Genomic DNA, 115,343 nt, shown 5'->3' with positions numbered 1-115,343 from the left:
CAGCAGGCTCTTTATGCATAAGGAACATAGCGATGATCATGTAACGTTCTTGTGGAAGCTCCATAATATGTCCATCGAAATCTGTCGTAAGGTAGCGCTCTGTAAGCGTTAAAAGACCGATGTAATCGAATAAAAGATCACGTTTATAATCAATGAGTTCACCAAGTTCTTGGATCTGCTCTTTCGTATAGTATTCAAGTAATTCTTCTCTGTATATACCTTTGTGTACCAAATCTGTGATCAGTGGGTAAAGCGCACCATAAGGCTCATCGGCATACGATTTATAACGGCGGTGATGAGCAGCTTTTTTATATAAAGTAGTAAGTAAAGAACGAGCTGCAGCAAACTTCCAGTTAGGTTCCTCTTTCGTAACTAACTCTAATGCAGACATGGTAAAGGCGTTACTAATATCTTCTCCTGTAACTTCATCACGGCGAAGCTTGGATAATACACCGCGGATCAATTGATCCTTATTAAGCATGTCCAATCCTTCAAGAAGGCGATCAGTATAGATGGAGAGACGCTTCTCATCAAAAGCGAGCTGGCGGTTATTCGGTTTTACTACGAAATGTGGCATGAATGTCTTCCTTTCAACATGAGTATTTCAATTTGTGATATTTAAATTTACAACAGTATGGCATCGTTGTAAATCAAACTTGCCTGAATGTCTATAATACGCTGATTTGAACTCCCACGGAAGGGGAGACTGGTATTCTTTAAAGATTGTACAAAAGGACCATCGATGACGACTTGGCATTTCTGAAGCAGACGGTACTCTGCCGAATGAACGGAGGCCATGAGATCCTCATATATATAGCCGGTATAGATCCATACAGAGAAGTTAGGGAGGCTTAGTCGGACCTTATCAATGAAATCAGCCGCCTCATCAGCTGAGAAGAAAGGATCTCCCCCAGCAAGCGTCAATCCTTCAAGTAAGGGGTTATTAGCCATGTCATTGATAATTTCTTGTTGACGCTGTTCCGTAAAAGGTTCTCCGTAGTTGAAATTCCACGTTGCCGGATTGAAACAACCTGGACAGCGGTGACGGCAACCACTAAGAAAGATGACGGCCCGCAGGCCATCACCTTCGTTAATGGATTCAGGATAGTAGCCACAAATATTCATCGATGTTTGACCCGATCTCGTACCTCAGCTTGCTTAGCAGCATTAAAGCGCGTCTGATAATCACCTGTTAGGTAACCGGTCACTCGCCGTAGACGGTACATGGGTACGTCGGATTCGAGTGTTCCACACTGTGGGCACGTATCCCCGATAATACCTTCGTAATGGCAAGAACCACAACGATCAATAGGATGGTTAATGCTGAAATAGCCAATATTTTGTGATAATGCAAACTGAACTATTTTGAGAAAGGCAGTTTGATTACTACGCACATTTCCATCTAATTCAATATAAGAGATAGCTCCTGCATTGCACAATTCATGAAAAGGAGCCTCAAGCGAAATTTTACGCGCAGCTGGCAGATTATAATATACCGGTACATGAAAAGAATTAGTATAATATTCGCGGTCTGTTACACCGGGAATGGAACCGAATATTTCTCGATCCTTTTTCGTGAACTTACCCGATAGACCTTCAGCTGGTGTAGCCATCAATGTAATGTTAAGATCATACTCGTCACTCTTCCGATCACAGTAACGACGCATGGAGGAGATAAGTTCCAAAGCTTTGGCATAGACTACATCACTTTCAGCATGATGTTTACCGTACATGGCCTTCATACATTCACCTAGACCGATGAAGCCTATAGATAAGCTACCATGTTTCAAGATTTGTTCTACCTTGTCGTCAGGACCTAGTAGTTCTCCACCTTCCCAGACTCCTTCGCGCATCATAAAGTCTGAAGCTTTGGCAGGCTGTCGGGCTTGGATTTTGTAACGGTGTAATAGTCCATGTAGTGCGATATCCAGGAAGTGGTTGAGATCTTGTTGGAACCCCTCCTCATTAGGCGTGATATTACCATTAACTACACCGTGTTTGATACCTAATTTAACAAGATTAATCGTATTGAAGGATAAGTTCCCTTTACCGGATAGACGATTGCGACCATGTCGATCGGCAAGAACACGAGTACGACAACCCATCGTAGCGAATTCAGTATTGGCATCTGTTGGATCATAATACTGTAAGTTGAAGGGAGCATCTATGTTGGCGAAATTAGGATATAACCGTTTGGATGAGCATTCTACGGCCTTCAAGAAAAGATCATAGTTAGCATCCCCTGGTGATTGATTGATACCACGCTTACATTTGAAGATTTGAATGGGGAAGACAGGTGTTTCGCCACTTCCAAGTCCATTCATAGTTGCACTAAGCAAGCTATCAATGATCATTTGGCCTTCAAGTGAGGTGCATGTCCCATAATTGATGCTAGTGAAGGGGATCTGACCTCCAGCACGGCTGGACATCGTATTTAGGTTATGGATTAAGCTCTCAGCAGCTTGAAGGCATTCTGTCCTAGTTTCTTGCATAGCAAAAGAATAAGAACGTGGATGAGAGTTAGGTAACGATAAGTTACCTAGATGGATGTTACACTCTTCGACCACAGAAGTCTCATTAAAGTAGTGTACCCCTTTTTGAAAATGCTTCGCAAATGACTTGGCGACATATGGAGCTAAATCATGATCCAGTTTGCTCCCGGAAACGCCGCCGTATTGAGAATTTTGCTGACATTGAAATATTATCGCAACTAATGCCATCGCAGTTGAAATGGATTGTGGTGTGCGAACACTACCACTGCCAGTGCTGAAGCCCCGTGCTAGGAGTTTGTCGAATGGAATGAAGATGCAATTCGTGCTACCCACCGCATATTGATCAAGATCATGTACATATAAATCATTGTGATCCACGGCAGCCATGAGTTGTTTGGGGATTATGTAATATCTTGCGTACCATTTAGCATATTCACTGCCGAATTTTCCTATTTTTCCTGAAAAGCTTTCGCCATTTAGATTGGCATTCTCACGTAGCATTTCCACGTTGAGACTCTCTGTAATATCGTGTCCAAGACCTGATACCTCATGTAGCATTTTCTCTTCCAAGGAGAAGCTACTTCTAGGTTCCATAAGTACCATGATTATATTCCACCTTTCCTATTTCACCGTAGGATGTATTGTGTATGTCGAACAGGCAGGTCTCCTGACTTCCCAAGCAAACGAATTCGTGCTTCATATGTAGATGAAGTTCGTTTATTCAGCAACTAGCGCCTTCCCATAAACTTATGCTCACAGTGGCAATGGCTGTGCCTATTCGACTGCGATATGCAGCTCGAATCTTGGGTTACAGTGGCGGGACCGTGATGGAATTGCACCATACTTCCCTTTTAAGATCCGGATTTGATATAGTAGCCGAATCACCTGTTTTCACTATATTTAGTGTCGCTATATAAATCTAACTCAATATATGGTGTTTGTAAACATGTATTAATGAAATATTCTATGAAAAAAATCATGAAAACCCTGCCAAGCCTTCTATGACTTGCGTTTGGGGGAGGAATAAATATTTATGTTATCTTGTGAGTTCAAAAATCCAGATTTTGCGAAAAAAATACGAAATAGCTACAATAGATTAAGAAGTGTAAGAGGAGGAAATAAACATGGCGATTGCAGAAGTAACAGTTATCCCGATAGGGACGCAAACAACAAGTCTAAGTGCTTACGTTGCAGATATGCAGCGAGTTCTGAAAGATCAGCAGGGAATAACGTATCAATTAACATCGATGAGTACGATTATTGAAGGGCCTCTTGAATTCGTATGGAGTGCTATTGCCGCTTTGCATGAATCACCATTTCTATCGGGGGCAGAGAGAGTCTCTACGTCTGTTAAACTGGATGATCGTCGGGATAAGACTTCCTCTAGTGCACAGAAAATACAGTCGGTTCAAGAAAAATTAAAGTAATCTCAAATCTGCCAAAGAGTGACCATTGCTTTTTGGTAGATTAGAGTTATAATCCATGTGACGCGGATTCTCATAACTGAGAATTCGCGTTTTTTTGCTAGAGTAGAAAGTATAACCTTTCTGTACCATGACAAGAAAGACGCATCTAACCCATGCTAATAACCCTTTAACTAAAGACACGGACTGGCGATTTTCATATGTGAAAACGTATCTTTTAAGAGATTAGTTAAAAGCCGTTTCGAATCTTGTTTTTTACCATTTAATAATACAAGAATATAAAAGAAGATTTTCAAAATGAATGGGGTGAAGAAGTTGAATGATAAAGATGTAAGAGTGCTTATGATTTTGGATACCTTTGACATAGGTGGAACAGAGACGCATGTTCTTTCTCTTACAAGAGAATTATTAAAACAAGGAGTGACAGTTTTTGTAGCAGGGAACTCAGGGCCTTTGGAAAGTAAATTTAGAATGCTGTCATGTGAAGTCTATAATTATACAAAAAATAAGGAAGAATTTGTTGAATGGATACGAATCAATGAAATAAACTTGATCCACGCCCATTTAGAGAAAAGTGCCAAATATGCAGTACAGTTATCTCGGAAGTTAAATATTCCGTTGATTTATACGATTCACGGAACTTACTACGAAAACTCGATATTGCTCGAGGCAATCAATAAATGCTCAATTAAACCTACTTTTATTAGTGTCAGTAAACCTGTTAAGAAGTGGTTGGAGAAGAAAGGCATATATTCGATCCATGTCCCTAATGGGATTGATATGAATGAATTTACTGTAAAGAAATCAGATCTTAAGGAAGAATTAAATATCCCTAAAAAATCTAGAGTTTTACTGTACGCTAGTAGACTGGAAGATGAGAAATATGAGATATGCAAATTGTTGTTAAAGGCATGTGATAATAAATTGTTTAAAAAGTTTCCAGATATGCATCTTCTTATTGCCGGTGACGGTATGAAGACCGAAAAAATAAAAACGCGTATTAACGAAACAATCAAATCAAATCGTATCCAGTATATAGGGAATCGATTGGATATGCCTGATTTGTATTCAATAAGTAATTATGTTGTGGGAACTGGAAGAGTTGCTTTGGAAGCCATATTTTGTGAGAGACCAGTAATAGCGATTGGTGCAGCTGGAACCTTCGGATTGGTAACATTAGATAATTTTGATAAGGCCTTGCAGTATTACTTTTGTGATCATAAAATGCTTCTTCCCTTGAACCAAGATAATATTACAAACGCTGTAAAAGATGCATTGCTCTTGGGAAACAAGAACTTACTTGGTAGCAACGTACTGAGACAACAGGCCGAACAAATATTTGAAATTTCCGTTGTATCCAATGATATATGCAAAATATATAAGAAAAGAATAAGGAAGGAGGAGGGCTATGACTTACAATAAGTTAATGATTGTTGCACATCCGGATGATGAAACTATTTTTGGCGGAGCTCAGCTGATACAAGAAAAGGGATGGAAGGTCATTTGTGTGACAAACGGTGATAACAAGGTAAGGTGCAAGGAATTCAAAAAAGTAATGAAAGAGGTAGGTGCAGAGTATGAAATATGGCAATATGAGGATAAATGGGGCGGTGATTTTGACCAGTCTCGTTTAAAGTCAGATTTGGAAGAGATGTTAGCAAGGCAACCATTCAACAAAGTTGTAACTCATAACCTAGAGGGAGAATATGGTCACACGCAGCATCAAGTCTTATCGAAACTACTTCATGAATTAATAGACAAAAATATATATGTATTTCATACTTCAAATATAAAATTAGATGACGAGATATTAAAGAAGAAAAGAAAAATACTCAAATACTTTAAGAGTCAGGATATCAAATGGTTGAAGAAATATATTCAGTTTGAAGAAATTAAGAAAGTACGCTAAGGAAAGAATTCGCTAGAATTCACACAGAATATCTCCCCGCCTCAAGTCCAGTATTTCACTAGTCCGCGGACTAGTGCTAATATTTCCCTAATATTGTATGATAAATAAATCAGAACACTGAATTGGAGGAGTTACTTTATATGCGCGGAAAACATAGGTCAATCATGATGGTGGCAGTCGTTTCGATAATAATACTGGCTGGATGCACCAATAAATTTGAGGATTCGATCTCGGATTGGACTGAGGAATTAAAGAAAGATGGTATTCAGAAGGAGATATCTCTCACACAAGAGATAGGTTCTGCCTCGGATCTGTTGCTGGAAAATGAGGTTGGAAGCATCGAGGTAACAGCGACCACGGGTGATCAGATGACGGTGACCGCAACGTTCTCATTTCCTAACAAGTCATCACGCGAATCTAAATACCAGGAAATCCTTGATCAGGCTGAAATCTCCGTAGTTACACGTGGAGAGCAAATGGAGATTAGCACACACCCTAAGGGGAACGTGAAGATGGATATGTGGAAATGGATAAAGAAGGAATATGGGTTCTCAGATTTCAGCATCGATTATAAGGTGGAACTTCCGGATTCAGTGAATCACTTCAAGATCGAAACAAATGTGGGTCAAATTAAACTCGATCATTTGCAGGGGACCTATGATGTTCGTAATGATGTTGGCACGATTCATATCGAAGGTGCTCATATTCAAGGGAAATCTAAGATAACGTCAAATGTTGGTAGTCTTCAATTTGGGATTAATCAAATGGACAGCAAGAGTAGTCTCACAGCAAAGACGGATGTTGGGAGTATCAAGGCAACACTCGCAGAGGAACTTCAAAGTAGTTTACAAGTGAGCAGCGAGGTCGGTCGAGTAATTGGAGTACCCAAAGGAAAAAGTGATCTGAATGGCGGTGGACCATTAATATCTCTGACCTCCGATGTGGGATCTATTACGGTAGAGTAGGCGACATATATTACAAAAAGAGACCACTGGAAATAGGCATTTTTATGCCATTACCAGTGGTCTCTTTTGATTCGAAAATTTCGGGTTTTATTTTAAAATCCTTTATATTGAGGCTCTTCATTCTCTAATTGCTGCACACGCGTTTCTACCTGTTGAACGATTTGTTGCGTTTGTTCAGCCGCGTTAGTAAACGTTGTTTTTGCTTCTTGATTTTGCGTTTCTATTGCAAATTGTTCAAGACTGGCTTGAGCCCCTTTTAAAGAGGCAAGGCATGTTTTTACTTGAGCACCAACGGTCATCTAAGTTCACCTCTTTTAATTACACGTATTTTGTTATAAAGCAACGAACATAATATATCCGTCTTGAGTTAAGGCTATACTTCGCATCAGAAAATAAGTTGTATTCGGTTAAAAGAGGACATTTGGGGACATCTTACTTGTATCAACCTTTGGGAGGTAAGTCCATATGCAGGATTGGATGTTAGTTACTATACGTACGATCTTAACGCTTGTCGTTCTTTTTCTTATGACGAAGCTTCTTGGGAAGAGACAAGTGTCTCAGCTGTCTCTGTTTGAATACATAACGGGAATTACGATCGGAAGCCTTGCAGCAACAATACCGATTGAAGTTGATGGAACCTGGCATTTGGGCCTCATATCGATGTTAGTGTGGGTCGCTTGTTCTTTGGGGATCGAATTTTTAACGATAAAGAGTAAAAAGGCTAGGGATATTATAGATAGTAAAGGAACAATCCTCATAAAGGACGGTAAAATTCTCGAGGATAATTTGAAGAAGGAACGACTTACTTTGGATGAATTAATGGAACAACTGAGAAGCAAGAATGTGTTCAGGGTGGCAGATGCCGAATTTGCTGTGATGGAGCCGAGTGGAGAGGTCAATGTTCTATCAGTGAAAGAAAATCAGCCCATTACACCGAGTTCACTGGGCATTACAGTAGCGCCAGAACAAGAGCCGCAAACTGTTGTCATGGACGGGAATATTATGGATGAGCCACTTGCTACCATCGGATTAAACCGCGAATGGTTAGATGTAGAGTTGGAGAAAATAGGTGTGGCAGTCGAGAATATATTTCTTGCTCAGGTTGATTCTTATGGACAGTTATTCGTGGATTTGTTCGATGATCAGATTATTGTACCCAAACCGCAGAACAAGGCAACCTTATATGCGACATTGAAGAAATGTGAAGCTGATCTAGAAATGTTCGGCCTATCGACTAACAATAAGCAGGTAAAGCAAATGTATGAGCAATGCTCAGTTGAACTAGAAAAGGTCATCGACAACGTTAGGCCAGTACTCACTCGTTAACGGCATCATGATCATTTGAATAATGGAGGTTATGCCCATGGCAAACAATAAAAAGAAAAATTTAACCCCTACGCAACAGGAATACCAGGAATTAGCTCTGAAAGTTCAACCGCGAAGACCCGTTATTAAAAATTGCATACGTGCGTTTATTGCAGGTGGAACCATTTGTCTGATCGGGCAAGCGGTTCAGGAAATGTTTGTTCATTGGGCAGGTTTTACGGAGAAAACAGCGGCAGATCCTACAGTTGCGGTCATGATTCTCATATCTGTTATATTGACCAGTTTTGGTGTATACGACAAAATCGCGCAATGGGCAGGGGCTGGTTCTGCGGTACCTGTTACAGGATTTGCGAACTCGATGGCTTCTGCAGCGATTGAGCACCGAAGTGAGGGAATTGTCTTAGGTGTGGGTGGTCAGATGTTTAAACTTGCGGGTCCAGTTATCGTATTCGGTACGGTCGCTGCTTTCGTTGTTGGAATTTTGACATGGCTATTTCAAGGTGGGGGAGGATCATAACATGTTAAAGGGACATCAAAGCTGGGTGTTTGAGAATAAGCCAGTTATTCTTGGAAAAGCGACGGTTGTGGGACCATTTGAAGGAAGAGGACCGCTGTCTAAGGATTTCGACATTGTACATGGTGATTCTATGTTGGAGGAAGAGAGTTGGGAAAAGGCTGAGAAAGTGTTGATTGAAGAAGCGGCTAAATTGGCTATTGAGAATGCCGGATTAACGAAGGAACAAGTACAGTTTTATGTTGGTGGTGATTTGATGAATCAGATTATAAGTAGCAGCTTTGCGGCACGAACATTATCGATTCCTTACTTGGGTGTGTTCGGTGCTTGTTCCACATCCATGGAGAGTCTGGCTATCGCTTCGATGATCGTGAATTCTGGAAACGGTCAATACGCTCTTGCTGGAACTTGTAGTCATAATGCAAGCGTTGAGAAGCAGTTCCGCTACCCGACGGAATATGGATCGCAGAAACCACCAACGGCTCAATACACGGTAACGGGAGCGGGCGCCGTGATCGTATCGGCCGTCGGAGATGGACCAGTCGTTACTTCTGCAACCATTGGTAGGGTTATCGATATGGGGATCACAGATCCGTTTAATATGGGAGCGGCTATGGCTCCTGCTGCAGTAGATACGATGGAGGCACATTTCCGTGATTTGAATATTGAGCCAGGTCATTACGATCTAATCGTAACAGGCGATCTATCCAAGGTAGGCTATGAAATCGCCTGCAAATTGTTGGAGAAGCATAATATCCCAATTCACCAAACGGAGTATAAAGACTGCGGGATGATGATTTATGATTATGACACACAAATGGTTCAATCCGGAGCAAGCGGCTGCGGTTGTTCGGCAGTTGTTACCTACGGACATTTACTTAATCGTATGCGCAAAGGGGAGCTTAAGCGGATTCTCGTTGTTGCAACGGGGGCGTTACTTTCCCCGCTTAGCTTTCAACAAGGGGAGAGTATTCCTTGTATCGCTCACGCAGTATCCATCGAAGCCGGGGGGAGTATATCATGATATTTCTATGGGCATTTCTGGTTGGAGGCGCTATATGTGTGTTTGGACAAATATGTTTCGATGTGTTTAAGCTGGATCCTGCACATACGATGACCTTACTTGTGGTAATGGGCGCGGTCTTAGATGGATTGGGATGGTACGAGCCGCTAATTAGTTTTGCTGGAGCAGGAGCTTCGGTCCCGATTACGAGTTTTGGTAATGCACTGGTGCATGGAGCACTAACGGAATTGAAGGAGGATGGAGTAATCGGTATTATAACCGGGATATTTAAAGTGACTAGTGCCGGGATATCAGCCGCGATTATATTCTCCTTCTTAGCCGCTTTATTTGTCAAACCGAAAGGATGATATCTCTTAGCCTATACATTTCTATTAACGCTGTGCTATCCGGGTCGTATAGAGTCTTCTTATCACAGCGTTTTGATAAATATGTATGTCCTAGTTCATGAGCCCTTCAATGTACAAATACTAGTGGCAATTCCGCCTGAAAAAATTGAAATGACCGAGTAGAAAAAGGTTTCCCATGAAATAAGTAGTCCCCCCATTCCAATAACTAGTCCATCAATTAGAAAAATGATGACGCCAATATTCAATGGAGTATATTTGGTCAATAGTTTGGCTATGAGATCAGTTCCCCCGGTGCTTGCCTCGTACCGAAGCATGAGACCGAGTCCGGTTCCGAGAAGGAATCCTCCGAACATAGAACTTGTGAGAGGGCCTAATTCAATATAATAAAGAAAATGGTATTGAAATGGTACCAGCAACTCTATGAGTATCGAAGAAATAAGCATACCAGATAAGCTATTATAAAAAAAAATGCGGTTTTTGACCCAAGCTATAATGAAGATGGGAATGCTACAAACGATAATAACCAGACCAGTTTTGAAACCAAACATATAATTCATAATTAGCGCAATCCCAATAAATCCGCCATCTAATACTTTGAAGGGGATGAGATAGAAGTCTGTACCGATCGCAATTAACAAACTACCAAATACAATGATTCCAAATTTACGAAAAAATAACATAGTGGACATCTCCCTAGAAGGCATGTCTAATTTATATGTTAGTTTTTTCTAATACATGATTTGTATTAGAAAATAGTTGGTTATCACGGCACTGATCTACAATTCATCATATGTGAATAAGTACAGGCAATCACTAGCGAATCAACATCTAATGTATGAAGAGGTGATGATATGCAGAAGCGAAGCTTAGACCATGCACAGGGAATTGATATTTCGCATTGGCAGGGAATAATTAACTGGGAACAAGTTCGAGCAGAGGGTAAAGTCTTTACGTTTATTAAAGCTAGCGAGGGCAGTACAGTGAAGGATAAGCAATTTCTAACGAACGTACAAAAGGCCACGGCAGCAGGCTTGTTGGTAGGGGCGTATCACTTTTCAAGAGCAGCCAGTCCAACAAGTGTGAAAGCTGAGGTTGATCATTTTCTTTCAGTGGTATCTCCCGTAATAACACATATGAAACTACCTTTGGTACTTGATATTGAAACGAAGGAAGCGGGCAGTAAAGCGAATGTCGTAAGGACGGTGCGGGCATGGGTTGAATATTTCAAACAGCGAACAGGCAAGTATCCGATGATATATACATTTCCGAACTTTATAGATACGTCATTAGACGCGTCATTCGGAGATATTAAATTGTGGTATGCCTATTATAATAGCGACGGCAGCCCAATAAATCGAGGTGGTTGGAAGGAGTGGGAATTCCTGCAGTATTCTAGTTCGGGAAAGGTTAATGGAATATCAGGCGATGTGGATATGAATGAATATCGTGGGTCCGAAAAGCAACTAAGAGACAAGTACGATCCCACAATGGTGACCCCTCCACCAATAGAAACGGATGCTAAATCACCGTTGTGGAAAGAAACGGGCCGACAATGGTTGATCGATGAATTAGGAATTTCGGAGGATTGGAAGGCAACAGATGGGATAGATATTGGCACATTGGGTACAATTCTTAGTAGAGCTATGAACAATAAAAAATAAAGTAAGTGTGGTACCTCTATCGAATGCAGAAGAGGGCCTTTTTTTTTAAACTTACTTCGTAAATTCATGACCTAAGTCGTGAGGAGTTCAAGGTGTGCATCTAGGGTGAATATATTGTATGATGAATTAATCGTACACTAAATCAGAGGTAGCTGTAACTACAAGACAGCTATGAACGTTGGAAAGGAAGTGGAGTTATGAAAGAGAATGCGACATTACTTAAAGATGCTACTAAAGTACTAGCACAAACCAGCAGAACATTTATTATACCCATTAGCCACTTAGGTGCTGGACTTCAAGAGGCTGTTACAGCGGGATACCTTAGTATGAGAGCGATTGATGAGATTGAAGATCACGAGAATCTAGCTAAAGAAGATAAAGTGTCTCTTTTGCAATCGGTTTCTTCATTGTTGAAGACGAATTATACAGATGATCAATTCACATCATTATTTGAGCCGTATAAGAAGGATCTTCCAGAAGTAAGTCTGCGGCTGACAGATTGGGTTAAGCTAGCACCTGCACAAACCAAAGAAATGATATGTCACTATACTTCCATTATGGCAGAAGGAATGGCTATATGGGCTTTGAAGAACTGGAACATTCAGAATAAAGAGGATTTAGATGACTATACTTATTATGTTGCCGGATTAGTTGGAATTATGTTATCTGATTTGTGGACCTTGTACGGAGAAAGTGACGTAAATAAGGATCAAAGTGTCGCATTTGGACGCGGATTACAATTGGTGAATATTATTAGTAATCGTTCTGAGGATTCCGAGCGTGGAGTGAACTTTCATCCTCCAGGATGGAGTTTTGATGAAATGCTAGATTATGCTCGGCAGAACTTGAAGATTGCTGATTCTTATACGAGTCGAATTAAGTTAGATCCCATATATAATTTCTGCAAAATTCCTCTTGCACTTGCCAACGGAACATTAGATGCTATCGTCGCTGGTAAGTCCAAACTTAATCGTATTTCTGTACTCAAAATCGTAAGCGGAGCGGTCAGATAACCTATTCAAGGGCGAATCGTTACACGCGTGTGTATGGGAACAAGTGAAGATAGCGTAAGAACATCACTATTAAACATTCGAATACATCCGTGGGATACTGCCTTCCCAATGGATGAAGGGTCGTTCGTCCCATGAATGCCATAGTGGGGTTTGGATAACCCCATCCATAGCACGCCGAATGGACCACCCGGATTCATTTGCTTGTTAATAATGGTGAATTCACCTTGTGGAGTTTGGGTTAGCATTTTTCCGATTCCTACGGGAAAGCCCCTAATGACACGATTAGAGTCGTCGAGTAAATACAAACTTCGATCTGAGAGATCTACAATGATTCGATTCGGCATATACCTGAACACTCCTTTGATATGAATTCGAGATCAAAAAGTCTTCCTGCTATACTTCGTGATCAAAAGATGACTCCTCTATAAGGGTATGTGATAGGTGAGTTGGATGTGAATATGTAGATAAATAAGAAAGGCGCCGATCGGCGCCTTTGGTTTAGGAGTTTCTCTTTATCTCATCTTTGCGGATGAAATAACTTCACTTTCTGCAGCTGATTGCACGCGTTATCTTATATTGCTATTGCTATAGCGAGGGATCACGCAGTTAGTTGCAAATTTGTCCTCTAAATTCACCACTATTGCTCTTTCCCACACTTTAATTGCTCAAATGCATCTAATTTCTCGGAAAACCCACTTTTTTGCGATTCTCCCGATTTTAACTGTCATCTAGGCACTTAATTTTCACAAACTAACCTATTCTTCTAATTTAGCTGTTGTTTAAGCGCTTATTCCGTTCCTGTGGATCTATCTACATAGCTATTCTGCTGTGCGCTACCTCCCCCCAACGAAATAGCTGCGAAAAGTGCACTTAAAATAGAGTGAAAGGTACGGAAGCGGGAAATAGTTGCACAACCTACAGTTAAAAGTGGCGATAACGATGTAAAGTGGGAATTAGAGTAATCTAGATGTACTCTGTGCAGCTAAACTTAGCGTTAGAGGGAATTGGTCGGATTTAGATGTACTTTGTGCATCTGTTGATTAACAAAAAGGTGGAATACATCTAAAGGTCTCCCAAAAACTTATACTCTCTACTATGCTGAAAAAGCCCCCAGAATATACATTCTGGGGGCTTTGTTAAAATATAAGAAAGTATAAGTTTGACTTTATACTCTATCTTTTATATTTCCACAGAGACGGGTACCGTCCTTGAAAAAGGACAGCACAGCCATTTCTGCTTGGCTTGCAGCATAACAAGCTATATATTTAACCCCTGTCAACCAAGTTAAGATGGTTACAGTTGGTCCCTTTAGCACAGATGGGTTACAGAATAAATGACTTCCAACACAACAAAAGCCCTACCTCTCTTTTGTCCTTACGGCTCCAATGACCGCGCCAGTGTGAATCAGATACGTCCTTAAAACTCTACTTCATTAGGGTTTGTTAAAATAGAAATTTCAAACTTCATTAGGTGAAGGGTTATTCTTCTTGCGAGGAACGCTATGGGGTTAAATTTCAAAATACAAATCTAATCATAGCACAAATAAATTCGGATAGCAACCTATTTGTGCTACAAATTAAAATAAGGATTACGCCATATCCAAAACGCCATAACGTTAGAGTTCAATGATCTTTGTAGCGATGTTGTTATAAAAATTACTGTCATGCTCTACAAAAAGAATGGTTGGTGAGTATTCAAGTAGTAATTCTTCAATTTGCATGCGAGAAATAATATCGATAAAATTAAGCGGTTCATCCCAAATATGCAAATGAACGTTCTCACAAAGGCTTTTTGCAATCAGCACCTTTTTCTTTTGACCGCCGCTAAAATCTGAAATATCCTTCTCAAACTGAACTCTGGAAAAATCAAGTTTTCTTAAAATAGATTTAAAAAGGCTTTCATCAATTCCACTGTTTCTAGCGAAGTCCGTTAAATTGCCCTGTAAATGTGAGGTGTCCTGTGAAACATAGGATATTTTAAGCTGACTTCCCATCCTGAAGGTGCCAGTATAGTTGATATGATCACCGCAAATAAGTTTGATAATACTTGATTTACCGGAGCCATTTATACCTGAAAGTGCAATTCGTTCACCTTGTTCAATCGTAAAACTTATATCTGTGCATACCATCTTATCACCGTAATAAATTGAGACATGTTCAAATTCCGCAAGTTGGCTTTTATGAAAAGAAAGTTGTGAGATCTTTAAGCTGTCAGAGTCTTCAATGTTTTTAAGCAGCATAGACCTTTCATCAATTGCAGATTGCTGTCTTTGCTCAATTGTTTTAGAGCGCGTCATCATTTTAGCAGCCTTATGACCAACATACCCTTTATCTAGCTTGGAACCGGAATTTCTTGTGCCGTTTTTAGTATTTTCCACTTCGTGTGACCAGTTGCCCGTTCGTTTAGCGGCATCCGACAAGCGTTTAATGTCCTTTTTTAGTTTTTCGTTCTCTGCAAGCTCAAAGTTATCTTGTCTCTTTTTATTCTCCCACCAATCAGAGAAATGCCCCTTTTGAATTTCTATGTTCGTTTTATTAATTGAAAGTATGTGATCTACGCAGTTATCAAGAAATGATCTGTCATGGGATACTAGAATAAACCCGCTTTTGGTACTGAGATAATCACTGACAAGTTTTCTTGCACTCATGTCAAGATGATTAGTTGGTTCATCAATTAATAGAAAATGATTCTCCTTAAGAAATAATGTAGCCAATAGCACTTTCGTTTGCTCTCCGTTGGACAATGAATCAAAGGGCCGATATAAAACATCCTCAGAAACCTTTAGCAATGAAAGTTCACGCATTAATTGCCAGTGAAGATAGTCTGGAACAATGTCGTTGATCACATCGAGGGTATTACTTTCCTTGTTTTCGACAGGGAAAGGGAAATATTCAAAACTAACATGAGCAGAAATATGTCCACTGTATTCATATTTACCAAGCAACAAGCTGAGGAATGTTGTCTTCCCTCTGCCATTTCTCCCCGTAAAACCTAATTTCCAATTCGTATCGATTTGAAAACTTACGTTCTCAAATATGTTATCGTAACTGCCATCATAGGCAAAAGATAAGTTTGTAACATTGATTAATGACATAATATTATCCTCCTGTATACAAAAATAAGAGCTACAAGAAAGTAACCTTCTTGTAGCTCAAATAAATACAGCAAACCCAACCCGCGCTAGGGTTAGATATGGATATATCGATTGAGTGAAAAGAAGAAGTAACTTTCTTGCATATAAAGAATAAAACATGCGAAATAAGTCGCATACATTGTTTTATCAATTTACATGTTAGCAAGAAATATACATTCTACTTTTCAACTCCAATTCATTCATTTGCAAATATTCTATCATAGTCATTTCTTAATTTCAATAAGTAAAACCGGCTACTATTACTCTTCTTTCGAGACTAAAGTGTAATTGTCATTCGTAATTGTAAGCAAATCTTGTATACCTGAAGATGCAATGATTTTCTTATCGTTAGTAATAAATAAGGCATGAGTATGCTCTAAACTCTCAATGAATGCTAGACCTTCCTCAATACCTAAGGCGAACAAAGTGGTAGATAGCCCATCGGCATCGATGGATTTATCAGTTAAGATTGTGACACTATTAATATTGTTTTCAACCGGAAAACCTGTATTGTAGTCTAGAATATGGTGATAGTGCTTACCATTCTCCACGAAATAACGTTCATACACACCTGAGGTTACAATGGTCATATTGTCTACATGGATGTTGCCGATTGGGTTCCCACGAGATTCATCTGGATCTTGAATACCGATGGTCCATAATTTATCTCCCGGCTTCTTCCCCATAGCAAACACATTTCCTCCAAGGTCAACGATAGCGCTGCTAAACCCTTCTGATTGTAAATATTCAACGATTTTATCTGCTGCGAACCCCTTGGCTATAGAGCCAAGGTCAAGAGACATCCCTTTTTCAGTGAGATACACTTCACGCTTGTCCGGATAGAGATTTACGTTCTTATAATTGCTAAGTAGTATCGCCTCATTGATCTTATCGGTTGGGGGTACTTTGGCACCTTCATTACCAATATTCCATAGTGAAACTAGGGGGCCGATGGCCATATTGAACCGACCTTCAGAGCGTTCGGAATATTCATAAGCTGCAGATATGACATGGAAGGTATCCTCAGAGACTTGCACAGGCTTTACGCCCGCGTTACGATTAACGTCGGCGACTTCGCTCTTGTCATTACTACGGTTCATTTGAATCTCAATCGTATCGAGAATATTCTGAATATCATCGAAATTCTTCTCTGTCGTTTTATCATCGTACACTTTCACTTGAACAATCGTATCAAATACATAGAAGGATTTGGCTACAGGCTCAACCTTTGAGTTAGAGGATGATTTGGAATTTCCGCACCCTGCTAAGATGATCATCAGGCATAGCATTAGCAGCCATGGTGCATGTTTGAATGGTTTCATAATGTTCCCTCATTTTCAGCGCATTTTCGAGATGGATTATAACAAAAATAACGAGGAAAGGAAAGGATTAGCATCATTTTGACAAATAGATATAGAACGAATACGAATAAGACATTGAAGCTTTTTCAGAAGATAGGTATAATTAAGACGTGTCCATATTAAACAATTAAAATATAAGGGAGTTATCCATGAAACGCGGAGACCTACTGATTATTACGATCATTGCTGCTGTGGCTTTATTCTTCCTAGTTCCAAGATGGTTCCCCGGAGATGCTAGTGAAAATAATCACATTGGAAATTTGACGGCCGACATTACTTTGAATGGTAAGCTTTTTCAGACGATTGAGTTGACGAAAGAAGAACAAATCATCGAGATTAAATCAACGAATGGAACGAATGTTATTAAAGTGCATGACTATGGTGTGGAAATGTATGATACGGATTGCCCAGATAAAGTATGTCAAACCTTTGGATTTATTGACCGACCTAAACAGAGTATCATTTGTTTGCCCCACCGGGTTATGGTTGAAATCAATGGCGTGCAAGATGTAGGAGATGAGCCAGATGTCATTGTCAACTGAAGAATCTACTCGTATGTTGAAAAGAATAGTGATTGTAGCGATATTTGCTGCAGTAGCTGTTGTTCTCAGTATTGTAGAATCTATTATCCCTGTTAATCTTCAAATTCCAGGTGCCAAATTAGGACTAGCGAACATCATGATTCTGACCTGTTTATTTTTTTTAAGAGGTAGAGATGCACTGATGTTAGTTATATTAAAGACTATTATTACAGCTTTTATCTTTGGAACATTCTCTAGCATGTTGTTCAGTCTATTTGGATCACTATTTAGCTTTATCGTCATGTTCATGGTGATTAAGTTAGGTCGTAATCAAGTCAGTTTAATTGGAGTAAGTGTTATAGGCGGCGTCGGACATAATTTCGGACAAATTACAGCGGCGTCGATTGTTTTCCAAACATCGAATATTTATTATTATATGCCATTGCTATTGTTGACAGGTCTTGTTACTGGTGTGTTGATTGGAATTGCAGTCAAATACCTAGTACCTTCTTTAACGAAGCTATCTTTATTTGAGGAATTTCAGGGTGATGGTTTAGGCAAGCGCCAGTATACAGGAGATGAACCTGAAGCTGTAAATCTAGAGCATAGAGACTCGATCACCATGCAAGGACAGAACGGTTCAGCTCTTGAACTTCAAGATGTAACCTATGGATACGCGAAAGATCAGCTCGTTATAGACGGTGTATCATTAAGCATTCCACAAGGACAATGGGTGACTTTGGTCGGAGCGAATGGCTCTGGCAAATCAACACTCGTCAAGCTTTTGAACGGTCTTCTTCCGAAAAGCACAGGATCCATCGTGGTGAAGGGACTAGAACTGCAATCAGATACAATCGGGAGAATTAGGCAGACGATAGGAATGGTCTTCCAGAATCCAGATAATCAATTTGTCGGTACGACGGTTGAAGATGATATTGTTTTTGGTCTTGAGAGCCAATGCCTTCCTATAGAAGTGATGGAGGAAAGGGTGGAAACCTACGCCGCAAAGTTTGGAATTTCCGACTTGTTACACAAGCACCCGAGTGAGTTATCAGGGGGGCAGAAGCAACGTGTAGCCATTGCATCTATATTAAGCATGGAGCCGGAAGTGGTTATTTTTGATGAAGCCTCTTCCATGCTAGATGAGAAGACTCGAAATGATCTGATGATTATTTTGTCTGATATGCATAAGAGTGGACGGTATACAATTGTTTCGATTACGCATGATGCGCAGGAGATTGCGGCTTCAGAGCGAGTGCTCATATTGCACGAAGGTAAGCTAATTGCAGATAGAACACCAACGGAACTATTTCGGGATGAGTCTATGCTAGAGATGTGTCATTTGACAGCTCCATTTGCCTTTAGGCTAAGAAATGAGTTGTATAGGCATGGAGTAGACATTCCAGTTCCTAGTGATGAAGAGGAGCTTATAGAGGCGCTATGGCCATTACATTCAAACAAGTGAATTATGAGTATGATGCTAACAGTATGTGGAGTCAAGCCGCCCTCGAAGGGGTCGATTTGCATTTAGAGGCAGGTAAGTTAGTAGGCATAGTTGGTGCGACAGGTTCTGGCAAATCGACATTGTTGCAGATGTTCAATGGAATATTGAAACCGACCTCAGGAACTGTTCAGGTACTTGATCTTACGATGGTAGCCGGAGAGAAATCTCCAAAGCTTCAGCAATTGCGTAAAAGAGTCGGGCTTGTCTTTCAATTTCCTGAACAGCAATTATTTGAAGATACGGTGGAGAAGGACCTATGCTTCGGCCCTATGAACTTCGGATTAAGTTTGGAAGAAGCAAAGGAACGCGCACATGTAGCGATGGAAAGAATGGGATTAGACTTGGACTTACTCTCTCGTAATCCGTTTCAGCTGAGTGGCGGACAAATGCGCAAGGTAGCGATTGCTTCGGTACTCGCTATGGACCCTGATATATTAGTGCTCGATGAACCGACAGCTACGCTCGATCCAGTCAGTAGAGCAGAACTTATTCAATTGTTATATCGTTTGTGTCGGGAGGAAGGTAGAACGATCATAATAGTCACGCATCGGATGGATGAGTTACTTCCTTTTGCAGATCAGTGGATAGTTCTACACGAAGGTAGAACGGTATTTCAAGGGGGCGTACGAGCCTTCGTTGCACAGGCGGATCAAATGGAGAACTACGGAATAGCTATTCCAGAGTCTATCCGTTATTGGCGTGCGCTGTCTGAGAAGTTCGGATGGAGTGAAGAAGAACCTTGCTTGAGTGCAGAGGCTATGTCCAATAGGATTGCGCAATCGGTTGACTCAGAGGATGTACAAGGGGAAGAGGGATCGGTATGAGCGAGAAATTGCTAATCGGCCGAACTATTGATACAGGATCATGGGTGCATAGCCTGGATCCTCGTGCGAAGATGATTGCGATGCTTCTGTATGTTGTTATGATCATTATGTCTAACACATGGATAGAAATGGTTTGTATGCTTCTGTTCTCGATGACAGTCATAGCTTCAACGCGTATTCATATAAAGTATTATGTTCGAGCTGCTAAGCCATTATGGATATTGATGGTCTTTATATTTATTGTTCAGTGTATAAAAGTTGTGGATAAGAATGGAATCGTACTCATAAGTATTGGTTCATGGAATTTATATCTAGAAGGATTTCGCTTAGGACTATTTGCTGTCTTAAGGATGGTGTTCCTTGTGTCTTTCACAGCGATCCTAACATTCACAACGACACCGGGACGCCTTAACCAGGGGCTTGAGGGTGTGCTAAAGCCACTTCACTGGATTAAGATATCTCCTGACCGTCTTACGCTTATGATTAGCATAGCCCTTCGATTTATTCCAAGTATTCTAGAGGAAACGCATATTATACTCAAAGCCCAAGCCTCAAGAGGAGCAGATTTAAAGGAACTCCCGTGGAAAGAGAAAGGGAAAATGTTGGTTTCTTTGCTTGTACCTGTAACGGTAGGTGCATTTAGAAGGGCGGAGGATCTAGTTCACTCCATGGAATCAAGAGGATTTCGTATAAGAGAGCCACGAACAAAGTATCACCGTTTGGTATGGAGGAAGAGAGACACCTTATTTATTAGTTTATTTATCATCATGGTCATTGTTGTTGGATGGATATCAAGTTCTGTAAGTGGAGATATTTGGACGTTCTAAAAAGTCGTGGAGATGAAAGAAGCAGATGGATTTTAAAAAGGTGATTTATAAAGGTAAGCAATTTGGTGAACTAGTGATGTTCTCGCATACATTATTTTCACTACCTTTTGCGCTTATTTCAATGGTATGGGCTGCGAGCGGCTGGCCTTCTTGGTGGGTTATGATCTGGGGGTTAATTGCCCTAGTCGCTGCTCGAAACGGAGCCAACGCCTTCAATAGATTGGCTGATCGTTGGTTTGATGAACAGAACCCGCGGACGGCATCAAGGCATCTGCCGCAGAGGTTATTGCAGACGAGAGAAGTTTCTATTTTTGTTATTATTAATTACATTTTATTTGTATTCGCGGCATGTATGTTAAACCCGTTATGTATGATATTATCACCTGTAGCGATTCTTCTGATTACCGTGTATTCATACACGAAGCGGTTTACATGGCTCAGCCATCTATATCTCGGGTTCGTGATCGCATCCGCTCCAATAGGAGCATGGTTTGCCGTAACAGGGCAGTTCGCCTTTACACCCTTTGTGTTAGGAACAGTTGTCATGCTTTGGATTGCTGGGTTTGATGTTATATATGGAACACAGGATATTGAGTTCGACCGTACTCATGGGTTATGGTCTATCCCTAGCTTCTTCGGTCTGAAGTCAGCGCTTTGGATGGCCAAAGGAATGCATGCCATTATGGTGTTGTTGTTATTGAGCCTCTATTTCTTCAGAGATTTGAGTTGGATGTATCTGATTGGATTAGGCATTGCGGCCATACTGCTCATGGTGGAGCATGGCATTATACAACCGAACAAACCTACATTAATGAAAGTTGCCTCGTATCATTTAAATCAAGTCATCAGTATGGTTATTGTAGCTTGTACTTTATTAGATTTCTTTCTAGTGTCTTGATTAAACCGTTCATTATATATCGAAAGATGGGCTATCCCATAAGGAGCCACTGAAAAAGCCAGTTCACATTTGTGTGGGAGGCCGCGACGATGACGGATTGTCCTTACGATCGCAGAATAAGAATAAGACAATTCTCCCGGTTTTAACTGTCATCCGTGCACTTATTTCTTGCAAGCCAACCTATTTTGCTAATATAAGTGTTGTTTAGTCACTTATTCAGTTCCCGTGGATCTTAGCACGGAATTTACCTTAAAGGTCTCCGTAGAAACGTATACTTTTACTATGTTAAAAAAGACAAAGATTGTGAATCCTTTGTCTTCTTTATCCGGTATATTAGGTTAGCTATCTTAAGTTACTTGGTTACTTTTAACTGAATGCTGTTGGATTTGTAGATCAATTCTACTTTATACTGGCTTGGCAAACCAACGGTTTCAACAGAAGAGAATGCGCCATCCCGTTCATTAAACGTGATAATCGTGTTACCATTAACGGGAATATAATTTTCCGTGAAATTTAGGCGTAATTTTCCGTTGAGTGTTGCCACTTTATTGATTTTGAGCAGATCAGTTTTACTACCGATGTTAAGCTCGAGTGTACCTTGCGCAGATTGTTTATAATGTTCACCGATAATCAGTTGTCCGGCGACATCTTCCCGGAGAGTTCCTCCGTTGTTCGTCACACTCGCTGCTCCGAAAGCTGTCTTCGAATGACCTTCTAGTGTACCTTCCTCAATCTGTGTTCCTCCAGAATACGTATTGTTGCCTTCGAGCTTCAATTCGCCGGTTCCCTTTTTCGTCAAACTTCCAATGCCAGAAATATCGTTACGCCAGCTATCTAATGCATGGAACCCGCCTTTTTTAGAATCCATGGTCACTGTTACGTTATTAGCAAATGCGCCATAACCATCTGCAGCCGCAAAGAGATTAAGACGTCCCCATCCCTCTGCATCATCAAGCACGGGGTAACCTGAGGGAAGACCCGTAGTAGCTAGTACCCAACGGCGCTGGATGTTATCAAGGTAAGGAAGACGTGTTTCAAGCAGTACTTCAGCTCCTTTAGGAACGACCATTGGCGAATTTATAGAGTCAACCTTGCTGAAGCCATATGTTAAACGTTCGGTATAGCTTTTTTTGTTCATGGCGTAATCGCTGTATAGATCCGTGCTTGTACCGGTTTGCGTTAATAGTTCACTGTGTGCTTCCTGATAAGCGGCCTGTTTCAAACTATCATTGTCTGGATCAGATAGGATAGCGGCGGACACCGCAGTTGCCATGACGCGTCCTCCGATGACATCAAGCGGTGAATGCATCCCGGCAACAATACGATTGTTACCAACCTCTGAAGCGCGAGTTAGTAGTTCCTGATAACGCTCTGGCACGGCATAGGCTAGCGCGTAAGCACTGAGATATGCGGCATTCGTATGACCGCTAGGAAATCCGCCATCCTTACTTGGGTCAGAATTTTGCACAGGAATGAGTGTCGAAACTACGAGAGAGTTGTCGACCCAACGGAACGGGCGGGGATAATTAAAGTACGCCTTAGCTGGATTTGTCGTGGAAAATTCACCGCGTAAAGTATTAACCAACCCTACCATGTTACCCAGACTAGAGTCTGTGCTACCTGCGTTGTTGCCTTCATCACTGTATTTTTGCGTTGTGGCATCTGCTGCGACATCATTGATCGTTGTGGTAGCTTCTGCTTTAGCTCGGTATGTATCAGCATGCGAACCCAGACCGTCGATCACGCTGTAGCTCTGCTTTCTGCGGTCATCCAAGTATGCTGCATCAGCCTCAGCGGCAGTGCGGCGAGTATACGTGTTAAACACTTTTAGAATATTGAGATTCAGGACGCTATCGTTCAGCTTGGTACCCGTATTCCAGGTCGATCCCGCAGTCCACAGCTTATTAAATCCGGATAGTAAGTTGATTGTCGGATTTGAATCTACTGTTGAATTATCCGCTTTATTATTTTTGTAATTATCTACAAAATACCCCGCAGACGGTGCTGCTGGTAAAGTAACTGTTGTGGGAGGTGTTGCCGCATTAGCGTAACTTCCCCCTAGGGAACTTAGAAGTAAGGGTACAGATAGCACAGCTACGGTTACTTGTTTCTTTATTAATTTCATTCTTGAATCATATCCTCTCTAGTTGACAATCTAGATATGAATTATATATCTCGATTGTTAACTGGAGAGCATACTTTTGTTAATTTAAAAATTAATGAGAAGAAAGGGGTAGAATCAAGGGGAACAATGTATAAATAAGAAAATATATGTTTAAATGGTATCAAAAAAACTGGAAGAGTCGCAAAAGTAGGACTTTCCAGTAATTTGGATACATCTATTAATGATCGCGTCGAGCGAAGTAATGTAGCAAGGATTGAAGATCCCGATGTGCGGGAAAAGAGGTTAACTGGTCAATAATACATTGGGCTTTCTCCAAATAATGTTGACTGAGCTGTTCTGTCTGTTCCAGTGCTCCAGAGGAGCGAATGGCATCCATAGCATTATTAATCTCTTCTGTGGTAGAAGTGGCATTTATAGACCGTATAGTAACCGCCAGCTCAGCTCTTTGCAGAGCATATATGACTGGTAAAGTGACTTGTCCCTGAATGAGATCGCTACCCACCGGTTTACCTAGAAGTTCAGGGCTCTGGGTGAAGTCAAGTAGATCGTCTTGAATCTGAAACGACAACCCAAGGTACTCGCCAAATAGATATAATAGTTCCGCGACTTCAGGTTCAGTTTCTGTAGATAAAGCGCCAACACGTAGACAGGTAGCCATTAACTGAGCAGTCTTATTACGTGATTTCTCTAAATACTGTTCCAATGTGAAATCATAGTTATATCTATGTTCAAGTTGCTCATATTCACCTAGGCAAAGCTGGGCGGTGGCGATTGCTGACAAGTCATGGACATAATGATTTCTTTGAGAGGAACCTTCAGAGAGAAGTTCGATAATTCGTGCAGACATATAGCTGCCAATATAAACGGCTTCTGATACACCTGTATTGATATGCATAGCGGGTTGCCCCCTGCGCATATCAGATCGATCGATGATATCATCATGAACAAGTGAAGCTGCATGAATAAATTCTGCTGCTGCAGCTAATTGAATCTGTCGATGTCCAGATGTTGTGGTGCCAAATCTACTTCCTACAATGACCATCAAAGGTCGGATCCTTTTACCGCCTGAACGAATAAGTGTAAGGATACTTTTAGATATAATGGAGGAAGAAGGTACATCTTTATCTGATCTGACGATATGCTCAATGGTCCTGTTGATGCGAGGTAGATTAATATTTAGACTCTCATGTAGTTTCATCTTTACCCTACCTGTTCAACGGCTGTACAGTTCGCATGACGTTGAAATTCAATATTTAAGAACTGTTCCAAGCAGGTGGATAACAACTCAACTTCGGAATGTCCCTCAGCCCATTTGATTTGCCATTTCTTGATGTGGGGCGCCAGGAATGAGATCAGATCGTATTCTTTATACTGGAGGGCTAGTTGAATATAAAGGCTGTATAAATAATCTCCATCCAACACCTTGCGGGTTAGATTAGGATCAGAATAGTGGCAGTCTTTATGACGGCTTGTGGCAAGCTTCAACACGGTGTAAAGTGCTAGAAGATGAACTTTGCGCTCATAAGCTAGGTCATAACTATTCAATAGTGATTCCACAACCGGCATGTCCGTCCAATCGATGTCCAACGTAATTCCAGCTTTAGGTGAACATTCAGCCTGGAGTAAACGGATGGTTTCATTCATAAGTTGTGTGTGCATATGCTTCACCCCTTGGAATCGGTTTTGTAGTCGTAATTTGTAGTTCAAAATCATCTAGAAATAATTAGAGTAATGTGCGAATAGCACATTACTCTAATTTACCTATATTGGTAATTTATCAATGAATACTAGCTTCAGTCTGTGAATAAGTACCAACGTCTAACGAGAGGGATCCTCTTCCACTGTTTCTTTAACCATGGTAGTACATAGTAGTCAAGACCGAACACGCTTCCTGAGCCACCAATTGTAGCGATACCTGCGGATGCATACCAGAGCATTTCATAAGGTGCCATGCCTGAAGTCCAGATCATAACGCCCATACCAATCGTTGCAATCGATGAGAATGCTGTGAATAGACCCAACATAAGAAGTGCACCGAAGGTGATCTCTGCAAGAACCATTCCGATTTGGAATATTTCAGCTAGTACAGTGTAACCTCCATCGGAAGTATAGAAGAATATATCCATAAAGGTATTCATAATGCTAGTAATAAAACCAGGGACAGGTAGAGCTGTTAGCGTCTCGCCTGTACTAGCAACGGCAGAAGCAGCTGTTTGAGCATCTACAACTTCAGCGACATTAGATACAGCTTCACTTGCAGCTGAAGTGGCATCAGATATTGGAGATGGAGGGATTAAGAATATCCGTGAAGGATCTTCGATAATATTCCCAATCTTATTCCAACCCTCTTTGAACCACATAAATCCTACGAAGAGACGAAGTGGCACAATCCAGAAATTCGGTGAACGCTTGGAGAAGTGACCACCTAGGAAGCTTCTACGGTTCTCTACATGGAAGAATTCATGCATCATGTAGGACCATACTTTATTGAATCCAGCAACAGTAGATAGATAGAATAAGTTGATGAAGTGCTTGGATAACATAGCCATGAATCCAGTAAGCATGAACATTTTATTAGGAAGACCTACATTGGCAACGCCATATCGACTACCAATCGAAACCATCGTACCGTGAAAGGCAGGCTTGTAGGATTTCTTCGTTGTACCCATGACATCGGCATGTATATTATGTGCAATAAGTGGAGCGGCATGCTCGGCATTCTCTACCATTTGTGGTACAGGGCGTGTCTCGCCTTCAGGAATAAAGAAAATGTTATCTCCGACAACGTACACGTTCTCGTGATCTAAGCTTTGCAATTTATCATTCGTTTCAATACGTTTGCGACCTTGTTGCTTCACATCTAGTGAACCTACGATTTCGGAGCCTTCTACACCAGCTGTCCAAACAATCGTACTTGCTGCAACTTCCATATCTCCCAGCTTGACAGCTGCAGGATCAACACCTGTAATTTTGGCATTTGTAATGATCTCAACACCAATTTTACGTAGGTATTTCTCGGATTTAGCGATCAACTTATCTGGTAGGATAGGTAGAATCTTAGGGGCCATATCTGCGACAACTAAACGAACATCTTGTTGATCAATATAGAACTCTTTACACAATTCATCACGATACTCAGCCATTTCACCGATTAATTCAACACCGGTGAATCCAGCGCCTACAACTACGAAGGAAAGCTTCGTCTTACGGATGATAGGGTCACTTTCTTTCGCAGCTTCAGTGAACATATTGCGAATTTGTTTCTTTAACCGAACAGCATCGTCATGTGACCATAATGTGAAAGTATTCTCTTCCGCACCTGGGATTCCGAAGAAGGTTGGTTTACTACCCGTTCCGATGACTAGATAATCATAGTCATATGTTGCTGTGTCGGACGTTAATTGTTTGGCATCAAAATCGATGTTCTTGATTTCATCAAGAACGACATCGACCTTTTGATTGGCAAAGATTTTCTTGAGATCAATCTTAACCGCATCTTCAGGCGTACGGTTAGCCGCTACTTCATGTAATTCTGTTAATAGGGTGTGATAGGGATTACGGTCAATTAGCTGAATTTCAACTTCGTTATTCTTCTTGAATTTCTTGGCTAATTTCTTAGCGGTGAGAACACCACCGTAACCTCCGCCCAAAAGGACAATTTTCTTCACAATTAAAGTTCACCTCAATGGTTTCTAATGTATTTCAATGTCTAATAATACCAAGCTTTATTAAAGATTAACAGTTATTATTTGGCACCTTCAAGAGCTTGTTGAGATAATGTTACAAAGTCGGATACAGTGATGGTTACACCTGATACCGCATCTGTTTTTCCTTCTGCATTTATAGTGATTGCTGCAGGGTCTTGTTTCTCAATTAAGAAGTCTTGAGCTGCTTGAGCTTGTTCATGCCATTCAGATAAAGATCCACCATTGGCTTTCATGCCGTATTTACCTTCAATAGAGTTAGCTTGTTTGTCTTCGCCAGCATCATTCACACCACTGAAGAAAGCGTTAATGATGTTACCATTCGCGATTGTAAGATCAGCAGTACCTTTCCAACCGGAAGCAGAATCGAATTCTGCAGCTTCAGCATGGTATGATCCATCTTTATAAGCACCTGTTTCAGTAGGACCAGCATTCAATGCTTGTTGCGCTAGAACAGCTAGGTCATTAACATGAATAGATACGCCTGTAATGGCATCCGTTTTGCCTTCGCCATCTAGAGTGATTGCTGCAGGGTCTTGCTTCTCGATCAAGAATTGTTCAGCTTTCTCTGCTTGCTCATACCATTCAGCTTGGGCATTACCTTTTTCCTTCATACCGTAATTACCTGCTTTATCTACAGACTTCTTATCAGGCCCTCCCTTGGAACTTACGAAGTTCCAATCAACGGTAGCGATGGCGCCATCTTTCACTGAAAGAACGACATAAGGTTTCCAACCACTGCTCTCATCCAATGTACCTTCAGCATAATAAGCTCCATCTTGATACTTGTCTTCCCCTTCAGTTACTGCTGGTGTAACGGCTTCGTTCGTTGGTTCAGTAGTAGGTGGTGTAGCATCCTTATCGTTTCCACATGCTGCTAATACTCCGACTAACATCACACTGCATAGTAGTAACGTCCATTTCTTTCTCATCGTTAAATCCCCCCCTAGTTGTTTATTATGAATTGGATCATATATTTAAAATGTGAACCGTGTTGATGACGGGCACATTCAATAGCTACTTCTTTTCAAATATGATGTCTACGAAGAGGTTAGCATGATAAATGTCTCAATGTATGTGAAATTAATCACTTGAGAGGTATTGAATATCTACAATTAGATTTAAATCGTCCTGTTGCTTATAAACTATATCAGCTTAGGTCGAATTAGGGAAGAGGTAAATTGGAAGAATTTTAAATAATATTTAAATTATAAGGAAGTATAGGTTCCGCTTGATACTCTATTCCTCATATTAACGAAGTTATTTGAGTCGTTTCATATATGAATGTAATTGTCGAATAAATAGGATTGACAGATGTTTACTTGAGTGTAGAATGGGGACAAAAGAGAGAGTTTTTTAATAGATGGATATGAAAAGGAGTGCATCCTCATACGTGCGGCATCTAAGTTAAAACAAAGACGGAAGTTTTCGTTACAACGAAGGAATTTATTTATTGCAACAGCGGAAGGAATACCTTCTACTATGTTTCAAACGTTGCTTGGAGGACCGTTTCTTACAGGATATTTATTGTATTTGGGTGCAGGTTCTAGCGTTATCGGTTTGGTTCTTGCAATTACAACGCTAGTAAACGTCTTTCAAGTGTTTATCGCTTTTATGATTCAGAAATTACAAAGTCGTAAGTGGACGCTGGTTATATTCATTGCGATTCATAGATTACTCTGGAGCTCTACAGGTCTCATTCCTTTTATCTTTGATAAAGAATGGTGGGTACCTGTCTTTATTATTGTATATACCTCCGCATTTATTGCCAATGCTGTAAGTGGTGTATTATGGGCGTCAGTTATTAGTGATATCGTTCCTGCTGGGGTAAGGGGAAGATATTTTGGAATTAGAAATACGTTCTTAAATGCGCTTGGTAGTATCATGCTGTTTGTTGGTGGTAAAATACTTGATAGTAATCCTGAGAGTACAGGGTTTAAAATATTATTTATTCTTATATTTATTTGTGCAATTGCTAATATTGTTACGTTTTGTTTCTATCCAGATATGCCTTTCGAACGATCCCATGAGAACAAATTATTACCTATGATGAAGAAGCCGTTTCATGATAAACCTTTTATGAAATCAACATTGTTCCTAGCGTTGTGGCTACTTCTTCAGACGATGGTCGTTCCGTTGTTCTCCTATGTAATGCTAGACATATGGCATATTAATTACCAGACAATCTCATTGCTTACTATTGTTCAGACGGTATCCATGATGGCTAGTTTCTACGTATGGGGTAATCTAAATGCTAAATTTAGCAATAAGACACTATTATTTTGGACGCTCCCGATTATAGCTGGATCTTGTATGGTTTGGGGACTCCTTTCATTTCTACCACTGCTACTTGTATTAATGATCTCGCATATATTGTTAGGAGCGGGTATCGGTGGATTCAACCAATTAGTATTCAACTTTACGATTGGAGATACCCCCAAGAGCGAGCGACCTATGTTCATAGCAATGTATGCTGCAATCACGGGTATTACTTCTTTCCTAGGGCCGATGATTGGTGGACAAATATTTAATATGATAAAAGAACTTCCAGATTGGGTTCAACAGTATGGCTTGCAAAGTGTAGTGGGGACGATTATGTTAATTGTAGCGTTGACGTTCGGACGAAGAATTCTTAAAGATTCATAGGAGGGAACTATGGGAGTTCAGGCTGTTGTATTAGGTGCCACAGGATTGGTTGGAGGATTCGTAGTTGCGCAATTGCTACAACGGAAAGAATATGATGTAGTTAAGGTGCTTGTCAGGACGCCATTGAACATGCAGCATCCGAAACTTACGCAGATTGTAGTGGAATGGGATAAACTAGATCAATGTCGCGAGGTCTTTACGGATGTGAGAGATGTGTATTGTTGTTTGGGAACAACAATTAAAAAGGCTGGATCACAGGAACAATTTCGCAAAGTAGATTTTGAATATCCTGTTCATGCGGCTCAATTAGCACATGCTCAGGGTGTTAGTCAGTTTCTAGCTGTATCAGCAATGGGGGCCGATTCTTCATCTCGTGTGTTCTATAGTAGAACCAAAGGAGAAGCGGAGGCTGCTCTTTCGGCTGTTGGAATTCCCTCAGTACAATTATTTCGTCCATCCCTTCTTCTAGGGAAGCGTAACGAGAAACGTTGGGGTGAAGAGGTGGCTGCTAAATTCATGACCGCTTTCGACTTTCTCTTGCGTGGAAAGGGTGCCGTTTATCGTGCGATTCCTGCTGAAGTAGTAGCTCGAGCGATGGTGAATATCGCATTAACGGGATCGTCGGGCTTTCATATTTATCCGAATGAGGTCATTCATATTGTGGGATTGGCTTAATAACTGCGTTAGTAATGTGGTGTTCGGTTGTTATTGGTTCTGTTCATATGGTATGATATACAGTGGTAAATGGAGTTTAATGTCATTGATATAATGAAAAAAAAGTCCCGATTTTATGAAACAAGACTATTAAACTCACCTTTGGAAAGTAAGATTTAGGTGGGTTTTTTCACATGATAAGTTCGATTGTTGCAACAAAAATATGTAAGCAGTGAAACGACAGGAGACAACGATGACTCAACCGCTATATGGCGTATGGTTAGGCGATGTATTTTTTTGTTTTTCAGGTGAGGTATCTGAGCCAAGGGTGGATGCTTGGAGTCGAGTAGTGAAACAGTTTGAATGGAAGGATGGAACTCGTCCTTTTGCTAATGGGGTGTTACGGTTAGCGGAACTTCGATATCCATCCACTACCGCGAACCCTAAAACAAGCAACAGAAGAGGGGAAAGACGTCAACTAATGGGCAGGACATTAGAAGGTCTTGCACTTTCTCCGCAAGATGCATTCTTCATGCTCCTAGCTTGGGATGATGAGACTTGTATAGCACATGGAATACAACCTGGTGCTGAAATGAGTTACTGGGTGAAAGTAGCACGATTTGCATTGGAGCTAATGCTTCGTGGTCGGGTTGCACCTGGGACAGCGCCACTCGTTACAACGGGTTCACGCAGACGTACGAGTGAGCAGATTGTGACCGCTCGATGGAAACCTAAATTGAAGGGCAAACGAGAAGCAGAACGCTTCTTACAATTGGCAGCTTCGATGCCCCCACTTGCATTTGGTGTTCCTGCATTCGTGGGTTCAGAGACGAAGGAGGAAGCGGGCGCTGCCGTGCTGCATTCCTTCTTAAGTGCGATTATTCATATGGAAATTAAAGATGTGATACAGGGATTAGATGCTAAGCTTTCCCGGTATATGGCGAATTATCGGAGAGGTTACTCACCGATTGCTGAATTATGGTGGGATGGGCTCTTGACGGTAAGTCGCGATATTTCAATTCAAGGAACGCCTAGTGAGGTGGGAGAGCTAGCGAAGACGGTATCTCTCATCGGAGGCACTTCTGTTCCTGTAAGTGGAAACGGTGAAGATGAAGAGCATGCTCAGCAGAAGGGACGCCTGAATTTAGGACTACGGATGGAGCCGAGGATGCTAGACGATGTACAGCAATGGCATGTGTCTTTTTGGGGTGAGATCCAAGATGATTACGGGACGTGGCTGCCTGCAAGCTTTATATGGGGCAGAGCTCCTTCGGATTTGGAAGTCAGAGGGAGACATTATGAAGCGGTTCAAGAACAACTTTTGATAGCATTGGGTGAAGCTTCTTTCGTATCCTCTGAAATTCGTGATGCTTTGAATTTCCCGGCACCAGAAGGAATGGAGCTTACACCTGAACAGTTATTCACCTTTGTTCGCGAATCGGTTCCATTGCTAACGGCTGCGGGGGTGAGCGTCCAGCTTCCTTCTCGTTGGAGTAGGGATCGTCGTCGTGTGGGCCTATCACTTAGAATGGTACAGCCTGAAACGATTGAGAGTAGAGAGGGTGTGCCGGCGGCTTTAGGCATGGGGCACTTAATTTCCTTTGAGGTTGAAGCTGCGCTTGGTGGAATGACACTTACGCTAGAAGAGATGGCTAAGTTGGCAGAAGCGGATGTTCCATATACAGAATTTCGTGGTGAATGGATTGAAGTGGATCTCAAAGAAATCCGTCAGGTGTTGCGATATATTAAGCGTCACGAGAAAGGTCAGATGGAAGTATCTGATTGGATGCACTTAACTGCCGAAGATGGCGATGAGCGGATGTGGAAGGGTCTTACCGTCATGGGTATGCAGACGGTGGGAATGTTGTCATCTCTTCTCGAAGGAACAAGTTCGCGGCGTGTGCCAATCCGACCTGTGCCTGAATCGTTGCACGGCGTGTTGCGTCCATATCAGGAGCGAGGTTATCAATGGCTTGCTGCCATGCGGGACCTTGGCTTCGGTGTATGTCTAGCTGATGATATGGGACTTGGAAAGACCGTTCAGGTTATCACTTGTTTACTTGAACGGTTGGCTGAGCAGACTCAGCCTGTACTGATTGTTTGCCCTACATCGTTACTGGGGAATTGGCAACGTGAATTACAGCGTTTCGCACCGGATATGTCTATTTATATCCATCACGGGAATAAGCGACTGCATGGTGAAGAGTTCCTCCAAAAGGTTACACAACATAACATCATCCTTACAACGTACCATTTATGTGGTAGGGATGGCGTAGATTTGGCACAGGTATTATGGGCAACCATCGTGTTGGATGAAGCGCAATATATTAAGAATTACCGAACGAAGCAAGCTCAAAGTGTGATGAAATTGTCTGCTGCACATCGAATTGCGATGACGGGCACACCTGTAGAGAATCGCTTGGGAGAACTATGGTCGATTTTTCAATTTCTAAATCCCGGATATTTAGGGACGTCATCTTCATTCCGTCAACGTTATACTGGGGATGTAGATCAGGAACGTTTGCAGGAATTGCATAGATTGGTTGCGCCTTTCATGCTCCGCAGGCTCAAGAGTGATCCGGATATTGCGAAGGATCTACCCGAGAAGATTGAACTGAAATCTTACTGTACGCTAACCGATGTGCAGGGAGCGATGTATCAAGCTGTTGTTGATCAAATGTTGGTGCAGATTGAACAGCGCACAGGTATCGCGAGGAAGGGTCTCGTGTTATCTTCATTGACCAAATTGAAGCAGATTTGCGATCATCCCCAGCTATTAGGCAAAGAGGAAACTAGGGTGACGAAACAGGAAGCTTCTGGCAAAATGGAGCGCTTGTTAGAGTTACTTGACAGTATTGAAGAGATTGGCGAATCTGCGCTTATTTTCACGCAATACGTGGCTATGGGGCATTTGCTTGTATCACGTCTAGCTGCAAGGTATGGTAAGGCTCCGGCATTCCTGCATGGAGGTGTACTGAAGCAAGAACGCGATGAGATGGTTCGTAATTTCCAAGAGGGAGAGGGCACCTCGTTCTTTGTACTCTCGCTAAAGGCGGGTGGAGTAGGTCTCAATTTAACCCGTGCCAACCATGTGCTTCATTATGATCGCTGGTGGAATCCAGCCGTTGAGAATCAAGCGACGGATCGTGTATTCCGTATTGGACAACATAGGAATGTGCAGGTACACAAGCTCATCTGCCAAGGGACTTTGGAAGAGCGAATTGATGAACTTATTGAGAATAAAAAGTCACTGTCTGAACAAGTAGTAGGTTCGGGTGAGACCTGGTTGACGGAGATGTCAGATACTGATCTAAAGGACCTAATCGCCCTACAAGGCGAAGACTGGATGTGAGAGGAAGTTCAAAAAGTCATCTTTTGATCACGAAGGTTACCAGGAAGCGTATTCGGCATCGAATATTGAATTCACCCGGTCCTTCCGGTGCTCACGTAGGTACTGCCTACGCTCCGCTCCTCAGTCCCTAGCTTCATCCAATCTTCTCGGTGCTGAAAACCTGACTTTTTGAACTGGCATTGTAAATAATAAGAGGAGGGATGAGGGTGACAGATGTAGCGAAAGTCTTACTTGATGCGCGTCCGGGCATATTGATAGGGACGTTTACCAAATCCCTTGAGGAACAGACTGAAGATAACAACCACGAGGTGAAGATACCTGTGGAGATATGTTCTCCTCAAGTTCAAGAGGGGATTCTCTCGGAACTAACGGGGAACCCTCATGATTTGTACCTTCTTCTCAGCGGAGAGGCTCCGGTATGGCTTCGTGATGTATTGCCTTCATCAGCAAATATCATGTTGACAGAAGCAACTTGTCATTGCGGAGATTCGACTTGTCCAAGGTTGTTATCTGTGCGTGAATATGCTTCTGAGCAGTTGGCTACTGATCCGATGATTGGGTTAGCCCTTATAGGATTGCCTCGTAAAGAACTGTTGTTCAGGGTTTTTGGTACATGGTCTACTTCAACGACCTCTCAGGCAAAGGAGATAGCGGCAGTAGAGTCATCACTTCTCGAAGAGAAAGAGAAGCTTGGGCCTACTCCAGGAGATTGGCTAGCAGAGGCTGCTGAGCAAGGAAGACTGCATGAGCCAGGTCCTCTATTTCGAGATGTAACCGTATATCTTTCGCGAGCAGAGGATTCGGAACTACATGCAGATGACTGGACTCCATTGTTGGATGGGGTTCCCGGGGTTCAAAAGGCGCTACGAATGATTCTGAAGAAAACAGCCGACACAGCTGAGAAGCGCCGTAGGGTATGGTTTAAGGAATGAGTGGACCGTGCACATAAACCTAATGTTGTGTATTATAAATAGTAAAGTGAAGTAAGGAGAGTTTAGAATGAAATTACAGACATGGCAAACGAAGCATTGGATTCGTCTGTTTGCTCCAGTTCTTTTATTGTCCAGCATACTTCTTGCTGGTTGCGGATCTGAAACAGGGGGTTCCGCTCAAGGAGAAGGACAAGCGTTGCAGGCATCACCTGCTGGTCAAGGGGATCAGCAGGAAGTAGTAAAGGATGGACAAGCTATCGATTCGGTCATGGCGATGCGTAATGAAAATGCACTTCAGGCTACCATTCAAGAAGTGGACGGTCATGATGTAGTGACGAATCCAGAAGCGGTAACGGTGATTGTGAATAAACAACGGCGTCTTCCTGAAGGTTACGAGCCAAAGGATCTAGTGGAGCCGAATGTTCCTTTTTCTTTCGATGGACCACATGAGAAACGAATGATGCGTAAAGAAGCTGCGGAAGCGTTGGAAAAGCTATTTGCTAGAGCAGAATCCGAAGGTATTGAATTGCGAGCCGTCTCGGGATACCGTTCCTATGCACGTCAGAAGGTGATCTATGAAACTAATGTTCGTAATAGGGGAGAGGAAGAAGCTTCTCGCGTTAGTTCTGCACCAGGTAATAGTGAACATCAGACGGGTCTTACAATTGATGTCTCCAGCCCAAGTGTAGGTAATGCACTTGAAGAGTCATTTGGACAGACTAGAGAAGGCAAGTGGCTGGCGGAGCATGCACCAGAGTATGGTTTCGTTATCCGATACCTAGAAGATGCTGAGGATAAGACAGGCTATGTATATGAACCATGGCATATTCGGTATTTCGGTACTGATTTGGCACCAGGACTTGCTGCTAGTGGACTAACGGTGGAAGAATATTTTGATGAGAGCAATATTAAACTCTAGTTATGTTGTGTACTTATACATTGAAGAGAATGATGCGCAAAGAAATAGCAGATCAGGGTTATCCTTGGTCTGCTATTTCTATTTATTAGTTGCGGATTCCTATTTAATTACTTGCTAGTGTTAGTTTGACGGCGAAGCACACCAAAGGCTTCGAGTAGGAAGCGAGATGGCTCGACAGCTTTGCCATGGTAATGAAGTGGTGAAGTAATGTAAAGTCGCTCCTTAGCCCGAGTAACAGCTACATACGCTAGACGCCGTTCTTCCTCAAGTGCAGCAGCCTTAGCAAGTTTGGCATCCATCGTCTGTGGACGAGTGGCCTTCATTTCTTGGGGAAGCTGTTCTTTCAACACGGTACTATGAGGAAGAATTCCCTCACTTGCACCGATCCAGTAGACTTGGCGGAACTCCATCCCTTTGGCCCGGTGAATGGTTAATAGCTGTACTGCTTGACCAGCACCATCATCACGGAGGGCTTCCATTTGCTGATGTCGCAACGTTAATTCATCAGCATGAGCTATGAATAGTTCGACCGTATCGAACCGTGCCGCAGCACTCTCAAGCTCATCTAGGTTATCAGTCAGCGTTTCTTTATATTGGGTATGAAGAAGCGGGTCCCCGGCTTCTAAATATTTATCGTAGAATAATCTTCTCATTTCCTGAATAGCGTACAGCGGCTTGAGAGATGCCAGTTTCTTAATTAATTTGATCCGCTCTTTGACAGCGACCTGCTGGAAAGGCTGAAGACGATCCCATCGCGTGAGGTGAATGAGTGGATATTTCTTCGACTGCTTCTTCTCTTCATTCATTAAATAGCTCATGCCATCTTCACGCGGGATATAGAGTGGACCAAGTGCGCTCTGATAAGCTTCTTTACAGCGTGGATTCACAGATAATCTAAGATGATCCATCAAGGTCTTAATGACCGTCTGATCATAGAACACCGTGTTACTTCCATATTGAACAAAAGGAATTCCTCGAAGTAATAGTTGTTCTAACATAGAGCGACTACTACCTGCAGTTCGATGAAGAATAGCGATGTCTGAGTAAGTAACTTCTCCCAGTCGTACTTGCTCTTCTAAGTGATCCGCAACAAAGGCGGCCTCGTCCTCTACAGTAGCGGGAGAAGCATAGTAAGGAGCGTCACCTTCAGATCCTGCGGCCACAAGTTGCTTATGACGTCGGAATTCATTGTGAGCAATGAGGGCTGTACCTAGGCCAAGAATTCTAGAGTCGCTTCGATAATTGATCGGAAGTGTAATGATTGTGGCATCCGAGTAGATTTGATCGAACTGTAGAACAGATTCCTGTCGTGCACCATTAAAAGAATAGATCGTTTGATCATCATCTCCTACAACCATGAGATTGCGTTGTTCAGCAGATAATTTCTGCACGATTTCATATTGGACTGTATTGGTATCCTGAAATTCATCGACCATCAAATAGGTGAATCGCGATTGCAATTGAGTTAATCGAGAGGGATCATTCAATAATGATGTTGTATGTAACAATATATCATCGAAATCCCATTGATTACGTCCTTGTTTCCATTCTTCATACGTAAGCAGGATATTCTTGATCTTTCTTTCTTCCTCTGTGTTAGAGGGGAGTTCAGAGGGCCGTTTGCCGCTCATCTTCCATGATGAAAGTGCTGCTAAGAGTGTTTCTGGCTGATAGGTTTCACCTAATTTTAGGCGACGAAGTATGATTTTCATGATCGTATGTTTGGTTGAGAAATCACTAAGTATTTGCTCTTGTTGCCCAGACTGACGTAATAGAGATAATCCGAAAGAGTGGAAGGTACGAGCTTGTACAGATCGTGCTGCAACAGGTGAAATACAAGGGATGTTGGCAATTCGCTCCTTAATCTCTGATGCTGCTTTACTTGTGAAAGTTACTAATAGTATTTGGGAAGCTGGAACATTACGAACGGCGATTAAATATCCTGTCCGTGCGGCTAAAACCGTTGTTTTACCACAACCAGCTCCAGCAAGTGTAAGTAAAGGTCCCTGACCGTGGCGCACGGCATCAATCTGTGGTCCATTGAGATGAATTCCTTCTTGCTCTAGTGCGCGGAAGTAGAAAGCATCTTCCATAGGTTGAAGAACGAGTTCTTTACTGGTGGTTGTTGGAGCAGATCGCGTCTGTGGTAAGGGGGTGGATATAGGCACGCCTGTCGGGTGTGATTGATATTTAGTAGTTAATTGTGGCAATTACGGCCTACCTTTCTGAACTGTACAGGATATACCTTTTCACAATCCATATATAAATTTGTTATGATAGAGTCAGAGTCACTTGTTTTGGTTTAAAAAGTATCGATAGTTATCATTATAACGCTAATGACAAGTTTAAAGACAATATAGTAATGAAAGTAGAATAATCGCGATCTAAATAATCGCGACCTAATCGAGAAGGAGAATAATGATGAATATTATGCAACGAATCAAAAGTGGAGCGAATCGCGTAACCCAAAAGGCTCAAGATATGGTGGAAATTAATAAAATTAAAACTCAAATTACTGAAGTTGAAAGAGAAATGGATATTCACTTCTTGCAGATGGGTAAAGTATTCTATGTGGGGTATCAAACGGAAGATATGAGCGTGGCTGAGATAGAAATGGTTAAATTGTCAAAAGCTTGTGATACACTGTGGGAAGCTGTAGAGGAACTTCGTGGACGTATTGCAGAATTGCAGAACGAAAGGTTATGTCATTGTGGTCATGTTGTGGAACTGAAGGTTAACTTTTGTCCACATTGTGGCACAAAGATGTCAGGAAGTGAGTCTAAAAGTAGGAAGGAAAAGATGGTTCCTACCGAGAAGCAATCTATACAACCAGAAGAATTGGAGATACTAAACCCGAACTACACTGAAACGAATGAAAAGGAAGATCAGGTGGAGAGCGTGGATATGCAAGTACAGAGTTTAGAACGCGAACGTAGACAAGTAGAGGAACTAGAACGTGAGCGTGAGAGACAATTAGAGCTTGATCGTCGAATTCGGTATTGGAAAGGGCAAGATGACGGTGAGTCGAGTATTAAGGATGAAGAGGAAATCCCGGAAGAAACATTTAATTGTCAGATTTGTGCGGTTGATTTGCCTTTAGGATCTAAGTGGTGTCCGCGGTGTGGTGCGGAACAAATTTAATAATCTAGCCAAACATTGGTTTTTAGAAAAAATGGAATACGTTCATGCAGCTTGGGAGGACAGAAGAATGGAACAATTATTACATCATCTTCGGAATCTAGGGTTTACGGAGATGGAAGCCAAAGTCATGGTCGAATTGGCAGGAAAAGGCCCCTCATCAGGATATGAGGTAGCTAAAAGATTAGGTGTATCGCGTTCTAATGTATACACTACGTTACAACGGTTGTCCCTGCAGGGATTCCTTCATCATAGTTCTGGGGAGCCTATCCGCTATAGTATGATTAGTACGGAAGAGTTAACGCACATGATCTCAGGACAAATGCGCGAATCTCTTTCCTATATCGAGAATCAAATGCCAAGAATAGAGCCAGAACAGCCTCCTTTCCTTTCTGTAGAGGGCGACCATCATGTCCTAGCAGCGTTAGTACAGAGGTTGGAGAGGGCAGAAAAGGAAATTGTCATTGATGTATCGCATGAAGAAGCTACGCTGTTACGGGATGAATTGGAGCGTGCTGAGAGCAGAGGAGTAAAGCTGCTCTGGTCTACAGATGGTGGGGAAACGTCCCTAAGCCGTCATATGTTATGGCCAGGATGGAACTTATCATTCACACAGACCTCAGTAAATGTAGGGCGTAAATTCTCATTTGTTATCGATCGGACGTGGTGTATGCTCGGCATGCGCGGAGAGGATTTGCCAACGAGTGCTATGGTGAGTGTTCACCCGGCGATGTCGGAGTTACTGCTTAGTCATTTCACACAGGAGATGGTTCTTTATGAAATGGAGCAAGATATCGGAGATACTCTAACAGAACGCTATGGTCATCACTATGAACAAATTTACAAGAAGTATGTAGGCGTAGATAACAACATTAAGGGGGAATGAAGACATGCAGGAGTGTCTCGTTCATTTCGAAGTGAAGTATAAAGAAGAAATCAAACATTTGCGGGGAATTATTTTTCTTGATGAGAAGCAACAGCCAGGTGATGAACAGCTTTTGGATATGCTTAAAGATATGAATTACAACGTCGTAATTGCTGATCGTGAAACATTATTGTTTAAATCAGTTGATCCCTCGTCGGAATACATTTCCATTAGGATTACTGAGTTAGATATGGGGGAAGAAAAGTACACTGAGGATAGAGATCTTAAGTCTATTCTGAGTAATCTACTGTAGTGGAATGCTAGTATTCACATCATTCTATTATTTTCCCCTTTATTTAATGATGTGCTATGCGTTATAATACTTGAGTTACATTTCATTTCATACTAACATTGTCATATGACTCCGTATATGTGCAGGAATAGGCCTGCATGTCTCTACCTGATCACCGGAATGATTGGTCTACGGGTTAACTGCAACATGCCCAATCCATCCTTCTATTCAGAGAACTTGACTGAGAAGCATAGTACGATTAGGTATGTCTGTTAATCTAAAGCCCTGGATTCCCTGCTGCAAGTTGGCGGTGATGAAAGGGTTGTTTTGCGCAAGTATAGGAAAAAAGTATCGCCATGTATATAACTAGAGGGGGAATTAATATGCAATTGCTAAGAAAGAAAGTCATCAACGAAGGTATCGTACTAAGTAACCAAGTATTGAAGGTTGATTCTTTTTTGAATCATCAGATGGATCCAGAATTAATGAAAGAAGTAGGTAAGGAATTCACACGCAGATTTGTTGATCAGAAAATTACACGGGTGTTGACCATTGAATCGTCAGGAATCGCACCAGGGATTATGACGGCGCTAGAGTTAAATGTCCCGATGATCTTTGCCCGTAAACATAAATCATTGACGCTTAAACAAGATATCTACGTGGAGAAGGTATTCTCATTCACGAAACAAGAGACCAATGAAATTACAGTCTCTAAGAAATTTATTGATCCTACAGATCGCGTATTGATTATCGATGATTTCCTCGCGAATGGTGAAGCAGCATTCGGATTAGCTCGGATCGTGGAGCAGGCAGGAGCAGAGGTTGTAGGAATTGGGATCGTTATCGAGAAATCCTTCCAACCAGGTCGTCGACTATTGTTAGAAGCAGGGTATCGTGTAGAATCCCTTGTACGTATTGCTGCGTTGGACAATGGGACTGTGACCTTTGTAGAAGAGGATATGTAAGATAGTTTTACTATGAACTAGGGGGAAGAAACAGCATATGCAACAGCAAGAACAGGGTCATGAACCTATTTTTCAGAAAAACAGAAATCCAGTCCATACATTATCTTTAGGACTTCAGCATGTGTTAGCGATGTATGCGGGTGCAGTTATTGTTCCGCTCATTGTGGCGGGGCAATTAGGTCTTACAACGGAACAATTAACCTACCTCATCTCTATTGATTTACTTGCTTGTGGTGTGGCGACATTGCTACAGGTATTTGGGAATCGATTCTTCGGGATCGGTCTTCCTGTGATGTTAGGATGTGCCTTTCAAGCTGTATCTCCAATGATCGCGATCGGACAGAGTCATGGCGTGTCTGCCATATACGGAGCGATCATCGCTTCGGGTATCTTTGTCATTCTATTCTCGGGTTTATTTGGCAAGCTTATAGCCTTATTTCCACCTGTTGTAACAGGATCAGTAGTGACGATCATTGGTGTGACGCTTATTCCGGTTGCATTAACGGATATAGGAGGCGGACAGGGAGCGGTAGATTTCGGAAGTTCCTTGAATCTGTCTCTTGGATTCGGCGTGTTATTGTTTATTATTTTGATGAACCGCTTTACTAAAGGGTTCATACGCTCTATATCTGTTCTAATAGGATTAATTGCGGGTACTGTCGTAGCGGGTATGTTAGGTCATGTTGATCTAGCCCCGTTGAGAGATGCGAGTTGGTTCCAAGCCGTACAACCATTCTATTTCGGGAAGCCGACATTTCATGCCTCAGCTATTATTACGATGATCTTGGTAGCTATCGTGAGTGTCGCGGAATCGACGGGCGTGTTCATGGCACTCAGTAAAATTGTTGGTAAAGAGCTTACCTCGAAGGATCTGACTCGTGGGTATCGTGCGGAAGGAATCGCTATCGTTGTTGGGGGAATATTCAACTCTTTTCCTTACACGACGTATTCTCAAAATGTAGGGCTCGTACAAATGAGTCGTGTTAAGACGAGGGATGTCATCGTCGTTGCAGGTGGAATATTAGTGTTGATCGGCTTCGTACCGAAGATTGCTGCATTAACACAGCTCGTGCCAACTCCTGTGTTGGGCGGGGCGATGGTTGCTTTATTCGGAATGGTTGTCTCATCAGGAATCCGGATGCTTGGTGATCAAGTGGATCTGAATCGGTATGAGAACTTGTTCATCATTGCTTGTTCTGTAGGTATGGGACTTGGAGTAACCGTAGTACCGGAAGTATTTATACAATTGCCAGCATGGCTTCGTATTCTCGTTGACAATGGTATTGTGGCTGGTAGTGTTACTGCTATTGTCATGAATCTTATTTTTAATGGTCTCAAAGGGAATGACGCTGTTCAATCGGAATAAGGCTATCCAAGTACAATGAGATCGTGATAGATCAGGGGCTGCTCCACTCGTAGATGACAATCAACGAGTAGAGCAGCCCCTTTGTCTTTGAAGATATGGGAATTAATTTATTATGCGCCTCTAGGGATCATTAATTGTAAGCCGCTAGGGGATACTGTGGAATCGTAAGGACGGTTAGGCATAGTCTCTCCATCGCCAAGTGCCAATCTCTTTTGCTCAGTATGAAATGAAATAGAACGACCTCGAAGCATGGTGACGAATGGAAGATTGACATGATTCCCGGTTAGCGCTCTTGGAAATAGGCGAAGTAGCTGCAAGCGAGTGCAACCATGGACGACACATATGTCCAAGAGACCATCATTTGGCTGGGCCTGAGGTGAAATTTTGAATCCACCTCCGTAAGAGACAGCATTGGAAATGGCAGTCATCCAAGTGTTATCGTAAGTCGTTGTATTATTATCGCAAGTGACACTGACCTTTGTAGGTTTGTATGTAAGCACCGTATGGAGAATGCCGATGATATAGGCGACCTTACCTACTCGAAGCATATTACACCATTTCTTATACTTGCTTTGGTTCACATTCTCTGCGACCTGGGCATCGAAACCTATAGCGAGCGCTGTTAATGTTAGGACCCCTGAAGTTGAGATCAGATCAACAGCCTGAATCTTCCCTCTGAAAATAACTTCTAGCGCGCTTTTTGTATCAAAGGGTATACCAAAACTTCGAGCTGTATCGTTACCTGAACCGGCTGGAATAACGGCTAAGGGTATACCGGTCTTGTGTAGAACGGGCAGAGTGCTGTGAATTGTACCATCGCCACCGATGATGGCAACAGCTTGCCATGACTCCGGTTGCTGAAGCATTTCAGAGAGAAAGCTTGCGGCTTGAGCGGAACTTTCTGTAAAGATATGACGATGTGGAATCTTACGATCTTGTAGGATGGTGTGTACTTTGTTCCATGTTCGGAGCCCATTTCCACTTCCTGACTTCTTGTTAATAAGAAATAGATACATCGATTTACCTCCAAAAATTCAATAATAATGTAATAAAAATATAATCATGTGTTCTAACTACTGTAACCTGTGGCGAAGTATGATACAATAGGAATGAGTGATTCAGCTGCACTGGTTTTCGGGTAACTCGTTTGTCAAATACTCGAGCGGTGATCGAAGAGCTTTCTATCCACACATAATTCATATTACTCCACGATGTTTCAAGGAAGATCTTTTCGGCATTCTCTTAACCCGAGCTTTTCATTCAGCGATTTGGGAGGGAACAATTATGGCAACTAAAGGTCATAACGAAGTCAAGGAAAGTCTAAGGGAAATGACACGTATTTTCCAGCCTAAGGATCCAAAGAAGTTTGTGAAGGATTACGTCAGGAAATATCATATTATGGGAGGATACGAAGAGGAATTAACCTCTGTGGTAGAGCATGAACTAGGACGGATGAATTCTTCTACGTTATAATGCAATGATTATTGAATTTTATGAAAGATCCTTATAAACTGTCTTCTGCGGTATTTACCGCGGAACTCGGTTTTTTTGTTATGGGTTATAAGAATGACATGTGACAGATATGTTTCAGATGACACAATGTTGGCAAATATAGAAAGAGTAGTCTAGCGACGTATTTTTCAGGTATATTTTATAAACCTTATTGTTTATTAAAACTCTTTTCTTTATATGAAACCGATTACAAAGCTTAGTCTCATGCTATTTTTTGAAGATTTGAACAATTTGTGAACTAGGCGCCAATCATTGACAAAGTGGTACCTTAAACTTATATTAAAATAGGTGATACTTTTAATTGACAAATACATATTTTTCGTTATTTTAAAGGTGTTTTTAGTGATCGATGTTTGAAAAAATATATTAAATTGCATAAAAAGTGGGGTAGATTATGATGAAAAGATGGCAGGCCATGAAGAAACTCCTTCCTATGCTAGCGATGTTCACCTTGCTGTTGGCAGGTTGTGGCCGTGAGGACTTGTCGGTGCTGAGACCGCAAGGGCCTGTGGCACAGGGGCAGTACAATTTAATATTGCTGTCCATCTCAATTATGTTCGTTGTATTGGTTATTGTTTTTGCGATTTCAGCGTTTGTACTTATTAAATTCCGTAGAAAACCAGAACACACAGAAATGCCTGAACAAGTTGAGGGTAATTTCAAGTTGGAAATCATTTGGACAGTTATTCCATTGATATTAGTACTTGTTCTTGCAGTACCTACTGTTAAAGAGGTATTTGCTTTCGGAAACGATCATTCTAATGACAAGGATGCTATACAAGTGAAAGTTACGGGACATCAATACTGGTGGGAGTTTGAATATCCTCAGTATGGCATTACTACAGCACAAGATCTGATTATTCCAACGAATAAGCATATTGCGTTTGAACTGAAGACAGCAGACGTAATCCACTCATTCTGGGTACCATCCCTATCAGGGAAGCTGGATACTAACCCAGATGGAACCTTGAACAAGTTCAGTTTCGTTGCTCCTAATGAAGGTGTATATCTAGGTAAATGTGCGGAATTATGTGGGCCTTCACATGGATTTATGGAGTTTAAAGTGAAATCGGTAAGTCAGGAATCTTTTGATCAATGGATTACGGCTATGGAAGCACCGATGGTAGCTTTGGAGGATGAAGCACTTGCAGATACATTCAAGAACCAATGTTTAACATGCCATGCCGTAGGTGATCAAGGTGGTCTGTCTGGCCCGAGTCTAACGGGAATTGGTTCGCGTGAAGCGGTTGCAGGTATATTATTGAACTCCGAGACGCCTGGAGAATATACGAACACCGTTGAGGAGAACTTGAAAGAATGGCTCCATGATCCTCAGTCAGTGAAGCCAGGTAATAAAATGCCTGCACCAAAAGACTTAGGGCTTACCGATGCAGAAATTGATGGTATTGCAGCATACTTAGCCAATTACAAATTAGATTATTAACTAGTGTGTGTTCAAAAAGTCGAGTAGTCCTCTTGATATACTTCGTGACCCAAAGATGACTTTTTGAACAACCTCTAAATAACAGCAAGGACTCTAAAGGGGGTACAAACCTTGGCTCACGCTCATAGTGTCAAGCGCTACAAGGGCTTAATGGACTGGTTGACGACTGTTGACCACAAGAAAATCGCTGTCCTATATTTACTTGGTGGAGGATTGTTTTTTGGGATTGGTGGTATTGAAGCGATTCTCATTCGTCTTCAGTTAATTAAGCCAATGAATAATTTGATAGACGCACAAACATTTAATGAATTAATTACAATGCACGGAACAACGATGATCTTTTTAGGTGTCATGCCAATTGTTTTTGCTCTGATGAATGCTCTTATTCCTCTTCAAATTGGTGCGCGTGATGTAGCATTTCCATTTCTGAATTCTTTAGGTTTCTGGACATTCTTGTTCGGGGGAATTTTATTGAATCTTAGTTGGGTTCTAGGTGGAGCGCCTGATGCAGGTTGGACTTCCTATACACCATTGTCTGGTGCTGAATATAGTACCACACATGGAGTGGATTTCTATACGGTAGGTTTACAGATTGCGGGGTTAGGTACGTTAATTGGGGGTATTAACTTCCTAGCAACTATTATTACAATGAGAGCACCAGGGATGTCGTTTATGCGTATGCCTATGTTTACGTGGACTTCATTCATTACTTCAGCGATGATTTTGTTTGCTTTCCCGGCTATAACAGTTGGTCTCGTATTGTTATCCTTTGACCGGATACTAGGCGCGAACTTCTTCGATGTAGCAGGTGGCGGGAATCCGATCCTTTGGCAACATATATTCTGGATCTTCGGGCATCCGGAAGTTTATATTCTGATATTGCCTGCATTTGGTATCATTTCAGAAATTATACCTACATTCTCACGTAAACGTCTCTTCGGTTATAGTTCGATGGTGTTCGCTACGATTTTGATTGCCTTTTTGGGATTCATGGTCTGGGCGCATCATATGTTTACAACTGGGCTTGGTCCAGTAGCTAACGCTTTATTCTCAATATCTACGATGTTAATTGCTGTTCCGACTGGAATTAAGATCTTTAACTGGTTGTTTACGATGTGGGGAGGTCAAGTGTCCTTTACGACACCTAATCTATTCGCAGTTGGATTTATCCCAACATTTACAATGGGTGGAGTTACGGGTGTGATGCTTGCGTCTGCTCCTGCAGACTTTCAATTCCACGATACGTATTTCGTGGTAGCCCATTTCCACTATGTTATTGTCGGTGGTATGGTATTCGGATTATTCGCAGGACTTCATTATTGGTGGCCTAAGATGTTCGGGCGGATGTTAAGTGAACCACTAGGCAAGTGGACCTTCTGGACCTTTGCAATTGGTTTCCATATGACATTCTTCATTCAGCATTTCCTTGGACTGATTGGAATGCAACGTCGCGTATTCACGTATTTACCGAATCAAGGATTTGATACGATGAATTTTGTCAGTACCATTGGTGCGCTCTTAATGGGTGTGGGTGTGATGATATTCCTAGCGAATATTTACATTACATCGAGAAAACCTATTGGTGTGGCTAATGACCCTTGGAAAGATGGACGTACATTAGAATGGACGATTCCTTCACCTCCACCGGAGTATAACTTTAAACAAATACCACTTGTACGTGGTCTTGATGCTTACTGGAAGGAAAAAGAGGCTGGTAATACGGAAATGACACCTGCCGAGCCAGTAGGACCTATCCATATGCCTTCACCTACTATACTTCCTTTTGTAATGTCTCTTGGGATTTTTATAGCAGGACTTGGTTTCATGTTCAGCAATGAGAAATTCTCTAATTCCTTTATGAGCTTCATATTTAATAACTGGGTTGTGTGTGGATTGGGGCTTCTCATCACGTTCGGATCTATGTTGCTTCGATCTCACTTTGATGATCATGGCTGGCATATTGAACCAGAGGAACTGGAAGAGGAGGGGGTATAAGGATGGGCTCAGCACATGTAGAACAGGTAGACGGCCAATTGCCTCATCATCCTGAGAAGGCAACACTTGAAGGTCGTAATAAGATTCTTGGTTTTTGGCTCTTTCTTGGTGGCGAGGCCGTACTCTTTGGTACTCTTTTCGCAACATTCCTTACATTACGCAATCAGACTAATGATGGTCCATCGGGGTTTGAACTTTTCAGTTTACCGCTGACGGGAGTGGCAACGTTAATCTTACTATTGAGTAGTTTGACAAGTGTGTTTGCCATCCAGGCTATGCATCGTCATAATATAGGCTCACTGAAGAAGTGGTTAATGTTGACTGTGCTGCTGGGACTTGGATTTCTAGTTATTGAAATTTATGAGTTCTATGAGTATATGATGCATAATGATTTCAGTATGACGACAAGTGCATTTAGCTCGGCATTTTACACGTTAGTCGGATTCCACGGTGCTCACGTTATATTTGGAATTTGTTGGATCGCGTTTCTGATAAGACAGTTATACACCAAGGGATTAACCGTTGTAACGGCACCGAAGGTTTATGTGTCAGCTATGTATTGGCACTTTGTCGATGTTGTATGGGTATTTGTCTTTACGGTCGTTTACTTGCTTGGAAAGGTGGGCTAAAGCATGACTGCGGATGAACAGATCAAGCACAAATTGGTTAATCGCCGCCCTCGACACGAGGGGCCTCAGAAACATATTGTAGTGTTTATCTTTTCCATAGTACTGACTCTAATCGCATTTGCAGCAGTAGCCGCAGGAGGAGTAAACAAAGGCTTCACGATTACCTTATTATTGGTAATGGCCGTGTTACAAGTGTTTGTTCAAATGGGATATTGGATGCATTTGAAGGATAAGGGACATCTGTTACCGATTGTGTTTATGCTAGGTGGTTTTTTCGTAGCAGGGACGGCAGTTATTACAGCAATATTCTGGATGTGGTGGTAAGATAAGAAGAGGTGGCTTAAGCCACCTCTTTTTTAAAATATAAGAAGGTGTAAGTTATTTGGAGGAATGTCTACTCTAACCTTTATGATATTTAAAAGTCTATCTATTTTTGCAGAGAGTGGCGATGTTAGAGTGACGAACAAAGCTTCGTGATGATGGTAGTGAAGATGAGACAAGAATAGATGCATAAACTGCATTTAATTAGAAGTAAAAGTAGGGAATGAAGGAATTAGTTGTTAAAACTACAGTTAAAAATGGCGATAACGGTGAAAAGTAAGGATTCCAGTAATCTAGATGTACTCCATGCAACTAAATTTAGCTTCAGAGGGATTGGGTTGAATTTAGATGTATTTAATGCAGCTAAATCGAGTCGCGTAATTATGAAATTGATTCTTGATACTCTATTCCTTATATTTCCGCCGAAACGGGTGCCGTCTTTGAAAAAGGACGGCATTGCCGTTTCTACTTGATGAAAGAATGTTGAAGAAACATGTTAAGTTAGGAGGTTATCAGATGTTAGGCTTGGAATACTTTAGTTTTTCTGACTTATGGAGCCCATTGTTCATGGTGTTCATGCTGCTCATATTAGCTGGTTATTTACTTGTGATAGGTCCATTCAGTGAGAAGTTTGCAGCAGGAGAACCGCCAGTCTCGTGGGGTAAGAAGACGATGTTTATTATAGGAATATTTATGCTCTATCTAGCTCAGGGTGGTCCAGTAAGTCTATTAGGTCATATGATGTTCACATTTCATATGTTGACGATGGCTCTTTCGTATTTAGTCGCACCACCGTTAATTATTTTGGGTATGCCCACTTGGCTATGGCGTGCATTGTTGAGGGTGAATCCATTTCGACGGTTAAGAGTTTTGGCCAATCCAATTGTTGCTGCTGTTCTATTTAATGGTTTGTTCTCCTTCTATCATATTCCGGCTATTCATGATTACGTGATGTTGCATTTTAACGTTCACCGTTTGTATTATATCGTATTGTTCGTGAGTGCTATGCTCATGTGGTGGACGCTATTGAATCCACTACCTGAGAAGATGAAAGGATCAAGTCTTGGTAAAATGGGCTATATCTTTTTGAATATGATATTATTGACTCCAGCATGTGGTTTAATTATCTTCGCAGCTCAGCCTATGTATGCTACATATAGTGACCCAGATATTTGGGCGAAGGCAATGGGATATTGTTTTTCCGGGGATACATCTGTATTGTTAGAGAATTTCGGTGGACCTACATTTTTTAACTTGATGAGTCCGTTGGTTGATCAGCAGGTGGGAGCGATTCTGATGAAGTTTGTACAGGAGATCACTTTTGTTTCTATGCTAGCTTATATATTCTATCACTGGTATAGGAATGAGAACCGCGAAGAAGATGATGATATATTGCTAAAAAACATTTAGGTATATGCTTTCGATGCAAGTTTTTCCGAAGTATTGCCTGTGTGTAACTCAAAAAACTCAGGTATATGCTTTCTATGTAAGTTTTTTCGAAGTATTGCCTGTGTGTAACTCAAAAAAACTCTTAGGAGGATATTCATGGATTTATATTTCTTGTTACCAACGTTAAGCACCACTTTTATAGTGATCAGTGCAGTATTAGTAGCCATTGGCTGGAATCTTATTATTAAGGGCAAGAAGGAAGCGCATAAGAAGGTTATGATCAGTGCAGCGATTGCAGCATTGTTGTTCTTCATTATTTACATGTCCCGTACGATATTCGTAGGTAATACTGAATGGGGTGGCCCAGAGAACCTTCGAGTGTATTATCAAATTTTCTTAATTATGCATATTATTCTTGCTACCGTTGCGGCTGTTTTCGGGCTTACGACGCTGACGCTTGGATTTAAGTCCAAGTTCGCGAAACATCGCAAATGGGGGAAAGTGACATCGATTATGTGGTTCTTCACAGCGATTACAGGTGCCACGGTATATGCTCTCTTGTATCTTCTGTATCCAGGTGGACATACGAAGCCTGTATGGGAAGTCATCCTCGGGATCTAGTACAACAGAATAAATGCTTTATAGGTAAGCTAATGATGAGCATGATGAGAGATCCGTCAGTATAACTGCGGGTCTTTTTTTGTTTGGGAAAAATGTGAAATTAAAGGTTGACGTAGAATGTTACAGACATTATACTGTGTATATTGATATATACAGTGAGCACAGTGATCGGACAATGAATAATAATATTTTTTAAAAGTGAGGCGAAATGATTGAAGATATTAATAAGAGATGCTTGGATGATTTTCAAAAAAGATATAAAAATTGAGAAATACATGTTCATCGTTTCAATAATATTCATGAGTTATATAGGTATAATGGTTAGCACGCTTATAGCGGGGCAATACGAACATCAGAATGAATTAAATCCAATGTCGGATATGCTACTACTTACACTGATTCCGATGCTAGGCTTTTATTACTCAAAGAAGTCATTTAAATATCTCACAGAGGACTCATACACACAGATGTTGATCTATTTACGTACGTTGCCCATCTCTCCTCAAGTCATTATGTGTTATAGGTACATCCAGATGTTCATAGCATTGACGATGAATAGTGTGATTGTGTTCAGTATCATATATGGAGTTAACTATCAAATGAGATCGGAAATGTCTGTAGGAGCTTACATCTGTTTCGCACTAACATGGATTGGATATGGTCTAGCTTTTACAGGGATTTATATTCATCTCGAATTGACATGTAGTGGTAGGAAATATTTCTGGTTAACGATGGTGATCACGGGAGTGACGTTTATTGTAGGAATTATCATTTGGTTATTTGATGGCAACCTGCTGTTATATACGGTGAGAATGAGCCAAGAGTGGGGGATACTATCGCCAGTCATGTGGGGGGCTTTAGTAGTTGGAGTGATAAGCCTGGCTTTAATGGGTAAGTTAACTCTCCGCAGATTACAACACAGAGATCTTCTGTAATTAGTTATATATGAGTTGAGGAGTGAGGTGTGAAAGGTGTGGATACCAATTCAAATTAACGAGAATAGTGCAGAGCCCCTGTATCATCAGATAGAGACTCAACTAAGATCGCTTATCATAAATGGTCAGATCGAGGAGAATACACTTTTGCCATCGATCAGGGAATTTGCCAGCTGGTTAAATTGCAGTGTTATTACTATTCGGAGAGTATATCAGGATCTTGAGGGTGAAGGTCTTCTAAGGACGAAACAAGGAACTGGAACGTTTGTTGCTAAAGTAGGAGTGTCTCAAATGGAAGCATTCAGAAGAGAGTCTGTAGAGGAAGCACTAAATAAAGCTGTTGACATCGGGATATCCGTTCAGTGTAGTGAAGAGGAGATTAAGAGGTTATTTCTAGATATAGTAACGCGTAAATACGATCCTGAGCATGGGAAGGAGTAATCGTTAAATGGAGCAGAGCGTCGTTAATATGGTTGGTGTTAAAAAAAAGCGAAGAAATAAAATGATAGGTCCCCTTAATCTCTCTATTCCACAAGGGTATATCGTTGTTATCGTAGGAGAGAATGGGTCAGGAAAAAGCACGATGATCAATATGCTGATGCAGACGGTGATACCCGATGAGGGAGAGGTCACATGGTTCGGCCAGTCCTATCCTAATGGTATTCCACCTGAGATTAAGCAACAAATAGGATATGTGTCAGAGAAATCTAACGTCGAAGAGGACCATCTTACGGCGGAGGAAGTCGCAGCATTTCGTTCACACTGGTATAAAGATTGGGATCATGCGTTATTCGAGAAATTAATGATAGGTTTTAATATCCCTCGGAACACCAAGCTAACGAAGATGTCCAAGGGAGAAAGACGGAAGTTGGAAATTGCGGTGGCATTGGCGCCGCGTCCTAAGTTACTGCTGCTAGACGAACCTTCTTCGGGGCTTGACCCTTTTGCTTGGAAGAGAATGATTGATGAACTGCAGGAATATATGCAACAAGGAGATACAACGATTCTATTGTCCACTCATATTGTAGATGAGATTAAGAAACTAGCCGATTTCATTATACTAGTACATCAAGGTCAAGTCCTCGGGATGGTTGAAAAAGATAGTCTTATGGATAACTGGAAGGAAGTATGGATCAGAGGCGATAGCGCGATGGTAGAGAATTTACCAGGAATTGTTCAAGTTGAGCAGGAACCAGCGAATATATTACGAATGATAACAACTGAGTGTAAGAAATTGGAGAATGTTCTACAGGCTTCAGGTATACAATTAGTGAAGACACGAGGGCTGGAGCTTGATGAAATATTAAGTCTATGGATACAAAGAGATGAGACTGTCGTTGGGCAGTCAGAGAGGGGAGTATAATATGGAAGCTTTGAAGTTGGAGAAAGTGGTTAAGCAATTCGGAGACAAGACGGCAGTGAATGAATTATCTCTTCAAGTTGGGGAGGGCGAAATTTACGGATTGCTGGGGGCCAATGGAGCTGGAAAAACAACGACGATGCGGATGGTCCTAGGACTTATATATCCCGATAATGGAAGTATTATGTACAATGGGAAAGCTCATAGCAATGAGCTCCGACAAATCATGGGTTATTTACCCGAAGAGCGGGGTCTATATCCGAAGATTAAAGTGAGTGACCAACTGACTTATTTAGCTCAGCTCCGGGGCATGGGACGTAAGGATGCAGATAAGAGTCTGCGCTATTGGTTGGAGCGTTTCGAAGTTCCGGACTATTATGATAAAAGAGTTGAAGAGTTATCCAAAGGTAATCAACAGAAGATTGGATTCATCGCGGCTGTCGTACATCAGCCTCAGATCCTCATCCTAGATGAAGCATTCAGTGGATTGGATCCGGTCAATGTAGAGTTGTTGAAATCAACAGTGAAGGAACTTCGCGATCAAGGTACGAGCATATTATTCTCGACTCACCGGATGGAGCATGTAGAGGAACTATGTAGAAATATTACCATTATGGATCGTTCCAATCCTATTATCCAAGGGAGCCTGAAAGAAATTAAAGGTAGATATCCACGTGAACAAGTAGCGCTTGTAACAACGAGTGAGGTATCTGGATTAAAGGATATTGCTGGAGTAAGTCATGTGGAAGTACAAGAACAAGGGACGTATCTGATCACAATTTCAGATGTTTCTGCTGCGCAACAGATTTTGCAGACAGCGATGCAACAAAGTGTTGTCGAGAAATTCGAATTGAAGGAACCGACACTGAATCAAATCTTTATTAAAGAGGTAGGTGAATCTAATGAATAATATAAGGACTGTCATTGGTTTTACATTTCGTAATAAGGTGAAGACGAAGGCTTTTATCATTACGACATTAGTATTAGCTATCATTATGTCTATTGCGATTAATATTCCGTACTTCATTCAGTTGTTTACGGGTGAAGATTTGAAGGAAAATACGGGGACTACACGGGTAGGACTGGTCTATGGACAGCAGGCTGAATTGGCTGGACAGCTAGAAGACTACTGGAAAGCGCAGAATAATGAAGATTTCACATTTGTGAAATATGATACTGCGGATATGGAAGTTTTACAGAAGGATATTGAAGAGGGAAACATTGAAGGGTATCTACAGTTCGCAGAAGATCAAGCTGCGATATTCCCCGCAGTGACTTATTCTTCGAAGGATGGAGAGTATCTGAATCCAGTTGCTCACGCTGATCTTGTTGGTGCGTTGCAGACTGTCAAAACACAAAGTATTGTGAAGGATTCACTCACAACGGAGCAAGTTACGGAGTTAGGAATTCCAGTACAGTTTAATACTCAAAGTTTCAGTCCGGAGACTTCTACGGATGATAAAGTTGTTAAAGAAGATGGACCAGACAATATGTTGAATTTCGCTGTAGTCTATCTCTTGATGATTCTATTCTTCTTCACCACTATGACAACTGGGAATATGATCGCTGCCGAAGTAACAACAGAGAAAAGCTCACGGATTATGGAAATTCTAATTACGAGCGTGTCACCGTTGACTCAAATGTTCGGTAAAATTATCGGAATGTTCCTCGTTGGCTTGACCCAGATTGGAATCTTCGGACTGGTGCTTGTAGCGAACGTACTCATGCCGCAGAATAAACAAATACTGGCAGATTTCGACTTGAATCTATCACAGGTTAGTCTAGACGTATTGATCTATGGATTCATATTCTACGTGTTAGGATACTTCTTATATGCGGTCTTGTTCGCTGCTGTTGGCTCCATCGTTAGCCGTACAGAGGATCTAGGTCAAGCAGTCATGCCAATTACGATGTTATCACTAGCTGCCTTTTATATCGGAACTTTCAGTATTAGTGTTCCTAACTCAATCTTGATGAAAGTATCTTCATTCATCCCGTTCTTCTCACCAACGACGATGATTGTACGGATTGGGATTGGGGAAGTAGCGGCTTGGGAAATATGGTTGTCACTACTCGCGTTAATCATATTCATTCTTTTCTTCGGCTGGTTATCCGCCAAGATCTATCGTACAGGTGTACTCATGTATGGTAAGCGTCCAACGATGAAAGAGATTCGTAAGGCGATGAAGGCTTATAAAATTTAAAAGAATCTAAGGAACTGTTGTGAGTAACGGTTATAGTTGAGTCAAATTACGGGAATAAATGAGACAAATTAGAGAACCTTGGTGGCCAGATTGATTGGTCTATCAAGGTTTTTTTTGCTATTGGCCAAAATATCATGAGTGATAGAATCGAATAATAGACTATAATAATAGAATGGATACGAATCCTGAAGCAAATACATAACGCACGATCAAAGGAGCATTAAGTTAATATGAACTATGATTGTTTAATTGTGGATGACGAGACTGTTCTTGCGGAAGCAACGAGTGAGTACTTTAATATGTTCGAAGTCAAAACGACTTATGTGACTAGCGAAGATGCGTGTGTGCAATTTTTGCGAGAAAATGAAACATCACTGATTCTCCTGGATATCAATCTCGGGGATACATCCGGATTTGATCTATGCAAAAGGCTACGGCAAACAACGCAGATTCCTATTCTGTTTATTAGCGCTCGTTCTAGCGATGATGATATTCTCATTGCACTCAACATAGGCGGGGACGATTATATTCAGAAACCATATACGCTCAGCATATTGCTTGCCAAAGTTAAGGTGGTGCTCAAAAGATATGGCAATAACAGTTCGGCTGAAAATTTGGAGTTTGGCCAGGTCAAAATCGACTGTTTGCTTTGCCGTGTCCGCGTGAATGATATAGAAATCAAACTCAAAACGCTGGAATACAAACTGCTCTGTTATTTGGCAATAAATAAAAACAGGGTGGTTACAAAAGAAGAGCTGTTTAACAATGTGTGGGGTGACTCCATTACTGGTGACGGAACGCTCAATGTCCATATCCGCCATTTGCGTGAAAAAATTGAAGTTAATCCTAACGAACCGCAATATATCAAAACTGTATGGGGAACGGGATATGTCTTAGAGGATGGCAGGATATGAAGGTGAAATGGTTAATCATAATGATTCTTGCTATTTTTATTACAGGCACCGTTTTCTCTACTTTAGTGATCGAGTCTAAGGTGAATACCGACGTGGATGTTGTAACAGTGAATGAAATAGTAAATAAGGTTGAAAACCATTGGGAGCATATCGAACAAGGAGATTACAGTACCATCAAGCTGCAATTTGCCGTTCTTGATAATAGTGGGAAAGTGCTTTACCGAACGTTGGACGGGCCTTCCGCAACTTTAAATGATGCCATTAGAAATAGAAGCACAATCATAGACGTGACAGTAAAGGGCAGCCTCGTAGGTAAGCTTATTATTCAGAATGATTATAAACAAGTTATACAGCATAACAAGGAACAACTTGTAATCGTGATTGTCGCGACATTTTCCATTTTAATGGTGCTGTGTATCCTTTATGTTTTATTTTTGAACCATACCGTATTTAAACCGTTCAACAAGCTGCAAAGTTTTGCTGTTAATGTGGCGCGAGGCAATCTGGATATTCCTTTGAAAATGGACAAGAATAACCCGTTCGGCGCTTTTAGCGAAAGCTTCGACATCATGCGCGAGGAATTAGCTTCAGCACGTCAGAGTGAATATGTAGCGAACCGCAGTAAGAAGGAGCTTGTTGCCAGCTTGAGCCATGATATTAAGACACCGGTTGCCTCCATTAAAGCGGTGAGCGAATTGATGCTTTTGCGGGCTGATGATGAGAAAGTGATCAAGCAGTTAAACACGATTTATTCAAAGGCAGAGCAGATTAATCTGTTGGTGACGGATATGTTCCATGCCACTTTAGAAGAACTTCAGGAATTGAAGGTAACGGTTACGGAGGAATTAAGCGATGTCCTAAAAGGGATAATTGCAAATGTAAATTTCGATGATCAAATTAGTTATGAGCCTATTCCGGAGTGTATTATTGTAACGGATGTCACACGTCTACAGCAAGTATTTGATAATATTCTGAGCAATTCCTATAAATATGCGGGCACTTCTGTCACGATTGCTTCTCATATCACACATACGCATTTAGAGATTAACATAATGGATTATGGGAATGGCATTCATAAGGATGAACTGCCCTTATTGTTCAATAAATTTTATCGAGGAAATAACGTAGAGGGACAAAGTGGTTCAGGGCTTGGGCTGTTCATATCCAAATATCTCATGCAGAAAATGCTGGGGGATATTGAGTGCCATAACCGAGATGACGGTTTTACCGTTACCCTTAAAATTAAGCTTGCCTAAAAGATTAAGAAACAGTTAAGGATTGGACAAAGATTAACTAAGAATTGCTCTCGTATGATAGGACTGTAATATTTATTGCAGTCTTATTTGAGTTATAGGTCAGTATAAGTTCTGTTACTTATACTGACCTATAATTCCGGACAAACGCACCTTTCTCCTTCGGAAAGAAGGCGTAGCCGTTTATCCTTGTTTGGCAGGGAATACATACCATTATAAATTCGAATAAAAGGGGTGGTTAAGTTATGGAAAACGGGTTATTAAGAACAGAGAAATTATGTAAAACCTTTTCCAATGGTGGCGTTCAACAGCATGTGCTGAAAAATCTGGATATCAGCCTCATGGAGGGTGATTTTACGGTTATAATGGGCAGCTCAGGTTCGGGGAAATCCACCTTGCTCTATGCGCTTAGTGGTATGGATAAACCGACATTAGGAGAGATCTATTATGAGGAGAGGAATATCTCGAAGTTAAATAACGATCAGCTTGCGATTTTTAGAAGAAATAATTGCGGGTTTGTGTTCCAGCAGGTCTATTTACTGGACAATATGAGCGTACTGGATAATGTGCTTGCGAGCGGTCTGCTGGTGAGTAAAAACAAGCGGGCCATTGTTGAGAAAGCAAAGAATTTGCTGACCCAAGTCGGATTAAATGAAGCTGCATGGAACAAATTCCCCACACAGCTTTCCGGCGGTGAAGCACAGCGCGCAGGTATCGTGCGCGCACTGATCAACAGTCCGAGAGTCGTGTTCGCAGATGAGCCAACAGGTGCCCTCAACTCTGCGGCAAGCGACAGTGTGCTGGATGTTTTAACCGCGGTCAACCAAAATGGACAAAGCATTGTGATGGTCACACATGACATCAAGACGGCTTTGCGCGGGAACAGAGTGCTTTACTTGCGTGATGGCGTTATTTGTGGGGATCTCAAGCTGGATGCTTTCCATTTGGAACACAACCTTGCACGGCATAAGAAGCTTAAAGCCTTTCTCGCCGAAATGGGGTGGTAAGATGAAGATCGGTAATCTTGCCCTAGCTAACATAAAAAAAGCTAAAAGTGCAGCTCTTTCCCTGTTTATTTTGATTTTTATGGCTGGACTGCTGCTCAATGTAGGGATGACGGTTCTCTTCAAAATGAATACCTTTTATGATGATAAGGTTGAAGAATTACATGATCCGCATATAAGCATACTTATGAAAAAAACCGATTACAAACAACCCTATGTGGATTTCATCAAGAGCTATTCTGGTGTAAAAGGAACAGAAATGGAACCGATTATTCTGATGAACGGAGCCAAGTTCCGTTATGGCGATAGCGATTTGAGCAGTGGCGCTGCGCTGCTTAACGCAGATACCAGCCGGGAATTTTCGCCTCTGAAGCTGATTGGGAAGCTGGATACTATCCAAGACAATGATATCTATGTGTCCTATAGCTTTATAGCAAGTGCTGGTTACAAACTAGGGGATACCTTAACAATAACCTATCAGGAGAAGGCTTATATGTATCGTATCGCAGGATTCTTTGAAGTAACCATGCTGGGTACGCCCAGTACAGGCCTAATGAAATTCTTTTTACCGGATGCAGCTTATCGTCAGTTGTCGGATCAGCTGGGTGACACAGCGGGGGGAATCATTTTGTCTGCGGTCCTTAAGGATAGCAAGCAATCAACAAAATTGCTTAATGATTACAATAGGAAATTCTCGGATTCAAGTGGGAATGCGAATTTCCTAATACTTTGGGAGATGGATATTGAAACAGTGAAAAGCATTGGAGCGATTACGATCAAGCTCGTCGCTATGATCCTAGTCGCGTTCTCAGCGGTGATTGTACTTGTCTCCCTGATTGTCATTAAGTTTCGTGTGGAGAACAGTATTGATGATGGCATCGTTAATATTGGAGTCCTCAAAGCGGTGGGCTACACGAGCAGGCAGATTCTCGCCTCCATTATTTTACAGTTTAAGCTCATCACACTTTCTGGAGGTATTCTTGGAGTTGCAGTATCATATGCGATGATTCCCGTATTTGGTGGAATTATCAGTTCATTATCGGGACTGCTGTGGCCCCAGAGCTTCGATGTTGTTATTAATCTTGCTAGTGTTCTCATAGTTGCCCTATTGGTGCTGACAGTGACACTTCTCTCTTCCAGACGCATACGGAAAATTCACCCTGTGGAAGCATTGCGCGGCGGCATTACGACACACAGCTTCAGAAAGAATCCTTTTCCGCTTGAGAAAGCCAAGGGTGGACTCCAATTCTTGCTTGCTTGCAAAACGATAATGATGAACAGTAAGCAGAATATCATGATTGCCTTTATTATCGTCGCCGTTACCTTTGCTTCTGTCTTCTCCGTTGTGCTGTATTACAATGTGGCATTAGATAAGACAGCGTTCATTCATCTGGTAGGCTCAGAGACGTCGAATGTAATGGTTCAGTCTAAATCCGCAACGGATAGTAAAAAGCTACTTGCTGCTATCGAACAAATGGATGACGTAGCAAAGACCGCAATCCTAGATATGATTTCAACGAATCTTGACGGACATAGCATTTATACGAATGTTTCGGATGATTACAGCAAGCTGGAAAACCAAACGGTTTATAAGGGGCGATATCCGCTGTACGACAATGAAATTGCTGTATCCTGGGCGGTAGCCAAACTGCTTCATAAAGACATCGGCGATACCGTTGAGGTGGAAATCGGGGGGGCTTCCTATCCGTATTTAATTACGGGGCTAAGCCAGGCTATAAGCAATTTGGGGCTAGCCTCTTATTTAACTCTGCCCGGTATACAGCATTTAATTCCTGACTACACAGCTACTATGATCAATGTTTATCTGAGAGGAATAGATAATACGAGCTTTATCCAAAGCCTCAAAGAGCATTACGGGAGTATGACGGAGTATATTATGGATGTAGATGAGACGATAGAAAGCCAAAGTAGCTTATATATATCAGCTGTTTTTACTATTATGATCATGATTATTGCGATAACGGTGTTGGTTGTCGTACTGATTCTATATCTAGTCATCAAGACGATGATTCTCAAGCGTAAGAGGGAATTTGGGATCTTAAAAGCGACGGGATATACCACTTTCCAGTTGATGATTCAGATTATGCTAAGCTTTGTACCTATTGTAGTAGCGGGTGTCATTATCGGCGGTGTACTTGGCGGTCTATACACCAATTCGATGCTTACGCTGCTGTTCTCTGGTGCCGGCATTCATAATGTACAGTTTATTGTGAAGATTCCGCTTATCGTCATGCTTTGCGTCGGTATTGTTGTGCTGGCTTATTTCGTATCGATGTTAGTGGCATCGAGGATCAAGCGGATAACAGCCTATGTGTTGATTACGGAATAAACCATGCATGGAAGAAAATACGGAATAGGAGCTGAAATCATGGCAGAACATCGTAAAAGTAAGGTGATCATGAGAAAGATTGTGAAGATAACGGGCTTAGGTATAGCAGGAATTATTGGAATTTTGTTCATAGCTATTTTAGTCAGCGTTATTAATCATAATATCAAATTGAATCAAGAGGCTGAATTATTTAAGCCATTGGGTAAAATGGTTACAGTAAACGGACATTCTATGAGCGTATACACGGAAGGCAAGGGTGAAGACACTTTAGTATTTATGGCAGGAGGAGGAACTGTGTCCCCAAGCTTAGATTTCAAAAGCCTATATTCTCGATTAAGTGATGAGTATAAAATTGCAGTAGTAGAGAGAGTAGGATATGGTTTCAGTGAAATTGCAGATGTTCCAAGAGACATAGATACCGTTCTAGAAGAAACGAGAAAAGCCTTAAATCTAGCTGGCGAGAACGCTCCATATGTATTGTTTCCTCATTCTATGGCTGGATTGGAGGCGCTATATTGGGCACAAAAGTATCCAAATGAAGTTTCGGCGATTGTAGGATTAGATTCAGCTGTTCCAGCTGCCTATAAAAACGTCCAATTGCCAAGCAAGGTTATATTCGACTTGTTTTCATTAGGTGCTAAAATGGGTATCACACGATTTATTCCCTCTTTTGTCAACGGTGAATCCGCAATTAAAGGGGGGACACTAACGGATCACGAAAAAGATATATATAAAGCAGTGTTCTATAGAAGAACAGAAACAAGACCCATGATAAATGAAATTCAAATTGTTAAAGATAATGCCCAAAAGGTTAATGAAAAACCAGCACCGCAGATTCCTATGTTGTTTTTCACATCGAATGGTGATGGGACGGGAATTGATAAGAAGGAATGGCAACAATATCAAAAAGACTTTCTTGAAAATGTGAATGACAGCCAACAGGTTATGCTAGATAGCGGGCACTATGTCCAAGATTTTAAGTATGAAACTATTGCAATTCAAAGTGAGAAATTTATAAATAACCTTAAGTAAAATGAGTATCATATGATCAAGAAATAAACTTACCGAACCATTTCTTGATGTTACAGTTATAATCCCTTATAAAACACTTTATCTCATTTATAATCGAAATTTATCTCTAGTAGACGAAACCGGACAGGGACAGTGGCTACAGCCCTATTGATAGAATTAGGTCTAGCATCTAATTTGGAAGAAGCAGAACAATTAGCCAAAGCTAAAAGACCTGATATCAATATTAAGCAAGAAATGCGTGAGGTTTTGAAGGGTTTTTACACATTTCATATATTTTATGATCATACGTGAATATCTTCCCGATTACATCAGTTGGACAACTTTGCATGAAAAGTAAGTCTGTAAAGGGATCTTTATATGTAACCATCGCACGTACCCTATTTAGGCATATGGCTTACCAAATCGTCGGAATCCTCATAGTGACGTCGTTAGTATCAGAATGTAAGATAAAATACAGGTACCAGTATACAAAAAGCCATCCTCCGAAGAAGATGGCTTTCCCTTATTTTGACCGCTTAAGACGGTCAGGTAATATCTTTTGGGCCGCACTACAGGTAAATCTGCACAGGCACTCTTTACTCAATTATTCACCAGTCACCACATCAGATAGTATTGGGAATGAAAGCTCTTTATTTAACAATCGTGACTGGACAACTCGCATGCTTCATGACCTAGACTCTCCGGACTTAGCGCTAACAGGTATTCATCTTTAGCTTTATTATAATCAGCTACATAGATAATTTTTAAATGCGCCTCCGGTAAATGTTAAGCAAGCATAATTGCATGTTTTGTGGCGCGTAATGCATTGTCCGATCCATCAACTGCTACAGCGATTTTCATTTAAATTCCCCCATTATGTTAATTGTTTGTACAATTGTTCACTTGAAGAATTTAACCCTTGAATCTGTACCTTCACACCTTTTTGCTCAAGCTTCTGTTTCACTTTAAATATTGCCCCGACTGCCGATTCATCCCACAGCTGACTATCTTCAAAATTAATGATAATATCGCTTTCTGTCACGTTATCAAATGTCTGGATAAACTTTGTAGTCGATGCAAAAAATAAAGGACCTTTCACCCTGTACCCTTCTTTGCTATGCGTTACTGTCACACGCGAAATCTGGGCAACAAATAAAAGTGCACTTAAGATAACTCCAACGACAACACCGATTGCTAAATTATGTGTATATAAAATAATCGCAACCGTAATGAGCATAACAAGTGATTCAGACTTAGGCGCTTGTTTCAGAAACTTAAACGAACCCCAATTAAATGTTGTAAAACTAATCATAATCATCACCCCAGCAAGAACGGGCATTGGAATTTTGATAACAACATCACCAAAAACGAGAATTAAAACCATTAAAAATACACCCGCGGTAAATGTCGATAAGCGTCCTCGTCCACCTGATTTAATATTAATGATTGATTGACCAATCAGAGCACAACCTGCCATCCCACCGAAAAAACCATTGATAAAGTTGGCGATTCCTTGTCCACGTGCTTCTTTATTTTTATCACTCGGCGTATCAGTCATATCATCCAATACCTGGGATGTAAGTAATGATTCCAATAAACCGACAATCGATAAAGCCAAAGAATAAGGTAAAATAATTTTTAGCGTTTCAAAGTTAAGTGGAATATCTGGAAGGAAAAAAACCGGTAATGAAGTTGGCATCGTGCCCATATCACCTACTGTCTGTAACTTCACACCACTTATGAGCGCAATACCCGTCATCACGACAATCGCAATAAGAGGTGCAGGAATAGCAGTGAAAAATCGCGGAATCGCATACACTAAAATCAATGTAGCAATCGCAAATATATAGGTTATAATGTTTGCCCCAAGTAAATAAGGCATTTGCGTCATAAAAATCATAATCCCTAGTGCATTCAAAAATCCAAGAATGACGGAGTTTGGGATGAAGCGCATTAAATTCGAAACACCAAATATTCCGAGTATTAATTGAATAATTCCTGTTAAAATTGTGGCTGCAAGTACATATTGTAGGCCATGATTCGCCATTAAGCTGACGAGCACTAGAGCCATCGCACCTGTCGCAGCTGAAATTAAACCCGTTCGACCACCTACAAACGAAATAACGACCGCAATTGTAAACGAAGCATATAGCGCGACACGCGGATCCACACCCAAGATGAACGCAAAAGCTAATGCTTCAGGAATGAGCGCCAACCCGGCTACGATCCCTGCTAAAATGTCAGCGCGTATATTCCCAAACCACTGTTGTTTAAAAGTATGCATACTGTTCCCCTTTCATTAAGACCAAACTATTATAATAAAGCTTAATCAAATGTTATAATGTTTGTATCATATCATTTTTATTCCTATAAGTATATAATTTTGGGAAGAGAGGAGTGGAAAAATGAAATACGGATATACCCGTCCGATTGTAAGTGATCAACAATGCACCCATCAATTAAATGAACTTTTCATTGATACATTATTTAAAGAGACACATGGACTTTCCGGGAAAAGAACAGAACTTGAACACTTATTAATGACTGTCCAAAAAGATGACGAACTAATCATCCAAAATATTGTAGTATTAGCCGATTCCCTGCAGCAGCTTTTAGATATTTTACGACTAGCAGAACGAGATCAAATCACCATCCACTTTATCGATGAACAAGTGACCAATCAAACGATTCAGAAATATTCACTACTTCAAAGTGCTACTTTTTTTGCGGATTTACAATCTAAATTTCTAAGCCATTCTTCTACATTTACGCTACAAGCTGCTAAAGAGAGGGGCAAATTGATTGGTCGTCCACGAAAATCAGATAACAATTTACAGCTGGCTTTTGAAATGTATGACAGTAAGACTTATACGCTATATGACATAAAAGAAGCGACTGGAATTAGTAAGTCTACTTTATATCGTTATTTGGATGATCGCTCTTCATCGTTATCCGATGAGAAAGAGTAGTAGAATCAAAGCAAAAGCATCGCTTATATAGAAATGAAACCAGGAATACAGCTCTCTTCTTTTCTCCGACACGTTCAAGTTTATGATCTTGTGATGCTGTCATGTACGAAACACCAGGATCCGAAAACAATCGAAGCATTACTGATACGCTTCCAAAGAAACTTCCTCTTATTTTCTCTGGAGATAATCTAGCAGTTGCAAATGCGTCTCTAGCAGAATAATCTTTAGGTAATCAGAAGTTCGATCGTAGAGTTCACCTTTAGGATCCGTTAGAATCATACTTTCCCCAGCGATTGCATTAGCGTAAATCGTAGGGTAAATAACATTTCTTGTTTTACCAGATCTTGTAGCACCAATAAGTAACTTCATTGGAATTGCCGATGTGGAAAATAACAAAATATACTTTTTTGAATATAACATGTAATTTGTATTGAATCCGCTTCCTCGTGTATTGAGGAGGCGGATTTTTTAAAGGAAATGGCAGCCCTTATTTGCTTAAATCGTCACTTTTGGAATTCTGACGGAAGTGAGCGACCTTATTTGGCTTCTACCTTCGGATTTGAGCTGTTATTGTGCATATTGAGGTCTGTATTTCCGTTAGAATTTCATATAGGTGTTTTTTCGTGGAATAAGGTCTGTGGCTTCCGTTAGAAAGGTTGCCGTGGATTTAGAGAACAAATCTGCAATTAAAGCTGGGTGCTATTTCACCAGCTCAATAAACTTGCTGGCTGCATTGGAAAGTGGCATGTTGCGCATAATCATGAACCCCACTTGGGAAGGTGGCATCTTGATATCTAGTTGAATTTCAAAGAGGGATCCCTCTTCTAGTTCCTTGGAGATGAATTCTTTCGTGACGTAAGAGATTCCTAGGCCTTTCCGCGCGAACTCGATGAGAAGATCCACGCTGCCCACCTCAATCTCAGGTTTGATTTCATAACCGTAGCTATGAAATAGTTCCGTTATGGCCATCCGCACCCGACTATTACGGGAGAATAGGATGATCGGGTATTGAAGTAGTAGGTCGAGTGAGAGTGTTTTTCCCTTAAGTTCGGAATAGAGAGGTCCTGCAACAAAGCAATCCTGTAGCTGGATTCCCTCCATCACTTTAATCTGGGAATCGACGATGGGCAACCGAACGACGCCTAAATCGATTTTTCCTTCTTTCAAGAATGCGATCGTTTCTGGTGTTGTCCCATGATTCAGATGCAATTTGATGTTGGGATACTTCCGATGGAAGTTTTCCAGATAAGGAAGCATATAGTGCTTGAACAACGAATCGCTACCGCCGATCCGCAGCTCGCCGCTGTCCAGATTTTTAAGTGCCGCCATCTTTTCTTCTGCCAAGGAGATTAAGATCTGAGACTTCTCGATGTAAGAATAAAGGGTGGTGCCTTCTTGTGTTAGGGTAACTCCTTTGGAGTTCCGGTAAAACAAGGTCAGGCCGAAACTTTCCTCCAGCTGCTTGATAGCATGACTGACGCTTGGCTGGGTGATAAACAATACTTTGGCGGCCTTGGACAAGCTTCCTGTCTTCGCAGCCCAATAGAAAACTTTATATAATTCGTAGTTTATCATAGACATGGTCTATAGCTCCTGTAAGATATATTGATTACCTGTATAGGTGATATCTGTATTATAGTAGATTGAAGAAATAGAAACCAGTGCTGACATAGAAGCCCTGCTGGAAGGAGAAGTAAAATGGAGGCTACCACGTTTGTCTTATTTGGAGCGACAGGAGATCTAGCGAAGAGAAAGATTTATCCTGCTTTGTATAATTTGTTTGTCGATCAGAAGTTACCTCAATCCTTCTCCGTAATCGGTCTTGGAAGAAGGGAATTATCCGATCAAACCTTTCAAGCTAATGTCGAGCAATCTCTCGATATGTTCTCCAGACGAGAAGCGAAAGATCCCGTATTATTGAAAAAATTCTTAAGTGCATTTCGCTATAGTGTACTCAATGTAAGTCATAAAGAAGATTATCAGAAACTGCTACAGATGATCGAGCAGCAAGAAGAAGAGCTTCGGATGGTGCCGAATCGGATGTTTTATTTGTCCGTAGGACCTGAATTTTTCGAAACTATTGCAGCGAACATCCATGAAAGTGGACTTGGTTCCGCGAATGGCTGGAAGCGTCTGGTGATTGAGAAGCCTTTTGGCCATGATTTACAGTCTGCTCGGGAGTTGAATCACAATCTGAGCAAAGCTTTTACAGAAGATGAGATATTTCGAATCGATCATTATCTCGGCAAGCCGATGGTCCAGAAACTTGAAGTTCTACAGAGAAGTAATCCGGTTCTTAAGGCATTATGGGACAATCGTTACATTGCTAACGTTCAAATAACGGCGAATGAAATCGTTGGTGTTGAAGAAAGAGCGGGCTATTACGATCAAGTTGGTGCTGTAAGAGACATGTTCCAGAATCATATGCTGCAATTGCTCATGATGCTGACGATCCACCTCCCGAATAATAGTAGTGACAATGTTCGAAACAACAAGAAAATGGTGATGGATTCCCTGGAGGTGTTACCAAAAGAGGATGTTGGATCCCATGTTGTCCGCGGGCAGTACGGAGCAGGAACGATCCAAGGGAAATCGGTAGTCGGTTATACATCCGAACCTAACATTGCCGCAACCTCAAGAAACGATACATTTATCGCAGCCAAGCTGCAAATTGACGATTATTTTTGGCGGGGTGTTCCTTTCTATATCCGCACAGGAAAAAGAATGAAGGACAAATCGACGCGAATCGTGATCGAGTTCAAAGAACCATTGAAGCAGGCCGGTGCAAACGAAGATAATACAATGCCTAATCTTCTCGTATTTGAGATCAGTCCCAATGAAGGTATTTTACTTCAATTAAATTCAAGAGATCCTCTGCATAAAGGGGAGTTCAAGCCATTAAATATTAATTTTCATGAGAGTCAAGAGAATGTGCCGGAAGCTTACGAGAATTTGATCTTTGATGCTTTGCACGGAGATTCTACGTTCTTCGCACATTGGGATGAAGTTGAATTGTCTTGGCAATGGGTTCAACCTATCTTAGAGGCATATGAAGAGGACATAGTACCACTTCATCTCTATGAAGCCGGTACCTATGGTCCTGCGGAGTCTGATGAGTTGTTGAAGCAGGACGGCTATCATTGGTGGTTCGATAATCATAAGACGGCAGAGATAAGAGCAGAAGTTATGGTGTAATTTAAAATATAACTAATAAAGAGGTAGTTCAAAAAGTCATCTTTTGATCACGAAGTATAACAGGGGGCGTATTCGACATCGAATATTGAATTCAGCCGGTCCTTCCGGTGCTCACGTAGGTATTGCCTACGCTCCGCTCCTCACTCCCTATCTTCATTCAATCTTCTCGGTGCTGAAAAACTGACTTTTTGAACACTTACTTAAATTAAAAACGGAGGTCATTATAATGAAATTTTTTATCGATACTGCAAACTTGGTGGATATTAAGAAGGCTTATAAAATTGGTGTTTTGTCTGGGGTTACGACAAACCCATCACTGGTTGCTAAAGAAGGCGTGAAATTTGAAGATCGTATCGCAGAGATTCTTCGTGAAGTACCTGAGGTTGAATCGGTTTCGGCTGAAGTGACACCTGATGCAGAAACGGCTGAAGAGATGATCGCACAAGCGAATGAACTGATTAAAATTAATAACAATGATAAGAACATCACTATTAAGCTTCCGATGACGTTGGCAGGATTAGAAGCATGCCGTTATCTTACGAAGAAAGGTGTTAAGACAAACGTAACACTGATCTTCTCCGTGAACCAAGCACTACTGGCAGCTCGTGCTGGAGCGACTTATGTATCTCCATTCCTCGGTCGTTTGGATGATATTTCGGAAGATGGCGTTCTACTCGTAGCAAAGATCGCTGAATTGTTCCGTACACATAACCTAGATGCACAAATCATCGCGGCATCTGTCCGTCATCCTGATCATGTGACACGTGTAGCCATGGCAGGTGCGCATATCGCAACCATTCCTTTCTCAGTCATCGAGCAAATTTCCAAGCATCCTCTTACGGATCAAGGCATGGAGAAATTCGCTGCCGATTGGAAGAAGACAGCAGAGGTTTAAGTTATATTGTACGATAAAGAAGGTTAAAGGGGAGTCAATCATAATGAAGAAGCAACAAATTGGTGTAGTTGGTTTAGCTGTTATGGGGAAAAACCTAGCTATGAATATCGAGAGCAAAGGGTTCTCGGTTGCAGTGTATAACCGTTCACCTGAGAAAACAAAAGAACTATTAGTGGAAGCGCAAGGGAAAGATTTCGTCGGTACGTACAATGTAGAAGAATTCGTTCAATCTCTAGAGAAGCCACGTAAAATTCTTATCATGGTTAAAGCGGGTCAACCGACGGATGATACGATTAATCAGCTTGTGCCTTTCCTAGATCAAGGGGATATTCTGATTGACGGTGGAAACGCCTATTTCCCTGATACACAACGTAGAAATAAAGATCTTCAGGCTCAAGGATTCCGCTTCATCGGTGCAGGTGTTTCTGGAGGAGAAGAGGGAGCGTTGAAAGGACCTGCCATTATGCCAGGTGGGCAAAAAGATGCGTATGAACTAGTAGAGCCGATTCTGACAGCTATTTCGGCTAAGGTGGATGGCGATCCTTGTTCAACGTATATTGGAGAAGATGGTGCGGGTCATTATGTCAAAATGGTGCATAACGGCATCGAATACGGCGATATGCAACTCATCGGTGAAGCTTACCATCTTCTCAAAGATGTATTGAATTTAAGTACAAGTGAGCTACATGACATTTTCACAGAATGGAACAAAGGTGAGCTAGATAGCTATTTGATCGAGATCACAGCTGATATTTTCAAGAAGATCGATCCAGATACAGGAAAACCGATGGTGGATGTTATTCTTGATTCGGCAGGGCAAAAAGGAACTGGTAAATGGACTAGCCAAAGCTCATTGGATTTAGGCGTTCCATTGTCCATCATTACGGAGTCCGTGTTTGCACGGTTTATCTCCGCGATGAAAGAAGAACGTGTAGCAGCAAGCAAGATTCTGAGTGGTCCTACGGTATCTAGCTATGATGGTGATCCTAAAGAATTCATTGAGGCTGTTCGCCAAGCGTTGTATACGAGTAAAATAGCTTCCTATGCCCAAGGATTTGCGCAAATGAGAGCCGCTTCTGACGAGTACAATTGGGATTTGAACTATGGTCGCATCGCAATGATATTCCGCGGAGGATGTATTATCCGTGCAAGATTCCTGCAAAATATTAAGGATGCCTATGATCGGAATCCGGATCTGAACAATTTACTTTTGGACGAATATTTCAATCAGATCGTTGAAAAATATCAAGAAGCTTGGAGAAAAGTCATAGCGATTGGTATTACTAGAGGAATCCCAGTTCCTGCTTTTTCTTCGGCATTAGCCTATTATGACAGCTATCGATCAGAGAGACTGCCAGCTAATTTACTGCAAGCACAAAGAGATTATTTCGGAGCACATACGTTCCAACGTCTTGATCAAGAGGGAAGCTTCCATTTCCAATGGATGGACGATAACAAGTAACAAGTAAGTGTGATCACTATGGAATAATTCATTCATTGAACGATACAAAGGCACTCCTTGCGAAGGAGTGCCTTTATATTTTTTTCTGCGTCCTTTCACAATATTTGTTGCCTTTCCTTCTTCATAAGAAGGATAACAGAATAAAAGCCCGGGTTATAATATAACCGGGCTTAAAAGGCTAGAAACATTACTATTTATTTCTTACATACTCAACCCATTGCTCATGGAACTCTGACTCAGAACATTGAAAAATCTCATTAAAACCATTGGGATGTCTAATCACTTTATTTAATGCATTTACTCCATATTTATCAATAATGAACTCGACAATTAAATAAGAAAATTGAAATCCTTTCATCGTTTCAAAATCCCAAGTATCATTATCTAACTCTTGAAAAGACGGGATAACAAGACTATGAATGGGATCTAAGGTACTGTTCCTTATGAATTCTTCGCTCATTCCTTTTGACTCATATCCACCAATACCCTGACGCACCCATTTTGGAGCAAGTGGATTAATGTCAGTGATTAACCACATTGTGAATAAGTGTACGGTGGATCTAAGAATCGATTGATACGTATGCTCTGGACCGGGATCCAAAGGAGAAACAATTTTTAAATAATTCTCCTCAAAAGTACCCATGAACCAATTGGGAGCATTCTCCTCTCCCACAGCTTGATGGAAGGTCGGAAGATCTGGATAAATTTCAATGATAATTTTTCTGGATGGCTGGTGTTTATATTTCAATGAAATTGTTTCAACATTACTCTTAAGCTCATTAAATAAGTCTTGATGAACCTTCTTCAAACTATCAGTCATCTCATTTGTTTCACTTTTATTTACAATTGATATCATATCTTGAATAGACATTATGGCAATGTCACCCCATTCTTTTAATTCTCTTCTTAATTTCTCTAATGATCGATACAATCTGTTCTTTACTGCACTCTCACGCATTTCAACGATCTTGGAGATTTCCAATAAGGTACAGTCAACAAAAAAACGTAATGAAATAATCTGTTGGTCTAGCACATTTAGCTTTTTTAATGCTGAACTAATATCTATACGGATTTCAATATACTTAGCAAAATCAAGAGAGATAGACTGTGATTCGTAATCTGTAAAGTCATATGGGATTTCTCTCTTTCGTGATAAACTTCGAAATTCATTTTTCGCTATATTTTGAGCGATTTTGAAAATCCAAGTGAATAAACTGGAATTTCCTTTAAAAGTATGGATGTTTTCTATTGCCTTTAAGAAAACTTGTTGAGTTAAATCATCTGCAACCATAGGATTTACTTTCAAAGAGAAATATTTACGGATTCTTTTGCGATATTGATCATAGGTAATTTCAAAGTTTTTTATAATCTCCTGTTTATCCGGATAAACAGGGCTTTTGTCATGAGCTCCAGACATTGTAAGAACCTCCTCTTGACCTTACATTTAATTAGACACCGGAGGGGCATAAAAAGCCACATACAAGTAAAAAAAATTCTTTTGGATTGACCTATACCAAAGGGGGGAAGAGATCCACAAGAACAATCTCCTGAATTCACAGCCAACTTCGATCTGAATACAAAGCTCTTACAACTTGAAGGATGGACATCTAGCATAGGTAAAGTCCCTGATATGATCAGAAGTCGTGGTCTATCAGGGTTTATTTGTATTGACTCCACCAAAATCACATGGTACTTTGAATTGTCAGAGAGGTGGAATCTAGAGCATGGCAACATTTTTTTTAATTATTATATATTTAGCTTTTATTAGTTTGGGTTTACCCGATTCAATGTTGGGATCCGCTTGGCCGATTATGCAATCCGACTATGGTGCTTCATTTGAAACGGCTGGCTTAATTGCGATGGTTATATCAGGAGGTACGATCGTTTCAAGTTTATTTAGTGGAACGATCATTGAACGGCTGGGTACTGGGAAAGTAACATTGATTAGCTGCATGATGACGGCAGGAGCTCTAATAGGATTCTCTTATTCTCCATCTATCATCTGGCTACTTCTCTTTGCTGTGCCACTTGGGCTGGGGGCAGGTGCCGTAGATTCGGGATTAAATAGTTATGTGGCGATACACTACAAAGCGCATCATATGAGTTGGCTACATTGCTTCTGGGGCGTTGGAGCAACATTGGGGCCAATTATTATGTCTCAGTATATTGCGAAAGATAATTCTTGGAGAAACGGTTATACTGCCGTTTTTTGGATTCAAATCACATTGGTTGTGCTATTGTTCTTAACGCTACCTTTGTGGAAACGAGTTGCTACGAGTAGTCAGAACCATGTAGATGGAGATCAGATAGAGAAGAATGATCTTCATTTTGAACATGAGAAGACACTCAGACCCTTGCAAATTAAAGGTGTAAAACTAGCGCTGGTATCATTCTTGCTATACTGCGGAGTCGAAGCAACGATGGGCTTATGGGGGAGTAGTTTTCTTGTTAACGTAAAAGAACTACCTGCATCGGTTGCCGCGCAATGGGTATCGATGTATTACGCTGGAATAACAGTCGGCAGGTTAGTAACCGGGTTTATTACGTTTAAAGTCAGTAATCGTACGCTTATTCGAGGTGGGGTATTGTTGGCACTGTTCGGGGCGCTACTGTTGATATTACCATTTCCTAACATATTCTCTCTTTTTGGTTTTATTATGGTGGGCTTAGGATGTGCGCCGATATTCCCGTGTTTAATCCATGAGACGCCAGCTCGATATGGGCAGAAGCATTCTCAGAAAATTATGGGCTATCAAATAGCCGCGGCCTATACAGGAAGTACCCTTTTTCCGCCACTTCTAGGCTTGCTAGCCGCTAAGACTACGATAGGCATTTTCCCGTTTTTCGTTGGGGCTTATATTGTGTTATTACTTCTTTCATCTGAAAAAATAAATGGTATCGTGAAAGCTCGCCTACGCAATCATGAAAGTATAGGATGAGGGCGTTGATGCGATGAATAACAACATATTATAGAGGCAACAGGGGTAGTTCAACGAACTACCCTTTTTTGCATTTGTAGAATCATCATATATTCGCACAAACTATCATTTTTTGGTAAAATAATAGAGGTATTAGTTGTTACATGCAGTTATCATATTAATATATTCATAGAATAGGAGAGACAAGATGAAACGATTTGCTCAATTATTACTGTGCTACATGATCGTCATGGGTGGAACGGTTGTAATGGATAGCAATACGACTCAGGCAGCGGAAGTTGGCGGAGTTAGTATTGTGCTGGACGGATACCCGCTTCCATTTCCGGTACAACCTAAAGTTATGAATGGGACAACTCTAGTACCGTTTCGGGCGATATCTGAGGCCCTTGGAGTTACAGTGAACTGGGATCAGGCAACACAGCAAATTACGGCATCTAAGCAGGGACTAGCGGGGACTAAGCAAGTAGTCCTTACGATGGGTAGTACGAATGCTGTCGTTGACGGTGTCACTGTTAAGTTAGCGGCTGCTGTGCAAACGCTCAGCGGGAGCACGGTGATTCCGCTGAGCTTCTTCAGTCAGCAATTTGGGGCGTCTGTCGCGTGGAATCAAGGGACGAAGACAGTTTCCATTACATCCCCGCGGGAAGATATATATACGATGGGGTTTTATGCTTTGTCTTCTTTTGACGAACGGTCCTTGATCCCATCCTTCGATTCGGTTGCATTCGGCTGGAGTCGGATTGATACGAACGGTCAATTTACTACGGAAGGTAAGGAATACAGATGGCCGAAGCCTGCTGGAGAGATTACCCCAGAATGGATCATTCAAGAAGCGGAAGGCCAAGGTACAGCACCTTATCTGATGGTGTACGCGGTTGATGGGAACCTTGAACTCACGAAGAACTTAGAAGATAAGTTGCTCCAAGAACAGACGATATCTGGGATCGTAGATACCGCAACACAAAAAGGATTTAAAGGAATTGTACTCGACCTGGAGGGTCTGGGTTGGAGCGGTGATAAGGCCAAAGCGCGTGCAGACTACAATGCATTTATCAAGAATCTATCTATCAAGGCACATCAAGCTAGTCTTAAACTTACTGTCGTTCTTCATCCGTTGAATAGTGCTTATACGGGATATGACTATACTACATTGGCAAGCCTGTCCGACGACGTAATTATTATGGCGTATGCTTATGAACAGGAGAAAAGCCCAGAGCCACTTGGAAAGGTGGATGAAGCCATTACGTTGGCTCTAAAAGAAGTAGACAAGGATAAGTTGATTCTCGGAATATCCATGGGTAGTGAAAATGAAAACTCTGTAAACACCAAAGTTGGACTTGCTAAACGCTACGGTCTAAAAGGGATTGCGATCTGGCGTATTGGACTTATCGGGCAGGCAGCTTGGTCCGAAATGAGTACATCGGTAGAGTTATAGATGATGTAACCTACATTTTTTTACATGTTATTCCGATATGAGTATAGACCTATCTATTTGCGCATTAGAAATTCCCGTAGATTCTAGATAGAGAAAAAAGGAGAAAAGGGAGTAGAAATGATGTTCAAACGTGTCGAGAACGAATTGGAGTTAGCACGGTATCATACCATTTGGACAACAGTCTGGTTAGAGAAAGGGTTTGAACTGGAGTTTTCAGAACAGGTTCTGGAAAGATTCGTGATCGTTACGAGCGATGGAGACTATGTGGGTACCTCTGAAATTAAGCCGTACAGTATCCATGAAAGTATGATCAATGAGGCTGCTCCGTTTGCTACCCATCCGAAATTGATACAGGCAGAAGGCGCAGTAGCTGAAATTGATAAAATGGCGGTTCTCAAATCATATCGAGGAAATTTTATCGCAGATTTATTGTCAGCGGCTGTTCAGTATGGGGAGAACAATCAGTTGCGTTATTATGTGGCATTATTGGAACCTGTGTTTCTGCGAGCACTCCGTATTACGTTTCAGGTACCCTTCGAAAAGATTGGGGACAAAGTGTTCTATAAGGGTGATCATGTTGTTCCGGTTATTATCGATTTAGAGGAGGTATGTAACAATAAGGAACAATATCCATGGTTAACAAACTCAGAAGAGAGTAGTCGTATGAAGCAAACAACATGATGTTCTAATACACTATTACAGCAATGGAAAGGATAACTATGGAAACGACGAATCTTACAGAACTGGATAAACGTAATCGATTGTTCATTAAAATTTCATGGGGGATGCTGGTGCTTGGCATCATTACGGATCTCGCTATTGGGCTTAAAATGCAAATGATTCTTACGCTTGCATGTCTAGGGGGAGTTGCATGTGCTTGGGCAACATTTATGACTTACCGTCGTATTGGGGTCACATATATCAAGTATTTTGTAGCTTCTATATTTACCTTAATCGTACTCTTTTTAATCGTTTCAGATCCCAATCCTATTATTAGTACATATTTTTTGATTTATGTTAATTTGGCAGTAATGACGTTATATCAAGATTATAAGCCTATTATATTTACAGGTATTCTAGGGGTAGGTGTAAGTACATATCTATTCTTAACGCCTTCATTCAAAGAGCGGCTATTTCCGGACGATTCCTTAATCTATATTTTCATGTATATTGCATTCGCTACGGCTGCACTTGCTTTCTCAGCTAGATTTAGTCTAACTTTGCAGAAGCAGGTAATAGCTGAGCAACAGGAGACACTTACGGCTAAGAATAAGGCAGACGCACTACTGGATAAGCTTAAAGATTCCATTCTGATGCTGAACGAGTTCAGTGATAGACAGAAGGAGAATGTTCACGTTACCGGTCGCATATCCAAAGAGGTAACCTTGACCTTCTCTGAAATGGCAGTAGCCATTGAGAAGCAGACGGGGAATGTTATGAATGTAAGCGAGTCGACCCAAACCATGGAAGAAGATGTGAAGGGATTACTGGAGGGAACGACGCAATTACAACAATATTCTACGGATAATGCGGATTTGACAGGGCAGAGTAGTACGCAGATGCAGGTCTTATCGGCAGAAGTAGAAAGTGTACGACAAATCATCGAACATACAGTGGAGAACATGAGGCATCTGAATATGGAGAATGATCGCATTAGCTCCATTGTAGCTACAATTAGCGAAATCTCTGAACAGACCAATCTACTTGCGCTTAATGCGGCTATTGAAGCTGCACGTGCTGGAGAACATGGTAAAGGGTTCGCAGTTGTGTCGGGAGAGGTACGCAAGCTGGCAGACAGGTCTAGTACAGCAGCGAATGAAATCGATGGCATTCTCCATAGTGTACGCGAGCAAATAAGCGCAGTCGATCTTCAAGTGAAGCAGGGACAGACGGTTGTGACATCAAGTAGTGAGGTGTCGCAAGAGGTACAACAACTAATTCAGCGTATTAATGAAAATAGTGATCAAGTGAAGGAGCATTCCAACATGATCGATCAATCTGCGAGTCGCCTTCATAATCGTCAGATAAGCATAACGGATGATATGTCTAATATTGCTGCTACTACGCAACAGAACATGGCAGCAGTGGAAGAAATGTATGGAAGCATGGAAATGCAGGATGACAAAATAAGTGCGATTGTGAAAGACTACGGAAAGCTGGATCAACTGATATCAGACCTGAAGGAGCTTGTCTCCAAGCATTAAAATACGCGGGATTGCAACGAGAACAAGAAAAAGCGCTACTAGATTAATCTTTAATCTAGTAGCGCTTTTTAACATACTAACCGGATCGATTATCCATAAATCTGGAAGTAACAGAACCCTCGTAATAGAACAAGAGAAGGGAATGGATATGGAGCGAAAAGTTTACGTTCCGCCTTTAAAAACGTGTCCCACCCACTATGATAGCTTGTGTACTATTCATTTTATAGTAAGAATAATAATATAAATGCACTCAGTAGGAAACAGTACCAAGAGAAGTATTTGAGTTGACCTCGTTCCATAATTCCCATGAACCATTTCATGGAGAAGTAGGAGGCAACAAGTGAACATATGAAAGCCAGCGAATAAGGAAGAGCTAGTGTTCCAATCTCTGGGTCGCGTATAAGGCTTGAACCTTCAAGAATCATGCTACCTACACTAATAGGGATGTATAGGAAGAATGAGAATTTGAGTGCAGTAGATTGCTTCAGCCCAAGCCCCATACCAGCTACAATGGTTGCGCCTGATCTGCTAATTCCGGGAATTAAGGCAACGGTCTGAGCAAGTCCAATAATGACAGCATCTTTCAGTTTGAGTCCAGCCTCATTCTTACGTCCGCGTAGATTACGGATCAACCACAGCGCAATTCCTGTGATCAGAAGGGCGATGGCAACCGTCAGCATTCCTTTGAAGACTTCGGAGATGAGGTCATTGAACAGATATCCAATCAACCCAGCAGGAATGGTTGCGATAATAAGATACATGATAAAGTGGAAATCCTTTTTATATTGTTCTTCTTTTCCACTAAGGTATAACCAAGCATGCTTAACTAACTGAATTAAATCGTTCTTGTATATAAGTAGTATGGCTAACAGTGATGCAAAATTGACGAGCACCTCGAATCCTAGTCCTGCAATCTCTAATCCGAAAAGCTTTTGAACGATAATAACGTGAGCGCTGGAAGACACTGGGATCGGTTCAGTAACTCCTTGTACGAGACCTAAGAAGGCATATTTCAGTAGTGTGAAGAAATCATTCATAATGCAGTAAGCACCTCATTAACGTATTTTGTAAAGAAACAGCAGACTATTTGAAAAAAAGTACGCATTGTATCATAATAAAGTATGCAACTTACAATTTCAAATCTAAAGAATAAAGGAACTTGCTAAAGTTTGGATATCCTTAGTTTGGAAATGAAGTGGTGGAGAAAGGAGTGTATTCAATATGTGATACTAAGGGCACAATACGACAGAGAGAAAGTCGGAACAATATTAGTATCGAAGTATTTATTGAATAGATTGATTAATAGATAAGAAGGAGCATGACATGTTACTGAATTTATTTTTGGTTGCGTTACTAATTATACTTACGGCTTTTTTCGTGGCTACCGAGTTCGCTATTATTAAGCTTCGCCCTAGTAGAGTGGATCAAATGGTTATGGAGGGCAAAAAGAACGCGGTGGCTGTTCATAAGGTTACTAATAATTTGGATGGTTATTTATCAGCTTGTCAATTAGGTATTACCATTACTGCTCTAGGTCTTGGATGGTTGGGTGAGCCGACTGTAGAGAAGATACTATTCCCGCTGTTTCAACGATTTGGGGTTGGTGAAAGTACAGGACATATACTCTCCTTTATTATTGCATTCGTTTTCATAACATTCCTTCATGTTGTGTTAGGTGAACTTGCACCAAAGACTCTAGCGATTCAAAAAGCAGAACAAATTGCAGTCCTTACAGCACCCCTCATTATTATATTCAATAAAATGATGTATCCTTTTATATGGATATTAAATGGTTCAGCGAACGCGCTTGTAAGAATGTTCGGAGTTATGCCTGCTAGTGAACATGACGAAGCCCACTCAGAGGAAGAGATTCAGATTATTCTGACAGAGAGTTATGAAAGTGGGAAAATCAACAAAGCGGAATATGGCTATGTTAGCCGGATCTTTGCCTTCGATGATTTGTTAGCTAGAGAAGTTATGGTACCACGTACAGATATGATTTGCTTAGATGTAAATCAGACACTAGAAGAGAATATAGCTATTATTAAAACAGAACAATATACTCGCTTTTTAGTTACTAAGGGGAGTAAAGACGATATTGTTGGTTTCGTAAATACAAAGAAGTTTTTCTTGAATTACGATAATAACCCTGCTTTTGAATTAAAGTCACTGATTCAACCGGTGCTAACCATTCCGGAGAGTTTACCTGTAAAGACACTTCTTCTAAAGATGCAAGAACAGCATGTACACATTGCCTTATTGTTAGATGAGTATGGTGGGACAGCTGGATTAGTTACGATTGAAGATATTTTAGAGGAAATTGTCGGTGAGATACGAGATGAATTCGATACAGATGAGATCATGCCAATCGAAACACTAAATGAGAATCATTATTTAGTTGAAGGAAATACAGCCATTGACGATATTAACCTTCTACTTGGAGTGAACATAGAACATGAAGATATTGATTCTATCGGAGGTTGGTTGTATAGTCGACAACCGGAACTACCCAAAGGAATTGAGTGGCAATATGGAGATTTGACGTTCATTATTCGACAAAAAGATAAATATCGTATTCGTAAAATTGAAATTATTCGTCAAGCTCAAGAGGTAACAGAAATCGATTAATAATTTCATTAACGAGAAGTCGCAGGGTGCCTACAGAGGCACCCTGTTTGTCTATAGGAGGGATATGTTTGAGTGATCTATGTAAAGTGCTGATTGTAGATGATGAATAATAGATACGCTCCTTAGCCAATAAAGCCGGGAAGCGTATTTTTACTCGTGAAGAATGTTCAATGATCATGGCACTTCTTTTAATATATCTATCATCATTATGAAGCCCTCCTTCGTAACTAAGCTTTTAGTTGTTGGTGTGCTTTGACGATCGAGGTGGCAATATCAATCATTCGTTTACGCTCATTCATGGCTCTCTTTCGGAGAATATCATAAGCTTCGGCTTCTGATATTCGGTTAACGTCACTTAGGATCTGCTTAGCCATATCGATCCATTTGCGTTCCTCGAGGCGGGATAATAGTTGTAATCGCTCGTTCTGCCAATGATGTCGATCATAGAATTGCTTGGTACCGATGTGGAGCGCCCAATGAAGTTCTTGCTCACTCATGCTAGGTGTTAGGATGCCATCAATGGTAACGTCGGCTTCACAAGAAGAGATGGAGGCAGTGGCTACTGCAGAGCCACACCACCATAGAAGAGGAAGGGGTTTCCATTGTTGAAGGATCGCTTCCCAGCCCTGTATATCCCCAATAGGTAAGTGGAGTATAGCAGCATCCACTTCCTCAATGATTTGTTGAATATCCTGTACCTTAGATGTTGCGAATATCTGATAACCATTGGATTCAAGTAGAACTTCTGGTTGTACTTCTGGAGGAGAAGGAATCTTACTCTGGTCGGTATGGATGGTATTAGACGGATCCTGGACAACCAATAAGAAGCTCAACGGCAGATAACACCTCCTAAATACAGAAATTTAATTATAAATCATAAAAATACAAGGAGTAAACCTAACATCGTAATGATTTGGAAGAAAATAATAGGTCAGTTAAGTTAAACACAGAATATAGGGTTGAAATGGATAAAAAAACTTGAATACCATTTGAAAGAAGATGTTTATTTTTTATTCTCACAATTTTTAATGAAAAAAGCAATAATAATTTAAATTTTATCAAGTTCATTAAAAAGATTAATCCAATCCATATGTGAGGTAACATTACATATATGGAGGTGTATTATAAGTAGTTTCTTGTTTTTATTGTTTTATGTTAAGTATATTGACATATACGGCGATGTCTTATATAGTTAGTCTCACGAACAAGAATTGAATGTCTTTCACGAATACATCGACGTATTCGTATAGAAGCGGCAACGAGGCCTGTCTTCGCTTAGTGGGGAATGTTTTCTTTTCCCTGAGCGCAGCAGGCCTTTTTATGTTATTTGAAGGAGGAGACTACCTATGAATCAAGTGAAAAGAATGGTGTTAATCGGGAATGGAATGGCGGGAATACGTACGATTGAACATGTTCTAAAACTTTCGACAGAGGCTTATGAAATCACAGTGTTTGGTGCTGAGCCACATCCTAACTATAATCGGATCATGTTGTCATCGGTGCTGGCAGGAGGGTCCGAAATGAATGATATTGTGATCAATGACTGGGCTTGGTACACAGAGAACAATATTAAGTTATACACAGGGGATGCAGTTACGAATATTGATCCAGTGAACAAAAGGGTGATTTCTGAGTCTGGAATTGAGGTTGCATACGACATATTAATTATAGCGACGGGATCTAATCCTTTCATGCTTCCGCTTCCGGGAGTGAACAAAGAAGGTGTTATTGGATTCAGAAATATTAAAGATTGTCAGATCATGATGGAGTCATCCAAAACATATAAGAAGGCAGCCGTTATTGGCGGTGGATTACTTGGCTTAGAAGCGGCTAGAGGGCTTCTGAATCTAGGAATGGATGTCAATGTTATTCACATCAATAAATATTTAATGGATCGTCAGCTTGATGAAGCAGCATCGATGATGCTACAGAGAGATCTGGAACAACAAGGGATGAAGTTTCTACTTGAGAAGCATACAGCTAGCATAGTAGGCAAGCGTCGCACACAAGGGCTGGCATTTACTGACGGAAGTGAGATAGAGGCCGATCTTGTAGTCATGGCGGTTGGGATTAAACCTAATGTGGAATTGGCTAAGAAAGCAGGGGTTATGGTTAAGCGTGGGATCATTGTGAATGATTTCATGGAGACAAATATAGAAGGTATTTATGCAGTTGGTGAGTGCGCAGAGCATCGTGGGATTGCATATGGACTAGTAGCTCCGTTATATGAACAAGGTGCTGTATTGGCGAAGAGACTGGTGGCTGTTAAGACAACGGGGTATGTCGGTTCGGTAACATCGACGAAATTGAAGGTATCCGGTGTGGATGTATTCTCGGCAGGTTATTTCAATGATGGGCCTGAAATGCGCTCATTACGTTTTCAAGATGATATAGATAATGTATATAAGAAAATTGTTATTCGAGATGATCGATTGATTGGAGCTGTTCTATTCGGCGATACATCGGATGGGGCATCGTTATTCTCCTTAATCAAGAGTGGAGAGTCGATTGCGGGAAGAGAGAAAGAGTTATTACTTGGATATTCGCCCCACCAAACAGGAGAGTCGGCGTTAAGTAAGATCGCAAGTATGTCAGATGACGAAATCATATGTGGTTGTAATGGTGTCACCAAAGGAACGATTGCAGAGGTCATTAGCAATGGTTGTACAACGGTCAGGGAGATTAAAATGTGTACAAAAGCTACAGCTTCATGTGGTGGCTGTAAGCCTCAAGTGGAAGCTTTGCTACATTTGTATGCAGGCGATACCATAGGCGAGCCGGTAAAAGAGGGGATCTGCGGATGTACAAGCCTTAGTCGAGATGACATTGTTGAAAGTATAAAGACAATGCGCTTAATGAGTGTCATGGAAGTCATGAATGTACTAGAGTGGCATGAACCTGAGGGTTGTTCTAAATGTCGTCCTGCACTGAATTACTATCTAGGTATGCTATATCCAGCTGAATATGCCGATGAGAAAGAATCGCGATTTGCCAACGAACGGTACCATGCGAATATTCAGAAAGATGGTACGTATTCTGTTATTCCTCGAATATATGGCGGAGTGACATCACCAACTGAACTTAAGAAAATTGCTACAGTGGCCGAGAAGTACGGTGTACCTTTGGTGAAGTTTACCGGGGGTCAAAGATTAGATCTGTTCGGTGTAAAGAAGGAAGACTTACCCAAGGTATGGGAAGAGCTTGATATGCGTTCTGGTCATGGATATGGAAAAGCACTTCGTACGGTGAAGACCTGTGTGGGCTCAACATTCTGTCGCTTTGGTACGCAAGATGCAATCGGAATGGGAATTGTCTTGGAGAAGGCTTTTGAACGGATCAATACGCCTGCGAAAGTGAAACTGGCTGTATCTGGATGCCCTCGTAATTGTGCGGAAGCGACCGTTAAAGATTTAGGTGTAGTTGCAATCGATGGAGGTTGGGAGATTTACGTTGGTGGAAATGCTGGGGTTAAGGTAAGGGCATCAGAATTTCTCTGCACAGTGAAGACGGAGGATGAGGTCGTAGAGTGGACTGCTGCTTACCTACAATATTACCGTGAGAATGCGAATTGGAATGAACGGACAGCTAGTTGGATCGAACGAGTTGGTCTTGCTTCGATTAAAGTAGCGTTAGAGAGCGTAGATGATCGGCGAGATCTTGTCAGCCGAATTGAAGAGACGCGGAGTTATACAAAGGATCCATGGCAAGAGATTATTAAGAATGATGATCTCCGCAAGAATTTCCAACCGTTATCAGGTGTTGAGACATTAAGTTAGAGAGGAGGAGACATAGTTATGGCGAAAATACAGGTAGGACTAATATCTGATATTGATTTAAAAGGGTCACGTACGATCCGTGTCCATGAAACAGAGGTTGCAGTATTTCGCCTAAGCGATGGGACCGTGAGGGTAGTTGAGAACCGCTGTCCTCACAAGGGTGGCCGGTTGTCGGAGGGTATGGTATGCGGATCTTCCGTGCATTGTCCTCTACATGATTGGAAAATTGACCTCTCCAATGGCGAAGTCCATAAGCCAGATGATGGATTTATAAGGACCTATGAGACTGAGGTAGACGTAACTAGCGGTATTATTTATATCACCATATAAAGGAGAGGGTCCTGATGGATTATGTGAAGCCTGCTGAAGTGCTAGATACGATGATCGAGGTAGGCTCAACGAAGGCAGAAATGACTAAATTTCAAATGCTGATTAGAGGGTTTCTCGGCGGAGCTATTCTTGCCTTCGCAACAACACTTGCGTTTACCGCTGCTGCGCAGACGTCGATAGGGTTAGTGGGTGCACTTGTTTTCCCTGTAGGTTTTGTCATTATCGTATTGTTAGGCTTGGAGCTGGTTACCGGAAGTTTTACGCTTATCCCACTGTCCTTTCTGGAACGAAAAACTTCTCTGTCACGGATGATGACTAACTTCACATGGGTCATTGCAGGGCATTTAATCGGTTGTGCAGTATACGCTGTATTGTATGGATTAACGATAACGAAGATGGGTACAGATATGAGTAATCCGATGATTCAGACCATTATAAAAGCAAGTGAAGCTAAGACAATCGGTTATAAAAGTATGGGATGGAATGGTATGGCTCTTGTGATGATCAAGGCTGTGTTATGCAATTGGATGGTTACATTAGGTGTGGTGATGGCAATGACTTCAAAGTCTACCTCCGGCAAAATTATTGCAATGTGGCTTCCGATCTTGATCTTCTTTGCTCAAGGATTTGAACATGCTGTGGTGAATATGTTCGTCATTCCTGCTGGAATGATGCTGGGAGCGGATGTAAGCATGGGGGATTGGTGGATATGGAACCAGATTCCTGTTCTAATTGGGAATTTCTTGGGTGGTGCTGTATTTACAGGGTTATTCATCTACTTGTCACATAAGAAGGTGAGTAAGATGAAGCTTGTGATTGCGGGTAGTAGTGAACACGACACGCGTGCAGAGAACAGATCATTACTTTCAATTACTGTGGAAGAAAGCCTATGAGTACGATGGGGAAGGTCAGTATTGTTGGTGCAGGACCAGGAGATCCAGAATTGCTTACGATCAAGGCGTTGAAGCGAATTGAAATGGCAGATGTTATTATGTATGATCGACTAGTAAATGAAGAAATCCTTACCTATGCTCGTGGTAGTGCTATTCTCATATATTGTGGTAAGAAACCAGGGATGCATACCATGTCTCAGGAGGAAATTAATAAGACGATAATTGACTATGCGTTAGCAGGGAACCATGTGGTCCGTTTGAAGGGAGGAGATCCCTTGGTCTTCGGACGTGGTGGGGAAGAGGCGCTCGAATTGGCTGCATGTCGTATCCCTTATGAGATTATACCGGGAATTACTTCTGCAATAGGTGCAGCTGCTGCTGCGGGAATTCCCTTGACCCATCGAGGATATGCGACTTCGTTCGCTTGTGTGACGGGAAGCCGGTGCCATGGAGAACAATCCCCTGTGAGATGGGATCTTCTCGCTCATAGTGTGGACACCTTAGTGATTTATATGGGTGTTAGTGAACTGAAATCCATCCGTGAAAAGTTGTTGAAATACGGAAAGGACCCGACAACACCTGTTGCATTAGTGGAACACGGTACGACAGAGAAGGAGCGTACATTCACGGGAACATTATCGAATGTACATCTCCTTGCTGAGGCGGTGAATCTAACGAATCCTGCACTTATTATTATCGGAGAAGTTGTGAGCATCCAAGAGCAACTCACATCATTTGAAAGACAGCTTATCTCAGGGATTGGTTAGTTGTGAGTCTATTCGTGAAATAGGCTCATGCCTTTTTTCTTCTTCGAATCCAAAAAAACAATACAATAACGATTCCAAGAGCGATGACTGCATAAGCGATGTTGGAGTATACATCCATAAACTCGACGAATTTACCCCAATTATTACCAACCGCGGCGCCCACTAAGACAAGAATGATATTCCATATTAAAGTACCAAACATAGTATATAGTAGGAAGAGCCCGAATTTCATTTTTGCCATACCTGCAGGGATGGAAATAAGACTACGGATCAGCGGGATCATTCGACAAAAGAACACAGTCCAATAACCGTAGCGCTCGAACCAAGCATCAGCTTTTCGTATATCCTCTTTCTTCACGCGAAGGAATCGTCCCCAACGATCGATCATCATCTCCAGCTTGTCCACATTGATCAGATAACCTAATCCATATAAAATGACTGCGCCGATAATAGATCCAAGCGTTGCCACAACTATAACGCCTGTAACTGTTAAATTCGTATAGGTGGTCATAAAGCCGCCGAAAGTAAGAATAACTTCTGAAGGAATGGGAGGAAATACATTTTCCACCGCGATAAGTATAAAAATTCCCCAATAACCAAATTGCTCCATGATGCTTGTAATCCAATTTTCCAATTTTCATATCCTCCAAATAAATGATTATATCAATAAACATAGGGTTGATTCTATCATTCTAATATATTGAATTACTCTAAATAGTATAACTGAAAAATCTACTCATATACAACAATTGAAGTCCTAAGGAGCATCTCCAACGATGACAGTGAGGATGGAATATTGAATGAGTTGTATTTACTTCATAAGCATGATATAATAAAATGTTCGCACATGCTATGAAGTTTGGGCGTTCTTGTGATACGAATTGATGGAGGTAAACAATATAGTGGAGCGTTATCCTTTTGTGCATGATCCTTCCAAGCCTTTTATTCAACAAGTAGGCGATTGGGTGGCAGACGTTTTCTATGAACTATTACCAGAAGCGGGCTTTGAGGTTCGCGATGAGCAGATATATATGGCCTTTCAATTAGAACGTGCTTTTCTTGAGAAGAAAGCGATCTTTGCAGAGGCAGGAGTAGGTACAGGAAAGACGTTAGTCTATTTATTGTATGCGATTTGTTATGCTCGTTATACACGGAAGCCGGCTATTATCGCTTGTGCGGATGAGTCGCTGATTGAGCAGCTGGTCAAGCCCGAAGGGGATATTGCCAAGTTGGCACAGCATCTTAGCTTAGCGATTGACGCGCGTTTGGGGAAATCTCCAGATCAATATGTATGTCTTGTGAAGCTGGACGATGCAAGATTCAAGGACGAGGATGGGGCCGAGTGGGAGGATTTGTACGACAATTTACCTGAATTCGTTCAGAATCCTCAACCGATGCAGAAATTTTATGCCTACGGTGATCGGAAGAATTATCCGCACCTGAACGATGAACAATGGCATAAGATTAACTGGGATTCCTTCCAAGATTGTTTTACTTGCGATAAGAGGCATCGTTGTGGACAAACACTCTCTAGAGAATACTATCGTCATTCGTCAGATTTAGTCATCTGTTCTCATGATTACTATATGGAGCATGTATGGACATCTGAGGGAAGAAAGCGGGAGGGTCAACTCCCGCTCTTACCAGATCATTGTGCGGTCGTATTTGATGAAGGACACTTACTAGAGTCGGCTGCGATGAAGGCACTTGGATATAAGATGAAGCATGTCGTGTTCGAAGAGTTAATCACCCGTTTGTTAGAGGGGGAAGTACGTGAAGCCCTTGCCGTGCTGATCGATGCAGCGATTGACCAATCGGAGTTAATGTTTCAATTGTTGGAACAGCACAGTGAGAGTATCCCTGGTTCAGATCGGAAACAGATTAACCTAAATGATAAATTGTTGAAGGCAGTTCACCAATTTCGGAGTATTCTGACAGCGATTGAGGAAGAGCTTGTATTTGAAAGTGAGCTATATACGTTGGATGACTATCAACTGCGGATTGTTGAAGAGCATATTGAGATGATGCAGAAGGCTTTAAGCCTTTTTGAGAATTCTGAAGCATTGATTTGTTGGGTGACGGACAGTGAAGAAGGGCTAACCTTGTCGATTATGCCGAGGACGGTCAAAGAAGTGTTACAGGAACGGGTATTTAGCACAAATATGCCGATCGTCTTCTCATCCGCTACATTATCTATTGATGGGTCATTTCAATATGTTGCGGATAGCTTAGGCTTAGAACATTACTTATCCTTCTCGGTGAATTCGCCGTATGATTATCCGAATCAGATGCAAGCTTTCGCGCCGAAGTTAACGCATGGGGAGACTTTTTCTGAGAAAATGGAGATCGCAGTTCAGCTACTGGAGCGCACGAATGGGAGAGCTCTTATCTTGTTCCGGACACAGGAGGAACTACAACGGTTCAAACAACAGATTAAGGTAGAACCGAGATGTACGGATATACCATTTTACTATGAAGGCGATCAGGAGATTAGTTATCTTATCTCGGCTTTTCAAAGTAATGAAGCCAGCGTCCTATGTGCGGTTAGTCTATGGGAGGGTCTTGATGTACCGGGCCCAGCGTTATCCAACGTGATTATATGGTCACTTCCATTTCCTCCTAATGATCCGGTGTTTATGGCGAAGCGTAATGCATCCACAGCTCCTTTTGAAGAAGTGGATCTACCCCATATGCTGTTACGTCTAAGACAAGGTATGGGGCGTCTAATAAGATCCCGTGGAGACCATGGCATTATTGCTATTCTATGTGAAGAATTACAGCAGAAAGATTCTGTACGGGAGCGTGTTCTATCCATCATGCCCGAAGGTGTTGTGTTACAAGAGACGCTATGATGATAAAATTATTTTGAATGAATGGCCAAAGACCCTAACCCATTAGTAGTGATGGTTAGGGTCTTTACTGTGTGTTAGAACTGAGTATACATAAAATGGATGATTTAAGCGGGTGAATGATACTCTACCCTATGAAGGGAGACAGATGAGGAAGGGACAATTGCATAAATGGTACTTACTTAGCAGAAAGGAGGAATCACTTAGATTTAAGTGTACTCTATGTAACTGTTGGTGATTGAGAAGGAGAAAGGTTTGTGTTCAGACTTTACCAGCGGATATTATCCGTACCTGCTAACGATACAAAGTATCGCTAGCTACGGAAGCATGAACTTTACCTAATAATAATTCAACGAATTATCAGCTACTGCATAAAAGAGAAAAATAATGATTATAAATGCAATAATAATAGCGTAAAGCGCAGTACCCACAATTCCGCATACGAGACCAGCTACTGCCATACCACGGCCTTGTTCATTTTTGTATTTGAGCTCTTTTAAGGAAAGGCTTGCTATGACAATAGCTATGATTCCTATAAGGAAACCAATGTATGGAAGAACAATAGCTAATATGCCAAGCACAAGTGCGGTGATGGATTTGCCGTTTGTTTTGGCAGGTGGCATCGGTGGTGGATAGTTATTATAAGGTCCTTGTAGATCATTTGAAAATTGACTCATAGGATAAATCCCCCTCTTATTGTGTTTATAACAGATCTAAGTATACCTTCGTATACCCATAATTACCACGATTTTCTTATAAAAGATATTCAAAAAGTCATCATTTGAACACTGACATATAAAGAGGACACGATCGACAAATACAATGTTGATGAATGTATAACGAGTGGATCGTCTATGAAATATGTCGCTTTTTAATGGAAATATGATTATTATATGTACGATCCTATTAATGAAATCAATCTACCCGAAAGTGAATTGAAAGGGGCTTCGCATATGCCGATATTGACAGTTCATGGACAGAGTCAAGAGGTCGATGCCATTCTTTTCGATAAAGATGGTACACTGTTAGATTTCATGTCCCTATGGGGGCATTGGGCTGAATTTATGACGACACAAATCATGGAGAGAATTCATATCCTTGGTGTCGTGCCAACGGAGGGCTTGGCTTCGAAGATGCTCGGATTGGTGCTTGATGCAGACGGACAAGCGACTTCATATGATATAGAGGGGCCGTTGTCTATGGGTTCAGTCTCTGAAACAGAGGGTGCACTTGCTTGGCAATTATATAACGTTGGACTTCCGTGGAATGAATCGATTCAGCTTATTCGGCAATTCGCTGTGTCTGCTAGTGAGGAATTAGAGCGAGAGCGACCTGTACAAGCTCTTCCGGGCTTGATAGACTTCCTTGGACGATGCAGGGAATTACAACTGCCGTTAGCTGTCGTAACTGCTGATCATACAGTTGAAGCATGTAAACATCTGACTTGGATGGGCGTGGAGGGACACTTCGAGCATATTATTGGAAGTGATATGGTGACTAAAGGCAAGCCTTCACCGGAAATGGTCCAACTAGCTTGTGCTCGACTTAACGTATTGCCAGAGCGTGTGGCAATGGTTGGTGACACAGGGGGAGACATGCAAGCAGCTAAAGCGGCGGGTGTGGGACTGATTATTGGAATAGGATCATTCGAGACTTTACAGCATGCGGATGTGATGATTTCTTCCTACGATGAAATGACACTGACAGTTCCAGCGTTGTAATGTAAGGGGTGTCCCAAAGGTCGTAAATAACGGTCTATGGGACACCCCTCTGTGTAGTTATGGTTTTGAAATGTTTATCTTATCTAGGTAAGCCTGCAATGATTGACCGAGTTGCTCTAATTTTGTTATGTCGGTGTCTGACAAGTGATCCTTGTGAAATTCCCCATTGGCGTCAACGGATTTTTGCGAAATCTCATGCATTTCAATAAAAATATTGTCAAACTCTATATACTCCTCGGGGCTCAATATTTCCTTAGCTTTATCAGTGTCTATAAAGATAGAATTATCAGGGTATTTTCTTGGCGACATATGTTCATTTAATTTGATGAAGCACTCTTTCTTTCAGTTCCGGTGGAGCGATCCATCCTTTGGTTTCTTCTTGGGTATATTCGCTTAAATAATGTAGAATCACGACTTGCTTCAGCTTATACGGAAGACGGTCAACGGCGGCAAGTAATGAATGGTTGTATCATAATATATATTGGAGAGTTGATAGAATATCGTTCGATTTATTTTGAAATGGAGAATAGCATGGTTCGTTGAAAGGATTACCTCAATGCAAAAGAGTAAGCGCTTCATCTTATAGTTGACACTTCTGATTAGGAGTATTAAACTTATAATTAATATTACTGTTAAAACATAATATAAATATTAACAATTGAAAGTGAGGCTATACAATGGTTAATCAAATTACGATTCATGCAGATCAATCAACGGGCACAATTAACCGTAACATTTATGGTCATTTCTCCGAACACTTGGGACGTTGTATTTACGAAGGATTCTGGGTAGGAGAGGACTCGTCTATTCCTAATACTCTAGGGATCCGTAATGATGTAGTTGACGCTCTTAAACATATTAAGATACCTGTATTACGCTGGCCGGGAGGCTGCTTTGCAGATGAATATCATTGGAAAGATGGTATTGGTCCACGTGAGGGACGTAAGCAGATGGTGAATACACATTGGGGCGGTCTAGTGGAGAATAACCACTTTGGAACACATGAGTTTCTTCTATTATGTGAGATGCTAGAGTGCGAGCCTTACATATCTGGGAATGTGGGTAGTGGTACCGTTCAGGAAATGTCCGAATGGGTGGAGTATATGACCTTTGATGGCGTGTCTCCGATGGCGGAATTGCGCAGTGAGAACGGCCAAGAGAAACCATGGAAAGTTAAATATTTCGGGGTAGGTAATGAGAACTGGGGTTGCGGTGGTAATATGCGACCTGAATATTATGCAGACTTATATCGTCAATTTCAAACTTATGTTCGTAATTACGGAGACAATAAAATTTATAAAATTGCTTGTGGTCCGAATGTGGATGATTATGAGTGGATGGAAGTTGTTATGGCGAATGCACATCGTCATATGGATGCGATCAGTCTGCATTACTATACTATTCCTGGAGAATGGGCAAACAAGGGCGCAGCTACAGGATTTGCGGAGTCAGATTGGTTCGGTACGTTGAAGAAGGCGCTATGGATGGATGAGCTAATTACGAAACATACAACCATCATGGATCGCCATGATCCTGAGAAGCGTGTAGGGCTTATCGTTGATGAGTGGGGTACTTGGTTTGATGTAGAGCCAGGAACGAATCCAGGTTTCTTGTATCAACAGAATACGATTCGTGATGCATTGGTTGCAGGATTAACCTTCCATATATTCCATGAACACTGTGATCGGGTAGAGATGGCGAATATTGCCCAAGTCGTGAATGTATTGCAATCCGTTATTTTGACAGAAGGCGAGAAAATGATTCTTACACCTACGTATCATGTGTTTGATATGTATAAGGTGCATCAAGATGCTGAATTGTTATATAGCCATACCGTAACGGCAGATTATGAAATGGATGGCAACAAGATACCGCAAGTATCTGTATCTGCTTCTAGAGATAAGCAAGGCATAATCCACATTAGCTTGTGTAACTTGAGTCACCAAGATGGAGCAGACTTGAACATTGATCTACGTGGATTAACTGGAAGTAACGTGAAGATAAGCGGAACAGAATTAAAGGCTGCAACAATGGATGCTCATAATACGTTTGATCAACCTGACAATGTTGCACCATCGAAATTCACTGCATTTAAACAGATAGGAACAGATATTCAAGTGAAGCTTGCTCCAATGTCGGTAACGGTGCTAGAACTGATTGCGGAATGATTGGACAAGAGGCTACATGTAAAGGATGCCGTGAAGAGTACAAAGTAACGGATCAGCAAATTGCTCGTATACTCTCATCAGTTAAATTAACACCAGAACAAAGTGTAAGCGATTCGATATATGCCGAACGATTACAAATATGTAGTGGCTGTACCAAGCTGATGAATAATCATACTTGCACGTTATGTGGCTGCATCGTGCCAGTTATAGCGAAGTTTAGAGATAAGAAATGCCCCTATCCAGGGGATGATCGCTGGGCAAGTTGTAGCTAATGCTGATCGATAGAGCACTACAAGTGTTAGATCCATCATTATTCTGGATTAATCCAGACTGTGGCTTGAAGACTCATGGTTGGAAGAGACGGTAGAATCCCTGAAACACGTGGTTCAGGCGACTGAAATAGCAAGAGAAGCGAGAAGCATTGCGAAATAAATGAGTAGATGACATGAATGAATAAATGAATAGCAGACATGAATAGGCTTCCCTGTTAGATGGGGGAGTCTATTCTGTGTAACATATTTAGAAAGTATAAGTTTTTTTGGAAGACACGTAGACCAATTCCTTATGAGTCTTAAGAGAGTCCGTTCCTGCTTGAAAGTCGCTAGAATAAGATGGAATAGTTGCATAAATGGTACTTACTCAGAGGAAAAGGGGAGGTGATGAAGAAATAGTTGCACAGAGGGTACTTAAAATAGGTGGAATAGTGAGATTAGATGATTTTCCAGTAATTAGATGCTCTTTATACAACTAAACTTAGTGATAGGGGAATATGGCCGAATTTAAGTGTACTTTTGCATCTATTGGTGATTGGAGGAGATGGTATATTAGGAACTAACACTGTTGCCAAGGATGCCGGTCGGTATTTCTCTTATTTCAAAAAATTACACGTAAATTATGAAATATAAGGTAGAATAAACCGAGATGAAGATCTAGTATGTGATGAGCATGAGCATAAGTAGGAGGAGTTCCGATGAAGCCTAAGAAAAGATCGCCACTTAGACTATTTATAGGGAAGCGTTATTTCGTCTATCGAAGATATATAAAGTGGATATTAGGTAAAGAGAGATACGCGAAGAAGATTTCCTTAGTTCCCTTGGAGCACACCATAAGTACACATAACACACCATTGCTAAGAGAGTTGAAGAATGTAGATATGTGGATGCAGCATAACAAAGTGAATAATTTGAAGATCGCGATTAAGCGAATGAATGGAGTTATCTTGCAGCCTGGAGAGACCTTCTCTTATTGGAAGCTAATAGGGAATCCTACGAAGCGTAAGGGGTATCAAGAGGGAATGGTACTGTTCTATGGAGATTTCAAAGCGGGTATAGGTGGTGGATTGTGCCAATGCTCAAACCTTGTTTATTGGATTACGCTTCATACTTCGTTAACGATCACTGAGAGACATCGCCATAGCTATGACGTATTCCCCGATGCAAGTCGGACACAACCATTCGGTAGCGGGGCAACATGCGCATACAACTATTTAGATCTTCAGATTCGTAATGACACCGAGGTTCCCTATCAGCTTTGTCTTCGTATGGATGACAACGATTTAATTGGGGAATGGAGATCCATGAAGCCAGAGCCTTGTACATATGAAGTGTATGAGCGAGACCATCGGATTGTACTTGAGCTATGGGGAGGATACACAAGACATAATATCATTCATCGTAAAAAGTATAATGCTCATAAAGAGATAATTGATGATCAGTTCGTAACAGAGAATCATGCGATCATGATGTATCAGCCGCTATTGAAGGAATCGGGAACGTGAAAATCCCAAGATTGGAAATAACTTCGCGATCTGTTACTATAAGTGTGAATCTAGCAGTTCGACATAATTCTATCAAACCCGAGAAATGGATAGCCCATATTCTTCTTGAAGGGGTTTAGTTGGGAGGGTTAACATGAGAAAAGAATCGATGATTGGCGTTTTAGCTCGAAATACGAAGCTTGGAAATGAACAACTGTACCAAATTCGCAGAATATTATCCCGTAGTGAGCTATCAATCGTGTATATTGTACGGAATTTAGAGACAGGAACGATGAGTGTAATTAAAGAGTTCTTCCCGAGTGCCTTGGCTTGCCGTTCTTCTGATGGTAAGACAGTTCAATGTTTGAAATCTTCGCTCTCACCACAGTTTATGAAGCTCATGGAAGCATTTCTACGCGAAGCTATGGTGTTACGTGATCTAATGCACCCAGGAATCGTCCGTTACGAGGATTACTTCGAAGCCAACGGGACGGCCTATATAGTCATGGAGCATTGTGATGGTATAACGTTGGATCGATTCGTGAGAAAGAACCAACAAAGGTTGAATGTTGCCATGCTGCGTAAGTCTATGCTCCCACTGATCGGAGCGCTGGAGCATATTCATCAACAGGGATACATTCATCGAGATATCAAACCTGCCAACATCATGATAGGGAAGGATGGAGGGAGTAAGTTAATTGATTTCGGGTCTGTTATTCGTTATACAGATGCGGATACCGAACGACCCATCTTTACCACGGCCGGATATTCTCCCTTAGAATTGTATTCAGACAAATCTTTGCAGACACCGCTAGCGGATATTTATAGCTTAGCAGCGACGTTATACTTTTGCTACAGCGGATCGGCGCCCGTAGCTGTACAGACACGGTTATTTGAGGATAAGCTAGTGTCGGTTCGCGTCGGGAAGGCTGATATTTCACCGCTCTTATCGCGCGTCATTCATTGGGGACTTGCTCTATCTGCAAGTAAGAGATGTAGTTCCCTTCGTTGGTTTAGAATGGCATTGCAAGCAGAATATATATTACAGAAAAAGAGTGTGGTCCGGTTAACGGGTCGTAAATCCGCAGCCATACCGCACTCTATTCCGCACTCCATTCCTAAGGAAAGGGAATACCAACACTCAGATTAAGCGGAGTGTTGGTTATCGTCTCCTGTATAAATCGTAGTAACGGGTTTAACCGCTTTGTAACGAAGTTCTAGTTCTGTCTTTCCATCTTCAAAGGTAATATACAATTTATCATTGAATTGGAGGGCTTCTTTTTTGTTTCTAGAAAGCGGTAATTTTCCATGAACTACAGCACAACGTGTATGATGTTTGACGAACAATATCCCTTTCTTACCAGGCTCGAATACAATATATTCACTCTCCGGAAGGCTCTCATTCACATCAAGGCTTCGAAATAACTGCATTAGAGTGATCTGTCTTCCAGGGAATGATGTAAGCGGCCATGACTTGACTGGAATATCCGTGCCACTGGCTGTATTTAGGAAGTATCCTTCCAGTTTCCCTGTGAATTCCGGTTTTGGTCTTAACCAGAAATACAGAAGAATGCCAGTGATGAGAATAACAGCTACGGCAGCACTTATGATCTTGTGGAGTGTATATTTGGATTGAATAGAGACATGGAAGAGGGCAGTCACTGCTCCTCCTTCAAGATCTGTTGCCACAATGGATAGTTCTGATTCTCCCGTACGTTTGGGGGTTAAGGTTAGCGTAGATTCAAGTAAATCTGAAGAAAGCTTGTCCTCAACTGTCCCCTGTAGTGAATAGGTCATGAGATCCTGATTAGGGTCCTGAATATACTTCGCAAGATCCAGTGTTACTACCCCATCTTCTTTGATCAATTCCAAATCCAAAGACCCAATTATCTGTGGTGGTAGGTTGGAGATACTCACTTCACTTGATGAGCTCTCACGATAGAAATCGGGTCCGTCAATCATGATTTTCCAAATATATTCCCCCGAATTCGGAAATATATAATCTGTTTGGAATCCAATCCCTGTATTAGTCATGGGAATACGCTGTTCCACATTACTTTGTACCTCTGTCACTACCAATTCTGCCTTCAATGCGGTGTATACCGCATCGTCTTTTACACTTGTTGTTGCTCCCGGTGTTAAGAGATAAGCTTCAATCCCCGTGGGTTGTCCCTTGATCACTTCATCCTTACTGAGCTTGGTTTCTACTTCTAGATTATAACTACCTAGCAAATTGATCTTGACCCAATCGCCTTGCTGGCCCTTGAATTTAAGTACCACTGTCCCTTGTGGTGGATTGGAAATTTTCATTAAGGAATACTTGTCGGATTTGAAAAGTCTAGTGTTCTCAGAGTTGAAATACATTTGTGTTTCTTTCAGAGGATGATCTGAGAGCAGAATAATATTAGCTTCCTCCATGCTTGAATTGGGGAGGTTTACTTTGACTTCTTGTAGATCACCTGTAGCAGTAAGACCAGCGATAGGTACGAGTACAGACCTCATCTCGCTAGCGAAAATTTGATTGAATATTTCAGGCAAATCGTCAGCACTACTAGTCATGAAAGAAGCTCCTCCCGTCTGGGAAGCAATTTGTTCTAATTCGTTCTGGTTCACGGAACCGTCATGATTAAGTCCAATGGTGTATATAGGGAATCCATTCTTGTTCGCTTTGGTGATTGCGGCGGTTACATCTCTAGCGGAATCTTGTTTCGTTCGCCCACCGTTAGTATTTCCGAAACTGGTCTCCCCATCGGATAACAGAATGAGGAATGGTAATCGGTCATGCCCTTGAGAAGATGGTTCTGAACTCCCTGTCGCTAGTACATTTGCACCTTTAAGCAGTCCTAGTCCTAAATCGGTATAACCAGATCGTCGTAATTGATTGATCTGCTGTTTTAGCGCTTTCTTTTTCTCCGCTACAGCAATAGAGGTGAGCGGTTGGGAGGCGACAATACGGTCATTATAAGCTACGAAACCGACCCGTGTACGACTAGCCTCACTCATATCCATGAATAGCTGGATAACATCTGCTGAGATACGATCTTTGTCGCTTGTACTCATAGAATAACTCGTATCTAGTACGAAAACAGCATCGAAAGCCTTACCATTGCTATCTTTAACGGGTGCTTCTGCAAAGATTGTCGAAGAAACAATAAGTATAAATCCGAAAAACAGGTAAAAAGTCCTAATTAACAATTTCATGTTTTTGTGAAACCACCTTTTTTAGTTACTAGATCGGGTTGTGGAAATCCATAAAAGAGACTCGGGAAGCGGCAGTAGAGGCATTGGTGTTTGAATAAAAGTAGGGCTACGGGTTCAATTAAAGTCTTGATTGTTTGTAAAAAAGTTACACAAGGAACTTTATCGGCATTACTTACTTAATCCATAATAGATATCCAAAATTTAGGTCTTTATAAGCACAAAAAATACCAATTGGCACCTAATATTAGGACATAAGTCCCCTTAATAATACTCATACCCTATATATTGACAATATAGAGCATAATTACTTAAGATAGAATCCATGACACGGGAAATATTGGGAATGGAGTCTTATTTACTCGGATAACCACACTTCTCAAGTCGGAGTAGCAGTAAGCGGGGAGAGAGGAACATTCATGGACATTATCAATCAAACGAATCGGACAATGCTTTTTGAAGAAATCAATCCAGAGAAATTAGATCTTGTAACCATCGTAGGGGATGTTAAAGGAATTGACAGCCTGAGTGATGACAAAGTTAAAGAGATCCACCAACACCTCTTGGTGCGCAACTTTGATGAATTTCTAGACAAGTTCTCACCAACGGTGTATTCATTCTTTAATGCTGCCAATCAGAAAGTCATGTATGCCTTGAAGAAGCCAGAAGGATTAGCAGAAGATTGTATTTCTGAAATTCGCATCGATCAGAATAATGATTTCTTAAAGATGTTATTTACGCTTATCGATACGAAACGCAGTCAGGGTATTACGAATGTAGATTTCAAATTTGAGAATTTACTCGATATGATTTCTCCGAAAAAAGTGATGGATGATATTCGCCAAGTGCGTAAGGAAATTCATTACCTATTCGGGCAATATGAGAAATTAGATGAGGGCGATCCAAAGAAGTTAGATCTTGGAGATAAGCTGAATACGATGTTTGAAGATGCAAGCCAGAATTACAACAATGTCATGGCGATGTTGCCACTTGCCATTGAGGATATCAAGACACGTCTTCTACTGGGCAACACTCAAGATGAGAATATGTCTGAAGCGATCCGCATCGGTACTCTGACCATTGGAGACAGTGGTGAATTGAAGATTATCGAGGCTCCGAAGAGTGCCAGCACAGAATTGTTACTGCTTGATGAGAGTGGAACCAATGAACTGGTGAATGTCTTTGAAGAAGATTATAACAGTGTGACAGAATCTCCTTCAGGGTATGTCAAGGATCTCGTCGTGCGCACGTTCTGTCCACTTCCGGCTGTGCATGAAGAAGTAGATATCACAACAGAAATCCAAAATTATAATACGTATTTGGAATTTTACAAGACGGCTAAAGATGATTTCGTCAAAACGGTGAAGCCGTTAGTTGAGAAAATTCTGGGCGTCAAGATGTTCTTTGACCAATATTCGATCAAGAACAAAGGGATGTTACCTTCGCTTCTGGTCACCAATACTAAGCTTGAGATGATGGTCAAAAGCAGTAATATTCCGAGACTTGAAACATTCCTGAACACAGTGAATTCTAAGAATGAATTCTCGGATACGATCTGGTTCGGTATTGTACCTTCCATCGAGCTAGAAACGGCAGGTAATGCGAAAGTTAGTCGTGAACGCTTCCGTGGGAATGAGAAAGTCGTTAAGCAGGATGGGAATAACCTTGAATCGCTAACGATGCTGCTTCAAGTCATTAAGGATTACAAAGTACAGTTGTTCTTTAATTTCCAATCTGGAGAAGATACAACATTTAGCAGTATGGCAACAGCGGGCATCGATAAATATATCGACAAATGTGCCCCGCTACTTCGTAAGGAGTATAGCGAATTTGCCATTCCGTGCGTACCTAACTTCACCATTATTCCGAAAGATAAATCGGGTGTCGTGATTGATAGCCGTATGCTTCAGACGGAGGATGGAGTACAGCTCTCGAGAGAGAAGGAAGATATTCTGAAATTATGGATTGAAGGCGTGTATGTTGGCGCTTCCTATGTGGCAGCTGGACTAGTAGCTGCTTATCAATGTCCAGAGTATTTGAAAGAAACCTTCAAGAACGTGAGTAGGGAGTTCCCGGGCGTACGTTATGACATTGAAGCTAGGGACAATAGTCTGCGCTCCGTCACAACGATGGCGAAGGAGATCACTGGTTTCACCAACAACATCAAGGATTCGATCAATCGTAAGAACTTCGGATTTGTATTCTCGTCAGAGAGTGCTCAGCTACAGGATAAGGACATCCGTCGGATTACTGTCTATAAGGCGAGAAGCCTTGCTACTTCTGAGGACGGATTCGATTCGATCTATAAGACACTTGTCAGTACCTATGTAGAGCGTATTCTTCGCTTTCAGACAGGTGATTTCAAACATGAGAATATCTTGAAATTCTTCAGTAACAATCCCGGCAGTCAAAAGAGTAAGTGGCTGGGTACGCGAGGGTTCATCAACTCCATTCTTCAAGATGGAGACGATATGACTTATGTGATCGATGAGAAGAATAACCTGTGTCACATTGACTTGATCTTTAACGGTAACGTGAAGAACTTGGAAGTGATGATTACCAAAGCAACGAGCCCTGTCAAGGTATGACAGGTTCACTAAAGCGTATGTTCGGGGCGATCTTTAATAAGTTCGCCTCTATACATAAATTCTGGAGACGTTCTAACGCTCTAGACAATAAGTTAGTCAATTTAAAGGAGGAATTATGTATGGGATTTATACTTAAAGTTGAAGGTGCAGAAACGATTGAACTAGGAATGGATAACATCCAAAAGGTCGTTTACGACACAGATACACCGGATGACTCTAATGCAAGATCAACGGATGTAGGTTCAACACTGAGAATTAGTGGTAAAATCATCACCGCAACAGACGGAGACAAAGCAGATGATACGTTGAAATTGGCTAATTGGTCACTTGTACCTGCTGAGAAGGCTGATTGCTACCGTAAAGTGACATTGAAAGTGATTGCAGCGGACCAAGTTGTTCGTGAGGTAAGCTTCCCTAACGCTTTTGTGGTGGATTATACCGAAAGTTTCGGTGATTCCGAAGGGGTCGGAACATTTAATTTGTACATTAAGCAAAAGAAAGACAAGACAGAATTCGCTAACATTCTAGGTGGATATGCATTCTCGCAATAAGCATATGCATCATTTGCTACCTAATTAAGGTTGCAAGCTATTGGATTTTAAGAGGCTTCGGCCTCTTAAAATACTTTGTTCTATACATAAAGGCGGGGATATAGGTCAGTGACTAACTATTATCATGTTCTCGGTATAGGTCGAGAGGCACAAGCAGCAGAGATTAAACAAGCTTATCGACAATTAGCCAAGCGATATCATCCAGATACCAATCAGGGAAGTGAAGAAGCAACAGAACGATTCAAACAAATTCATGAAGCCTATGAGGTACTGAGTAACGAGTCTTCAAGGCAAGAATACGACGCTAGATCGTCTAGTACGAATAGCCAGCAGTCACAGCAACACAAGAATGCACAAAGTGGGCCTAGTGGTAGGGCGAAGAGTAATCCCACAGCATTCAATCCAGAACAAATGCGCAAACAGTTTGATCAGTTTTTTGGTTATCAAGGCAAGTCGAAGGATGAATCATCTCAACCTAAAGATGGACGGAATGCCGCCAATCCGCTTGATACTTCTGCCATGTTCGATCGCTATTTCGGTACGAAGAAGAAATAAGTTGAATCATGAATCCCCCTTAAGAGATGGAGGTGACGAATATGAAGGCGAAGAAATCCGTGTGGATTATAGTTATTGATGTGATCATGTACGGCATTGTAGCCGGCATTATTCTTTATACCTTATTACATCCTAAGGATCAAATATTGAAAATTTCAGTCACCGTGGGAGCGGCCTTTTTTGTAGGTGCAATCATATTGCAACGCTTGACTAGAAAGACTTCACGTATAGCAGAAGATTCGGTCGTGAAGTTGATTCTATTAGATGACGATGGAGAACGAATGAAGGAATGGTATATCGAAGGTGAGACATCGTTACTCATTGGAAAGAACAGTCAACGCGGTGAAGTTGATATAGATTTATCGGAATGTGAATATGCGTCACTTATTAGCTCGGAGCATGCGGTACTGAATCGGGCAGGTACAAGATGGTACATTGAGGACATGGAATCAAATAGCGGGACCGGTATTAGACAGGCAGGAAAGAGTACCGCCAACAAGCTTGTTATTGAAGAACCGCTACAGATTGGAGCAGGAGATTTGATCTATATTGCCAACACGCGACTGCTAGTGAAGTAAGACTATAGCCGCGTTGTGGACTAAGACCTATTGGAGGAATGAAGACAAGATGAGCTTGACTAGATGCGCTAACGGACACATGTTCAGCACGCGAAAACACGGTAATACATGCCCCTACTGCAACATAACGGTAGATGCAACGCCGAAGGGGGAGCAGAGAAGGCAGGTTTCCGCGGACACGGAAGAGAAGACGATGCCTTATCTAGGAGAAACGGTCGGTATTCACCCCGTTACGGGCTGGCTAGTTTGTATTGAAGGACCTCAATTTGGTCATGATTATCGGATTATGTCAGAGAAGAACTTCATTGGACGAGCGGAGGAAATGCATATTCGTATTCTTGGTGACAATACCATATCTCGAAGAAACCATGCCGTTATCGTCTATGATCCGAAGAAAAGAAATTTCTATTTACTACCTGGGGATGCTTCGGGACTAGCCTATCATAATAACGAAGCGGTTTATTCGCCTGCAGAACTGGCGGCATATGACGTAATTCAGCTGGGGAATAGTAAGTTCCTCTTCCTTCCACTGTGCGGCGCCCATTTCGTATGGGAAAACAATTGAGGACGTGATGTTAACGATGCAGCAGAATGTAGAGTTAGAGCATTATATCGTTATTCTGTCGGCACTCATCTTATGGATTGTGTTGTACTATGTTCGGCGAGTGCTCGTACGACGTCAATCCACCACCACCACTGGAATTCATATTGGGAATGGACAAAGTATCGGAAGACGAGAGGAGCAAGATGATTACTTCTCGAGTTCAACAACCTCTGTCGGTACACTTGCAGTCATTGCTGATGGGATTAGTGGCTTGTCGAACGGAAGAATGGCTAGTACGCTCGCTGTGACGGTGTTTAGTAAGGAATTTCTGATGCTAGAGAAGACGGAGGATTTCACTGATTTCTTTGCTAGTGCAGCAATGCAGAGTAACAATGGGATTCTAGCTAATCTAAGCGGAAGTCATGGTGGAACGACCTTGGTCGCAGCTGTAGTAACTTCTGGAGTGCTGCATTGGGCAGCGGTGGGAGATAGTATGATTTCGGTATTCCGTGACGGAGAATTCATCCCTATGAATTCCAAGCACACGGTCGAGACATCTTTACTCCGTGAGCAAGTTCTCAGTGGTGAGTTGACCAAAGAGGAAGCTGAGGCAAGTCCTGTGCGTAAGCATTTGGTCAATTATTTGGGATATGAAGGATTTAGAAATATGGAGATAGGCGAACCATTCTCGTTACGCAAACAGGACAAGATTATGCTTGCCAGTGATGGAATATATGATGCATTAAGCGAAGTAGAGCTCGAACTTGTGATGAAGCAGAAGAAGCCAGTGGAGGACATCGCTGATGACATTATCGAACAGCTCGATGCCAAAGGCTTAAGAAATCAGGACAATGCGACAGTTATTATACTAGAAAAGGGCTGGTGATTCCTTGCGGCATCCGCAAAGCTCGGATCGCTAGAGACAAGGGGGAACGCATGAGGAAGGAGAACAGTGATTTCAAGACCGGTTTCGTTTCCGAAGCGGGTTCTTTTATTGATAATAAGGATTATTTCGCTTATATCGAACTTGATGATATGGCTTGTTATGTGATCGCGGACGGAATTGATAACGATCAAGAGGCTCATAGCGCTGAGATAATAGCTAAGATTGTACTAGAGAATTTCATAGAGCGTCCAACCATGTCACGGAGGCAACTGCAGCACTCATTGCGTGAGGCGCATGAATGGCTGAAGTTCGAGAGTCGGAGGGTCCGGCTGAAGGCAAGTCTACTCGTGGTTGTAACCAACTATACGAAGATGGTATGGGCATCTAGTGGTCACGTGAGGCTATATCACTTTCGTGGGGGGAGGCTCAATCAGAAAAGTAAAGATCAGAGTCTATCCCAGGTTATGGCAGATGATGGATATCTCCCGGATGAGACCGTATCACAGCATGAGGAACGGGGAAATTTACTGAATTATATGGGTAATCCAGACCGTTTCAACCCGTATGTATCCCCACGCATTCCACTGTCAGATGGTGATGTGTTGTTGCTATGCACATCAGGATTATGGGAGCAGGTTAATCTACCCGAAATGCTCGATGCGTTGGAGGAAAGTAAAGAACCAGAAGCACTGACAGATACGCTGGAAGAGATCCTTCTTAGTAAACAGCAGAGAACGGTCAATAATTATACGGCTGTCGCGATCTATACAGATAAGACCTATAAAGAGCCTCCTAAGAATCGTAAGAAATGGATCAAGCGTATTCTGATCGTTATGATGGCTCTTCTATTAACAGGTGGGGGACTCTGGATATATAAAGCAAGGGAAGCGACCCGCATTGCTGAAGCGGCCGCCAATATGGTGGAATTCGAACGTGACGGAGATGAATATGCAGCGGACGGCGATTATACGAAGGCGCTTAAATCATATAGCGAGGCAAGAAATGCAGCTTCTAAAGTGAAGGATAAAGTTCATACCAAGCTCATTGGAGATAAGCAGAAGCTAGCTCGGACCTTAGTGGATGGCGATGACTATTTGAAGGATGGCATCTACGATAAAGCGGTGTCTAGTTATACGAAGGCATTAGATGATGCGGATCGTTGGGATGCGTTCGATGAAAAGGATATTCAAGAAAGAATCGATCGTACGACCGATTATGAGCGAGTAACGGAAGAGATTAGGCAAGGAGATCTCAAATTTCAGGGTCAAGATTACAGTGGTGCGCTTGTTCTATATAAGAAGGCGAATACATCCGCAATCGAAGTGTCGTTCACCACCGCTCAGAAGGATTTACAAGATAAGATGAGTAAGGCTCAAGAGAAGCTGGATGCGGTGCAAACGGAGACCATTAACCTGCAGGGTGATAAGTTAGAGCAAAAAGGCGACCGTAGCTTCGATGCTCAGGACTATGCGGGTGCTATAGATGGTTATATGCGGGCGCAGGAGAAATATCAGGCTATCGGCAAGCTAGAGAAGGTATTGGCCATGGAGCGTAAGATTGCTAAGGCGGATGAGAAGTTACATCCCATAGTGCCGGTATCAGCAGCAAGTACAGACAATAGTAGCTTAGGAGAACAAGAGATTTCCAATCCCTACGAAGCGATGACGGAGCCTATTCAACAGGCAGCTACGAAGAAAAATGTGACAACAACACCTCCAGTAGTAGATGAAAGCACCCAGAGTGAGACGGATGGTACGTCTGATGGTACAAGCCCGACAAGTTCTACCCCTGATAGCAAGGAGGAGCTGTGATGATGAAGGATATCGTACAAGACCGAATTAGCAAGATGGAGGATTTACAGCAACGTCGTATGCTGAAGAACATGATGACAGGTGTATTCCTGAATCTAGTAGAGTATCAAGATGATTTGAATCGGAAGTTGGAGCGTAGAGTATTCGATGAGATCGAGGGTGATGACGGGAAGCATGATATATTCACAGCTCTATGCCCAAGGGATGAGTTGGACCCCATTCACGAATTTCTATACCCCATCATCCCTCAGGATGCGGAAGCGCCAGTCATTGATATGAAGCATATCGTCGATGCTCTAGGTCAGAAGGAAGAGGTTGTACTGACTACTTTTTTTCTACAATGCAATTATTCATTAATCAAACAGTTACTGCAAAGCGACAGGGAATTCGAGGGAGTGCTGGTCACTCAAAATGGACGATATACGGTGAAGGTTCGACTGAAGCAGAACAGAACATATCAGGATGAAATTGAGAAGCTATACCATGTGTTTATTACTAACGGTCTTCCATGGAGAACGATCAATCATCCTTACATACATAAGTTCGTTGATGTCGTGCTGACTGAATGTGATGGCGAATTAGAAGATTCGGAAGAAATCTCCGAAGTGACGGTCCATTTAGAAGAATACGAGTCATATAAACGAGTGAATCTTATACCGCTGTGGAATATTCAGAAGCTAGAGCTGAGGACAGGGGGATTTCCTATTCCAGCAGAGGACCGTATCAATTATGAACATGTGCTACCGCTACTTAAGACCGGGATTAGGCATGGTTATCTGGTGAATGGAGATCAAGAGGATATCCGGTATATCAAGCGTACGGGGGATGAGATTACAATCGTATCCTCTCGTGACAAATCAGATATATGGCATTTGCTTCAGATCGCAGAACCAGTAGATACGGTGATTGGTAAGCTGGCTTACGACGTTATATCCAACCGTAAGGCGGAAGGATTCATCGGCAAATACAAGCATAAACAAGATCAAAGAGTGCGCTCAAAGGGGGAAATCATTCGTATGATTCACTCCTTCGAAGAATCAAAGATGCTAGAACTAATAGATCACGAATTAGATGAGTCTGGTGTGTGCCGTTCTGTCACTTATGAACTGAATCCATTTGTTAGTGATCATGTACGGTCGGAGCAAGGGAAGACGCGCATGATTTTGCGCTTTCGGAGCAGTGTGATTCGGGGAGAGAGTCAGTTTATTCTAGAGGATTTAATGAGCTTTCTCGTATCTGAGATTCAGCTAGCTTTCCCTGAATATAAGTGCGAAGGAGAATGGGCTTGAATTATATCTGGGACCTCATTATCCGCGGACAGGAATTAGGAATGGCCAAGAGAGACATCCATTTCTTGCCTGCTAAAGTATATTCGCCATATATGGAGCTTAGTCAAGAGGACTTGAACGCCATGACGGTTGCGGGTGACGTTGAGGTGAATCCGTACTATCGCTTCTACGATATTTTTAATGGCATGTTTGATATAAATAATACAGAAGATACGGAACTTCGTGGCGCATTGTTTGATATATTAATTCATTTCTTAGCTGATATCGATCTAATGCAGGGGATGAACAAGCGGGAGTATTATATTCGCTTCGTGCTGCGAGATATCCAAGATGGCCTGCTGGGAAAAGTAGTGAAAGAGCATATTTCATTATTCGATCGAGAGGAACAGGAGATCATTGCAGCTAATGTGCTACGACTATACGATACCGGAGAGGCACTTTATTTGTTCAAAGATACGGTGAGTCGGATGTTCCAACGTTCAACCATATATGCGATCTGTGAGGAGAAGGATGAACTTCTGCTCTACATTGGGCAGCGGGAGAATGAAACAACACGTAACAAACTGCAATTGATTATGGAGCTACTACTCCCTATCCAGTATAGCGCAGAGGTATACTGGAACGATCATTTTGGCATTATTGATGAAGATTACACGATGATTCAAGATCGTATCGCAATCTATTGAAATACAGGTCTGCATTGGCGGATAGGATGACTTCACAGATGATCAGTGAGGAGGAAAAGGTATGAAGGGTTATTCCTACAAATTGTATAACGATCTAATAACGAAAGCCTCTGAACGCGGTGTTGTTAGGTATACCCGGGATGAACTTATGGATATGACCACATTTCAGTTGAGGAATATTTGCTATAAACAAAGACTGGTTGAAGGACTGGGCAATAGCTTGGACCGTGAGGGATTAATCCGCATCATCATGAAGTATTTAAGTGCGGAGGAACGGTTATTCATAGGCCCGATCTGTGAGGGAGGCTTTGATCGAGTTCAAAGTACGATCCGCAAGTATATGCAGCTCCCACTCCAAGGTGACGGAGGCATTCGTGTACCTGCAAGATTGATTCTTTACTCAGGAATGGCCACGGATAAGTCCGATAGCTATCGAGTAACTACTACAGTACCGCTACCAGAATCCAATGTGTTACTGGTGAATGATCGTATGGAGCTGTGCGGCATTCTTCATCTACAACAAGATGATGGGAAGCAGGGACAATATTATTTGACTACGGATCACGAAACACAGTGGCTTCTTACATCTAATCGCCATTATAGCCTATTATTCTTGCGTAAACGAGAGTCGGAATATATCTACAATACCTATTATCAGGTGCATGACCAACCCCCAGCTAATATTCAATATTATAAGATCCCTCTCGCAGAACTGGAGATAAGAGAACTAGAAGAGACAGACGCTGTGCTTGCTATTGATTTCGGTACATCGAATACGACAGCGGGTGCCTTTCTATATAACGGTTATGCAGCATCGCCAAGTAGTCTAGATCTGCTAAATGGACAGATTCAGATGGATACCATCAACTATGTTAAGTTCCCAGATACCACGTATAAGGTGACGGATTGGATTGAAGCATTGCCCTCAGTAGTTAGTGTGACGGACTGTTCTGACCCAACCAACATTCAGTATAACTTCGGTTATCAGGCGCTTCGAAGCATGCGTCATAGTAGTTATAGTAGCCGTGCTAGTGTGTTTCACGGGATGAAGCGATGGGTGAACAATTACACCAAGCAAGAAGAAGTCATGGATACACAAGGGAATATTGCAATGGTATCTAGGAGCGAGATTCTTCGCGCGTATATTCATTATGTGATAACGAGAGCGGAACAACAATTCAAGTGTAAATTCAGACATTTGCACCTATCTAGTCCTGTGAAGATGAAGACACAGTTCCTTGATATGTTCACTCATATTTTACCGGACTATAAGATTGAGCGAGACAACGCGCTGGATGAAGGAATGGCCGTACTGTACAACACCATTGCCGATGGAATTGAACGGGGAACGTTTGAGGATGGAGAGGAATATAAGGCATTGGTTATTGACTGTGGGGGAGGAACAACGGACTTATCCTCTTGCAACTTCCGAGTGGAAGACGGTCATATGTCTTATCGAATCGATATTAATACGACTTATGAGAATGGAGACACCAATTTTGGTGGCAATAACATTACATACCGCATTATGCAATTCATGAAGATTGTCTTTGCCGACTATTACATGGGTCAACGTAATCTAAGTGATATTGATAAGCTGATCAATATTCCTGCGAATGATCTATTCCGAGAGGTCGATGAACAGGGTGTTGAGCAAATATATAGTGAATTAGAACGAAGGTACCGTGAGGCGGAAGATGTGATCCCAACAGCATTCACATTATATGAGAATCGTTCACGTGATGAGTATTTACGTGTAAGAGGTAACTTTCACTTCTTATGGGAAATTGCTGAACAAATGAAAGAGCAGTTCTTTCGTAGAACGGGGATACTGCGTAATCGATTCCATTCTGAGCACGATGCGCTCGAAGAAAGCGACTTACAGATTACGACGATAGATCGCTGGTTCTTGTCGGTCTCTCGCAATGGAGTGATGAAGGATGAATACGAATTTCCCGATGTCGTGTTCAATATTAAGGAGATCACGCAATTAATCAAAGCGGATATATATGACGTCGTCCGTAAATTCCTCGATGATTTCTACCGTGAAGGGCGCATCAGCGACTATTCCATTATTAAGCTTACCGGTCAGTCCTGTCGTATCGACGTGTTCCGTGAAGCACTGAAGGAATTCGTCCCTGGACGAAGCATTGAGTTCCGCCAGAAGCCTGTAGAAGGAAGGATACCTGATCTTAAATTATCCTGTCTACGTGGGGCGATTCGGTATTTGCATGCACGTAAATTCGGTAGCATTGAAGTGAGTATTACGAATTATTCGTCTGTTATTCCTTACGCTGTTAGTGCACATACGCATAATCATCAAGAGAAAGAACTGATCAGTAGCTTGGAACGTAGTAACCGAGTGCTCGGTTCCATCTCACGTCCATTCGATACCGCAGAAATAGAATTCTTCCTCCATGGAAGTGATGGCGGGCTCCGTCACAGTTACTTATACGTAAATAAAATCGCGGATTATCATCCCATTACGCATCAGGAGATCAATTTGGCCTATGCGGACAAAATCCCACAGGATGACACGGATTCTATCGTCAATGGAGAGACCAAGTGGTTCGTGTTCGCAGATGACAATCATTGGGGGTTCCACGTACTTCCTATAGCACGGCAGAAGGACGGATTACATCTTGGAAGGAAACAAATATTTGCATTTGAGAGCGATCTGTCTGAATTGGATTTCTTCGATGGATTGAAATAAAGATACGAAGCGGCAGAGGAGGAGCACATTGTTTACACATCTATATCCCCATTTCAATAAAGGTAGAATTCTGAAGACAGAAATGTTGACCAATTTGCGAGACTTCCCTCGAGAATTCGTAGATATCCACTATGCGGATTATTCCGATGGTATTGTGACAGGTGCTAATCTCAAAGTCGGTCCTAAGCATCTGATCATCTCACCAGGTATTGTACGGCATGAGGGAAGGCTCTACATATTGAACGAATCTACGGAGATTACCTATTTGGCTACAGGGAAGGAACTAGTACTCAAGATCCGTTTCCTCGAAGTGAAGGAAGGTAGTGACCTGACAGTGTACTCTAGCGAAATTGTGCTAGACGAACAAGTAGATTGCAATTCATCTGAGTTGGAACTGGGTCGGTTCAAGCTGAAGGAAGGGGCCAGACTCCGCCAGGATTATCAGAACTTCGCGGATTTCACGACCGAATACAACACCTTGAATGTGCTGCACACATCTTATGCTGCACATGGGGAGAGTACATTATCCCCATTGATTATGCGCTATTTCGCAGATCAGATGCTTCGTAGTGGTAGCGCGGACCCGCGTGATCTAATCTTCGCAATGATGTGCGGCAATGAAGGAACCGTGTCACGCAGCATGATTCTACACTATATCGCCGGCCGTATGGGCATAGCCTACAAGGAATACACCCATGTGCAGATTCATAAGCATCTAGGTCGAATTCTGGATAACGTTCGTGGCGGCGGTAAAGCCCGAGGTAGTTTCTCCATGGGTGGGCCGCAGCGGGTGATTGTGGATTAATAGATTTATAACGAGAAGGAGGTTGTTAATGATATGGAGCGTGCAGATGAGAAAATATTAAAAATATTAAATGAAATGAAAGACAAATCTAGTGAACCTCCAAAAATCACAGATGGTCCAATAAAAATCGGAGCTTACTATTACGAATTTGAAGAAGCTACCTTTTTTGATCAACGATTATTTGTCCAATTGCCTAATCACTTTAAGGAAATGGAAGAGAAACATAAGAAAATGAAATATCCACATGAACAACGACCTGAAATTATTAAAACCGATGATACAGGAGCCATTAACTTTTCATTGAGTAATCTGGAAGAAGACTTAAGTGATCATTGGGTGAAGGAACTTACTCTTGGTATGAGGGACGTCATTAAGAAAACAAATCCTTCAAATGTCTTTTATACGACTGAAGTCGAGAGTGTGAACGGTAAACAGATCGGTTACTTTGAATTCAAAAGTTCTGCACTTGACGGTTTTGTCTACAATATTATGTATTTTCTAGCCGTGGATGGAAAAACGATCATGGGAACATTTAGTTGTCTTTATAAAGATCAGCCTCAATGGAGAGATATAGCATTTCAAGTTATTCGATCCATTCAAACGGCTGAAATTCGTGAACAGGAGGTATAGCCATGAGTGAAGCTATATATACCATTTCAGATATATCGATGAAATCCAGTCCGTTCGATAAGATAACCAACTTGAGCTTAATTAGACAGGTCAATGAGCATGTAACGTGTGCCATTAGTGGAATTATTCCTGAAAGTAAACTAGATCAATATATTGAACAAATCGATGAGAATGAAAGTATTGAGATATGTGTAACCAACGATAACCGAGAGATGGCCTTATTCAAAGGGATAATTACGAATATAGCCGTTCAAGTAGATAGAAATGTGAGAACGATGACAATTGAAGCAAGTAGTAAGACTTTCCTGATGGATATCAAGAAGGAGAGTCGATCCTTTCAACATAGCCAACAGTCCTATTCAGATGTGTTCGCAGTGATCACCAACTCCTACCCAGAGTCGGACGTAGTCGATGCTGCCTCCAATGGAGCAGCTATTGGAGGGCTATTGGTTCAGTATCGAGAAACGGATTGGGAATTCGCCAAGAGACTAGCTTCTCACTTTCAAATGCCCTTACTTCCTATCAGTACATTGGACGGGATTAAATACTATGTGGGTCTGTCAGATGCTGGGCAACCTGTTGAACTCAATGAATATAATTATAAGATACACAATAACATGAAAGAATTTAAACAGATCACCGAGAATAGCGATGATCCGTTTGTTGGTCAAAGTAACTTCAGTTTTGAAGTTACAAGCAATAAGCTGCTAGAGATTGGTTGTCCTGTGACATTTCGTGATCATGAATTATATGTCTATCGTGCTGACATAGTGATCGAGAAAGGGATACTCGTAAATCAATATCAATTGCGTGATCGAGAAGGCTTTCAATGTCATAAGCAAACTAACCATGCCATCATTGGCAGCTCTTTATTCGGTAAAATCACAGCGATTGCTAAGGATAAAGTGAGGCTACATCTACAGATAGATGATAGCCACACTCCATCTCAGGCAATGTGGTTCTCTTACTCAACAGTGTACTCATCACCAGATGGAAGCGGCTGGTATTGTATGCCTGAGATAGGAGATGAGGTCCGTCTTTACTTCCCTGATGCGGAAGAGAAGAATGCCTTTGCAGCAAGTTCAGTAGACTTAGACTCTTCAGATACGACCAAGAGAAGTGATCCATCCGTGAAAAGCATTAGTACCAAGTATGGGAAACAAATTGTATTTCAGCCAGGAGCTGTTGAGATTATCGGCAATGGACAGACGTTATTGCGATTAACAGACGATGGAGGAATAGAGATCAAGAGTGACAAGAAAATTGTGATTACGGCTGTAGATGATATAGAAATTACAGGTGGAGCCAAGGTTCTGATTCAGGGAGATGAAGGGGTAGATCTTAAGCAGGCGGATACGATGCTGACGATCCAAGATGAAGTTGCGTTGACCGGATCCAAGGTGAATATTCGATGAACTATATGAATAAAGAGGCTGCCATTTCCGAATTTTTAGAGAAATTCGTATTTCATCAGTGGATCCAAGATGTCATTCTCATTGACGATGCTTACAAAGAATGTCAAGAACAGATTGACCGTAGCCTGTATGAATCCTTCCATGATTTATTGGTGAAGGCAAGCATATTACATGAACAAGGAGATAAGGGGAAGATACGTTATATCTATTGTTCCTATTTACGTACAAGTGTAATGGAGAATAAGGCTATGTACAGACTAGATGCCTATGATGCTAAGTGGTACCTGGATTCAACAGAGTGTAGCACGACATGGGAGGCAGCCTTTATGTTCGAGCCTTTGTTTAAACGGATGGAGATGCTTGAGCAAGAGAAGAAACATTATGCAAGAAAAGTTACTTCGATGGATATTGAAGAAGTGAAGCAGATCGAAGGCTATAAATATCACTTGTTAACCAAAGAGTTGATCAAAGAACAAATCCCTTCCATCATGGATACATGTCATTTCAACCATATAATAGATGATTCTGGCTTGATTGTGGCGGTGGGGGAATATCGAGATGAAAGTGAAATTGTCTTTGAATACAACGGTCAAGGTGGGGATTGTGAATAATGGATTACTTCGTATTAAGGCAGGACGAGCGGTATACCCAAATCCCGATGATAGAACAACTCAGAACTCAGATTGACACTAGACATATTCATCTAACGGATGCACACCATATTCCGGACACATCAATTTTTTATGTGAAAGCAGATCAAGAAACAACCTATTTAGATTTCCTTGATCGACAGATCGTGCTGATGTCTAGCCATATGAAACAATTGATAGACTTATATCAGCCTGATTATGTCACGAAATTAGTCGTTCTTATCGATAGAACCATGCAGAAACAATCAGAATATTATCTACCGATCTTTAAGGAAATCAGTTGTCTCAGTCCAAATACGGAATTTCACCATGATCATACCACGATTAAAAGACTCGTTCTGCAAGAAAGTCTGATTGAGAATCATCACATATTTCAAATTAAAGAGAGCGAAAATCCGCTCATTGTCGTTCGACTAGATGTTGCAGAAAGTATACTTCGGCGTGGGTTTACGGGCATCCACTTAGATCGAGTTTCTGTTGAATAGAACTATTGAACTGTAAAAGGGGGACTAACATTGACAGATCAAATGATATCAAATACTAGAATTTATCCGATAGATTCAGATTCTGGTCAAGTCATCATTCTTACGCCAGATTATATATTTGACAAAGTAAATCAAGATGAAGTTGAACAATTTATTGAAAATGTATATGGAGATGAAGACTTTGTTTATAGCTTGAAACCAAGCAGAGTACATTATATTGACACTATAAAAAAAGTATCTTCTAACCAAAAGACATCACTCATCACGATTGTTACGAAAGTGAACGGTAAGAAAGAAACGGACTTTCTAAGTATAGAAGATAAGGAGCAAACGGAGCAATTTCTCCAAGAATTATACCAACTTCTAAAGGATGAATGTAGTTTCAAAGTGAAAGAGTATAACCGATTCAATGCAACGTTTAGGCCACTTCTAGCATTGCTGATCATTATCGGTTCAGGCGTATTCTTGACATGGTTTGCCCAAGAGGCACGAAACGGTCTTAGTAGAACTAGAGTAGTGAAAGCGTCCGTGTATTATTTGTATAAAGTCATGGATTTCATTGGACCTACGGGTGCCATCATTATTACGGGAATCGCCTTTTTGATTGGGATGGCAGTATTGGCATACAGAGTAAAGAATCCGCCAATCATGACATTGATCAAGAGAAATAATTAAAAGTTTCTGTTGAATAGAGAGGAGAAAGATACTATGTCGGATCATCCCGCTTATGTCGTAAGAGGAGCGTTGATGGAATGTGGAATGGGATCTCACCATCGGCGCATTAATCTTCCAGAAAGTCATGGTTCTTACGTCAATGAAAAGCCGATGATGAACGTGGAAGATTGCAAACCGAATCATATCCCTTACTTTGGTATATGTAATAGTGTGCATAACCTAAACAGCGAGGTCGTACATCTTATCGCAGAAGATGGATCCGGGACGATCTCGGGTAAACCATGTGTACCTATCTTTTATGGGAAATGGGTGAATGCTAAAGAAGGGACATTGGTAGAGGGGAAAGCAGCACTGACCACAGATTCAGTCATCTTCTGCCATTGTGTGGATGGTGTAGTCAAGTTCCTCAAAGATGGACAGCATGATGACTAGTCTAAAGGGAGGTTGCGAACATGATTACGTACGATAGTCTCGTTGTCCACACACCATATTCTCTGCAAAAGATTATCGATCTGGACATCATCATGAGGCCTGGAGAACACGTTAAGGCGACTATGAAAGGCATCGTAGACGATTCATTTCACATCCAATCGACGACCAGAGCGATGTGGCAAGATGAACTAACGATCTATGACAAGAGGGATGAGAAACAAATCATCGTCTTTAAAGGTTTAATTACGTCAGTGAAAAGTACGAATGTGAATGGCGTATATTATGTGGAGATTGAAAGCTTATCCGCAAGCATTCAACTAGATATCCAGCGAAGAAAACGAACCTTCCAGAATAGTACGATGACCTATGAAGCCCTACTTCAGAGTATCATGGAAGAATATTCAGGAGGAGATGTTTCGTGTAACGTCGGAGTAGGAATTCCTATAGGGGAACCCATCATCCAATATGAAGAGACAGACTGGGAATTCATCCAGCGTCTAGCAAGTCATTTCCAACAATTCGCTACATCGGATTTAAAGTATGCGGACCCGAAAATATATTTCGGTACACCTCCAGGGAAAGAATATAACATGTCAGATGATGTATCTTATACGGCAGGTAAAGATTTAGTCGCGTATCATCGCGCGGGTGGTGCAGAGGCAGGACTACATCATACGGACTTCTTCTATTATGACATCATAAGTGATCAGCAATATAACATCGGTGACATTGTGAACTTCAGAGATAAACAACTGGTCGTTAGCCAAAAGACAGTATGCTTAGAGGAAATACAGCTGGTATATAGCTATCGCTTGTCTCGCCAGAAAGGAATACATCGAAGAATTATACATAATGAACGGCTGTCTGGCGTCTCACTTGAAGGAGAAGTGCTAGATGTTCAGGGAGAGCAAGTCAAGCTACACCTCACAATAGATAAAGATCAACCGAAGCAGACCGCTCACTGGTTCATATTCGCTCCACCAACAGGGAATGCCATGTACTGCATGCCCCAAATCGGAACAAGTGCCACACTGTACTGTCCAGAAGCGGATGGAAAAGGCGCGATCGTGACGGGATGTGTACGAACGAATGGAGAAGAATGTGAGAAATCTGGGGATCCTAACATTAGATATTTCGGAACAGAGCATGGGAGTGAAGCCAAGTTATCTCCAACGGGCATAGATATTGTAAGCGGCTCGAAGGAACCGTTAAAGCTAACGCT

At 41.5% G+C, this 115,343-nt stretch carries 105 protein-coding genes, 2 pseudogenes and 2 riboswitches (1 of these 109 running past the window's edge); of the genes and pseudogenes, 82 read left to right on the top strand and 25 right to left on the bottom strand.

Annotated elements, in window-relative coordinates:
* The 3 genes in view from AC1TO9_RS13245 to AC1TO9_RS13235 are tightly spaced (at most 47 nt apart) and all read right to left on the bottom strand, a layout consistent with a single transcriptional unit that may run on beyond the window.
* Nucleotides 1–577 carry the beginning of a ribonucleoside-diphosphate reductase subunit alpha gene (locus AC1TO9_RS13245; RefSeq protein WP_482056014.1) on the bottom strand. 1,757 nt of this gene lie to the left of the window's left edge, so only the first 577 of its 2,334 coding nucleotides appear in the window; the start codon lies at nucleotides 575–577; its stop codon lies off the left edge, out of view.
* A gap of 47 nt (nucleotides 578–624) precedes the next feature.
* Entirely contained in the window at nucleotides 625–1,125 is a 501-nt protein-coding gene (nrdG, locus tag AC1TO9_RS13240) for an anaerobic ribonucleoside-triphosphate reductase activating protein (protein ID WP_482056015.1), read from the bottom strand.
* Entirely contained in the window at nucleotides 1,122–3,095 is a 1,974-nt protein-coding gene (locus AC1TO9_RS13235; protein WP_482059386.1) for an anaerobic ribonucleoside triphosphate reductase, read from the bottom strand. Before AC1TO9_RS13235 ends, nrdG begins: the two co-directional genes overlap by 4 nt.
* A 37-nt stretch (nucleotides 3,096–3,132) precedes the next feature.
* Nucleotides 3,133–3,396, bottom strand: a riboswitch (cobalamin riboswitch).
* 220 nt (nucleotides 3,397–3,616) lie between these two features.
* Here AC1TO9_RS13235 and AC1TO9_RS13230 point away from each other — a divergent pair.
* The 4 genes from AC1TO9_RS13230 to AC1TO9_RS13215 all read left to right on the top strand — a co-directional run bounded on the left by AC1TO9_RS13230 (nucleotide 3,617) and on the right by AC1TO9_RS13215 (nucleotide 6,790).
* Nucleotides 3,617–3,919, top strand: coding sequence for an MTH1187 family thiamine-binding protein (locus tag AC1TO9_RS13230; RefSeq protein WP_482056017.1), 303 nt, complete (start codon nucleotides 3,617–3,619; stop codon nucleotides 3,917–3,919).
* Nucleotides 3,920–4,231: 312 nt separating this feature from the next.
* Nucleotides 4,232–5,338, top strand: a complete 1,107-nt coding sequence (locus tag AC1TO9_RS13225; protein ID WP_482059385.1) for a glycosyltransferase — start codon at nucleotides 4,232–4,234, stop codon at nucleotides 5,336–5,338.
* Complete coding sequence (locus AC1TO9_RS13220) at nucleotides 5,325–5,825, top strand: PIG-L family deacetylase (RefSeq protein ID WP_482059384.1); 501 nt, start codon at nucleotides 5,325–5,327, stop codon at nucleotides 5,823–5,825. The genes AC1TO9_RS13225 and AC1TO9_RS13220 overlap by 14 nt, the downstream gene beginning before the upstream one ends.
* Nucleotides 5,826–5,965: 140 nt before the next feature.
* Nucleotides 5,966–6,790: a hypothetical protein gene (locus AC1TO9_RS13215; RefSeq protein ID WP_482056020.1), complete on the top strand. Its 825-nt coding sequence runs from the start codon at nucleotides 5,966–5,968 to the stop codon at nucleotides 6,788–6,790.
* A 92-nt stretch (nucleotides 6,791–6,882) separates the two neighbouring features.
* Here AC1TO9_RS13215 and AC1TO9_RS13210 read toward each other — a convergent pair whose 3' ends face one another.
* A complete protein-coding gene (locus tag AC1TO9_RS13210; RefSeq protein ID WP_482056021.1) occupies nucleotides 6,883–7,089 on the bottom strand; it encodes a DUF1657 domain-containing protein in 207 nt (68 codons plus the stop codon).
* A 166-nt stretch (nucleotides 7,090–7,255) separates the two neighbouring features.
* Here AC1TO9_RS13210 and AC1TO9_RS13205 point away from each other — a divergent pair, with 166 nt between their 5' ends.
* The 4 genes from AC1TO9_RS13205 to spoVAE are packed head-to-tail and all read left to right on the top strand — an operon-like array spanning nucleotide 7,256 to nucleotide 10,001.
* A complete protein-coding gene (locus tag AC1TO9_RS13205; protein ID WP_482056022.1) occupies nucleotides 7,256–8,116 on the top strand; it encodes a DUF421 domain-containing protein in 861 nt (286 codons plus the stop codon).
* 37 nt (nucleotides 8,117–8,153) lie between these two features.
* Nucleotides 8,154–8,633 (top strand): stage V sporulation protein AC, encoded by a 480-nt coding sequence (gene spoVAC, locus AC1TO9_RS13200; RefSeq protein ID WP_482056023.1) that lies wholly within the window; start codon nucleotides 8,154–8,156, stop codon nucleotides 8,631–8,633.
* A 1-nt stretch (nucleotide 8,634) separates the two neighbouring features.
* On the top strand, nucleotides 8,635–9,654 hold the full coding sequence (gene spoVAD, locus AC1TO9_RS13195) for a stage V sporulation protein AD (RefSeq protein ID WP_482056024.1): 1,020 nt from the start codon (nucleotides 8,635–8,637) through the stop codon (nucleotides 9,652–9,654).
* Nucleotides 9,651–10,001 carry a stage V sporulation protein AE gene (spoVAE, locus tag AC1TO9_RS13190; protein ID WP_482056025.1) on the top strand — a complete coding sequence of 117 codons (351 nt, stop codon included), beginning with the start codon at nucleotides 9,651–9,653 and terminating at the stop codon, nucleotides 9,999–10,001. The genes spoVAD and spoVAE overlap by 4 nt, the downstream gene beginning before the upstream one ends.
* A gap of 95 nt (nucleotides 10,002–10,096) precedes the next feature.
* On the opposite strand, the gene AC1TO9_RS13185 is transcribed toward spoVAE, so the two are convergent.
* Nucleotides 10,097–10,681, bottom strand: a complete 585-nt coding sequence (locus AC1TO9_RS13185; protein ID WP_482056026.1) for a YitT family protein — start codon at nucleotides 10,679–10,681, stop codon at nucleotides 10,097–10,099.
* 171 nt (nucleotides 10,682–10,852) lie between these two features.
* Here AC1TO9_RS13185 and AC1TO9_RS13180 point away from each other — a divergent pair, with 171 nt between their 5' ends.
* Both AC1TO9_RS13180 and AC1TO9_RS13175 read left to right on the top strand, forming a co-directional pair.
* A complete protein-coding gene (locus AC1TO9_RS13180) occupies nucleotides 10,853–11,662 on the top strand; it encodes a glycoside hydrolase family 25 protein (protein WP_482059383.1) in 810 nt (269 codons plus the stop codon).
* A gap of 197 nt (nucleotides 11,663–11,859) precedes the next feature.
* A complete protein-coding gene (locus tag AC1TO9_RS13175) occupies nucleotides 11,860–12,675 on the top strand; it encodes a squalene/phytoene synthase family protein (RefSeq protein ID WP_482056028.1) in 816 nt (271 codons plus the stop codon).
* Between the two features lie 5 nt (nucleotides 12,676–12,680).
* Here the strand turns inward: AC1TO9_RS13175 and AC1TO9_RS13170 are convergent, their stop codons facing one another.
* The 3 genes from AC1TO9_RS13170 to AC1TO9_RS13160 form a co-directional block, all read right to left on the bottom strand.
* A complete protein-coding gene (locus AC1TO9_RS13170) occupies nucleotides 12,681–13,019 on the bottom strand; it encodes a L,D-transpeptidase (RefSeq protein WP_482056029.1) in 339 nt (112 codons plus the stop codon).
* A 1,271-nt stretch (nucleotides 13,020–14,290) separates the two neighbouring features.
* On the bottom strand, nucleotides 14,291–15,769 hold the full coding sequence (locus AC1TO9_RS13165) for an Lsa family ABC-F type ribosomal protection protein (protein ID WP_482056030.1): 1,479 nt from the start codon (nucleotides 15,767–15,769) through the stop codon (nucleotides 14,291–14,293).
* A gap of 299 nt (nucleotides 15,770–16,068) precedes the next feature.
* The gene (locus tag AC1TO9_RS13160) at nucleotides 16,069–17,130 is read right to left on the bottom strand and encodes an FAD:protein FMN transferase (protein ID WP_482059382.1); all 1,062 of its coding nucleotides are present in this window, start codon (nucleotides 17,128–17,130) and stop codon (nucleotides 16,069–16,071) included.
* A gap of 188 nt (nucleotides 17,131–17,318) precedes the next feature.
* Between AC1TO9_RS13160 and AC1TO9_RS13155 the strand changes: the two genes are divergently transcribed.
* From AC1TO9_RS13155 to AC1TO9_RS13135, 5 genes are read left to right on the top strand one after another with little or no spacing between them, the layout of a single operon-like run.
* Nucleotides 17,319–17,711: a NusG domain II-containing protein gene (locus AC1TO9_RS13155; protein ID WP_482056032.1), complete on the top strand. Its 393-nt coding sequence runs from the start codon at nucleotides 17,319–17,321 to the stop codon at nucleotides 17,709–17,711.
* Nucleotides 17,695–19,155 carry an energy-coupling factor transporter ATPase gene (locus AC1TO9_RS13150; RefSeq protein ID WP_482059381.1) on the top strand — a complete coding sequence of 487 codons (1,461 nt, stop codon included), beginning with the start codon at nucleotides 17,695–17,697 and terminating at the stop codon, nucleotides 19,153–19,155. The genes AC1TO9_RS13155 and AC1TO9_RS13150 overlap by 17 nt, the downstream gene beginning before the upstream one ends.
* Nucleotides 19,131–20,018, top strand: a complete 888-nt coding sequence (locus AC1TO9_RS13145; RefSeq protein WP_482056034.1) for an energy-coupling factor transporter ATPase — start codon at nucleotides 19,131–19,133, stop codon at nucleotides 20,016–20,018. The genes AC1TO9_RS13150 and AC1TO9_RS13145 overlap by 25 nt, the downstream gene beginning before the upstream one ends.
* Nucleotides 20,015–20,845: an energy-coupling factor transporter transmembrane component T family protein gene (locus tag AC1TO9_RS13140; RefSeq protein ID WP_482059380.1), complete on the top strand. Its 831-nt coding sequence runs from the start codon at nucleotides 20,015–20,017 to the stop codon at nucleotides 20,843–20,845. The genes AC1TO9_RS13145 and AC1TO9_RS13140 overlap by 4 nt, the downstream gene beginning before the upstream one ends.
* Before the next feature lie 25 nt (nucleotides 20,846–20,870).
* The gene (locus AC1TO9_RS13135; RefSeq protein WP_482059379.1) at nucleotides 20,871–21,743 is read left to right on the top strand and encodes a UbiA-like polyprenyltransferase; all 873 of its coding nucleotides are present in this window, start codon (nucleotides 20,871–20,873) and stop codon (nucleotides 21,741–21,743) included.
* A 352-nt stretch (nucleotides 21,744–22,095) separates the two neighbouring features.
* Here the strand turns inward: AC1TO9_RS13135 and AC1TO9_RS13130 are convergent, their stop codons facing one another.
* The 5 genes from AC1TO9_RS13130 to AC1TO9_RS13110 all read right to left on the bottom strand — a co-directional run bounded on the left by AC1TO9_RS13130 (nucleotide 22,096) and on the right by AC1TO9_RS13110 (nucleotide 28,504).
* The gene (locus tag AC1TO9_RS13130) at nucleotides 22,096–23,868 is read right to left on the bottom strand and encodes an acid phosphatase (RefSeq protein WP_482059378.1); all 1,773 of its coding nucleotides are present in this window, start codon (nucleotides 23,866–23,868) and stop codon (nucleotides 22,096–22,098) included.
* Between the two features lie 217 nt (nucleotides 23,869–24,085).
* The gene (locus tag AC1TO9_RS13125) at nucleotides 24,086–25,066 is read right to left on the bottom strand and encodes a polyprenyl synthetase family protein (RefSeq protein ID WP_482056038.1); all 981 of its coding nucleotides are present in this window, start codon (nucleotides 25,064–25,066) and stop codon (nucleotides 24,086–24,088) included.
* Between the two features lie 2 nt (nucleotides 25,067–25,068).
* Nucleotides 25,069–25,512, bottom strand: a complete 444-nt coding sequence (locus tag AC1TO9_RS13120) for a hypothetical protein (RefSeq protein WP_482059377.1) — start codon at nucleotides 25,510–25,512, stop codon at nucleotides 25,069–25,071.
* A 149-nt stretch (nucleotides 25,513–25,661) separates the two neighbouring features.
* Nucleotides 25,662–27,536: an FAD-dependent oxidoreductase gene (locus AC1TO9_RS13115; RefSeq protein ID WP_482056040.1), complete on the bottom strand. Its 1,875-nt coding sequence runs from the start codon at nucleotides 27,534–27,536 to the stop codon at nucleotides 25,662–25,664.
* Nucleotides 27,537–27,613: 77 nt separating this feature from the next.
* A complete protein-coding gene (locus tag AC1TO9_RS13110) occupies nucleotides 27,614–28,504 on the bottom strand; it encodes an FMN-binding protein (protein ID WP_482059376.1) in 891 nt (296 codons plus the stop codon).
* Between the two features lie 550 nt (nucleotides 28,505–29,054).
* Here AC1TO9_RS13110 and AC1TO9_RS13105 point away from each other — a divergent pair.
* The 5 genes from AC1TO9_RS13105 (at nucleotide 29,055) to AC1TO9_RS13085 (ending at nucleotide 36,075) form a co-directional block, all read left to right on the top strand.
* Complete coding sequence (locus AC1TO9_RS13105; RefSeq protein WP_482056042.1) at nucleotides 29,055–30,218, top strand: MFS transporter; 1,164 nt, start codon at nucleotides 29,055–29,057, stop codon at nucleotides 30,216–30,218.
* Between the two features lie 9 nt (nucleotides 30,219–30,227).
* Nucleotides 30,228–30,893 (top strand): oxidoreductase, encoded by a 666-nt coding sequence (locus tag AC1TO9_RS13100; RefSeq protein WP_482059375.1) that lies wholly within the window; start codon nucleotides 30,228–30,230, stop codon nucleotides 30,891–30,893.
* Nucleotides 30,894–31,125: 232 nt separating this feature from the next.
* Entirely contained in the window at nucleotides 31,126–34,224 is a 3,099-nt protein-coding gene (locus AC1TO9_RS13095) for a DEAD/DEAH box helicase (RefSeq protein ID WP_482056044.1), read from the top strand.
* A gap of 206 nt (nucleotides 34,225–34,430) precedes the next feature.
* Nucleotides 34,431–35,156 (top strand): hypothetical protein, encoded by a 726-nt coding sequence (locus AC1TO9_RS13090; protein ID WP_482059374.1) that lies wholly within the window; start codon nucleotides 34,431–34,433, stop codon nucleotides 35,154–35,156.
* A gap of 67 nt (nucleotides 35,157–35,223) precedes the next feature.
* Nucleotides 35,224–36,075 carry a M15 family metallopeptidase gene (locus AC1TO9_RS13085; RefSeq protein WP_482059373.1) on the top strand — a complete coding sequence of 284 codons (852 nt, stop codon included), beginning with the start codon at nucleotides 35,224–35,226 and terminating at the stop codon, nucleotides 36,073–36,075.
* A 107-nt stretch (nucleotides 36,076–36,182) separates the two neighbouring features.
* On the opposite strand, the gene AC1TO9_RS13080 is transcribed toward AC1TO9_RS13085, so the two are convergent.
* On the bottom strand, nucleotides 36,183–38,285 hold the full coding sequence (locus tag AC1TO9_RS13080) for an ATP-dependent helicase (RefSeq protein ID WP_482059372.1): 2,103 nt from the start codon (nucleotides 38,283–38,285) through the stop codon (nucleotides 36,183–36,185).
* A 208-nt stretch (nucleotides 38,286–38,493) separates the two neighbouring features.
* Here AC1TO9_RS13080 and AC1TO9_RS13075 point away from each other — a divergent pair, with 208 nt between their 5' ends.
* The 5 genes from AC1TO9_RS13075 (at nucleotide 38,494) to AC1TO9_RS13055 (ending at nucleotide 42,701) form a co-directional block, all read left to right on the top strand.
* The gene (locus AC1TO9_RS13075) at nucleotides 38,494–39,216 is read left to right on the top strand and encodes a zinc ribbon domain-containing protein (protein WP_482056048.1); all 723 of its coding nucleotides are present in this window, start codon (nucleotides 38,494–38,496) and stop codon (nucleotides 39,214–39,216) included.
* Nucleotides 39,217–39,283: 67 nt separating this feature from the next.
* Nucleotides 39,284–40,099: a TrmB family transcriptional regulator gene (locus AC1TO9_RS13070; protein WP_482056049.1), complete on the top strand. Its 816-nt coding sequence runs from the start codon at nucleotides 39,284–39,286 to the stop codon at nucleotides 40,097–40,099.
* A 4-nt stretch (nucleotides 40,100–40,103) separates the two neighbouring features.
* A complete protein-coding gene (locus AC1TO9_RS13065) occupies nucleotides 40,104–40,391 on the top strand; it encodes a hypothetical protein (protein WP_482056050.1) in 288 nt (95 codons plus the stop codon).
* Between the two features lie 91 nt (nucleotides 40,392–40,482).
* A riboswitch (purine riboswitch) is annotated at nucleotides 40,483–40,582 on the top strand.
* 171 nt (nucleotides 40,583–40,753) lie between these two features.
* Nucleotides 40,754–41,335 carry a xanthine phosphoribosyltransferase gene (locus AC1TO9_RS13060; RefSeq protein WP_482056051.1) on the top strand — a complete coding sequence of 194 codons (582 nt, stop codon included), beginning with the start codon at nucleotides 40,754–40,756 and terminating at the stop codon, nucleotides 41,333–41,335.
* Nucleotides 41,336–41,372: 37 nt separating this feature from the next.
* Nucleotides 41,373–42,701: a nucleobase:cation symporter-2 family protein gene (locus AC1TO9_RS13055; RefSeq protein WP_482059371.1), complete on the top strand. Its 1,329-nt coding sequence runs from the start codon at nucleotides 41,373–41,375 to the stop codon at nucleotides 42,699–42,701.
* 110 nt (nucleotides 42,702–42,811) lie between these two features.
* Here AC1TO9_RS13055 and AC1TO9_RS13050 read toward each other — a convergent pair whose 3' ends face one another.
* Nucleotides 42,812–43,717: a diacylglycerol/lipid kinase family protein gene (locus AC1TO9_RS13050; protein ID WP_482056053.1), complete on the bottom strand. Its 906-nt coding sequence runs from the start codon at nucleotides 43,715–43,717 to the stop codon at nucleotides 42,812–42,814.
* Nucleotides 43,718–43,985: 268 nt separating this feature from the next.
* Here AC1TO9_RS13050 and AC1TO9_RS13045 point away from each other — a divergent pair, with 268 nt between their 5' ends.
* From AC1TO9_RS13045 to AC1TO9_RS12955, 19 genes and pseudogenes are all read left to right on the top strand, one after another.
* Nucleotides 43,986–44,174, top strand: a complete 189-nt coding sequence (locus AC1TO9_RS13045) for a hypothetical protein (RefSeq protein ID WP_482056054.1) — start codon at nucleotides 43,986–43,988, stop codon at nucleotides 44,172–44,174.
* 433 nt (nucleotides 44,175–44,607) lie between these two features.
* A complete protein-coding gene (gene coxB / locus AC1TO9_RS13040) occupies nucleotides 44,608–45,657 on the top strand; it encodes a cytochrome c oxidase subunit II (protein WP_482056055.1) in 1,050 nt (349 codons plus the stop codon).
* Nucleotides 45,658–45,807: 150 nt separating this feature from the next.
* Nucleotides 45,808–47,652 (top strand): cytochrome c oxidase subunit I, encoded by a 1,845-nt coding sequence (ctaD, locus tag AC1TO9_RS13035; RefSeq protein ID WP_482056254.1) that lies wholly within the window; start codon nucleotides 45,808–45,810, stop codon nucleotides 47,650–47,652.
* A gap of 2 nt (nucleotides 47,653–47,654) precedes the next feature.
* Nucleotides 47,655–48,281, top strand: a complete 627-nt coding sequence (locus tag AC1TO9_RS13030; RefSeq protein ID WP_482059370.1) for a cytochrome c oxidase subunit 3 — start codon at nucleotides 47,655–47,657, stop codon at nucleotides 48,279–48,281.
* A 3-nt stretch (nucleotides 48,282–48,284) separates the two neighbouring features.
* The gene (locus AC1TO9_RS13025) at nucleotides 48,285–48,605 is read left to right on the top strand and encodes a cytochrome C oxidase subunit IV family protein (protein WP_482056057.1); all 321 of its coding nucleotides are present in this window, start codon (nucleotides 48,285–48,287) and stop codon (nucleotides 48,603–48,605) included.
* Nucleotides 48,606–48,859: 254 nt separating this feature from the next.
* Entirely contained in the window at nucleotides 48,860–49,075 is a 216-nt protein-coding gene (locus AC1TO9_RS13020) for a hypothetical protein (protein WP_482059369.1), read from the top strand.
* A gap of 43 nt (nucleotides 49,076–49,118) precedes the next feature.
* Nucleotides 49,119–50,012 (top strand): cytochrome c oxidase assembly factor CtaG, encoded by an 894-nt coding sequence (gene ctaG, locus AC1TO9_RS13015; protein ID WP_482059487.1) that lies wholly within the window; start codon nucleotides 49,119–49,121, stop codon nucleotides 50,010–50,012.
* Nucleotides 50,013–50,147: 135 nt separating this feature from the next.
* Nucleotides 50,148–50,612, top strand: coding sequence for a DUF420 domain-containing protein (locus tag AC1TO9_RS13010; protein WP_482056060.1), 465 nt, complete (start codon nucleotides 50,148–50,150; stop codon nucleotides 50,610–50,612).
* A 212-nt stretch (nucleotides 50,613–50,824) separates the two neighbouring features.
* Entirely contained in the window at nucleotides 50,825–51,547 is a 723-nt protein-coding gene (locus tag AC1TO9_RS13005) for a hypothetical protein (protein WP_482059368.1), read from the top strand.
* A 36-nt stretch (nucleotides 51,548–51,583) separates the two neighbouring features.
* Entirely contained in the window at nucleotides 51,584–51,988 is a 405-nt protein-coding gene (locus AC1TO9_RS13000; RefSeq protein WP_482056062.1) for a GntR family transcriptional regulator, read from the top strand.
* A 7-nt stretch (nucleotides 51,989–51,995) separates the two neighbouring features.
* Entirely contained in the window at nucleotides 51,996–52,910 is a 915-nt protein-coding gene (locus tag AC1TO9_RS12995) for an ABC transporter ATP-binding protein (RefSeq protein WP_482059367.1), read from the top strand.
* Between the two features lies 1 nt (nucleotide 52,911).
* Entirely contained in the window at nucleotides 52,912–53,817 is a 906-nt protein-coding gene (locus AC1TO9_RS12990; RefSeq protein WP_482059366.1) for an ABC transporter ATP-binding protein, read from the top strand.
* Nucleotides 53,810–55,111 (top strand): ABC transporter permease, encoded by a 1,302-nt coding sequence (locus tag AC1TO9_RS12985; protein ID WP_482059365.1) that lies wholly within the window; start codon nucleotides 53,810–53,812, stop codon nucleotides 55,109–55,111. Before AC1TO9_RS12990 ends, AC1TO9_RS12985 begins: the two co-directional genes overlap by 8 nt.
* 230 nt (nucleotides 55,112–55,341) lie before the next feature.
* Nucleotides 55,342–56,025, top strand: coding sequence for a response regulator transcription factor (locus AC1TO9_RS12980; protein WP_482059364.1), 684 nt, complete (start codon nucleotides 55,342–55,344; stop codon nucleotides 56,023–56,025).
* Complete coding sequence (locus AC1TO9_RS12975; RefSeq protein ID WP_482059363.1) at nucleotides 56,022–57,281, top strand: HAMP domain-containing sensor histidine kinase; 1,260 nt, start codon at nucleotides 56,022–56,024, stop codon at nucleotides 57,279–57,281. The genes AC1TO9_RS12980 and AC1TO9_RS12975 overlap by 4 nt, the downstream gene beginning before the upstream one ends.
* 242 nt (nucleotides 57,282–57,523) lie before the next feature.
* The gene (locus AC1TO9_RS12970) at nucleotides 57,524–58,285 is read left to right on the top strand and encodes an ABC transporter ATP-binding protein (protein ID WP_482056068.1); all 762 of its coding nucleotides are present in this window, start codon (nucleotides 57,524–57,526) and stop codon (nucleotides 58,283–58,285) included.
* 1 nt (nucleotide 58,286) lies between these two features.
* Nucleotides 58,287–60,632: an ABC transporter permease gene (locus AC1TO9_RS12965; protein WP_482059362.1), complete on the top strand. Its 2,346-nt coding sequence runs from the start codon at nucleotides 58,287–58,289 to the stop codon at nucleotides 60,630–60,632.
* A 39-nt stretch (nucleotides 60,633–60,671) separates the two neighbouring features.
* Nucleotides 60,672–61,664, top strand: coding sequence for an alpha/beta hydrolase (locus AC1TO9_RS12960; RefSeq protein ID WP_482059361.1), 993 nt, complete (start codon nucleotides 60,672–60,674; stop codon nucleotides 61,662–61,664).
* 105 nt (nucleotides 61,665–61,769) lie between these two features.
* Nucleotides 61,770–61,955, top strand: a pseudogene (locus tag AC1TO9_RS12955) (hypothetical protein); the annotation flags it as partial.
* A 562-nt stretch (nucleotides 61,956–62,517) separates the two neighbouring features.
* On the opposite strand, the gene AC1TO9_RS12950 reads toward AC1TO9_RS12955, so the two are convergent.
* On the bottom strand, nucleotides 62,518–63,927 hold the full coding sequence (locus AC1TO9_RS12950; RefSeq protein ID WP_482059360.1) for a SulP family inorganic anion transporter: 1,410 nt from the start codon (nucleotides 63,925–63,927) through the stop codon (nucleotides 62,518–62,520).
* A 121-nt stretch (nucleotides 63,928–64,048) separates the two neighbouring features.
* Between AC1TO9_RS12950 and AC1TO9_RS12945 the strand changes: the two genes are divergently transcribed.
* Nucleotides 64,049–64,612, top strand: coding sequence for a recombinase family protein (locus AC1TO9_RS12945; protein ID WP_482059359.1), 564 nt, complete (start codon nucleotides 64,049–64,051; stop codon nucleotides 64,610–64,612).
* 168 nt (nucleotides 64,613–64,780) lie between these two features.
* Here the strand turns inward: AC1TO9_RS12945 and AC1TO9_RS12940 are convergent, their stop codons facing one another.
* Together AC1TO9_RS12940 and AC1TO9_RS12935 are read right to left on the bottom strand one after the other, a co-directional pair.
* Nucleotides 64,781–65,032 (bottom strand): type IV secretory system conjugative DNA transfer family protein, encoded by a 252-nt coding sequence (locus AC1TO9_RS12940; protein WP_482056073.1) that lies wholly within the window; start codon nucleotides 65,030–65,032, stop codon nucleotides 64,781–64,783.
* Nucleotides 65,033–65,311: 279 nt separating this feature from the next.
* Complete coding sequence (locus AC1TO9_RS12935; protein WP_482056074.1) at nucleotides 65,312–66,193, bottom strand: LysR family transcriptional regulator; 882 nt, start codon at nucleotides 66,191–66,193, stop codon at nucleotides 65,312–65,314.
* A 117-nt stretch (nucleotides 66,194–66,310) separates the two neighbouring features.
* On the opposite strand from AC1TO9_RS12935, the gene zwf reads away from it, so the two are divergent.
* From zwf to gndA, 3 genes are all read left to right on the top strand, one after another.
* Complete coding sequence (gene zwf / locus AC1TO9_RS12930) at nucleotides 66,311–67,807, top strand: glucose-6-phosphate dehydrogenase (RefSeq protein WP_482056075.1); 1,497 nt, start codon at nucleotides 66,311–66,313, stop codon at nucleotides 67,805–67,807.
* A gap of 226 nt (nucleotides 67,808–68,033) precedes the next feature.
* Nucleotides 68,034–68,702: a fructose-6-phosphate aldolase gene (gene fsa / locus AC1TO9_RS12925; protein ID WP_482056076.1), complete on the top strand. Its 669-nt coding sequence runs from the start codon at nucleotides 68,034–68,036 to the stop codon at nucleotides 68,700–68,702.
* Nucleotides 68,703–68,745: 43 nt separating this feature from the next.
* A complete protein-coding gene (gndA, locus tag AC1TO9_RS12920; RefSeq protein WP_482056077.1) occupies nucleotides 68,746–70,164 on the top strand; it encodes an NADP-dependent phosphogluconate dehydrogenase in 1,419 nt (472 codons plus the stop codon).
* A 190-nt stretch (nucleotides 70,165–70,354) separates the two neighbouring features.
* On the opposite strand, the gene AC1TO9_RS12915 is transcribed toward gndA, so the two are convergent.
* A complete protein-coding gene (locus AC1TO9_RS12915) occupies nucleotides 70,355–71,581 on the bottom strand; it encodes an RNA polymerase sigma factor (RefSeq protein WP_482056078.1) in 1,227 nt (408 codons plus the stop codon).
* Between the two features lie 307 nt (nucleotides 71,582–71,888).
* On the opposite strand from AC1TO9_RS12915, the gene AC1TO9_RS12910 reads away from it, so the two are divergent.
* From AC1TO9_RS12910 to AC1TO9_RS12895, 4 genes are all read left to right on the top strand, one after another.
* Nucleotides 71,889–73,103 carry an MFS transporter gene (locus tag AC1TO9_RS12910; RefSeq protein WP_482059358.1) on the top strand — a complete coding sequence of 405 codons (1,215 nt, stop codon included), beginning with the start codon at nucleotides 71,889–71,891 and terminating at the stop codon, nucleotides 73,101–73,103.
* A gap of 220 nt (nucleotides 73,104–73,323) precedes the next feature.
* Nucleotides 73,324–74,538, top strand: coding sequence for a stalk domain-containing protein (locus AC1TO9_RS12905; RefSeq protein ID WP_482056255.1), 1,215 nt, complete (start codon nucleotides 73,324–73,326; stop codon nucleotides 74,536–74,538).
* A 117-nt stretch (nucleotides 74,539–74,655) separates the two neighbouring features.
* Nucleotides 74,656–75,219, top strand: coding sequence for a GNAT family N-acetyltransferase (locus AC1TO9_RS12900; RefSeq protein WP_482056080.1), 564 nt, complete (start codon nucleotides 74,656–74,658; stop codon nucleotides 75,217–75,219).
* Between the two features lie 23 nt (nucleotides 75,220–75,242).
* The gene (locus tag AC1TO9_RS12895) at nucleotides 75,243–76,742 is read left to right on the top strand and encodes a methyl-accepting chemotaxis protein (protein WP_482059357.1); all 1,500 of its coding nucleotides are present in this window, start codon (nucleotides 75,243–75,245) and stop codon (nucleotides 76,740–76,742) included.
* 221 nt (nucleotides 76,743–76,963) lie between these two features.
* On the opposite strand, the gene AC1TO9_RS12890 is transcribed toward AC1TO9_RS12895, so the two are convergent.
* On the bottom strand, nucleotides 76,964–77,779 hold the full coding sequence (locus AC1TO9_RS12890; RefSeq protein ID WP_482056082.1) for an undecaprenyl-diphosphate phosphatase: 816 nt from the start codon (nucleotides 77,777–77,779) through the stop codon (nucleotides 76,964–76,966).
* A gap of 286 nt (nucleotides 77,780–78,065) precedes the next feature.
* Here AC1TO9_RS12890 and AC1TO9_RS12885 point away from each other — a divergent pair, with 286 nt between their 5' ends.
* On the top strand, nucleotides 78,066–79,370 hold the full coding sequence (locus AC1TO9_RS12885; protein ID WP_482059356.1) for a hemolysin family protein: 1,305 nt from the start codon (nucleotides 78,066–78,068) through the stop codon (nucleotides 79,368–79,370).
* Between the two features lie 227 nt (nucleotides 79,371–79,597).
* Here the strand turns inward: AC1TO9_RS12885 and AC1TO9_RS12880 are convergent, their stop codons facing one another.
* Complete coding sequence (locus tag AC1TO9_RS12880) at nucleotides 79,598–80,203, bottom strand: ANTAR domain-containing response regulator (protein ID WP_482056084.1); 606 nt, start codon at nucleotides 80,201–80,203, stop codon at nucleotides 79,598–79,600.
* A 513-nt stretch (nucleotides 80,204–80,716) separates the two neighbouring features.
* On the opposite strand from AC1TO9_RS12880, the gene nirB reads away from it, so the two are divergent.
* The 4 genes from nirB to cobA are packed head-to-tail and all read left to right on the top strand — an operon-like array spanning nucleotide 80,717 to nucleotide 85,136.
* Entirely contained in the window at nucleotides 80,717–83,146 is a 2,430-nt protein-coding gene (nirB, locus tag AC1TO9_RS12875) for a nitrite reductase large subunit NirB (RefSeq protein WP_482059355.1), read from the top strand.
* An 18-nt stretch (nucleotides 83,147–83,164) separates the two neighbouring features.
* Nucleotides 83,165–83,476 carry a nitrite reductase small subunit NirD gene (gene nirD / locus AC1TO9_RS12870; RefSeq protein WP_482056086.1) on the top strand — a complete coding sequence of 104 codons (312 nt, stop codon included), beginning with the start codon at nucleotides 83,165–83,167 and terminating at the stop codon, nucleotides 83,474–83,476.
* Between the two features lie 14 nt (nucleotides 83,477–83,490).
* Nucleotides 83,491–84,369: a formate/nitrite transporter family protein gene (locus AC1TO9_RS12865; protein ID WP_482056087.1), complete on the top strand. Its 879-nt coding sequence runs from the start codon at nucleotides 83,491–83,493 to the stop codon at nucleotides 84,367–84,369.
* Nucleotides 84,366–85,136 (top strand): uroporphyrinogen-III C-methyltransferase, encoded by a 771-nt coding sequence (gene cobA, locus AC1TO9_RS12860; protein ID WP_482056088.1) that lies wholly within the window; start codon nucleotides 84,366–84,368, stop codon nucleotides 85,134–85,136. The genes AC1TO9_RS12865 and cobA overlap by 4 nt, the downstream gene beginning before the upstream one ends.
* Nucleotides 85,137–85,161: 25 nt before the next feature.
* Here cobA and AC1TO9_RS12855 read toward each other — a convergent pair whose 3' ends face one another.
* Nucleotides 85,162–85,770 carry a DedA family protein gene (locus AC1TO9_RS12855; RefSeq protein ID WP_482056089.1) on the bottom strand — a complete coding sequence of 203 codons (609 nt, stop codon included), beginning with the start codon at nucleotides 85,768–85,770 and terminating at the stop codon, nucleotides 85,162–85,164.
* A 268-nt stretch (nucleotides 85,771–86,038) separates the two neighbouring features.
* Between AC1TO9_RS12855 and AC1TO9_RS12850 the strand changes: the two genes are divergently transcribed.
* On the top strand, nucleotides 86,039–87,988 hold the full coding sequence (locus AC1TO9_RS12850) for an ATP-dependent DNA helicase (RefSeq protein ID WP_482059486.1): 1,950 nt from the start codon (nucleotides 86,039–86,041) through the stop codon (nucleotides 87,986–87,988).
* A 335-nt stretch (nucleotides 87,989–88,323) separates the two neighbouring features.
* Here AC1TO9_RS12850 and AC1TO9_RS12845 read toward each other — a convergent pair whose 3' ends face one another.
* Nucleotides 88,324–88,662, bottom strand: coding sequence for a DUF4190 domain-containing protein (locus AC1TO9_RS12845; protein WP_482056090.1), 339 nt, complete (start codon nucleotides 88,660–88,662; stop codon nucleotides 88,324–88,326).
* Nucleotides 88,663–88,878: 216 nt separating this feature from the next.
* Between AC1TO9_RS12845 and AC1TO9_RS12840 the strand changes: the two genes are divergently transcribed.
* Nucleotides 88,879–89,706: an HAD family hydrolase gene (locus AC1TO9_RS12840; protein ID WP_482056091.1), complete on the top strand. Its 828-nt coding sequence runs from the start codon at nucleotides 88,879–88,881 to the stop codon at nucleotides 89,704–89,706.
* Between the two features lie 57 nt (nucleotides 89,707–89,763).
* On the opposite strand, the gene AC1TO9_RS12835 is transcribed toward AC1TO9_RS12840, so the two are convergent.
* Nucleotides 89,764–90,015, bottom strand: coding sequence for a hypothetical protein (locus AC1TO9_RS12835; protein ID WP_482056092.1), 252 nt, complete (start codon nucleotides 90,013–90,015; stop codon nucleotides 89,764–89,766).
* A gap of 368 nt (nucleotides 90,016–90,383) precedes the next feature.
* On the opposite strand from AC1TO9_RS12835, the gene AC1TO9_RS12830 reads away from it, so the two are divergent.
* The 5 genes and pseudogenes from AC1TO9_RS12830 to AC1TO9_RS12810 all read left to right on the top strand — a co-directional run bounded on the left by AC1TO9_RS12830 (nucleotide 90,384) and on the right by AC1TO9_RS12810 (nucleotide 94,780).
* Nucleotides 90,384–91,874, top strand: coding sequence for an alpha-N-arabinofuranosidase (locus tag AC1TO9_RS12830; protein ID WP_482059354.1), 1,491 nt, complete (start codon nucleotides 90,384–90,386; stop codon nucleotides 91,872–91,874).
* On the top strand, nucleotides 91,871–92,146 hold the full coding sequence (locus tag AC1TO9_RS12825; protein WP_482056094.1) for a DUF6171 family protein: 276 nt from the start codon (nucleotides 91,871–91,873) through the stop codon (nucleotides 92,144–92,146). Before AC1TO9_RS12830 ends, AC1TO9_RS12825 begins: the two co-directional genes overlap by 4 nt.
* A gap of 2 nt (nucleotides 92,147–92,148) precedes the next feature.
* Nucleotides 92,149–92,306, top strand: a pseudogene (locus AC1TO9_RS12820) (hypothetical protein); the annotation flags it as partial.
* Nucleotides 92,307–92,844: 538 nt separating this feature from the next.
* Entirely contained in the window at nucleotides 92,845–93,651 is an 807-nt protein-coding gene (locus tag AC1TO9_RS12815) for a VanW family protein (protein ID WP_482059353.1), read from the top strand.
* A gap of 133 nt (nucleotides 93,652–93,784) precedes the next feature.
* Entirely contained in the window at nucleotides 93,785–94,780 is a 996-nt protein-coding gene (locus tag AC1TO9_RS12810) for a serine/threonine protein kinase (protein ID WP_482059352.1), read from the top strand.
* Here the strand turns inward: AC1TO9_RS12810 and AC1TO9_RS12805 are convergent.
* The gene (locus tag AC1TO9_RS12805) at nucleotides 94,777–96,831 is read right to left on the bottom strand and encodes a vWA domain-containing protein (RefSeq protein WP_482059351.1); all 2,055 of its coding nucleotides are present in this window, start codon (nucleotides 96,829–96,831) and stop codon (nucleotides 94,777–94,779) included. The two genes, AC1TO9_RS12810 and AC1TO9_RS12805, sit on opposite strands and share 4 nt — an antisense overlap.
* Nucleotides 96,832–97,247: 416 nt before the next feature.
* Here AC1TO9_RS12805 and AC1TO9_RS12800 point away from each other — a divergent pair, with 416 nt between their 5' ends.
* From AC1TO9_RS12800 to AC1TO9_RS12715, 18 genes are all read left to right on the top strand, one after another.
* Complete coding sequence (locus AC1TO9_RS12800) at nucleotides 97,248–99,416, top strand: transcriptional regulator (protein ID WP_482056098.1); 2,169 nt, start codon at nucleotides 97,248–97,250, stop codon at nucleotides 99,414–99,416.
* A 119-nt stretch (nucleotides 99,417–99,535) separates the two neighbouring features.
* Nucleotides 99,536–99,967 (top strand): membrane-associated protease 1, encoded by a 432-nt coding sequence (locus tag AC1TO9_RS12795; protein ID WP_482056099.1) that lies wholly within the window; start codon nucleotides 99,536–99,538, stop codon nucleotides 99,965–99,967.
* A 108-nt stretch (nucleotides 99,968–100,075) separates the two neighbouring features.
* Complete coding sequence (locus tag AC1TO9_RS12790) at nucleotides 100,076–100,522, top strand: J domain-containing protein (RefSeq protein WP_482056100.1); 447 nt, start codon at nucleotides 100,076–100,078, stop codon at nucleotides 100,520–100,522.
* Nucleotides 100,523–100,563: 41 nt separating this feature from the next.
* Nucleotides 100,564–101,100: an FHA domain-containing protein gene (locus AC1TO9_RS12785; RefSeq protein ID WP_482059350.1), complete on the top strand. Its 537-nt coding sequence runs from the start codon at nucleotides 100,564–100,566 to the stop codon at nucleotides 101,098–101,100.
* Nucleotides 101,101–101,149: 49 nt separating this feature from the next.
* Nucleotides 101,150–101,665: an FHA domain-containing protein gene (locus AC1TO9_RS12780; RefSeq protein ID WP_482056102.1), complete on the top strand. Its 516-nt coding sequence runs from the start codon at nucleotides 101,150–101,152 to the stop codon at nucleotides 101,663–101,665.
* Nucleotides 101,666–101,681: 16 nt separating this feature from the next.
* Nucleotides 101,682–102,530 (top strand): PP2C family protein-serine/threonine phosphatase, encoded by an 849-nt coding sequence (locus AC1TO9_RS12775; RefSeq protein WP_482056103.1) that lies wholly within the window; start codon nucleotides 101,682–101,684, stop codon nucleotides 102,528–102,530.
* Between the two features lie 50 nt (nucleotides 102,531–102,580).
* Nucleotides 102,581–104,341, top strand: a complete 1,761-nt coding sequence (locus tag AC1TO9_RS12770) for a serine/threonine protein phosphatase (protein ID WP_482056104.1) — start codon at nucleotides 102,581–102,583, stop codon at nucleotides 104,339–104,341.
* Between the two features lie 2 nt (nucleotides 104,342–104,343).
* Entirely contained in the window at nucleotides 104,344–105,630 is a 1,287-nt protein-coding gene (locus AC1TO9_RS12765) for a normocyte-binding protein (RefSeq protein WP_482059485.1), read from the top strand.
* A complete protein-coding gene (locus tag AC1TO9_RS12760; protein ID WP_482056105.1) occupies nucleotides 105,621–106,316 on the top strand; it encodes an iron-dependent peroxidase in 696 nt (231 codons plus the stop codon). Before AC1TO9_RS12765 ends, AC1TO9_RS12760 begins: the two co-directional genes overlap by 10 nt.
* A gap of 61 nt (nucleotides 106,317–106,377) precedes the next feature.
* The gene (locus AC1TO9_RS12755; protein ID WP_482056106.1) at nucleotides 106,378–109,029 is read left to right on the top strand and encodes a molecular chaperone; all 2,652 of its coding nucleotides are present in this window, start codon (nucleotides 106,378–106,380) and stop codon (nucleotides 109,027–109,029) included.
* 28 nt (nucleotides 109,030–109,057) lie between these two features.
* Nucleotides 109,058–109,834 carry a DNA and RNA helicase gene (locus AC1TO9_RS12750; protein WP_482056107.1) on the top strand — a complete coding sequence of 259 codons (777 nt, stop codon included), beginning with the start codon at nucleotides 109,058–109,060 and terminating at the stop codon, nucleotides 109,832–109,834.
* 33 nt (nucleotides 109,835–109,867) lie between these two features.
* Entirely contained in the window at nucleotides 109,868–110,464 is a 597-nt protein-coding gene (locus tag AC1TO9_RS12745; protein WP_482056108.1) for a hypothetical protein, read from the top strand.
* Nucleotides 110,465–110,466: 2 nt separating this feature from the next.
* Nucleotides 110,467–111,879: a phage tail protein gene (locus AC1TO9_RS12740; protein ID WP_482056109.1), complete on the top strand. Its 1,413-nt coding sequence runs from the start codon at nucleotides 110,467–110,469 to the stop codon at nucleotides 111,877–111,879.
* Nucleotides 111,876–112,490, top strand: coding sequence for a hypothetical protein (locus tag AC1TO9_RS12735; protein WP_482056110.1), 615 nt, complete (start codon nucleotides 111,876–111,878; stop codon nucleotides 112,488–112,490). Before AC1TO9_RS12740 ends, AC1TO9_RS12735 begins: the two co-directional genes overlap by 4 nt.
* Nucleotides 112,490–113,014: an imm11 family protein gene (locus AC1TO9_RS12730; protein WP_482056111.1), complete on the top strand. Its 525-nt coding sequence runs from the start codon at nucleotides 112,490–112,492 to the stop codon at nucleotides 113,012–113,014. The genes AC1TO9_RS12735 and AC1TO9_RS12730 overlap by 1 nt, the downstream gene beginning before the upstream one ends.
* A gap of 30 nt (nucleotides 113,015–113,044) precedes the next feature.
* On the top strand, nucleotides 113,045–113,689 hold the full coding sequence (locus AC1TO9_RS12725; protein ID WP_482056112.1) for a hypothetical protein: 645 nt from the start codon (nucleotides 113,045–113,047) through the stop codon (nucleotides 113,687–113,689).
* 33 nt (nucleotides 113,690–113,722) lie between these two features.
* A complete protein-coding gene (locus AC1TO9_RS12720) occupies nucleotides 113,723–114,121 on the top strand; it encodes a DUF4280 domain-containing protein (protein WP_482056113.1) in 399 nt (132 codons plus the stop codon).
* Nucleotides 114,122–114,141: 20 nt separating this feature from the next.
* The coding region (locus AC1TO9_RS12715; protein ID WP_482059349.1) for a contractile injection system protein, VgrG/Pvc8 family at nucleotides 114,142–115,343 on the top strand (1,202 nt) is incomplete at its 3' end.

Source organism: Paenibacillus sp. Y916, assembly GCF_056786435.1.
Note: the sequence above shows the minus strand (reverse complement) of the source record. Positions and strands in the feature narration are given on the sequence as shown.

What these genes read in the sequence shown, in the direction of transcription:
- AC1TO9_RS12780 (WP_482056102.1), top strand. Translation starts at nt 101,150, where the DNA reads ATGAGCTTGACTAGATGCGCTAACGGACACATGTTCAGCACGCGAAAA.
- AC1TO9_RS13045 (WP_482056054.1), top strand. Translation starts at nt 43,986, where the DNA reads ATGGCAACTAAAGGTCATAACGAAGTCAAGGAAAGTCTAAGGGAAATG.
- AC1TO9_RS12945 (WP_482059359.1), top strand. Translation starts at nt 64,049, where the DNA reads ATGAAATACGGATATACCCGTCCGATTGTAAGTGATCAACAATGCACC.
- nirB (WP_482059355.1), top strand. Translation starts at nt 80,717, where the DNA reads ATGAATCAAGTGAAAAGAATGGTGTTAATCGGGAATGGAATGGCGGGA.
- AC1TO9_RS12755 (WP_482056106.1), top strand. Translation starts at nt 106,378, where the DNA reads ATGAAGGGTTATTCCTACAAATTGTATAACGATCTAATAACGAAAGCC.
- AC1TO9_RS12765 (WP_482059485.1), top strand. Translation starts at nt 104,344, where the DNA reads ATGAAGGATATCGTACAAGACCGAATTAGCAAGATGGAGGATTTACAG.
- gndA (WP_482056077.1), top strand. Translation starts at nt 68,746, where the DNA reads ATGAAGAAGCAACAAATTGGTGTAGTTGGTTTAGCTGTTATGGGGAAA.
- AC1TO9_RS12985 (WP_482059365.1), top strand. Translation starts at nt 53,810, where the DNA reads ATGAATAATATAAGGACTGTCATTGGTTTTACATTTCGTAATAAGGTG.
- AC1TO9_RS13170 (WP_482056029.1), bottom strand. Translation starts at nt 13,019, where the DNA reads ATGCCGAATCGAATCATTGTAGATCTCTCAGATCGAAGTTTGTATTTA.
- AC1TO9_RS13150 (WP_482059381.1), top strand. Translation starts at nt 17,695, where the DNA reads ATGTCATTGTCAACTGAAGAATCTACTCGTATGTTGAAAAGAATAGTG.
- AC1TO9_RS12785 (WP_482059350.1), top strand. Translation starts at nt 100,564, where the DNA reads ATGAAGGCGAAGAAATCCGTGTGGATTATAGTTATTGATGTGATCATG.
- AC1TO9_RS13050 (WP_482056053.1), bottom strand. Translation starts at nt 43,717, where the DNA reads ATGTATCTATTTCTTATTAACAAGAAGTCAGGAAGTGGAAATGGGCTC.
- AC1TO9_RS12760 (WP_482056105.1), top strand. Translation starts at nt 105,621, where the DNA reads ATGGGCTTGAATTATATCTGGGACCTCATTATCCGCGGACAGGAATTA.
- AC1TO9_RS13085 (WP_482059373.1), top strand. Translation starts at nt 35,224, where the DNA reads ATGAAATTACAGACATGGCAAACGAAGCATTGGATTCGTCTGTTTGCT.
- AC1TO9_RS13110 (WP_482059376.1), bottom strand. Translation starts at nt 28,504, where the DNA reads ATGAGAAAGAAATGGACGTTACTACTATGCAGTGTGATGTTAGTCGGA.
- AC1TO9_RS13095 (WP_482056044.1), top strand. Translation starts at nt 31,126, where the DNA reads ATGACTCAACCGCTATATGGCGTATGGTTAGGCGATGTATTTTTTTGT.
- AC1TO9_RS13120 (WP_482059377.1), bottom strand. Translation starts at nt 25,512, where the DNA reads ATGAATGAAACCATCCGTTTACTCCAGGCTGAATGTTCACCTAAAGCT.
- AC1TO9_RS12795 (WP_482056099.1), top strand. Translation starts at nt 99,536, where the DNA reads ATGGGATTTATACTTAAAGTTGAAGGTGCAGAAACGATTGAACTAGGA.
- nirD (WP_482056086.1), top strand. Translation starts at nt 83,165, where the DNA reads ATGGCGAAAATACAGGTAGGACTAATATCTGATATTGATTTAAAAGGG.
- AC1TO9_RS12905 (WP_482056255.1), top strand. Translation starts at nt 73,324, where the DNA reads ATGATCGTCATGGGTGGAACGGTTGTAATGGATAGCAATACGACTCAG.
- AC1TO9_RS12745 (WP_482056108.1), top strand. Translation starts at nt 109,868, where the DNA reads ATGGAGCGTGCAGATGAGAAAATATTAAAAATATTAAATGAAATGAAA.
- AC1TO9_RS13135 (WP_482059379.1), top strand. Translation starts at nt 20,871, where the DNA reads ATGGATTTTAAAAAGGTGATTTATAAAGGTAAGCAATTTGGTGAACTA.
- AC1TO9_RS13235 (WP_482059386.1), bottom strand. Translation starts at nt 3,095, where the DNA reads ATGGTACTTATGGAACCTAGAAGTAGCTTCTCCTTGGAAGAGAAAATG.
- nrdG (WP_482056015.1), bottom strand. Translation starts at nt 1,125, where the DNA reads ATGAATATTTGTGGCTACTATCCTGAATCCATTAACGAAGGTGATGGC.
- AC1TO9_RS12980 (WP_482059364.1), top strand. Translation starts at nt 55,342, where the DNA reads ATGAACTATGATTGTTTAATTGTGGATGACGAGACTGTTCTTGCGGAA.
- AC1TO9_RS13030 (WP_482059370.1), top strand. Translation starts at nt 47,655, where the DNA reads ATGGGCTCAGCACATGTAGAACAGGTAGACGGCCAATTGCCTCATCAT.
- AC1TO9_RS12840 (WP_482056091.1), top strand. Translation starts at nt 88,879, where the DNA reads ATGTACGATCCTATTAATGAAATCAATCTACCCGAAAGTGAATTGAAA.
- AC1TO9_RS13130 (WP_482059378.1), bottom strand. Translation starts at nt 23,868, where the DNA reads ATGAAATTAATAAAGAAACAAGTAACCGTAGCTGTGCTATCTGTACCC.
- AC1TO9_RS13055 (WP_482059371.1), top strand. Translation starts at nt 41,373, where the DNA reads ATGCAACAGCAAGAACAGGGTCATGAACCTATTTTTCAGAAAAACAGA.
- AC1TO9_RS12940 (WP_482056073.1), bottom strand. Translation starts at nt 65,032, where the DNA reads ATGTTATATTCAAAAAAGTATATTTTGTTATTTTCCACATCGGCAATT.
- AC1TO9_RS12740 (WP_482056109.1), top strand. Translation starts at nt 110,467, where the DNA reads ATGAGTGAAGCTATATATACCATTTCAGATATATCGATGAAATCCAGT.
- AC1TO9_RS12805 (WP_482059351.1), bottom strand. Translation starts at nt 96,831, where the DNA reads ATGAAATTGTTAATTAGGACTTTTTACCTGTTTTTCGGATTTATACTT.
- AC1TO9_RS12825 (WP_482056094.1), top strand. Translation starts at nt 91,871, where the DNA reads ATGATTGGACAAGAGGCTACATGTAAAGGATGCCGTGAAGAGTACAAA.
- AC1TO9_RS12845 (WP_482056090.1), bottom strand. Translation starts at nt 88,662, where the DNA reads ATGAGTCAATTTTCAAATGATCTACAAGGACCTTATAATAACTATCCA.
- AC1TO9_RS12835 (WP_482056092.1), bottom strand. Translation starts at nt 90,015, where the DNA reads ATGTCGCCAAGAAAATACCCTGATAATTCTATCTTTATAGACACTGAT.
- AC1TO9_RS13220 (WP_482059384.1), top strand. Translation starts at nt 5,325, where the DNA reads ATGACTTACAATAAGTTAATGATTGTTGCACATCCGGATGATGAAACT.
- AC1TO9_RS13025 (WP_482056057.1), top strand. Translation starts at nt 48,285, where the DNA reads ATGACTGCGGATGAACAGATCAAGCACAAATTGGTTAATCGCCGCCCT.
- spoVAC (WP_482056023.1), top strand. Translation starts at nt 8,154, where the DNA reads ATGGCAAACAATAAAAAGAAAAATTTAACCCCTACGCAACAGGAATAC.
- AC1TO9_RS12890 (WP_482056082.1), bottom strand. Translation starts at nt 77,779, where the DNA reads ATGAATGATTTCTTCACACTACTGAAATATGCCTTCTTAGGTCTCGTA.
- AC1TO9_RS12960 (WP_482059361.1), top strand. Translation starts at nt 60,672, where the DNA reads ATGGCAGAACATCGTAAAAGTAAGGTGATCATGAGAAAGATTGTGAAG.
- AC1TO9_RS12865 (WP_482056087.1), top strand. Translation starts at nt 83,491, where the DNA reads ATGGATTATGTGAAGCCTGCTGAAGTGCTAGATACGATGATCGAGGTA.
- AC1TO9_RS12895 (WP_482059357.1), top strand. Translation starts at nt 75,243, where the DNA reads ATGGAAAGGATAACTATGGAAACGACGAATCTTACAGAACTGGATAAA.
- AC1TO9_RS13165 (WP_482056030.1), bottom strand. Translation starts at nt 15,769, where the DNA reads ATGTCATTAATCAATGTTACAAACTTATCTTTTGCCTATGATGGCAGT.
- spoVAE (WP_482056025.1), top strand. Translation starts at nt 9,651, where the DNA reads ATGATATTTCTATGGGCATTTCTGGTTGGAGGCGCTATATGTGTGTTT.
- AC1TO9_RS12720 (WP_482056113.1), top strand. Translation starts at nt 113,723, where the DNA reads ATGTCGGATCATCCCGCTTATGTCGTAAGAGGAGCGTTGATGGAATGT.
- AC1TO9_RS12810 (WP_482059352.1), top strand. Translation starts at nt 93,785, where the DNA reads ATGAGAAAAGAATCGATGATTGGCGTTTTAGCTCGAAATACGAAGCTT.
- coxB (WP_482056055.1), top strand. Translation starts at nt 44,608, where the DNA reads ATGATGAAAAGATGGCAGGCCATGAAGAAACTCCTTCCTATGCTAGCG.
- AC1TO9_RS13160 (WP_482059382.1), bottom strand. Translation starts at nt 17,130, where the DNA reads ATGAAACCATTCAAACATGCACCATGGCTGCTAATGCTATGCCTGATG.
- AC1TO9_RS13105 (WP_482056042.1), top strand. Translation starts at nt 29,055, where the DNA reads ATGTTTCAAACGTTGCTTGGAGGACCGTTTCTTACAGGATATTTATTG.
- AC1TO9_RS12915 (WP_482056078.1), bottom strand. Translation starts at nt 71,581, where the DNA reads ATGTCTGGAGCTCATGACAAAAGCCCTGTTTATCCGGATAAACAGGAG.
- AC1TO9_RS12965 (WP_482059362.1), top strand. Translation starts at nt 58,287, where the DNA reads ATGAAGATCGGTAATCTTGCCCTAGCTAACATAAAAAAAGCTAAAAGT.
- ctaD (WP_482056254.1), top strand. Translation starts at nt 45,808, where the DNA reads ATGGACTGGTTGACGACTGTTGACCACAAGAAAATCGCTGTCCTATAT.
- zwf (WP_482056075.1), top strand. Translation starts at nt 66,311, where the DNA reads ATGGAGGCTACCACGTTTGTCTTATTTGGAGCGACAGGAGATCTAGCG.
- ctaG (WP_482059487.1), top strand. Translation starts at nt 49,119, where the DNA reads ATGTTAGGCTTGGAATACTTTAGTTTTTCTGACTTATGGAGCCCATTG.
- AC1TO9_RS13145 (WP_482056034.1), top strand. Translation starts at nt 19,131, where the DNA reads ATGGCCATTACATTCAAACAAGTGAATTATGAGTATGATGCTAACAGT.
- AC1TO9_RS13155 (WP_482056032.1), top strand. Translation starts at nt 17,319, where the DNA reads ATGAAACGCGGAGACCTACTGATTATTACGATCATTGCTGCTGTGGCT.
- AC1TO9_RS13140 (WP_482059380.1), top strand. Translation starts at nt 20,015, where the DNA reads ATGAGCGAGAAATTGCTAATCGGCCGAACTATTGATACAGGATCATGG.
- cobA (WP_482056088.1), top strand. Translation starts at nt 84,366, where the DNA reads ATGAGTACGATGGGGAAGGTCAGTATTGTTGGTGCAGGACCAGGAGAT.
- AC1TO9_RS13185 (WP_482056026.1), bottom strand. Translation starts at nt 10,681, where the DNA reads ATGTTATTTTTTCGTAAATTTGGAATCATTGTATTTGGTAGTTTGTTA.
- AC1TO9_RS12800 (WP_482056098.1), top strand. Translation starts at nt 97,248, where the DNA reads ATGGACATTATCAATCAAACGAATCGGACAATGCTTTTTGAAGAAATC.
- AC1TO9_RS13020 (WP_482059369.1), top strand. Translation starts at nt 48,860, where the DNA reads ATGGCGATAACGGTGAAAAGTAAGGATTCCAGTAATCTAGATGTACTC.
- AC1TO9_RS13175 (WP_482056028.1), top strand. Translation starts at nt 11,860, where the DNA reads ATGAAAGAGAATGCGACATTACTTAAAGATGCTACTAAAGTACTAGCA.
- AC1TO9_RS13065 (WP_482056050.1), top strand. Translation starts at nt 40,104, where the DNA reads ATGCAGGAGTGTCTCGTTCATTTCGAAGTGAAGTATAAAGAAGAAATC.
- AC1TO9_RS13125 (WP_482056038.1), bottom strand. Translation starts at nt 25,066, where the DNA reads ATGAAACTACATGAGAGTCTAAATATTAATCTACCTCGCATCAACAGG.
- AC1TO9_RS12990 (WP_482059366.1), top strand. Translation starts at nt 52,912, where the DNA reads ATGGAAGCTTTGAAGTTGGAGAAAGTGGTTAAGCAATTCGGAGACAAG.
- AC1TO9_RS13210 (WP_482056021.1), bottom strand. Translation starts at nt 7,089, where the DNA reads ATGACCGTTGGTGCTCAAGTAAAAACATGCCTTGCCTCTTTAAAAGGG.
- AC1TO9_RS13075 (WP_482056048.1), top strand. Translation starts at nt 38,494, where the DNA reads ATGATGAATATTATGCAACGAATCAAAAGTGGAGCGAATCGCGTAACC.
- AC1TO9_RS13070 (WP_482056049.1), top strand. Translation starts at nt 39,284, where the DNA reads ATGGAACAATTATTACATCATCTTCGGAATCTAGGGTTTACGGAGATG.
- AC1TO9_RS12830 (WP_482059354.1), top strand. Translation starts at nt 90,384, where the DNA reads ATGGTTAATCAAATTACGATTCATGCAGATCAATCAACGGGCACAATT.
- AC1TO9_RS12735 (WP_482056110.1), top strand. Translation starts at nt 111,876, where the DNA reads ATGAACTATATGAATAAAGAGGCTGCCATTTCCGAATTTTTAGAGAAA.
- AC1TO9_RS12975 (WP_482059363.1), top strand. Translation starts at nt 56,022, where the DNA reads ATGAAGGTGAAATGGTTAATCATAATGATTCTTGCTATTTTTATTACA.
- AC1TO9_RS12775 (WP_482056103.1), top strand. Translation starts at nt 101,682, where the DNA reads ATGCAGCAGAATGTAGAGTTAGAGCATTATATCGTTATTCTGTCGGCA.
- AC1TO9_RS12935 (WP_482056074.1), bottom strand. Translation starts at nt 66,193, where the DNA reads ATGTCTATGATAAACTACGAATTATATAAAGTTTTCTATTGGGCTGCG.
- AC1TO9_RS13180 (WP_482059383.1), top strand. Translation starts at nt 10,853, where the DNA reads ATGCAGAAGCGAAGCTTAGACCATGCACAGGGAATTGATATTTCGCAT.
- AC1TO9_RS13100 (WP_482059375.1), top strand. Translation starts at nt 30,228, where the DNA reads ATGGGAGTTCAGGCTGTTGTATTAGGTGCCACAGGATTGGTTGGAGGA.
- AC1TO9_RS12730 (WP_482056111.1), top strand. Translation starts at nt 112,490, where the DNA reads ATGGATTACTTCGTATTAAGGCAGGACGAGCGGTATACCCAAATCCCG.
- AC1TO9_RS12950 (WP_482059360.1), bottom strand. Translation starts at nt 63,927, where the DNA reads ATGCATACTTTTAAACAACAGTGGTTTGGGAATATACGCGCTGACATT.
- fsa (WP_482056076.1), top strand. Translation starts at nt 68,034, where the DNA reads ATGAAATTTTTTATCGATACTGCAAACTTGGTGGATATTAAGAAGGCT.
- AC1TO9_RS12970 (WP_482056068.1), top strand. Translation starts at nt 57,524, where the DNA reads ATGGAAAACGGGTTATTAAGAACAGAGAAATTATGTAAAACCTTTTCC.
- spoVAD (WP_482056024.1), top strand. Translation starts at nt 8,635, where the DNA reads ATGTTAAAGGGACATCAAAGCTGGGTGTTTGAGAATAAGCCAGTTATT.
- AC1TO9_RS13230 (WP_482056017.1), top strand. Translation starts at nt 3,617, where the DNA reads ATGGCGATTGCAGAAGTAACAGTTATCCCGATAGGGACGCAAACAACA.
- AC1TO9_RS13205 (WP_482056022.1), top strand. Translation starts at nt 7,256, where the DNA reads ATGCAGGATTGGATGTTAGTTACTATACGTACGATCTTAACGCTTGTC.
- AC1TO9_RS12900 (WP_482056080.1), top strand. Translation starts at nt 74,656, where the DNA reads ATGATGTTCAAACGTGTCGAGAACGAATTGGAGTTAGCACGGTATCAT.
- AC1TO9_RS12995 (WP_482059367.1), top strand. Translation starts at nt 51,996, where the DNA reads ATGGAGCAGAGCGTCGTTAATATGGTTGGTGTTAAAAAAAAGCGAAGA.
- AC1TO9_RS13215 (WP_482056020.1), top strand. Translation starts at nt 5,966, where the DNA reads ATGCGCGGAAAACATAGGTCAATCATGATGGTGGCAGTCGTTTCGATA.
- AC1TO9_RS12770 (WP_482056104.1), top strand. Translation starts at nt 102,581, where the DNA reads ATGAGGAAGGAGAACAGTGATTTCAAGACCGGTTTCGTTTCCGAAGCG.
- AC1TO9_RS13010 (WP_482056060.1), top strand. Translation starts at nt 50,148, where the DNA reads ATGGATTTATATTTCTTGTTACCAACGTTAAGCACCACTTTTATAGTG.
- AC1TO9_RS12910 (WP_482059358.1), top strand. Translation starts at nt 71,889, where the DNA reads ATGGCAACATTTTTTTTAATTATTATATATTTAGCTTTTATTAGTTTG.
- AC1TO9_RS12815 (WP_482059353.1), top strand. Translation starts at nt 92,845, where the DNA reads ATGAAGCCTAAGAAAAGATCGCCACTTAGACTATTTATAGGGAAGCGT.
- AC1TO9_RS13060 (WP_482056051.1), top strand. Translation starts at nt 40,754, where the DNA reads ATGCAATTGCTAAGAAAGAAAGTCATCAACGAAGGTATCGTACTAAGT.
- AC1TO9_RS12885 (WP_482059356.1), top strand. Translation starts at nt 78,066, where the DNA reads ATGTTACTGAATTTATTTTTGGTTGCGTTACTAATTATACTTACGGCT.